89 protein-coding genes, 3 tRNA genes and 1 pseudogene (2 of these 93 running past the window's edge) are annotated in these 115,343 nt (G+C 72.9%); 39 read left to right on the top strand and 54 right to left on the bottom strand.

The window, feature by feature from the left end; translation table 11 throughout:
• Together tenA and J2S46_RS21335 are read right to left on the bottom strand one after the other, a co-directional pair.
• Nucleotides 1-633, bottom strand: partial view of a thiaminase II gene (tenA, locus tag J2S46_RS21340; RefSeq protein WP_191288462.1) — the 5' portion only. The gene continues 54 nt to the left of window position 1, outside the view; only the first 633 of its 687 coding nucleotides appear in the window; the start codon lies at nt 631-633; the stop codon falls past the left edge of the window.
• Nucleotides 634-819: 186 nt separating this feature from the next.
• Entirely contained in the window at nt 820-1,137 is a 318-nt protein-coding gene (locus tag J2S46_RS21335) for a cupin domain-containing protein (protein WP_073929256.1), read from the bottom strand.
• 447 nt (nt 1,138-1,584) lie between these two features.
• Here J2S46_RS21335 and J2S46_RS21330 point away from each other — a divergent pair, with 447 nt between their 5' ends.
• Together J2S46_RS21330 and J2S46_RS21325 are read left to right on the top strand one after the other, a co-directional pair.
• Nucleotides 1,585-1,962, top strand: coding sequence for a phage holin family protein (locus J2S46_RS21330; RefSeq protein WP_191288463.1), 378 nt, complete (start codon nt 1,585-1,587; stop codon nt 1,960-1,962).
• A 457-nt stretch (nt 1,963-2,419) separates the two neighbouring features.
• Nucleotides 2,420-5,500 carry a S53 family peptidase gene (locus J2S46_RS21325; RefSeq protein ID WP_229912198.1) on the top strand — a complete coding sequence of 1,027 codons (3,081 nt, stop codon included), beginning with the start codon at nt 2,420-2,422 and terminating at the stop codon, nt 5,498-5,500.
• A 165-nt stretch (nt 5,501-5,665) separates the two neighbouring features.
• On the opposite strand, the gene J2S46_RS21320 is transcribed toward J2S46_RS21325, so the two are convergent.
• Nucleotides 5,666-6,091, bottom strand: a complete 426-nt coding sequence (locus J2S46_RS21320) for an SsgA family sporulation/cell division regulator (RefSeq protein ID WP_190211495.1) — start codon at nt 6,089-6,091, stop codon at nt 5,666-5,668.
• 315 nt (nt 6,092-6,406) lie between these two features.
• Nucleotides 6,407-7,231, bottom strand: a complete 825-nt coding sequence (locus tag J2S46_RS21315) for an IclR family transcriptional regulator (RefSeq protein WP_191288465.1) — start codon at nt 7,229-7,231, stop codon at nt 6,407-6,409.
• 330 nt (nt 7,232-7,561) lie between these two features.
• On the opposite strand from J2S46_RS21315, the gene J2S46_RS21310 reads away from it, so the two are divergent.
• Nucleotides 7,562-8,113, top strand: coding sequence for an NUDIX domain-containing protein (locus tag J2S46_RS21310; protein WP_191288466.1), 552 nt, complete (start codon nt 7,562-7,564; stop codon nt 8,111-8,113).
• A gap of 162 nt (nt 8,114-8,275) precedes the next feature.
• On the opposite strand, the gene J2S46_RS21305 is transcribed toward J2S46_RS21310, so the two are convergent.
• The 4 genes from J2S46_RS21305 to pdhA form a co-directional block, all read right to left on the bottom strand.
• Nucleotides 8,276-9,745, bottom strand: coding sequence for a globin domain-containing protein (locus J2S46_RS21305; RefSeq protein ID WP_191288467.1), 1,470 nt, complete (start codon nt 9,743-9,745; stop codon nt 8,276-8,278).
• Nucleotides 9,746-10,256: 511 nt separating this feature from the next.
• Nucleotides 10,257-11,582: a dihydrolipoamide acetyltransferase family protein gene (locus J2S46_RS21300; protein ID WP_191288691.1), complete on the bottom strand. Its 1,326-nt coding sequence runs from the start codon at nt 11,580-11,582 to the stop codon at nt 10,257-10,259.
• Complete coding sequence (locus J2S46_RS21295; protein ID WP_307350811.1) at nt 11,582-12,583, bottom strand: alpha-ketoacid dehydrogenase subunit beta; 1,002 nt, start codon at nt 12,581-12,583, stop codon at nt 11,582-11,584. Before J2S46_RS21295 ends, J2S46_RS21300 begins: the two co-directional genes overlap by 1 nt.
• Nucleotides 12,583-13,734 (bottom strand): pyruvate dehydrogenase (acetyl-transferring) E1 component subunit alpha, encoded by a 1,152-nt coding sequence (gene pdhA, locus J2S46_RS21290; protein ID WP_191288469.1) that lies wholly within the window; start codon nt 13,732-13,734, stop codon nt 12,583-12,585. Before pdhA ends, J2S46_RS21295 begins: the two co-directional genes overlap by 1 nt.
• 228 nt (nt 13,735-13,962) lie before the next feature.
• Here pdhA and J2S46_RS21285 point away from each other — a divergent pair, with 228 nt between their 5' ends.
• Nucleotides 13,963-14,430: an Lrp/AsnC family transcriptional regulator gene (locus J2S46_RS21285; RefSeq protein WP_229912200.1), complete on the top strand. Its 468-nt coding sequence runs from the start codon at nt 13,963-13,965 to the stop codon at nt 14,428-14,430.
• Between the two features lie 118 nt (nt 14,431-14,548).
• Here J2S46_RS21285 and J2S46_RS21280 read toward each other — a convergent pair whose 3' ends face one another.
• The gene (locus tag J2S46_RS21280) at nt 14,549-15,133 is read right to left on the bottom strand and encodes a TetR/AcrR family transcriptional regulator (RefSeq protein ID WP_191288471.1); all 585 of its coding nucleotides are present in this window, start codon (nt 15,131-15,133) and stop codon (nt 14,549-14,551) included.
• A 32-nt stretch (nt 15,134-15,165) separates the two neighbouring features.
• Complete coding sequence (locus tag J2S46_RS21275) at nt 15,166-16,236, bottom strand: glycosyltransferase family 2 protein (protein ID WP_191288472.1); 1,071 nt, start codon at nt 16,234-16,236, stop codon at nt 15,166-15,168.
• 327 nt (nt 16,237-16,563) lie between these two features.
• Between J2S46_RS21275 and J2S46_RS21270 the strand changes: the two genes are divergently transcribed.
• From J2S46_RS21270 to paaN, 3 genes are all read left to right on the top strand, one after another.
• Nucleotides 16,564-16,941, top strand: a complete 378-nt coding sequence (locus J2S46_RS21270) for a GtrA family protein (protein ID WP_229912202.1) — start codon at nt 16,564-16,566, stop codon at nt 16,939-16,941.
• A gap of 76 nt (nt 16,942-17,017) precedes the next feature.
• Nucleotides 17,018-18,283 carry a putative hexosyltransferase gene (locus J2S46_RS21265; protein ID WP_191288474.1) on the top strand — a complete coding sequence of 422 codons (1,266 nt, stop codon included), beginning with the start codon at nt 17,018-17,020 and terminating at the stop codon, nt 18,281-18,283.
• 237 nt (nt 18,284-18,520) lie between these two features.
• A complete protein-coding gene (gene paaN / locus J2S46_RS21260) occupies nt 18,521-20,221 on the top strand; it encodes a phenylacetic acid degradation protein PaaN (protein ID WP_191288475.1) in 1,701 nt (566 codons plus the stop codon).
• Between the two features lie 20 nt (nt 20,222-20,241).
• Here paaN and J2S46_RS21255 read toward each other — a convergent pair whose 3' ends face one another.
• A complete protein-coding gene (locus J2S46_RS21255) occupies nt 20,242-21,510 on the bottom strand; it encodes a bifunctional glycosyltransferase family 2/GtrA family protein (RefSeq protein ID WP_191288476.1) in 1,269 nt (422 codons plus the stop codon).
• A gap of 101 nt (nt 21,511-21,611) precedes the next feature.
• Between J2S46_RS21255 and J2S46_RS21250 the strand changes: the two genes are divergently transcribed.
• The 4 genes from J2S46_RS21250 (at nt 21,612) to J2S46_RS21235 (ending at nt 29,176) form a co-directional block, all read left to right on the top strand.
• Nucleotides 21,612-23,123: an FAD-dependent monooxygenase gene (locus J2S46_RS21250; protein ID WP_191288477.1), complete on the top strand. Its 1,512-nt coding sequence runs from the start codon at nt 21,612-21,614 to the stop codon at nt 23,121-23,123.
• 448 nt (nt 23,124-23,571) lie between these two features.
• Nucleotides 23,572-25,992 (top strand): protease pro-enzyme activation domain-containing protein, encoded by a 2,421-nt coding sequence (locus J2S46_RS21245; protein WP_268255674.1) that lies wholly within the window; start codon nt 23,572-23,574, stop codon nt 25,990-25,992.
• A gap of 281 nt (nt 25,993-26,273) precedes the next feature.
• Nucleotides 26,274-27,392 (top strand): hypothetical protein, encoded by a 1,119-nt coding sequence (locus J2S46_RS21240; protein ID WP_191288478.1) that lies wholly within the window; start codon nt 26,274-26,276, stop codon nt 27,390-27,392.
• Nucleotides 27,393-27,778: 386 nt separating this feature from the next.
• On the top strand, nt 27,779-29,176 hold the full coding sequence (locus J2S46_RS21235; RefSeq protein WP_191288479.1) for a peptidoglycan-binding protein: 1,398 nt from the start codon (nt 27,779-27,781) through the stop codon (nt 29,174-29,176).
• Between the two features lie 39 nt (nt 29,177-29,215).
• Here the strand turns inward: J2S46_RS21235 and J2S46_RS21230 are convergent, their stop codons facing one another.
• The 5 genes from J2S46_RS21230 to J2S46_RS21210 all read right to left on the bottom strand — a co-directional run bounded on the left by J2S46_RS21230 (nt 29,216) and on the right by J2S46_RS21210 (nt 35,816).
• A complete protein-coding gene (locus tag J2S46_RS21230) occupies nt 29,216-29,983 on the bottom strand; it encodes a TrmH family RNA methyltransferase (protein ID WP_191288480.1) in 768 nt (255 codons plus the stop codon).
• Nucleotides 29,984-30,044: 61 nt separating this feature from the next.
• The gene (locus J2S46_RS21225) at nt 30,045-32,198 is read right to left on the bottom strand and encodes an FUSC family protein (RefSeq protein ID WP_191288481.1); all 2,154 of its coding nucleotides are present in this window, start codon (nt 32,196-32,198) and stop codon (nt 30,045-30,047) included.
• 67 nt (nt 32,199-32,265) lie between these two features.
• The gene (locus tag J2S46_RS21220; protein WP_191288482.1) at nt 32,266-33,702 is read right to left on the bottom strand and encodes an HTTM domain-containing protein; all 1,437 of its coding nucleotides are present in this window, start codon (nt 33,700-33,702) and stop codon (nt 32,266-32,268) included.
• A complete protein-coding gene (locus J2S46_RS21215) occupies nt 33,699-34,409 on the bottom strand; it encodes a DUF5819 family protein (RefSeq protein ID WP_191288483.1) in 711 nt (236 codons plus the stop codon). The genes J2S46_RS21220 and J2S46_RS21215 overlap by 4 nt, the downstream gene beginning before the upstream one ends.
• Nucleotides 34,410-34,649: 240 nt before the next feature.
• On the bottom strand, nt 34,650-35,816 hold the full coding sequence (locus tag J2S46_RS21210; protein WP_191288484.1) for a rhodanese-like domain-containing protein: 1,167 nt from the start codon (nt 35,814-35,816) through the stop codon (nt 34,650-34,652).
• A 275-nt stretch (nt 35,817-36,091) separates the two neighbouring features.
• Here J2S46_RS21210 and J2S46_RS21205 point away from each other — a divergent pair, with 275 nt between their 5' ends.
• A complete protein-coding gene (locus J2S46_RS21205; protein ID WP_191288485.1) occupies nt 36,092-38,944 on the top strand; it encodes a SpoIIE family protein phosphatase in 2,853 nt (950 codons plus the stop codon).
• Between the two features lie 48 nt (nt 38,945-38,992).
• Here the strand turns inward: J2S46_RS21205 and J2S46_RS21200 are convergent, their stop codons facing one another.
• The gene (locus J2S46_RS21200; protein WP_229912203.1) at nt 38,993-39,673 is read right to left on the bottom strand and encodes a hypothetical protein; all 681 of its coding nucleotides are present in this window, start codon (nt 39,671-39,673) and stop codon (nt 38,993-38,995) included.
• A gap of 289 nt (nt 39,674-39,962) precedes the next feature.
• The gene (locus J2S46_RS21195; protein WP_503129176.1) at nt 39,963-41,801 is read right to left on the bottom strand and encodes a phosphatidylglycerol lysyltransferase domain-containing protein; all 1,839 of its coding nucleotides are present in this window, start codon (nt 41,799-41,801) and stop codon (nt 39,963-39,965) included.
• A 297-nt stretch (nt 41,802-42,098) separates the two neighbouring features.
• Here J2S46_RS21195 and J2S46_RS21190 point away from each other — a divergent pair, with 297 nt between their 5' ends.
• Nucleotides 42,099-42,770, top strand: coding sequence for a response regulator (locus J2S46_RS21190; protein ID WP_191288487.1), 672 nt, complete (start codon nt 42,099-42,101; stop codon nt 42,768-42,770).
• Complete coding sequence (locus tag J2S46_RS21185) at nt 42,767-43,912, top strand: sensor histidine kinase (RefSeq protein ID WP_191288488.1); 1,146 nt, start codon at nt 42,767-42,769, stop codon at nt 43,910-43,912. Before J2S46_RS21190 ends, J2S46_RS21185 begins: the two co-directional genes overlap by 4 nt.
• 90 nt (nt 43,913-44,002) lie before the next feature.
• Here the strand turns inward: J2S46_RS21185 and J2S46_RS21180 are convergent.
• Nucleotides 44,003-44,086, bottom strand: a tRNA-Leu gene (locus J2S46_RS21180).
• Nucleotides 44,087-44,585: 499 nt separating this feature from the next.
• Between J2S46_RS21180 and J2S46_RS21175 the strand changes: the two genes are divergently transcribed.
• The 6 genes from J2S46_RS21175 (at nt 44,586) to pknB (ending at nt 53,413) form a co-directional block, all read left to right on the top strand.
• Nucleotides 44,586-45,476 carry an FHA domain-containing protein gene (locus J2S46_RS21175; protein ID WP_191288489.1) on the top strand — a complete coding sequence of 297 codons (891 nt, stop codon included), beginning with the start codon at nt 44,586-44,588 and terminating at the stop codon, nt 45,474-45,476.
• A 13-nt stretch (nt 45,477-45,489) separates the two neighbouring features.
• Complete coding sequence (locus J2S46_RS21170; RefSeq protein WP_073929233.1) at nt 45,490-46,035, top strand: FHA domain-containing protein FhaB/FipA; 546 nt, start codon at nt 45,490-45,492, stop codon at nt 46,033-46,035.
• Between the two features lie 293 nt (nt 46,036-46,328).
• Nucleotides 46,329-47,912, top strand: a complete 1,584-nt coding sequence (locus J2S46_RS21165) for a PP2C family protein-serine/threonine phosphatase (RefSeq protein WP_191288490.1) — start codon at nt 46,329-46,331, stop codon at nt 47,910-47,912.
• 238 nt (nt 47,913-48,150) lie between these two features.
• A complete protein-coding gene (locus tag J2S46_RS21160) occupies nt 48,151-49,515 on the top strand; it encodes an FtsW/RodA/SpoVE family cell cycle protein (RefSeq protein ID WP_191288693.1) in 1,365 nt (454 codons plus the stop codon).
• A gap of 77 nt (nt 49,516-49,592) precedes the next feature.
• The gene (locus J2S46_RS21155; protein ID WP_191288491.1) at nt 49,593-51,050 is read left to right on the top strand and encodes a peptidoglycan D,D-transpeptidase FtsI family protein; all 1,458 of its coding nucleotides are present in this window, start codon (nt 49,593-49,595) and stop codon (nt 51,048-51,050) included.
• A 260-nt stretch (nt 51,051-51,310) separates the two neighbouring features.
• Nucleotides 51,311-53,413 carry a Stk1 family PASTA domain-containing Ser/Thr kinase gene (gene pknB, locus J2S46_RS21150; RefSeq protein WP_191288492.1) on the top strand — a complete coding sequence of 701 codons (2,103 nt, stop codon included), beginning with the start codon at nt 51,311-51,313 and terminating at the stop codon, nt 53,411-53,413.
• A 467-nt stretch (nt 53,414-53,880) separates the two neighbouring features.
• Here pknB and J2S46_RS21145 read toward each other — a convergent pair whose 3' ends face one another.
• The 5 genes from J2S46_RS21145 to J2S46_RS21125 form a co-directional block, all read right to left on the bottom strand.
• On the bottom strand, nt 53,881-54,654 hold the full coding sequence (locus J2S46_RS21145; RefSeq protein ID WP_370882322.1) for a class E sortase: 774 nt from the start codon (nt 54,652-54,654) through the stop codon (nt 53,881-53,883).
• Nucleotides 54,655-54,726: 72 nt separating this feature from the next.
• Nucleotides 54,727-55,767, bottom strand: coding sequence for a class E sortase (locus tag J2S46_RS21140; RefSeq protein ID WP_229912204.1), 1,041 nt, complete (start codon nt 55,765-55,767; stop codon nt 54,727-54,729).
• 13 nt (nt 55,768-55,780) lie between these two features.
• Nucleotides 55,781-56,443 (bottom strand): aminodeoxychorismate/anthranilate synthase component II, encoded by a 663-nt coding sequence (locus tag J2S46_RS21135; RefSeq protein WP_073929227.1) that lies wholly within the window; start codon nt 56,441-56,443, stop codon nt 55,781-55,783.
• A 57-nt stretch (nt 56,444-56,500) separates the two neighbouring features.
• On the bottom strand, nt 56,501-56,677 hold the full coding sequence (locus J2S46_RS21130) for a hypothetical protein (protein ID WP_191288493.1): 177 nt from the start codon (nt 56,675-56,677) through the stop codon (nt 56,501-56,503).
• Between the two features lie 104 nt (nt 56,678-56,781).
• Entirely contained in the window at nt 56,782-57,540 is a 759-nt protein-coding gene (locus tag J2S46_RS21125; protein WP_370882216.1) for a DUF881 domain-containing protein, read from the bottom strand.
• Nucleotides 57,541-57,752: 212 nt separating this feature from the next.
• On the opposite strand from J2S46_RS21125, the gene crgA reads away from it, so the two are divergent.
• Nucleotides 57,753-58,007: a cell division protein CrgA gene (gene crgA, locus J2S46_RS21120; RefSeq protein WP_073929226.1), complete on the top strand. Its 255-nt coding sequence runs from the start codon at nt 57,753-57,755 to the stop codon at nt 58,005-58,007.
• A gap of 571 nt (nt 58,008-58,578) precedes the next feature.
• On the opposite strand, the gene J2S46_RS21115 is transcribed toward crgA, so the two are convergent.
• Nucleotides 58,579-59,568 carry a rhomboid family intramembrane serine protease gene (locus J2S46_RS21115; protein WP_191288494.1) on the bottom strand — a complete coding sequence of 330 codons (990 nt, stop codon included), beginning with the start codon at nt 59,566-59,568 and terminating at the stop codon, nt 58,579-58,581.
• 81 nt (nt 59,569-59,649) lie between these two features.
• Entirely contained in the window at nt 59,650-60,174 is a 525-nt protein-coding gene (locus J2S46_RS21110; protein ID WP_191288495.1) for a peptidylprolyl isomerase, read from the bottom strand.
• Nucleotides 60,175-60,512: 338 nt separating this feature from the next.
• Here J2S46_RS21110 and J2S46_RS21105 point away from each other — a divergent pair, with 338 nt between their 5' ends.
• Entirely contained in the window at nt 60,513-61,451 is a 939-nt protein-coding gene (locus tag J2S46_RS21105; RefSeq protein ID WP_191288496.1) for a DUF5324 family protein, read from the top strand.
• A gap of 90 nt (nt 61,452-61,541) precedes the next feature.
• Here J2S46_RS21105 and J2S46_RS21100 read toward each other — a convergent pair.
• From J2S46_RS21100 to dnaA, 13 genes are all read right to left on the bottom strand, one after another.
• A tRNA-Ala gene (locus J2S46_RS21100) sits at nt 61,542-61,614 on the bottom strand.
• A gap of 163 nt (nt 61,615-61,777) precedes the next feature.
• A complete protein-coding gene (locus J2S46_RS21095; protein WP_211785814.1) occupies nt 61,778-61,909 on the bottom strand; it encodes a DLW-39 family protein in 132 nt (43 codons plus the stop codon).
• 430 nt (nt 61,910-62,339) lie between these two features.
• Nucleotides 62,340-62,636: a DUF6191 domain-containing protein gene (locus J2S46_RS21090; RefSeq protein ID WP_191288696.1), complete on the bottom strand. Its 297-nt coding sequence runs from the start codon at nt 62,634-62,636 to the stop codon at nt 62,340-62,342.
• A 465-nt stretch (nt 62,637-63,101) separates the two neighbouring features.
• Nucleotides 63,102-63,175 (bottom strand) — tRNA-Ile (locus J2S46_RS21085).
• Between the two features lie 16 nt (nt 63,176-63,191).
• On the bottom strand, nt 63,192-64,595 hold the full coding sequence (locus J2S46_RS21080; RefSeq protein WP_191288497.1) for an SAM-dependent methyltransferase: 1,404 nt from the start codon (nt 64,593-64,595) through the stop codon (nt 63,192-63,194).
• A 263-nt stretch (nt 64,596-64,858) separates the two neighbouring features.
• Entirely contained in the window at nt 64,859-65,557 is a 699-nt protein-coding gene (locus J2S46_RS21075; RefSeq protein ID WP_229912205.1) for a DUF3566 domain-containing protein, read from the bottom strand.
• Between the two features lie 214 nt (nt 65,558-65,771).
• Entirely contained in the window at nt 65,772-68,381 is a 2,610-nt protein-coding gene (gene gyrA, locus J2S46_RS21070) for a DNA gyrase subunit A (RefSeq protein WP_370882215.1), read from the bottom strand.
• A gap of 56 nt (nt 68,382-68,437) precedes the next feature.
• A complete protein-coding gene (gene gyrB, locus J2S46_RS21065) occupies nt 68,438-70,462 on the bottom strand; it encodes a DNA topoisomerase (ATP-hydrolyzing) subunit B (protein WP_191288498.1) in 2,025 nt (674 codons plus the stop codon).
• A 268-nt stretch (nt 70,463-70,730) separates the two neighbouring features.
• Nucleotides 70,731-71,261, bottom strand: a complete 531-nt coding sequence (locus tag J2S46_RS21060; protein WP_191288699.1) for a DciA family protein — start codon at nt 71,259-71,261, stop codon at nt 70,731-70,733.
• Nucleotides 71,262-71,382: 121 nt separating this feature from the next.
• Nucleotides 71,383-72,516 carry a DNA replication/repair protein RecF gene (recF, locus tag J2S46_RS21055; protein WP_191288499.1) on the bottom strand — a complete coding sequence of 378 codons (1,134 nt, stop codon included), beginning with the start codon at nt 72,514-72,516 and terminating at the stop codon, nt 71,383-71,385.
• A 108-nt stretch (nt 72,517-72,624) separates the two neighbouring features.
• Nucleotides 72,625-73,500, bottom strand: a complete 876-nt coding sequence (gnd, locus tag J2S46_RS21050) for a phosphogluconate dehydrogenase (NAD(+)-dependent, decarboxylating) (RefSeq protein WP_191288500.1) — start codon at nt 73,498-73,500, stop codon at nt 72,625-72,627.
• Between the two features lie 214 nt (nt 73,501-73,714).
• Nucleotides 73,715-74,845, bottom strand: a complete 1,131-nt coding sequence (dnaN, locus tag J2S46_RS21045; protein ID WP_073929216.1) for a DNA polymerase III subunit beta — start codon at nt 74,843-74,845, stop codon at nt 73,715-73,717.
• Between the two features lie 1,095 nt (nt 74,846-75,940).
• Nucleotides 75,941-77,932: a chromosomal replication initiator protein DnaA gene (gene dnaA / locus J2S46_RS21040; protein WP_191288501.1), complete on the bottom strand. Its 1,992-nt coding sequence runs from the start codon at nt 77,930-77,932 to the stop codon at nt 75,941-75,943.
• Nucleotides 77,933-78,367: 435 nt separating this feature from the next.
• On the opposite strand from dnaA, the gene rpmH reads away from it, so the two are divergent.
• The 9 genes from rpmH to J2S46_RS20995 all read left to right on the top strand — a co-directional run bounded on the left by rpmH (nt 78,368) and on the right by J2S46_RS20995 (nt 85,379).
• Nucleotides 78,368-78,505, top strand: a complete 138-nt coding sequence (rpmH, locus tag J2S46_RS21035; RefSeq protein WP_035799375.1) for a 50S ribosomal protein L34 — start codon at nt 78,368-78,370, stop codon at nt 78,503-78,505.
• An 18-nt stretch (nt 78,506-78,523) separates the two neighbouring features.
• Entirely contained in the window at nt 78,524-78,952 is a 429-nt protein-coding gene (gene rnpA, locus J2S46_RS21030) for a ribonuclease P protein component (RefSeq protein ID WP_073929214.1), read from the top strand.
• Nucleotides 78,949-79,317 carry a membrane protein insertion efficiency factor YidD gene (yidD, locus tag J2S46_RS21025; protein ID WP_191288502.1) on the top strand — a complete coding sequence of 123 codons (369 nt, stop codon included), beginning with the start codon at nt 78,949-78,951 and terminating at the stop codon, nt 79,315-79,317. The genes rnpA and yidD overlap by 4 nt, the downstream gene beginning before the upstream one ends.
• A gap of 36 nt (nt 79,318-79,353) precedes the next feature.
• On the top strand, nt 79,354-80,496 hold the full coding sequence (gene yidC / locus J2S46_RS21020; RefSeq protein ID WP_229912288.1) for a membrane protein insertase YidC: 1,143 nt from the start codon (nt 79,354-79,356) through the stop codon (nt 80,494-80,496).
• A gap of 67 nt (nt 80,497-80,563) precedes the next feature.
• Nucleotides 80,564-81,097 carry a Jag family protein gene (locus tag J2S46_RS21015; protein ID WP_073929211.1) on the top strand — a complete coding sequence of 178 codons (534 nt, stop codon included), beginning with the start codon at nt 80,564-80,566 and terminating at the stop codon, nt 81,095-81,097.
• A gap of 162 nt (nt 81,098-81,259) precedes the next feature.
• A complete protein-coding gene (gene rsmG / locus J2S46_RS21010) occupies nt 81,260-82,051 on the top strand; it encodes a 16S rRNA (guanine(527)-N(7))-methyltransferase RsmG (RefSeq protein WP_191288504.1) in 792 nt (263 codons plus the stop codon).
• Nucleotides 82,052-82,512: 461 nt separating this feature from the next.
• Nucleotides 82,513-83,481, top strand: a complete 969-nt coding sequence (locus J2S46_RS21005) for a ParA family protein (protein WP_191288505.1) — start codon at nt 82,513-82,515, stop codon at nt 83,479-83,481.
• Entirely contained in the window at nt 83,478-84,617 is a 1,140-nt protein-coding gene (locus J2S46_RS21000) for a ParB/RepB/Spo0J family partition protein (RefSeq protein ID WP_191288506.1), read from the top strand. The genes J2S46_RS21005 and J2S46_RS21000 overlap by 4 nt, the downstream gene beginning before the upstream one ends.
• 144 nt (nt 84,618-84,761) lie before the next feature.
• The gene (locus J2S46_RS20995; protein ID WP_073929207.1) at nt 84,762-85,379 is read left to right on the top strand and encodes a GNAT family N-acetyltransferase; all 618 of its coding nucleotides are present in this window, start codon (nt 84,762-84,764) and stop codon (nt 85,377-85,379) included.
• A 77-nt stretch (nt 85,380-85,456) separates the two neighbouring features.
• Here the strand turns inward: J2S46_RS20995 and trxA are convergent, their stop codons facing one another.
• From trxA to J2S46_RS20960, 7 genes are all read right to left on the bottom strand, one after another.
• The gene (trxA, locus tag J2S46_RS20990; RefSeq protein WP_073929206.1) at nt 85,457-85,783 is read right to left on the bottom strand and encodes a thioredoxin; all 327 of its coding nucleotides are present in this window, start codon (nt 85,781-85,783) and stop codon (nt 85,457-85,459) included.
• 219 nt (nt 85,784-86,002) lie between these two features.
• Nucleotides 86,003-86,968 carry a thioredoxin-disulfide reductase gene (gene trxB / locus J2S46_RS20985; protein ID WP_191288507.1) on the bottom strand — a complete coding sequence of 322 codons (966 nt, stop codon included), beginning with the start codon at nt 86,966-86,968 and terminating at the stop codon, nt 86,003-86,005.
• Nucleotides 86,969-87,284: 316 nt separating this feature from the next.
• A complete protein-coding gene (locus J2S46_RS20980) occupies nt 87,285-88,292 on the bottom strand; it encodes an RsmA family anti-sigma factor (RefSeq protein ID WP_191288508.1) in 1,008 nt (335 codons plus the stop codon).
• Complete coding sequence (gene sigM / locus J2S46_RS20975; protein ID WP_191288509.1) at nt 88,289-89,068, bottom strand: RNA polymerase sigma factor SigM; 780 nt, start codon at nt 89,066-89,068, stop codon at nt 88,289-88,291. Before sigM ends, J2S46_RS20980 begins: the two co-directional genes overlap by 4 nt.
• A gap of 150 nt (nt 89,069-89,218) precedes the next feature.
• Entirely contained in the window at nt 89,219-91,324 is a 2,106-nt protein-coding gene (locus tag J2S46_RS20970) for a protein kinase family protein (RefSeq protein ID WP_191288510.1), read from the bottom strand.
• Between the two features lie 284 nt (nt 91,325-91,608).
• A complete protein-coding gene (gene murJ / locus J2S46_RS20965; RefSeq protein WP_229912208.1) occupies nt 91,609-94,242 on the bottom strand; it encodes a murein biosynthesis integral membrane protein MurJ in 2,634 nt (877 codons plus the stop codon).
• A 47-nt stretch (nt 94,243-94,289) separates the two neighbouring features.
• A complete protein-coding gene (locus J2S46_RS20960; RefSeq protein WP_191288511.1) occupies nt 94,290-96,749 on the bottom strand; it encodes a DUF6049 family protein in 2,460 nt (819 codons plus the stop codon).
• A gap of 333 nt (nt 96,750-97,082) precedes the next feature.
• Here J2S46_RS20960 and J2S46_RS20955 point away from each other — a divergent pair, with 333 nt between their 5' ends.
• Entirely contained in the window at nt 97,083-98,504 is a 1,422-nt protein-coding gene (locus J2S46_RS20955) for a CCA tRNA nucleotidyltransferase (RefSeq protein ID WP_191288701.1), read from the top strand.
• A gap of 172 nt (nt 98,505-98,676) precedes the next feature.
• Here J2S46_RS20955 and J2S46_RS20950 read toward each other — a convergent pair whose 3' ends face one another.
• The 4 genes from J2S46_RS20950 to J2S46_RS20935 form a co-directional block, all read right to left on the bottom strand.
• Nucleotides 98,677-99,663 carry an LppU/SCO3897 family protein gene (locus tag J2S46_RS20950; RefSeq protein ID WP_073929200.1) on the bottom strand — a complete coding sequence of 329 codons (987 nt, stop codon included), beginning with the start codon at nt 99,661-99,663 and terminating at the stop codon, nt 98,677-98,679.
• Nucleotides 99,664-99,760: 97 nt separating this feature from the next.
• The gene (locus J2S46_RS20945) at nt 99,761-101,098 is read right to left on the bottom strand and encodes an MFS transporter (RefSeq protein ID WP_229912209.1); all 1,338 of its coding nucleotides are present in this window, start codon (nt 101,096-101,098) and stop codon (nt 99,761-99,763) included.
• Nucleotides 101,099-101,604: 506 nt separating this feature from the next.
• A complete protein-coding gene (locus J2S46_RS20940; RefSeq protein WP_073929199.1) occupies nt 101,605-102,687 on the bottom strand; it encodes an inositol-3-phosphate synthase in 1,083 nt (360 codons plus the stop codon).
• 137 nt (nt 102,688-102,824) lie between these two features.
• A complete protein-coding gene (locus J2S46_RS20935) occupies nt 102,825-103,517 on the bottom strand; it encodes a PadR family transcriptional regulator (RefSeq protein ID WP_073929198.1) in 693 nt (230 codons plus the stop codon).
• A 331-nt stretch (nt 103,518-103,848) separates the two neighbouring features.
• Here J2S46_RS20935 and J2S46_RS20930 point away from each other — a divergent pair, with 331 nt between their 5' ends.
• On the top strand, nt 103,849-106,479 hold the full coding sequence (locus tag J2S46_RS20930) for a transglycosylase domain-containing protein (RefSeq protein WP_191288512.1): 2,631 nt from the start codon (nt 103,849-103,851) through the stop codon (nt 106,477-106,479).
• 161 nt (nt 106,480-106,640) lie between these two features.
• Nucleotides 106,641-108,311, top strand: a pseudogene (locus J2S46_RS20925) (glycosyltransferase family 87 protein).
• Nucleotides 108,312-108,398: 87 nt separating this feature from the next.
• Here J2S46_RS20925 and J2S46_RS20920 read toward each other — a convergent pair.
• From J2S46_RS20920 to J2S46_RS20910, 3 genes are all read right to left on the bottom strand, one after another.
• On the bottom strand, nt 108,399-109,433 hold the full coding sequence (locus J2S46_RS20920; protein WP_191288514.1) for an alanine racemase: 1,035 nt from the start codon (nt 109,431-109,433) through the stop codon (nt 108,399-108,401).
• A gap of 56 nt (nt 109,434-109,489) precedes the next feature.
• Nucleotides 109,490-110,608, bottom strand: coding sequence for a lipid II:glycine glycyltransferase FemX (locus J2S46_RS20915; RefSeq protein WP_191288515.1), 1,119 nt, complete (start codon nt 110,606-110,608; stop codon nt 109,490-109,492).
• Nucleotides 110,609-110,800: 192 nt separating this feature from the next.
• Complete coding sequence (locus J2S46_RS20910) at nt 110,801-111,097, bottom strand: hypothetical protein (protein ID WP_191288516.1); 297 nt, start codon at nt 111,095-111,097, stop codon at nt 110,801-110,803.
• 312 nt (nt 111,098-111,409) lie between these two features.
• On the opposite strand from J2S46_RS20910, the gene rpsF reads away from it, so the two are divergent.
• From rpsF to rplI, 4 genes are all read left to right on the top strand, one after another.
• On the top strand, nt 111,410-111,700 hold the full coding sequence (rpsF, locus tag J2S46_RS20905) for a 30S ribosomal protein S6 (RefSeq protein WP_073929193.1): 291 nt from the start codon (nt 111,410-111,412) through the stop codon (nt 111,698-111,700).
• Between the two features lie 105 nt (nt 111,701-111,805).
• Nucleotides 111,806-112,417 carry a single-stranded DNA-binding protein gene (locus tag J2S46_RS20900; RefSeq protein ID WP_191288517.1) on the top strand — a complete coding sequence of 204 codons (612 nt, stop codon included), beginning with the start codon at nt 111,806-111,808 and terminating at the stop codon, nt 112,415-112,417.
• Between the two features lie 77 nt (nt 112,418-112,494).
• The gene (gene rpsR / locus J2S46_RS20895) at nt 112,495-112,731 is read left to right on the top strand and encodes a 30S ribosomal protein S18 (RefSeq protein ID WP_030304537.1); all 237 of its coding nucleotides are present in this window, start codon (nt 112,495-112,497) and stop codon (nt 112,729-112,731) included.
• A 17-nt stretch (nt 112,732-112,748) separates the two neighbouring features.
• Entirely contained in the window at nt 112,749-113,195 is a 447-nt protein-coding gene (rplI, locus tag J2S46_RS20890; protein WP_073929191.1) for a 50S ribosomal protein L9, read from the top strand.
• Between the two features lie 107 nt (nt 113,196-113,302).
• Here the strand turns inward: rplI and J2S46_RS20885 are convergent, their stop codons facing one another.
• Nucleotides 113,303-114,643 (bottom strand): MATE family efflux transporter, encoded by a 1,341-nt coding sequence (locus tag J2S46_RS20885; RefSeq protein WP_191288518.1) that lies wholly within the window; start codon nt 114,641-114,643, stop codon nt 113,303-113,305.
• A gap of 566 nt (nt 114,644-115,209) precedes the next feature.
• Between J2S46_RS20885 and dnaB the strand changes: the two genes are divergently transcribed.
• Nucleotides 115,210-115,343, top strand: partial view of a replicative DNA helicase gene (gene dnaB / locus J2S46_RS20880; protein ID WP_191288703.1) — the beginning only. The gene runs 1,360 nt beyond the window's last position; only the first 134 of its 1,494 coding nucleotides appear in the window; the start codon lies at nt 115,210-115,212; the stop codon falls past the right edge of the window.

Here is a 115,343-nt window from a genome sequence, read left to right as displayed (position 1 = left end):
GCGCGAGGTGGTGGTGAAGTGCTCCACCACCCGCCGCCGTTCGGCCGGGGAGACCTCCTCGCCGAGCCGGTCGGTGAGCGCCAGCACCCGGCGGACCACCGACTGGAAGGCCTCGTCGCCGTAGGTGGCGATCCACCTGGCGTACAGCGGGTCCGGCGAGGACTTGGCGAGCAGTTCCCGGCCGACCCGGGCGTAGATCCAGTAGCAGGGCAGCACCGCCGCCACCGCCTCGGCGAACGAGCCGCCGTAGACGGTCGCCAGCAGGTAGCTGGTGTAGGCCCGGGTGGTCGGCAGCACGGGCTCGGCGGCGGCCTGCTCGGCACTGTCGCCGAAGGCGTCCATGAACTCGGCGTGCATGCCCTGCTCCGCGGCGAGCGCGCCCACCGCGTCGTCGGCGAACGCCCGGACGTCCGCCTCGTCGGGCGCCTTGGCGGCGCAGACGGCCAGGGCCCGGGCGTAGTCGCGCAGGTAGTGCGAGTCCTGGACGACGAAGTGCCGGAAGGCGGCCCGCGGCAGGGTCCCGTCGGTCAGGCCGCCGAGGAACGGATGGTCGAGGATCTTCGCGTAGACCGGCTCGATCGACGCCCACAGCTCGTCGGTCAGGCTGCGCGGCTCGGTGCGGCTCGGGGTCATGGTGCTGCTCCCTCCCTGTCCCGGACGGGGCGCTCCCCTGTCACGGCCAGGTTCTGGCGGTCGACGCGGCCGCCGGCACCCGGCATCACCTGCCGTACGTGCCGGCCGGCGTCCTCTCAGCCCGCTGCCACGGGCTCCCGCGGTGATCACGGACTGGTCGGGGCCGACCCTACCCGCCGGGCCCGCTCAGTCCTCCGGCGGGGAGAACACCACCAGCACCCGCAGTTCCTCGGTGATGTGGTGGAAGCGGTGCGGCACCCCCGCCGGCACGTAGGCCACGGTGCCCCGGCCGACGGTGGTGGTCTCGTCCCCCACGGTCAGTTCGGCCCGGCCGCTGACCACCTGGTAGATCTCGTCCTGGGCGTGTGCGGTCTGCGGGTCGGTGTCGCCGGGGGAGAGGGCGTAGAGGCCGGCCGACATGTGGCGCTCCTTCAGGAAGCGCAGGTACGCGCCCTCGTTCGCGGCACGCTCCGCGTCGAGCTGGTCGAGCCGGAACACCTTCATGCCGGGACCGTGCCGGAGCCGGCGGCCCGAACCGCGCCGGCGGACGCGCCGGACGCGACCGGGAGGGGGACGAGGGCCGGGCGGGCAGCACCGGTCGGGTCGGGAATCATGGGGCGAGCTCCTTCCGAGCCTCGCGGGACAGTGCCAGGGACGCGGCCGTGGACGGCGGCTGCGGCTGCGGCTGCGGCTGCGGCTGCGGCTGCGGCTGCGGCTGCGGCCGATCGTACCTCTCCGCCCCTGGCCGGCCCGGCCGGCACGGGAGTTGTCCGCAGGCGCCACGGGTCCGGCCGTCCCGCTCCGGCGTCCCGGACAAGCCCGCTGCTCAGGCGGCTCCGAGGGGTCGGGGCGGCCCCGAAAAGTGAGGGCCTCCGGGCCTAGGTTCACGGCCCCCGGGTCGGGCATCGTATGTACCAACCTCCGGCCACCAGATGGGATACGTGTTCAACCGTGAAATCTTTCGCCATCAAGACACTCATCAACGCGGCGGCGATCTGGGTCGCCGCCTGGATCGTCACGGGCATCACCCTGTCGGGACAGGACACCTGGGGGCAGCAGACGCTCACCGTGATCGCGGTGGCGCTGATCTTCGGCGTGGTGAACTGGCTGATCAAGCCGGTGGTGAAGCTGTTCTCGCTGCCGCTGTTCGTGCTGACGCTGGGCCTGATCACCTTCGTGATCAACGCCCTGATGCTGTGGCTGACCTCGTGGGCCTCGGACAAGCTCGACCTGGACTTCCACGTCGACGGCTTCTGGGCCGCCCTGTTCGGCGCGCTGATCATCAGCCTGGTCTCCTGGGGCCTCAGCCTGGCCCTCGACAAGGACTGACCGCGGCCGGCCGTCCCGGTCCCTCCCCCGCACCCGTCCCAGCGCCCGCCCGGCTCCCCGAGCGGGCGCCGGCATGTGCGCGCGGGCGTGTGGACGGCAGAGCGGGCGCAGGAGCGCGGGTCCGAGCGGGTGCGCGCGGGTGCGCGCGCGGGCTCGGGCGTGGACCTGGGGCGCCGTGGCGGGGCGAGGCACGGTGAACAGGGCCCGACGGGTCGACGGCCCGGTCCTGATTGTCGTACCGCGACTGATATAACGACCCTCGGTGATCCCACCGTCGGGGGTCGGGGGAGTCGAGGGGGCTTCAGGCCGTTCCACGGGCACGGCCTTCCACAGCATGTCCGCCTCGGGCCGGATCCGCCGCCGCCCGACGGCGCGACCTGCCCGGCCGACCGCTCCGGGGTCACCACAGAGGCTGCGTCCGCAGCACCTCGCTCCCGTACGTACCAGGAGATTGTGGATGGCCAATCCCACGGATCCGCCGAGCGGATTCCGAATAGCCGGGCCGGCCACGGCCCGGGCCCGGCGCATGTCGTCACGACGCCTGCTCACCGGCTCCGCGGCCACCGCGCTGGTGGCCGCACTGCTCGTCCCGGGCACGGCGTTCGCCGACAGCCCGTCACCGGCGCCGCAGCGGGTCGGCACCGCGCCCACCGCGCCGGCCGGCGCCGTCGCGGCCACCGCCCCGGCCGCCGACACGGTGCTCCACCTCGGCGTCACCCTGTCGCCCCGCGACCCGCAGGCCCTGACGAGCTTCCTCACCGCGCTCTCCACGCCGGGTTCGGCGCAGTACCACCAGTACTTGAGGACCGGTGAGTTCGGTCAGCGCTTCGGCGCCGACCGGGCGACCCTGCAGAGCGCGGCCGAGGCCCTCGCCGATCTCGGCCTGCACCCCGGCACGGTCGGCGCGGACGGCCTCACCCTCCCGGTCACCGCGACGGTGGCGGAGGCCGAGAAGGCCTTCGGCACCGACATCGCCGGTTACCGGCTGGCCGACGGCCGGACCGCCTACGCCAACACCAGGGCGCCGGAGCTGCCGGGCAGCATCGCCGCTTCGGTGGCCGGCGTGGTCGGCCTGAACACCCTGGCCACGGCCCGCAGCAACCACACGCTGCCGGACGGGGCGGCCGCCGCACCCCAGGCCGCGCCCAAGGCCGCCGCCGGCGACGGCGCCGGCGTCGCGCCGCACGCCACCGGTACGCCCCCGCAGCTCTGCCAGTGGGTCCAGGACTGGCAGAAGCAGAGCTACGGCCGCGAGGACTACCGGGACTACTACAGCAGCAACGCGCTGGCCTCCGTCTACAGCATGCCGGCCACCGCCGGCGGTGCGGGCAGCACCGTGGCGCTGTTCGAGCTGGAGGACTACTCCGACGCCGCCGTCGCCGCCTACCAGCAGTGCTACGGCACCAGCACCTCGGTCTCCCGGGTCAGGATCGACGGCGGACCGACGCACGCCCCGGACCTCAGCAACTACGGCATCGAGTCGGCACTCGACATCGAGACCGTCCTCGGCCTGGTCCCGAACGCGAACATCCTGGTCTACCAGGGCCCGGACGCGCAGTTCGCCACCAGGACGAACGTCCTGGACGTCTACCGGGCGATGGTCAACGACAACCGCGCCCAGGTGCTGTCCACCAGCTGGGGCGTCTGCGAGGCGGACGCCGACCCGGCGATGCTGGCCAGCGAGAACCTGATCTTCCAGCAGGCGGCGGCGCAGGGCCAGACCGTGGTGGCCGCCTCCGGCGACAGCGGGTCCGCCGGCTGCTTCCGGGACGGCGGGGCCCCCGACAACCGGATCAGCACCGACGACCCGGCGAGCCAGCCGTACGTCACCGGCGTCGGCGGCACCTCGATGACCGGGCACGCCGGGGACCTGGTCCAGTCGGCGTGGAACCGCGGCGGAGCCACCGGCGGCGGGGTGTCCCGCAGCTGGGCCCTCGACGCGGCCACCGGGTTCCAGGCCGGCAGCACCGGCCCGGGCTACAGCGGCGCACCCTGCACCGCGCCGGCCGGCCAGGCCTGCCGGCAGGTCCCGGACGTCGCCGCGCTGGCGGACGGCTCCAACGGCTACCTGATCGCGGTCGGCGTGGACGCCCAGGGCCAGCAGTACTGGGGCCGGATCGCCGGTACCAGCGGCGCGGCTCCGGTCTGGGCCGCCGTCGCGGCCTCCGCCAACGCCTCCGCGCTCTGCGCGGCCGGCGGACCGCTGGGCTTCCTCAACCCCGCGCTCTACCGCGCCAAGGGCAGCTCGGGCCTCCTCGACGTCACCACGGGCAACAACGCCTACACCCCGTCGGGCTACGCCGGGTCCCTCTACCAGGCGGCGGCCGGCTACGACCTGGCCACCGGCCTCGGTGCCCCGAACGCGAGCGCCCTCACCAGCACCCTGTGCGCCGCCCTCCCGGAGAGCCCGGCCGGCACGTTCAAGGCCGTCGCACCGACCCGGCTGCTGGACAGCCGGGACACCGGCGGACAGACCGCGGGCAGCGCCGTCGGCGCCTACCAGACGCTGTCGCTGAAGATCGCCGGCCGGGCCGGCGTCCCCACCCAGGGCCTGACCGGCGTGGTGCTCAACGTGACCGTCACCCAGCCGCGGGCGGACGGCCACCTGACCGTCTACCCGTCGGACAAGGCACTGCCGGGAACCTCCAACATCAACTGGGTGAAGGGGACGACCATCCCCAACCTGGTCACCGTGCCGGTCGGCGCCGACGGCACCGTCAAGCTCTACAACGGCAGCTGGGACGCCGCCCACCTGATCGCCGACGTGTTCGGGTACTACACGACGGCGTCGGACGGCTCGACCTTCACGGCCTCGGGCCCGACCCGGATCCTGGACACCCGGGACGCGGCCGGCCAGACCGGTGGCCGCCCCGCGGACCCGTACCAGGCGATCGGGCTGGCCGTCGCCGGCCGGGCCGGCCTGCCCGCCTCGGGCGTCACCGCTGTCGTGCTCAACGTGACCGTGACCGACACCCGCTCGGACGGCCACCTGACCGCCTACCCCTCGGGCGGCGCCGCCGCGACGTCCAACCTCAACTGGGCCGGCGGGCAGACCATCGCCAACCAGGTGATCGTCCCGGTCGGGGCGGACGGCAAGGTCGTCCTGCTGAACGACACCTGGACGAGCACGCACGTGATCGCCGACGTGTTCGGCTACTTCACCGCCGACACAGGCGGCGCCAAGTTCCACACCACGGTGCCGCACCGGCTGATGGACACCCGCACGGGCATCGGGACCTCCCCCGAGCCGCTCAGCGACCACGTGATCCGCTACCTGTCCCTGGACTGGAACGGGCCGCTGACCCGGGCCAGGGCCGTGGTGCTCAACGTGACGGTGACCGAGCCGCTCAGCGACGGGCACCTGGACATCTACCCGCTCAACGGGACCAACACGGCCTCGGCGCTGAACTGGAGCAAGGGCCAGACCATCGCCAACCACGTGACGGTCACGGTGGGCACGTCCGGCACGATCAGCATCGTCAACGGGGGCTGGTCGACCGCCCACGTCATCGTCGACGTGCTCGGCTACTACGGCTGAGCCGCGGTGGCGGCCGTGCCGCCACCGGCCGACCGGGAGCCGGCCGGCACACGGAGGGGCCCTGCACCGCGGGGCCCCTCCGTCCTCGTCCGTCCGGGCGCGGACACCCCGCGCCACCCGCGCCGGGTGCCCGCGCCCTCCTCGCGGAGGGCCCCACCGGCCCGGTCAGCCCGCGTTCTCGCACCCCTTGAGGATGTCGGCGAGCTCGGCCTCCAGCTCGCCGCCGGTCAGCTCCTCGCCCATCGGCACCAGCCGGTCGGCGCGGGTCAGGAAGGCGATCAGGGGCGGCGCCGAGGCTCTTAGCAAGGCGTCGCCCTCGGGGGAGTGCAGGACGATGCAGACGTCGGAGAGCTCCTCCCCGCCGACCGGGTGGATGTGCACGTCACCCTCGCCCGTCGGGCGGCTGATCCCGTCGAGCAGCAGCTCCCGGGCGAACACCCAGGTGACCGGTGCGTCGCCGGGCAGGTGGAAGGTGAAGCGGACCGCGTAGGGGTCGCTGGGGTCGTATTCGAGATCGACCACGATGCGGAAGGAGAGCTCGTTCGAGACCACGAGGTTCATGACCACGTGGCCCTGGACTGTGCTGTGCATGCGCCAGTACCTCTCGTTCTGCCCGGCCGTGCGTGCTGATCGGTCCACCGATGGCCGGACACTGCAGTTCGCTGTGTAGGAACGGTGCCCCGGGTGGGCGCTCCACCCGCCGGTGAGGCGGGATTTCCCCGAGCCCGGGAGCTGGAGGCGGGAGTGCGGCTCGCGACTGTGAAAAGTCCTGCCAATTCTGTACTTTCGCCCCGATTCCCCGTTCAAACCTCATCCTCCACGTTTGGGGAGGTAGTGGACAAGGTGTGCTTTTTCAAATGGTGAACGAGGTGGACGCCGTGCCGGCGCCTTCGCGGCGCGGTGCCGTCAGAGGACGAACGAGGGGGACATCGCACCGACCTTGACCCGGAGCTGCTCGGCCGCGGCCGCCAGCCGGTCCGCCTGCTCCAGCGGGAGCGACAGCGCCATGGTGGCCACCAGCGAGCCGACCGTGATCGGCACCGCGGCGCACACCGTACCGAGCGCGTACTGCTGCCGCTCGACCACCGGAACGGTGGGCGTGATGGCGCCGAGCACCCGCAGGACGGCGGCCTCCCGGGCCGGGGTCGACGGGGTGAGCCCGACCGGCGGGTGGCGCGCGAGGTGGTCCCGCCGGGCCTCCTCGGGAAGCTGGCCGAGCAGGCACTGCCCGATCGCGTGCGCGTGCGCGGTGGCCCGGAGGTCGGCCCAGACCTCCACGGCCGGCTGGTTCGGACCGGACGCCACGTCCACCACTTGAACCTCCCCCTCCTCGTAGACCGCGAGATAAACCGCCGCCCCCAGTTCGTCCCGGAGCCGCTCCATCCGGGTCCGCAGCTCGGTGCGGCCGGCCTGGCGGCCGTCGGCGCGGCTGATGCCCTCCACCGAGTCGCCGTAGAAGAACCTGCCGTCGGCCCGGCGCAGGTAGCCCTCGTGGGTCAGGGTGCGGAGCAGGTGGTAGGTGGTGCCCAGCGGGAGACCGGCGGCGCGCGCGAGCTGCTTGGCCGTGGCGCCCTGGAGGAAGCCCCCGACCGCCTCCAGCAGGCGCAGCGCCCGCTGGACGGAGGCGATCAGGGTGGGCTGGCGGTCCTTCTTCCCCGCCGGCCGGGTCGTGGACGCCCGGGCCGGCCGTCCCCTCCGGACGGTGTTCGACGTCTCCGCGATCCGATCCATGACCACACCAAGCCCCCAGCCCCAGTCAGTGCACAGGAGGGCAAACGGAGGGGATTGCTCCGATTTGCCCAGCGGTCGCTCATTGCAGCACAGGGCGGGTCGCGTCGCAATCACAGTCGTACGTATCACCCGCGAATGACCTTCGATTCCAAGGCATGAGTCGCTCCCTGTCGATGACTGGCGAAAGCTGGGGGCGATCGGCCCTTGGCATTCAAGATCGATTGGCCCTGCTCCCCCGCGGCCCGAACGGACGCACCCGGGCATGGCCGCGTTTGGCCGCACCGCACCTGCGGCAGACTCCCGCACAACGCTCCAGCCCTGGAGGTGGCCATGGCCAACCCGCCGCGTCCCGTCGTCAAGCGCACCGCGCGGGCGATCCTGCTGGAACTCGACCCCGACGACGCGCACGGCCAGGCCTCCATCGTGCTGATCAAGCGCACCCGGCCCGGCAGCCACCCGTACTGGATCACCCCCGGCGGCGGCGTGGAGCCCGAGGACCGCACGGTCGTCGAGGCGCTCCACCGCGAGGTGGACGAGGAACTCGGCGGCAAGGTCGTGGACGTGGTCCCGGTCTTCGTCGACACCATCAGCCACCCCCACCCGCACACCCCCGGCGGGAGCACCCCCGCCGACGCCGCCGCCCTCGCCCACCCGCACGGCGTCAAGGTGCAGCACTTCTTCGTCTGCCGGCTGGCGGCCATGGACCCGTCCCGCCGGCACGGCCCCGAGGTGGACGAGCCGCAGGGGGAGTACGAGATCGTCCGGCTGCCGTTCACCCGCGAGGGCGTCACCTCGGTCAACGTGGTCCCCCCGAGCCTGCGCGCCTTCCTCGCCGCCAACATCGAGGGCGTCCGCGCGATGCTCGCGCCCGACCTCGGCTGAGCCGCCGGCACCCGGGGCCCACCGCCCGGGAAGGCCCCCGGAAAGGCGTCCGGGAAGGCAGCCACCGGGCCGGTCGGGCCCGCAGCGCCGCCGGCCCGGGCGCCCGGGCCGGCGCGGAGCCGTGGACACGGGGGCGGGCAACCGCACGGGCCGGGCACCGGTCTACGCCGCCGCCAGGTCCCCGACCAGGTCGTGCCGGATCCGCCCCGGCGCCACCCCGGCCCGCAGCAGCACCCCGACCGAGCGGCGCACCATCGCCGGCGGGCCGCTGAGGTACGCCTCCCGGCCGGACCACGGACCGAACCGGGCCACCACCTCCGGCAGCTCGCCCGTGAGGGGGGCGTCCGGCCCCGCCATGCCGCCGGGTCCCGACAGGACCGGCCGCACCGACAGCCACGGGTGCCGCCCGGCCAGCCTGCGCAGCGGCTCCAGCCCGTACAGCTCGGCGTCCCGGCGGGCACCGTAGAACACCTCGACCGCGCGGCCGGCCGCGCCGTGCTCGGCGATCTCCTCCACCAGCGCGCAGACCGGGGCGATCCCCGTCCCGCCGCCCAGACAGAGCAGGTCGCTGCCGGACGAGTGGTCCAGCACCATCGAGCCGGCCGGCGGCCCGAGCCGGAGCACGTCCCCCGGCGCCGCCCGGCGCACCAGCGCGTTGCTGACCCAGCCCGCCTGCACCGCCTTGACGTGGAAGGTCAGCAGGCCGTCCGGCCGGGGCGCCGTGGCGAACGAGAAGTGCCGCCAGACCCGCGGCCACCAAGGGGTCTCCAGCGTGGTGTACTGCCCCGCCCGGTACGGATAGGCCTGATCGGGCCGGACGGTGATCACCGCGATGTCGCGGGTGGCCTGCTGGTGCGAGACCACCTCGGCCTGCCACCAGGCCGGGGAGGTCCGGGCGGCGCCCTCGGCCGCGTCGATCATGATGCCGGAGATCAGCCGGTAGGCCCGGCGCCAGGCCAGCTCGGTGTCGGCGTCCCAGCGGCTGCCGGCGAACCGGGCCAGCGCCGCCAGCAGGCACTCGCCCACCGGGCCGTAGTGGCCGCTCAGCGTGCCGTACTTGCGGTGCCCCCGGCCCAGGCCGGTCAGGTACTCGGTGAGGCCGGCCGGGTCGTCGGCGCTGCGGGCGGCCTGCAGCAGGGCACGGAACAGGCGGTCGCGCTGGACGTCCATGGCGGCCGGGAAGAGCGCCCGGACCTCGGGATGGTGCAGGAAGATCAGCGCGTAGAAGTGTGCGGTGGCCCGGTCCGCGACCGGCTCGACCACGGCCAGGGTGTCCCGGATCAGCCCGATGTCCCGGGCGGTCGGCGGCAGTTCGTCGGGCCCGGCCGCGGGCGGGCCCGCGCTGCCGCCCGCCGCGCCGCCCACTGCTCCTGCCGCCGCGCCCGCCCCCGGGACGGCCTCCACCCGGTGCTCCGGGACGGGGATCGGGCCGGCAGCCCGGTCGGGGGCGGGATCGTCGAGGGTGCGGACCGCCCAGGCCCGGCTCCAGTTGTCGCCCGGGCCGGCCCAGTTGAGGCCGGGTGCGGCGGCGAGCCGCGGTGCGAGGGCCAGGCCGGCCCCGGCCGGGGGCGTACTCGGGGCCGGGGGGAGCGCGTGGGGCGCCCCGGGGATCGAGGGCGGCACGGACGGCATCGCCGGGATCGGAGGCGCCGGCAGCCGTCCGGGGGCGGGCGCCGCCTCCGGGTCCGGGACCGACGCACCCGGGACGGGCGGATCCGGGACCGACGCACCGGGGGCCGACGCACCCGGGACGGACGGCTCGCCCGGGCCGGCGCCGGGGCTCCTCTCGGCGCCCTGGTCGGCACCCGGTTCGGCCCCGCTCCGCGGCACCGGCGGCAGTCCCGGCACGGCCGATGCCGTGGCCGATCCGTGCCCGGCCCGGACCAGGAGCGCTCTGGGTTTCTTCACAGCAACTTGACGAGTACTCAAGAGAATCGTTTCGCCTCCGGCCGACCCTGCAACCACCCGGCTTGTCCCTGCTGAAGCCTTCGGTAGCGTGGCACGCCCGCACAGCTCATCCGACAAATCACGCGAAGCCCGGACACACGGCCCGTCCGCGCGCTACGCTCCCCCGACCTATGACCGTCGCCCTGGGTACCGGATCCGGTACCCAGGGCGACGACAGTTCCAGGCCTGGCCGCTCTCAGAGCTGGCGCATCACCATGCCCGGCTGCTCCACGCAGTCCGCGACGAAGCGCAGGAACCCGCCGGCCGTACCACCGTCGCAGACCCGGTGGTCGAAGGTGAAGGACAGCTGGGTCACCTGCCGGACCGCCAACTCCCCCTGGTGCACCCAGGGCTTGGCGACGATCCGGCCGACCCCGAGCATGGCCGCCTCGGGGTGGTTGATCAGAGGGGTCGATCCGTCCACACCGAACACACCGTAGTTGTTGAGCGTGAACGTCCCGCCGGTGAGCTCGGCCGGGGTGAGCGAGCCGGCTCGCGCCGAATCCGTCAACCTGGCCAGTTCGGCACCGAGTTGGACGGTGTTCAGCAGATGCGCGTCGCGCACCACCGGGACCACCAGTCCGCGTTCGCTCTGCGCCGCGAACCCCAGGTGCACGACAGAGTGCCGCCGCAGGGCCACCGGGGTGCCGGAGGCGTCGCACTCCACGCTCGCGTTCAGCTCCGGGAACCGGGCCAGCGCGGCCGTGGAGATCCGGGCGAGCAGGGCCAGCAGACCGATTCTCGGCCCGCTCCCGCCGTTCAACTGCTCGCGCAAAGCCAGGAGTTCGGTGGCGTCGGCATCCACCCAGCAGGTCGCGGCCGGGATCTCCCGGTGGCTGAGGGTCAGCTTCTCGGCGATCGTCCGGCGCAGACCGCGCAGCGGGACGGCGCCCTCGGCGGTGGCCGCCGCGGGCCGCGGAGCGCCGTTCGCCGGGGCCGCGGCCGCGGCGGCCACCGCCCGGTCCACGTCCGCGCGCAGGATCAGCCCGTCGGGACCGCTGCCGGTCAGTGCGGCCAGGTCGATACCGTGCTCCCGGGCGCTGCGGCGGACCAGCGGCGAGATCACCGCGACCACCGCCGGAGCCACCGGCCGCGCCGGCGCCGGAGCGGGCGGAGCGGTCACGGCCGTGACGGCGGCGGCGCGGCCGACGGGTCCGCCCGGGCGGACCCGGCCGCGCCGGGCCCCCTTGCCGCCCTCCGAGGTGCCGTAGCCCACCAGCACGTTGCCCGACCCGCCGGACGGTGCGTCGAGATCCGAACCGGCCGGGTCGCCGGACGGGGACACCGCGACCGTCACCAGTGCCGCGCCGACCGGCACCTCCTCCCCCGGCTCGCCGAACCGGGCGGTGACCACCCCGCCGTACGGGCAGGGCACCTCGACCACGGCCTTCGCCGTCTCCACCTCGACCACCGGCTGGTCGACCGCGATCACCTCGCCGACCTCGACCATCCAGCGGACCACCTCCGCCCCGGTGAGCCCCTCACCGAGGTCGGGCAGCGTGAACTCGCGTACGACGGGCATCATCCTCGGTCCTCCCACTGGAGCCGGGCGACCGCGTCCAGGATCCGGTCCACCCCGGGGAGGTGGTGGTGCTCCAGCATCGGCGGCGGGTACGGGATGTCGAAGCCGGTCACCCGCAGGACGGGGGCGGCCAGGTGGTGGAAGCACCGCTCGGTGACCCGGGCGGCGATCTCCGCGCCCGTCCCGCCGAAGCCGCTGGCCTCGTGCACGACGACCGCCCGGCCGAGCGAGCGCACCACCTGGCAGACCGTCTCGTCGTCGAAGGGCACCAGGGTGCGCAGGTCGAGCACCGCGAGGTCCCAGCCCTCGGCCTTCGCCGCCTCGGCCGCCTCCAGGCAGACCGGCAGCGAGGGCCCGTAGGTGATCAGGACGGCGGAGCTGCCGGTCCGCCGCAGCACGGCCCGGCCGATCGGCTCGACCGGGGCGGCCGGGTCCAGGCCGTCCTTGCCCCAGTAGAGGCGCTTGGGCTCCAGGAAGACCACCGGGTCGTCCGAGGCGATCGAGGCCCGCAGCAGGCCGTAGGCGTCGCCGACGGTGGCGGGCGTGACCACGTGCAGACCGGGGGTCTGGGCGTAGTACGCCTCGGAGGAGTCGCTGTGGTGCTCGACCCCGCCGATGCCGCCGCCGTACGGGATCCGGATGGTGATCGGCAGCGGCAGCTTGCCCGCCGTGCGGTTGCGCATCTTCGCGACGTGCGAGACGAGCTGTTCCATCGCCGGGTACGCGAACGCGTCGAACTGCATCTCGACCACCGGGCGCAGCCCGTACATGGCCATGCCGATCGCGGTGCCGAGGATGCCGGCCTCCGCGAGCGGGGTGTCCAGGCAGCGGTCCCGGCCGAACTCCGCGGTCAGCCCGTCGGTGATCCGGAAGACGCCGCCGAGCGCGCCGACGTCCTCGCCGAGCACGTGGACGCTCCGGTCCTCGCGCATGGCGTCGCGCAGCGCCGCGTTGAGCGCCTGCGCCATGGTGCTGGTCCGCACCGGTGTTGCTGTGCTCATCAGTGCTGCACCTCGGCCTCGGCGGCCAGCTCGGCGGCGAGTTCGGCGGCCAGCTGGGCCGCCTGCTCCCGCAGTTGCGGGGTGGGCTCGGCGTAGACGTGGGCGAACAGCGACATCGGGTCCAGCTCGGCGTCGCTGTGGAACTCCGCGCGCATCCGGGCGGCCAGCGCCTCGGCCTCCTCGGACGCCTGCCGCACGAGCAGGTCGTCCAGCAGCCCGGCCTCGCGCAGGTGGCGCTCCATCAGCAGGACGGGGTCGTGCTCGCGCCAGGCGGCGACCTCCTCGTCCTCGCGGTAGCGGGTGGCGTCGTCCGCGTTGGTGTGCGCCTCCAGCCGGTAGGTGAGCGCCTCGACCAGGGTCGGACCCCCGCCGGAGCGGGCCCGCTCGACGGCCTCGCCGAGCACCGCGTGCACCGCCGGCGCGTCGTTGCCGTCCACCAGCCGGCCCGGCATGCCGTAGCCGACGGCCTTGTGGGCCAGGCTGGGCGCGGCGGACTGCTGGGTGAGCGGCACCGAGATCGCGTACCCGTTGTTCTGCACCAGGAAGACCACCGGGGCCTGCAGCACCGCGGCGAAGTTCAGCGCCTCGTGGAAGTCCCCCTCGCTGGTGCCGCCGTCGCCGAGCATCGCCAGCGCCACGACCGGCTCGGCGCTCAGCCGGGCGGCGTGCGCCAGGCCCACCGCGTGCGGGGCCTGGGTGGCCAGCGGCGTGCAGAGCGGCGCGGTGCGGGTCGCCCGCGGGTCGTAGCCGGTGTGCGCGTTGCCGCGCAGCAGGGTGAGCGCCTCCAGCGGGTCCACCCCGCGGGAGACCACGGCCAGGGTGTCGCGGTAGCTCGGGAACAGCCAGTCGCCGGCGCCCAGCACCATCGCCGCCGCGACCTGACAGGCCTCCTGGCCGGTCGAGGCCGGGTAGACGGCCAGCCGGCCCTGCTTGGTGAGCACGGTGGCCTGCTGGTTGTAGCGGCGGCCGACGACCAGCCGGCGGTACAGCTCGCGCAGCAGGGCCGGGTCGTACTTCTCCAGCGCCGGGGTGCCGAGCACCCGTACGGGGGAGGCGTCCGGGAGCAGCGGCGCCGGGTCGGTGCGCGGGGCGGTGGCCCCGGGCCGCCAGCCCGGCACGGACGTGTGGTGTCTGTGATCGAGAACGGTCATCTCGGGCACCTCCAAGGGGTGGGGGAGGGGCTGCGGGGGCAGCGGGGTGGTGCCGTGGTGCAAGGGGCCGCGACCGGGTCGGCGACGGATTCCTCCCTACCGATTGTTCGGTTGTCTGTTCATTCTGACCACAGCTGCGCCAAGGTGGTGGACAATCGGCCGCGACAGCGGTCTGCTGGAAGCAGCACGTCCATATCCGAGGGGTGGGGGGCCATGTCCGCTGAACAGATGTCCAGAGCGAAGGAGCCGGTCACCCCGTTGGACCGGGTCGACAGGTCCATCCTGCGCCTGCTCCAGCAGGACGGCCGGGCCTCGATACGCTCGGTGGCCGAACGCGTGCACGTCTCCCGGGCGAACGCCTACGCGCGGATCTCCCGGATGATGGACGACGGCGTGATCCGGGGCTTCACCGCCCGGGTCGACCACGAGCGGGCCGGCCAGGGCGCCTCCGCCTACCTCACCCTGAAGATCGTCCAGAACTCCTGGCGGGCGGTCCGCGAACAGCTCCTGGAACTGCCCGGGGTGGCGCACATCGCGCTGGTCGGCGGCGAGTTCGACGTGCTGCTGCTGGTGCACACCGCCGACAACCGGGCCCTGCGGGAGCTGGTGCTGGGCCGCATCCAGTCGATCCCCCAGGTGCTGGCCACCCAGACCCTGATCGTCTTCGAGGAGACCGACCAGGTACCCCCCGACTGAGCCCCCGGCCCGCAGCGGGCGGAAGGACCACCCGACGTACGGAGCGGCCCTCACACCGGGCGTCGACCTGCGGGAGGGTACGGCCGCGAGCGGGCCGCAGGGTCGCGCCGAGCCTCGATCAAACGGCCCGCAGGCCGTCGAAGGCCAGGCGGACGACCGTGTCGGCGACGCCGTCGGCGGTCCGGATGCCCGGTCGGTACCACTCGACGATCGAGTTGATCATGCCGAAGAGGAGCCGGGTGGCCAGGCGCGGGTCGACGTCCGAGCGCAGTGCGCCGTCGGCGACGGCGGCCCGGACGAGTTCGGCGACCCGGTGGTCGAACTCGCGGCGGCGCTCCAGCGCCCACTGCTCGGTCGCGGTGTTGCCGCGCACCCGCAGCAGCAGGGTGACGTACGGGAGCTCGGCGAGCAGGACCTCGGTGGTGCGACGCACGACGTGCTCCAGCCGGTGCACGGCCGGGCCCTCGGTGGCGGCCGGTTCGCCGAGGATGCCGAAGAGGCCGTCCAGGGCCCGCCCGACGGCGAGCCGGAGCAGCTCCTCCTTGCCCCGCACGTGGTGGTAGATGGAGGACTTGGAGATCCCGGCGGCGCGGGAGAGGTCCTCCATCGAGGTGCCGTCGTAGCCCCGCTCGTTGAACACGTCGACGGTCACCGCGAGCAGCGACTCCACGGTGTAGGCGGTGCGGGTGGTGTGATCGGCCATCCTCCGAGTATCCCCGGCGGCCGGACGAAGGATCAGGCCGGGGGCAGTTGACCGGCCTCGGGCCGGCCGGAGGGCACCAGCGGCTCGGCGGCGGCGGAAGCGGCGGAAGCGGCGGGGGTGGCGGGGGTGGCGGCGGCCGGGGCGGCGGCTTCGGCGGGACGGCCGCTGTCGCTGGCGATGAAGTAGGTCGGCCGCTGCTGCACGGCGGTGTAGATCCGTCCGACGTACTCGCCGAGCAGGCCGAAGCAGATCAGCTGGACCCCGCCGAGGAAGAGCATCGCGGTGAACAGCGACGTCCAGCCGGGCACGGTGTTGCCGAGCGCGTAGGCCGTCAGGGTGAAGACCAGCATGGCCAGACAGGTGAAGAAGCTGACGACGCCCAGCCAGGTGGCGAGCCGCAGCGGGGCGGCCGAGAAGCTGGTGATGCTGGTGATGGCGAGGCCGACCATCTTGCGCAGCGGGTACTTGGTCTCGCCGGCGGCGCGCTCGTCACGCTGGTAGGTGACCTGCCCGCTGGGGAAGCCCAGCCAGGGCACCAGCAGCCGGTAGACCTGCTGCTGGTCCGGCAGGGTCTTGAGGGCGTCCACGGCCTCGCGGCTGAGCAGCCGGAAGTCCCCGGCCTGCGAGGGGACGTTCTTGCCGACCAGCCGCCGGATCAGCCAGTAGTAGGCGCCGGCCGTCCGGCGCTTGAAGCCGGTGTCGGTGGAGCGGTCCGAGCGGATCCCGTAGACGATGTCCAGGCGCTGGGCCCTGGCCAGCGCCAGCATCTCGGGGATCTTCTCCGGCGGGTCCTGGAGGTCGGCGTCGATGCTCGCCACGTACGCCCCGCGGGCGCTGTGCAGGCCGGCGGTGAGGGCGGCCTGGTGGCCGGAGTTCCGGCGCAGCGCGACCACCCGCAACTGCGGCCAGCCGGCCCGGAGGTCCTCAAGCCGGGCGGCGGTCTTGTCGGTGCTGCCGTCGTCGACGGCGACCACCTCGTAGCGGACGCCGGTGCCGTCCAGAACGGCACGGAGGCGGTCGACGAGGACCGGCAGGACCTCCTCCTCGTTGTACATGGGGATGACGACGGAGAGCTCGGTGCGGTCGTGGTGCACTGCGGTCATCGGTTGTCCTGGCCCATGGGAGAAGAAGGTGAGCGGCTGGTGTCGCGAACGGGTCAGGGAGTGCCGTCCACGCCCATACCGTAGACTGCGCCGATGCCGAGTGGGAGCTTTGCGGTCCGACAACTGTCGATCGGTACAGACCAATATTCTCCCCGGCCGACCGTAAGGCAGGGTTTTCCGACTCCTCGACCCAGGGTTCCGTGACCGATGCCGTCCGACTCCGATCACGACGACACGCCGCGACCGGCGGTACCGACGCCCGCCGCCGAGCCGGCGGGGGCGGGGCGATCCGGGGCGGGGCGACCGGGGGCCGTCCGCCAGCTGCCCGTGTTCGCCGTCGTCGGCGTGGTCTCCACCGTCGCCTACCTGGGCCTGTACGTCGCCCTCAGCCCGGCCGTAGGCGACCGGACCGCCAACCTGATCGCGCTGCTCGTCACCGCCGTGGCCAACACCGCCGCCAACCGGCGCTTCACCTTCAAGGTGCGCGGGTCGGCCGGGGCGGCCCGGCACCAGGTGCAGGGGCTGGTCGCGTTCGTGGCGGGGCTGGCGCTCAGTGACGGCGCGCTGGAGGTGGTCGCGCGGGTCGCGCCGGACGCCTCCGCCACGGTCAAGGTCGGCGCCCTGATCGCGGCCAACGCGGCGGCCACGCTGCTGCGTTTCGTGCTGCTGCGACTGTGGGTCTTCCGAGAGCCGGCAGACCGGTGAAGCTCCAGGGCCAGGTCTGGACCAATGTCCTAGACTCGGCGCACCATCGACCGCGGCAGGGTGGGATCAGGTCTTGATGAACGCAGAACAGGCAGTGTCCACCGGCGTGCCCGAACAGCGGGACGGCGGCCAGCCGGCGGAGGCCGACGGCCTGCGCGAACGAGCGCGCCGGCTGGCGATCCGCTACGGGCCCGCCGTCTGGTGCTACGCGGTGCTGAAGCTGATCGGCTTCACCGTCTTCATGCGGATGCTCCAGTTCGCCGGGGACTACGCCAAGAAGGACGCGCGCTTCGGCGGCGGCGCCCAGCCCTGGGACGTCCTGGCCTCCTGGGACGGCTGGTGGTACCGGCAGGTCGCCGAGTTCGGCTACCACCCGCAGCTGATCCACGTGCCCGGCGCGGTCGGCGGCTTCACCGTCGAGCAGAACTCCGCCGCCTTCTTCCCGCTCTACCCCGGCCTGATCCGGCTGGTCTCGGAGGGCACCGGCCTCGGCCTGTACGGCGCCGGGATGCTGGTCTCGATCGTCGCCTCGCTGTTCGCCGCGGCCGGCATCTTCGCCGTGGCCGAGCGGCTGGCCGGCGCCCGGGCGGGCGTGATCGCGGCCGGCCTGTGGGCCGTCATCCCCGGCTCCGGCGCCGAGTGGGCGGTCTACTCCGACTCCACCTTCGTCGCGCTCGCCGCCTGGTCCTGCTACCTGGTGATGACCAGGCGCTGGGTGGCGGCCGGCGTGGTCACCCTGGTCGCCGGGCTCAACCGGCCGACCGCGGCGGCCCTGATCGCCGGGGTCGGCATCGCGGCCCTGATCGACCTGTACCGGCGGGAGAGCGGCGTCGTCCGCCCGCTGGTGGCGATGTTCCTGGCGCCGCTGGGCCTGATCGGCTACGTCGGCTGGGTGGGCTGGCGGATGGGTGACTGGGGCGGCTACTTCAAGCTCCAGCGCGAGGCCTGGCTGCACTACTTCGACTACGGCGTGAGCACCTGGAACTCCATGCGCGGGGTGATGCTCGGCCGGTTCGACTACCCGTTCGCGTACCCGATCCCGGACATGCTGGCCGTCCTGATCGTGCTGGCCCTGCCGATCCTGATCGTGCTGATGCTGCGGCTGCGCCCGCCGGTGGTCCTGATCGTCTACACCCTGGTCACGCTGGTGACGGTGCTGGGCAGCGCGCAGATCTTCGGCAACGTGTCGCGCTACCTGCTGCCGGTCTTCCCGCTGTTCGTGCCGCTGGCCATCGCCCTGCGCAAGCTGAGCTGGCCGGTGCTGGCCACCGTGCTCGGCTCCGCGGCGATCGCCTCCGGCTGGTTCGCGGGCTACATCCTCTTCGAGCTCGGCGTCCCGTAACCCGGGCCCGACCACCGCGCACCGCCACGCCCCGGCCGGACACCCGGCCGGGGCGTCGTCGTGCCCGGCGGCCCCGCGGCCGTCGGTGCGGGAGGCGGCCGGTGCGGCCCGCGGCCGGTGCGGGAGGGGGCCCCGGCGGGCCGGTCCGGGGAAAGGGGCCCGCCGAACCCCTTGAGCCGACCGATCGTTCGGTTACTCTGTGACGTGTCCCGTCCGCCTCCTCCGAGGAGCGCACCAATGGCTGCTGCGGTCACCCACCCCCTCGTCGCCGAACTCGTCGAACGTCACCAGGACACCCTGAACCGGGCGCTCACCGCCATCACCGAACGCGACTACTGGTCGCCGTACCCCGAGTTCCCCAAGGCCTACGGCGAGAGCGGCGCCGCGGACGGCAAGGCCGCCTTCGACGCCCTGCTCGGCCGGCCCTTCACCGTCGAGGGTCAGCCCACCAACGGCGACCCGGTCGGCGGCGAGGCCTCCCCGTACGGCATCGAGCTGGGCATCAGTTACCCGCACTCCGCGCCGGACGCGCTGATCGCCGCCCTGCAGGCGGCCCGTCCCGGCTGGGCCGCGGCCGGCCCGGCCGCCCGCGCGGCGCTCTGCCTGGAGATCCTGGCCCGGATCAACGCCCGCTCGCACGAGTTCGCCCAGGTCGTGATGCACACCACCGGCCAGGCCTACGGGATGGCCTTCCAGGCCGGCGGCCCGCACGCCCAGGACCGCGGCCTGGAGGCCGTCGCGTACGCCTACGCCGAGCAGACCAGGCTCCCGCTGCGGGCCGACTGGACCAAGCCGCAGGGCAAGCGCGACCCGCTGCGGATGTCCAAGGAGTTCACCGTCGTACCGCGCGGCATCGCCCTGCTGATCGGCTGCAACACCTTCCCCACCTGGAACGGCTACCCCGGCCTGTTCGCCTCGCTCGCCACCGGCAACCCCGTCCTGGTCAAGCCGCACCCGCGCGCCGTGCTGCCGCTGGCGCTCACCGTGCGGATCGCCCGCGAGGTCCTCGCCGAGGCCGGGTTCGACCCCAACCTGGTCTGCCTGGCCGCCGAGCACGAGGGCGCCGCCCTCGCCAAGGTGCTGGCCGTGCGGCCCGAGGTGAAGCTGATCGACTACACCGGCTCCACCGCCTTCGGCGACTGGCTGGAGGAGAACGCCCGGCAGGCCCAGGTCTACACCGAGAAGGCCGGCGTCAACACGGTGGTGATCGACTCCACCGACGACTACCGGGGCATGCTGGGCAACCTGGCCTTCTCCCTCTCGCTGTACAGCGGCCAGATGTGCACCACCCCGCAGAACCTGCTGATCCCGCGCACCGGCGTCCGCACCGACCAGGGCGACAAGTCCTACGACGAGGTGGTCGCCGACCTGGCGGCAGCCGTGGAGGGCCTGCTCGCGGACGACGCCAAGGCCGCCGCCGTCCTCGGCGCCGTGGTCAATCCCGGGGTGCTCCAGCGCACCGTGCAGGCCGCCGGCGGCGAGTACGGCGAGCTGGCCCTGGCCCCCCGGGTCGTCACCTCCCCCGACTTCCCCGCCGCGACCGTCCGCACCCCCGCGTTGGTCAAGGCGGACGCCGACAAGCCGGACGACCGGGCCGCCTTCCTCACCGAGTGCTTCGGGCCGGTCTCCTTCGCCGTCGCCGTGGAGTCCACCGAGGCCGCCGTCGACCTGCTCCGCCGCACCGTGCGCGAGCAGGGCGCCATGACGGCGGCCGGCTACACCGTCGACCCGGAGGTCGAGGCCGCGCTGGTCGAGGCCGCCCTGGACGCGGGCGTCTCGCTGTCGCTCAACCTCACCGGCGGCGTCTTCGCCAACCAGACCGCCGCCTTCTCCGACCTGCACGGCACCGGCGCCAACCCGGCCGCCAACTCGGCGTACTGCGACGCGGCCTTCGTCAGCAACCGGTTCCGCACCGTCGAGGTCCGCCGCCACGTCTGACCGGGGCGCAGCCCCGCTCCTCAGCCCCGGGCCGCCCGCCCGGGGCTGAAGACCCAGACCCGCAGCAGCACGAACCGCACCAGGGTGGCCAGCGCGTTCGCCGCCACCAGGGCGGCCAGCTCGGCGCCGTGCCGGGCCTGCGGCTGCACCACCCCGAGCAGGGCGATCGCACCGCTGCTCAGGCCCAGCCCGACCAGGAACGCGATCCCGCCCTCGACCTGGTGCTTCAGGGCGTCCCGGCTGCCGGTCACCCCGAAGGTGAAGCGCCGGTTGAGGGCGGTGTTCGCCACCGCCGTCACCGCCAGCGCCAGCGCGTTCGCCACCAGCGCCGGCATCAGCTGACGCATCCCCAGGTACAGCAGTACGTACGCCAGGGTGGAGAGCGTGCCGACCACCGCGAAGCTCGCCAACTGCCAGCCCAGGCCGGGCGCCAGCCGGGCCTGGCGGACCCTCGGCGGCACCGGCAGCCGGGTCGCGCCGGACAGCGAGCGGCGGGCCACCCGGGCCATCCCCTTCAGGTCGTCCAGCACCGTCCGGACGATGTCCACCCGGCTGTCCGGGTCGTCCACCCAGTCCACCGGCACCTCGTGGATCCGCAGGCCCGACCGCTCGGCCAGCAGCAGCAGCTCGGTGTCGAAGAACCAGGCGTTGTCCTCCACCTCGGCCAGCAGCCGCTGCACCACGTCCGTCCTGGCCGCCTTGAAGCCGCACTGCGCGTCCGAGAACTTCGCCGCCATGGTGGCCCGCAGCAGCACGTTGTAGGTGCGCGAGATGAACTCCCGCTTGGGCCCGCGCACCACCGCCGAGCCCCGGTGCAGCCGGCTCCCGATCGCCAGGTCGCTGTGCCCCGACAGCAGCGGCGCGACCAGCGGCAGGAACGCCTCCAGCCCGGTGGACAGGTCGACGTCCATGTACGCCACCACGTCGGCGGCGCTGTCGCCCCAGACCTGCCGCAGCGCCCGGCCCCGGCCCTTCAGATCCAGGTGCACCGCCCTGACCTGCGGAATCTCGGCCGCCAAGGCGCAGGCCACGGCCCAGGTACCGTCGATGCTGGCATTGTCGGCCACCGTGATCCGGTAGTCGTAGGGGAAGGTCTCGTCGAGATAGGCGTGCAGCTTGCGCACGCAGCTCTCCAGCACGTGCTCCTCGTTGTGGACCGGCACGACCACCTCGACCAGCTTGGTCGCGGTCCGCCCCGGCGCGCCGGGGCGGAAGCCGCCGGAGGGGGAGGCGCCGGCGTGCGCGGGGCCGGCGTCACGGTCGGTCTCGGATGTTGCGGGCTGAGTCATGATTCGGAGATTCACAGGCCCCGATGGGGCCGCGATGATGGGAGGCTGAGAGAGCGCTGAGAACTCGCTCCCACCCTCGTCCCACCGCCGGGAGATGACATATGACCGAGAAGCAGCTCAGCTCCGATGTCCTGATCGTCGGAGCCGGACCGACCGGGCTCCTGCTGGCCGGCGATCTGGCCAACGCCGGCGTCCGGGTCACGGTGCTGGAGAAGCGCGGCAGCGAGTCCAACCTCACCAGGGCCTTCACCGTGCACGCCCGGACCCTGGAGCAGCTCGACGCCAGGGGGCTGGCGGACGACCTGATCGCCACCGGCGCCCCGCTCTCCTCGCTGCGCCTGTTCGGACGGCTGCGGATCGAGCTCGGCGCGCTGCCCACCCGTTTCCCGTTCGTCCTGATCACCCCGCAGTCCAACACCGAGCGGCTGCTGCAGGAGCGGGCCCTGAAGGCGGGCGCGACGATCCTGCGCGGCGTCGAGGTGACCGGCCTGCGCCAGGACGCCGAGGGCGTGCGGATCGAGACCGGCGAGGGGGACGCCAGGACGGTCCACCGGGCCCGCTACGCGGTCGGCACCGACGGTGTCCACAGCACCGTCCGCGACCTGCTGGGCATCCCGTTCCCCGGCGAGTCGGTGGTCGACTCCGTGCTGCTGGCCGACGTCCGGCTGGAGCGCACCCCCGAGGACGTCCTGACGGTCGGCGCCAACGAGAACGGCTTCGCCTTCCTCGCGCCCTTCGGGGACGGCTGGTACCGGGTGATCGCCTGGGACCGCGCCCGCCGGCTCCCGGACAGCGCCCCGGTCAACCTGAGCGAGATCGCCGACATCACCCGCCGGGCGCTCGGCGAGGACTACGGCCTGCACGACGCCCGCTGGTCCTCGCGCTTCCACAGCGACGAACGGCAGGCGCCCAACTACCGCTCCGGGCGGGTGTTCCTGGCGGGCGACGCGGCGCACTGCCACTCCCCGGCCGGCGGCCAGGGCATGAACACGGGCCTGCAGGACGCCGCCAACCTCTCCTGGAAGCTCGCCGCCGCCGTCCAGGGCTGGGCCCCCGACGCCCTGCTGGACACCTACCAGACCGAGCGCCACCCGGTCGGCCGGACCGTGCTGCGCACCTCCGGCGCGCTGGTCCGGCTCGCGCTGGCCCGCTCCGGCCCCACCCGGGCCCTGCGCTCCGCGCTGACCTCCTTCGCCGACGGCCTCGGACCGGTCGCCGCCAAGGGCGCCCGCAGCGTCTCCGGCATCGGCATCAAGTACCCGGCCCCGAAGGACTCCCACCCGCTGGCCGGCCGCCGGGTGCCGGACCTGCGGCTGACCGGGCTGTACCCGGCCGAGGGCACGGCGGACGGCCGCACGGGCGGCCCCGGCCGCCTCTACGAGGCCCTGCGGACCGGCCGGTTCGTCCTGATCAGCAACGACGAGCTGTCCGCCGCCGACCCGTGGGCGGACCGGGTGGTCACCGCCGCCCCCGCCGACCCGCACGGCAAGCTCCGCGACACCGTCCTGCTGGTGCGCCCGGACGGCTACGCCGCCTGGGCCGCCGTCGACCCGAGCCGGGGCGAGCTGCGCGCCGCCCTGGCGCACTGGCTGGGCGCTCCCTCGGACGACTGATCCCGCGCGGCGGGCCCGGGGCGGCGGCCCCGGCCCGCCCGCCGGCATGCCCGCGGGGCGCCGGGAAGCACGGGTGCGAACGGCGGTGCGCACTTCCCGATGCGGCGGACCGATTCTCCCGCCGACCCGGCCCCAATTCACGGCACCCGCACCGGGACAGAATGCCAGGAGAAGTCCCGTTCGCTCTGCGCGAATTGGGCCAGACCAATTCCGCTACACCTCACCAACCGCTGTGATCTGCGCAGATGACGCATCGACAGCCATTCACTGTATGGACTGACGCCCATTCTGTTTCTGCCCGGCGCGTCCACACTTGACTGTTCTTTAGTAATGAATTGCTCGGCCATGAGCCAATTCCCGCACGCCCTCTGGGATGTTCTAGCAAGCGTTTTCGAACCCGGAACGCCCAGTCCCTGCCGGCCCCCACAGCCGGCCAGAGGAGGAGCCCGTGCGCCCCCGCCCGCTCGCCCTTGCCGCGGCCCTGACCGTCCTGCCGTTGACCGCGCTGTCGCTGGGAATCACCGCCGCCCAGGCCGCCCCCGCCCCGAACGCCACCGCCTCCCGGGTCGCGCTGCCCGACACCGTCACCCCGGCGGTCGCGCGCTCCGAGAAGAAGGGCGACGTCCCCGCCGCCCAGCAGCTCTCGGTGGCCGTCAGCCTCAAGCTGCGCGACACCGCCGGCCTGGACCGCTTCCTCACCGCGGTCGCCACCCCCGGTTCGCCCGAGTACGGCAAGTACCTGACGCCCGCCCAGTTCACCGCCCGCTACGGCCCGACCCAGGCCGCCGTGGAGCAGGTGAAGGGCTACCTGAAGTCCCAGGGCCTGACCGTCGCGAGCGTCAGCGACAACCGCCAGGTGGTGAACGCCCAGGGCACCGCCGAGCAGATCGCCAAGGCCTTCGGCACCCACGAGAGCGCCTACCTCGACCCGCTGCAGCAGCGGACCTTCTTCGCCAACGACGCCGCCGCCTCGGTGCCGGCCGACCTGGCCGACGTCGTCCAGGGCATATCCGGCCTGAACAACCACACCGTGCGCACCACCCGACTGGCGAAGCCGCAGAACGCCACCGCGGCCGCCGCCCCGAACGCGACCCCGAGCGGCTTCGGGCCCGGCCAGTACGACGGCGCCTACAAGCTGAACTCGATGGGCGCGGACGGCACCGGCACCAAGGTGGCGCTCTGGGAGTTCGACGGCTACAAGTCCGCGAACCTGAAGACCTACGACACCCAGTACGGGCTGACCGGCCCGGCCGTCACCACCGTGTCGGTGGACGGCGCGAACTACGACTCGGCGCCCGGCGACGGCCAGGGCGAGGTCGAGCTGGACAGCGAGATCGTGCGCGGCGTCGCCCCCAAGGCGACCCAGTTGGTCTACGAGGCCCCCAACAGCGACCAGGGCGAGATCGACATGGCCGCCAAGATCGTCTCGGACAACCTGGTCTCGGTCATCTCCATCTCCTGGGGCTCCTGCGAGCCGGACACCACCGCCGCCTCCATGACGGCGGTCGACAACTCCTTCAAGCAGGCCGCCGCCCAGGGCATCTCGATCTTCTCGGCCTCGGGTGACGACGGCTCGCGCGACTGCACCCGCTCCACCAGCGGCTCCTCCGTGAAGGCCGTCGACTTCCCGGCGTCCAGCCCCCACCAGACCGGCGTCGGCGGCACCAACCTCAAGGTCTCCGGCACCAGCTACTCCTCGGAGAGCGCCTGGAGCACCGCCGGCGGCGGCGTCTCCACCGTGTTCGGCAAGCCGTCCTGGCAGACCGGCACCGGCGTCACCGGCACCATGCGCACCGTCCCGGACGTCGCCTCCAACGCCGACCCGGCCAGCGGCTTCGCCATCTACACCACCGGCGGCTGGCAGGTCTACGGCGGCACCAGCGCCGCCGCGCCGCTCTGGTCCGGCTACGCCGCGCTGTTCAACCAGAAGGCCGGGGCGGCCGGCAAGCCGGTGCTCGGCGAGGCCTCCCCCAAGCTGTACACCGTCGCCAACGGCAGCGGCTACGCCGGCGCCTTCCACGACACCGTCACCGGCAAGAACCAGGACTTCTCCACCAAGGCCGGCTACGACCAGGTCACCGGCTGGGGCAGCCCGGTCGCCGACGCGCTGACCACCGCCCTGCTCGGCGGCACGCAGACCGGCAACACCGTGACGGTCACCAACCCGGGCAACCAGAGCACCGCCACCGGCACCGCCGTCAGCCTGCAGCTCAGCGGCTCCGACAGCGCCGGCGGCCAGACCCTGACCTGGAGCGCCTCCGGCCTGCCCACCGGCCTGACCGTCAACGCCGGCACCGGCAGGATCACCGGCACCCCGACCGCGGCCGGCACCTACAACGTCACCGTGACGGCGAAGGACACCACCAACGCCACCGGCACCGCCTCGTTCACCTGGACCGTCGGCGGCACCAGCACCTGCACCCCGGCCCAGCTGCTCGGCAACGCGGGCTTCGAGACCGGCACGGCGGCGCCCTGGACGGCCTCCACCGGCGTGGTCGACAACAGCTCCGGCCAGGCCGCGCACTCCGGCTCCTGGAAGGCCTGGATGGACGGCTACGGCTCGGCGCACACCGACACCGTGTCGCAGACCGTCACCGTCCCGGCCGGCTGCAAGGCGACCTTCTCCTTCTGGGTGCACATCGCCACCTCGGAGACCGGCACCACCGCCTACGACAAGCTGACCGTCCAGGCCGGCTCCACCACCCTGGCCACGTACTCCAACGCCGACGCGGCGACCGGCTACGTGCAGAAGTCCTTCGACCTCTCGGCCTTCGCCGGCCAGAGCGTGACCCTGAAGTTCACCGGCGTCGAGGACTCCTCGCTGCAGACCAGCTTCGTCGTCGACGACGCGGCGGTCACCACCTCCTGAGGTCCCTGACCTCCTGAGATCCACCGGCGCACCGCCGGGGCGGGCCCACCGGCCCGCCCCGGCGGTGCGCCGTGCGGCCGGCCCGCCCGGGCACCGGCCGCCGCGGGGAGGCCCTCCCCGCCATCCGGCGGTCCCCTACCGTGACCACTGTCATACGCGCGGTGGATGACGTACCCTCTCGACCGTGCGTAGGGTTCCCACAGCTCGGTGATACGCGGCTCCCAGCGCATACCGGCAGCGGGCCGGTCCCGCCGAACTCGCTTGGTGGGGAAGGTATCCGGATGGGCTCACAACTCCCACAGAACGCCGCAAGACTCCGCCTGGTCGGACAGCAGGCCGACGGAACGCGGACGGACGGAACACGAGCGGACGGAACCCCGGCCGCCGACACGACGGCCACCGAACTCCCGCCCGCCGGACAGCCGGGCACCGCGGCGGCAGGCGCCGCCGAGCGCCCGGCCGCCGAGGCGCCCGCGGCCGCGCACCCGCAGGTCGCCCGGATCAACCCGGCCGGCAGCTTCGACGAGGCCCTGAACGCCGCCATCGAGGCCAGCGGCCTCAGCCTGGACCGGATCAGGGCTGCCCTCGCCGACCGCGGGGTCCGGGTCAGCGTCACCACCCTCAGCTACTGGCGGCGCGGGCGCAGCCAGCCCGAGCGGGCCGCCTCGCTGCACGCCGTCCACCTGCTGGAGGAGCTGCTCGGGTTCCCGCACGACGGCCTCTCCGCCCTGCTCGGCCCGCCCCGTCCGCGCGGCCGCTGGGCCACCGCCCCGACCACCGGCAGCCTGCGGATCGAGGACGTCTGGCCGGGCCAGCAGCAGATCGCGGACGTCTTCACCGAGCTGGACGCGCCGCCGGTCGGCGAGCTGGAGCGGCTCAGCATCCACGACGCGTACTACGTGGACGCCGAGCACCGCGGCCATCTGCTGCGGATGCGCCAGGTGGTCCGGGCCACGGTGAGCGGGGTGGCCCGCTGCCTGGTGGTGCACAAGGCGGACGAGGGCGCGACCGGCTGCCCCGAGATCACCTCGGTGCGGCACGCCCGGCTGGGCCGGGTCCGCCGCCGCCCGGAGAACGGCCTGGTGGTGGCCGAGCTGATGCTGGACCGCCCGCTGGGCCTGGGGGACAGCACGGTCTTCGAGTACGAGGTGGAGATCCCGTCCGACGGCCCCACCACGGTGTACGGGCGGCGCTTCGCGGTGCCCGTGCGCGAGTACGTGCTCCAGGTGCACTTCGACCCGGCGGCGGTGCCCGCGCACTGCGAGCGCTACGACCGCTCGCCGGGCGAGGAGGTGGACCGGCGGCGCGAACAGCTCTGGATCGGCGCCTCGGCCAGCGCCCATGTGCTGTCGCCGGACCAGCAGCCCGGCGAGGTGGGCATCCGCTGGGAGTGGGAGTGACGTCGCGGCCGGTGCCGACCTGGCGCCGCCGACCCGCCGTCGCCGACCCGCCGTCGGCCGCCGTCATCACCTGACCCGCCGTCGGCCGGGGCCGACCGGCCCCGCCGACCCCTGCGCGCCCATCCCCCCGCAAGGCTGCTTCGCATCCGCAGCATCGGGGGGCGCCGCCCACCGTCCGACGGCCTTTCAGCTCCTCCTGTCCGCACCGGCTCACCCGCGCGGCCCATCCCATCGCGCCGAATACCCGTCCGATTTGGGACGTTGGTCCTGATGACACCGGATCGGCCTGCGAAGGTCTCTCCTGCCATGCCGTCAGCCCCCACGCGGGGGCGCTCCCGGCCGGGGGCGACGGGCCCCGGAACGACGTGCCCTGGAAAGGGGCGGAGATGACCCGACTGCTGGAGTTCGACGAGGTCGAGCCGGACACCGACTGCATATGCCCGGGGTGCAACGCCCGCCGCCGGGCCAGGCTGCACGCCGCGGCCGTCCAGGACGGCGGCCACGCGGCCGCGCACAGCGTCCGCCGCCGGGCCGCCGTCCTGTTCGCGGCCGTCGGCACCGTGCTGGGCGGTGGCGCCGCCGCCACGGCCGCCCCCACCCCGGGCGGCAGCAGCAGCACACCGGCCCCCCGCACCCCGCAGGGCGAGGTCAGCGGCCGGTTCGGCGGGGACCCGGCGGGCGCCACGGCCCGGCTGCAGGCCGTCCAGGGGATCACCCGCGAGCAGATCATCGCCCGCGCACAGGTCTGGGTGGACCAGAAGGTGCCGTACAGCATGAGCTCCAACTGGTCCGACGGGTACCGCCAGGACTGCTCCGGCTACGTCTCGATGGCGTGGGGGCTGGCCGCCAGCGAGACCACCTGGACCCTGCCCGGCCTGGCCGACCGGATCACCAAGGACGAACTCCAGCCGGGCGACGTGCTGATCTTCAACAACCCCTCGAACCCGCAGGCCGGATCGCACGTGACGATCTTCGGCGGGTGGGCCGACGCCGCCCGCACCAGCTACCTCGCGTACGAGCAGACCTCCCCGGCCACCATCCGGCGGACCACCCCGTACGCCTACTGGAGCAACTCCACCGGGTACCTGCCCTACCGCTACAAGGCGCTGTCCCCCGGTGGCACCGACGGCGGCACCGACCCGGACACCGGCACCGGCACCGACCCGGGCACGGGCACCGGCACCGGCACCGGCAGCAGCAGCGACGGCACCGGCCAGAGCACGGCCTTCCCGGGCGCGGACAAGTTCGGCCCGGGCAGGTCCAACGAGTACATCACCCGGCTCGGGCAGATGCTGGTCCAGCGCGGCGGCGGCCGGTTCTACTCCGAGGGCCCCGGCCCCACCTGGGGCGAGGCGGACCGCAAGGCGACCGAGGCGTTCCAGCTGGCCCAGGGCTGGACCGGCGCCGAGGCGGACGGCCTGCCCGGCCGGGACACCTGGGACTTCCTGGTCAACGGCAAGGGCAAGAACATCGGCGGCGGATCGCCCCCGCCGCCGGTCACCCCGCCCACCACCACGCCGCCCACCACCCCGCCGGCGACCGGCGTCCCGGCCTTCCCCGGCGCCGACAAGTTCACGCCGGGGCAGTCCAACGGTTACGTCCAGCAGCTCGGCGAGCAGTTGGTCCGCAAGGGGTTCGGCCGCTACTACAGCCAGGGCCCCGGCCCGCGCTGGAGCGAGAGCGACCGCCTGAACACCCGGGCCTTCCAGCTCTCGCTGGGCTGGAGCGGCGACGAGGCGGACGGCTACCCCGGCCCGGACACCTGGCGCCGGCTGTTCGGCTGACCCACCGTCCGGCGGCCGGCGGGCCGCCGGCCCGGAGGGTCAGGGCCGGCGGCCGGACATCCAGTGGAAGAGCCCCATCGCCACGCTGGTCGCGAGGTTGAAGCTGGACACCCCCGGCTGCATCGGCACCGCGACCAGCCGCGCGGCCCGCCCGCGCAGCTCCTCGGAGACGCCGTGCCGCTCGGTGCCGAAGGCGAGCAGCGCGTCGTCCGGCACGGTCACCGACCTGATGTCGGCGCCCTCCGGGTCCAGGACGTAGAGCGGCCCGGCGGGCAGCTCGGCGAGCGTCAGCCGCTCCACCGCCGTCGCGAAGTGCAGTCCGGCGCTGCCCCGCACGACGTTGGGGTGCCAGGGGTCCAGGTCGCCGGTGGTCACCACGCCGGTGGCGCCGAAGCCGGCCGCCAGCCGGATCACCGCCCCGACGTTGCCCAGGTTGCGCGGGTTCTCCAGCAGCACCACCGGGGCCGGGCGCGGGCTGCGGGACAGCGCCGCCAGGTTGGCCGCCGGGCCGGGCCGGACGGCCAGCGCGACCACACCCGTGGGGTGCGGCTTGGGCGCCAGCGTGCGCAGCGCCGGCTCCGGCAGCTCCACCGCCAGCGCCGACAGGGCCGGTGCCACGTCCGGCGCCAGTTCCTCCGCCAGGCGCAGCAGGGCCGACAGGTCGGCGGTGCACACGTACCGGACGTCGCCGCCGAAGCGCAGCGCGTGCTTCAGCGCGTGGAACCCGTCCAGGACCACCGTCCCGGGGGCGGCGGCGCTCTCCCGCCAGCTCCGTAGCAACCCGGTGACCTCGGCCTCGTCGTTCATGCCCCCACTCTCCCACCCCTCGACCGGCGCCCCGGCGGGCCCCCGCGCCCGCCCGGGCGCCTCAGGCGCCCGCGCGCTCGTGCTCCCGGGGCTGCTGCGCGGCGCCCGGCTGCCCGGCGCCGCGGCGCAGCGCCCGTTCCAGGTCCTTCAGGGCCTGCAGCAGCAGCCGGGTGGCGGACCTGATCACGTCGAGCCGGTCGCTCTCCGGTGCCTGCGAGAGCTCCCGCTCCAGCTTGGCGTGCGCCTCCCGGACCGAGTCGAACTCCACCCGCCGCCCGGTGAGCAGGGCGCCCGCCGCCAGCGCGGTGCCGTACCTGACCTCGTCCGCGAACTCGGGGACGCCGGGCACCGGATCGGCGTCCCGCCCCGGCAGGTGCGCCTCCAGCAGGATGCCCACCCGGCCGAGGTGGCCGACGGCCGCCCGGGCCCGGTCGATCTGCTTGCGCGAGACGTCCGGCAGCCGGGTCTTGTGCCGGACCGGCTCGACGTCCGCCCGCTGCACCGCCTGCATCAGCTCCGAGCGGGCCTCCCGGGAGTCCAGCAGGGCGGAGCGCACCTCACCGGAGCCGTCGGTGGCCGGGTCGCCGTAGACGCGCAGCGCGGCGGCGTTGTAGCGGCCGGCGGCGGCCAGCCACTCGGCGAGCCGCTCGCCGAGCCGGGCCGACTGCCAGGTCGGGAAGAGCGCGTACGCGAGCAGCGCCACACCACCGCCCAGCAGGGTCAGCCCGACCCGCTCGAAGGCCGTGGCCAGCGGGTCCCCCGGCTGGAGGCCGAGCAGGAAGACCACGTACGAGGAGACGCAGGCGGTCATCAGCGCGTACCCCGTGCGCAGCGTCAGGTAGGCGCCGCCGATGCAGAGCACCGCGAAGCCGGCCGAAAGCCACTGCCCCGGGTCCAGCAGTTGGACCACCAGGGTGGAGAAGGCCACGCCGACCACGGTGCCCGCCAGCCGGGCCACCCCCCGGCTGTAGGTCTGCGCGAAGTCCGGCCGCATCACCATGGCGGAGGTCAGCGGGGCCCAGTAGCCGTGGTGGAAGCCGACCGTCCGGGCCAGCAGGTACGAGACGGTGACCACCCCGGAGAGCCGGACGGCGTGCTGGAAGACGGCCGAGTGCGGCTGCAGCTGGCGCCGGACGGTCCGGGCCGCGATCGGCACCATCCGGTGCAGCGGGGGCTTGCGCAGCGTGCTGCCCGGGTCGACCGCCAGCGAGCCGATGCTCTCCTCGTCGCTGCCGTCCAGGATGTCCGCGGCCCGGCGCAGCAGGCCGGCCAGTCGGCGGGTGGCCCGCCGGGCGGCGCCGCGCAGCTGCGGCCCCTGCGCGGGGGTCACCAGGGTGAGCGCGGGGGTCGAGCGCGGCAGCCGGAGCGGATCGCCGGTGCGCACCGCCCGCGCCAGCGCGTCCGTCGCCTCGGCGGCGGCCGCCAGCACCTCGCGGGCCCGGTCGCGCTCGGGCCCCTCGGCCGGGGCGCCGACCTTGGGATCGGCGATGGCGGCCAGGGCCGGACGGATCCGCTCCGCGATGCTGCGCAGCCCGCGCATCTCGGCCGGCCGGCGGCGTTCCTGCCAGGAGGTCAGGGTGGCGGCGTGCCGGGCGGTGATGAAGGGGGCCGGGTCCAGGTGCGCGATCGGGTCGTGGCGCAGCCGGCGGGCGTAGTCGGCGAGTTCGGCGAAGGTGTCGGCGAGCGCCTCGCGCTGGGCGGTCCAGTTGCCGATCGGCCAGACGGTGATCAGCAGGGCCTGGACGGCACCGCCGAGCGCGCAGACCAGGCCGTGCCCGAGCGCGGCGGGCACGCTCACCGGCAGCTGGACGACGACCAGCATCACCGAGACGGTGGTGGCCGCGACCACGCCGGCGGTGGGCCCGATCGCCCACAGCAGCCCGGCGCCGAAGGCCCAGACCGCCAGCAGGACGGGGAAGGCCCCGGGCACGCCGACCGCCAGGTACCCGAGAAAGGTGCTGATGCCCAGGCCGGCCCCGGCCGCGATCGCGATGGTCGGCCGGGGCCGGAAGCTGCGCTGGAAGGTGGCGGTGCCCGCGATGAAGGCGCCCATCGCGGCGGAGGTGGCCAGCCCCGGCCCGCCGATGGCCAGGGTCGGGAAGATCACCAGGGCGACGGCGACGGCTCCGCGCAGCGCGCGTTGGGGGTTGGTGAGGGTCCGGTCCAGGGTCAGCCCGGCCCGCGCCGTGTCACGGAGGGCAGCTAACCAGGACATAACGGACAGCTTAGACGGGTCGACCCAGGGTGGGTGGCCGGAAGGACCGCGCTCCGCGCGACGGCGACTACCGCGGCAAGGTCCGCCCGGCCCGGGAGGCGGCGAGCCGGACCCGCAGGGCGGAGAGCCCGGCCCCGGCCCTGAGCAGCACGCTCGTGGGCAGGAACACCGCGTCCGCCGCGATCATCGCCAGCGAGAAGACCGGCAGCCCGAGCACCACCGCGATCCCCGCGTGCTCGGCCATCATCACGGCCAGCAGCACGTTCTTGACCCGCCGGTCGATCAGCGTGAACGGGAAGGCCACCTGCACGGCCACCGTCCCGTAGGTGATCACGAAGACCGGCAGCAGGGCCGCCCCCAGCAGCCCGGACAGCCACGGCCAGGGCGCGAAGTAGTCCAGGTGCAGCGGGTAGTAGAGGGCCGTCCCGTCCTGCCAGCGCGACCCCTGGACCTTGTACCAGCCGGCCGTCGAGTAGATCAGCACCACCTCGGTGGCGATCACCAGCAGCGCGCAGTTGTGCAGCATGGTGGCCAGCGCGTCCAGCACCGCCCGCGGCTCCCCCGACGGCCACCACCGGTTGACGGCGTACCAGAGGCCGGCGACCGTCCACAGCCCCCAGAGCAGCGGGGCGAAGCCCGGGTACGGCCGGGACGCCGACACCCAGTCCAGCGTCCCGCCGGAGAAACCGCCGAACTGGGCCGCCGTCAGCGCGGCACCGAGCACGGCCCAGAGCGCCACCGCGCCCCGGCTCCGGTCGTCGCCCGCCCGGCGGCGCCGGGCGTCCAGCGACCAGACGGTCGCGCAGCGGGTGAGGACCAGGTAGACCGCCATCACGTGCAGCACGTTGTCGCCGCCGTCGCCGACGAAGACGTTCCGGTTCTGCAGCGACAGCACGCTCACCATGAACAGCACGCCGCTCGCCCTGGTCCGCCAGCCGAGCACCACCAGCGCGGCGGCCAGCACAGCCAGGTGGTAGACCAGCTCGAACCAGAACCGGCCGCCGAACCAGGTCAGCACCGTGAAGGCGCCGTTGTCCGCCAGCAGCTGCCCGGCCAGGTCGAGCGACCAGGGCGAGCGGTCGCCGTACAGCACCCGGCGCTCGGGCCACTCGCGCAGCAGGAAGGCGAGCCAGGCCAGCCCGAAGCCGATCCGCACCACGGCCGCCTGGTACGGGCCGAACACCCGGCCGGTGAACGCGGCGAAGCCCCGGGCGAGGGCCGCCCCCACGGCGGCCACCGGGCCGGGCGCCGGGTCGGCGCGGGCGTCGGGCCGGGGGAGCGGTCCGGGGGCCACGACCGGCCCCGGTACGGCGTCGGGAGTGCCCGGCCCGGCGGCGGGCTGGCGGGGGATCCCGACCAGCAGCGGCTGCTCCGGCGCCTGCTCGGAGCCCGGGCCCGCGCCCCGGACCTGCTGTCGGTACCGGTCCCCGTCCCGGCCGGGCCCGGCGCCGCGTCCGCGCGCGGGCTCCGCCTGCGGCGCCCCGGCCTGGGAGGTCCCGCTCACGCCAGCCCCCGGTAGTCCTCGTCGTTCACCGGCCACCAGGGCAGCTCCCGGGCCGGCGCGGTCACCGGCGGGCTCTCGCCGGCCCAGCCGGGCGGCGCGACCGGCACCCCGGTCACCCGGAACTGGATCTCCAGGATCCGCTCGCCGTCGGCGGTGCGGCCGATCCGCTGCAGCGCGATCCGCTTGAGGTACTGCTCGGCGAGCTTGCCCCGGGGGTTGGTCAGCGTGCCGTCCGGCCCGGCGTGCGAGCCGTCGTAGAAGTCCCAGGCCCGGCGCAGCATGTTCTGGTCGGCGTGGCTGGGCGCCGGGTTGCCCCGGATCGCGGCGATGTCCTGTGCGGTCAGGCCCAGCCAGTCGTGCTCGCGGGTGGCGCCGCCGTCCACGACGGTCCGCACCCGGGCGTCCAGCCGGACGTTCTGCTGCAGCGGGTTCGGCGCGAACAGCTTCCAGTTCTGCTCGAACTCCGGGTAGACGATCGCGTCCACCTGGTGCCGGTACTCCCGGGACAGCGCGTTCGCGGGCGCGACGTGCAGGAAGACGGCGCCCAGGAAGACCCCGGTGGCCCCCAGCAGCAGGGCGCCGGCGAGGCACAGCACCACCAGGGCGGGCGTCGACCGGACCGGGAGGGGGGCAGTGTCCGGCTCCCCGGGCACCGGCCCGGGCCGCTCGCCGGTGTGCCCCGGCCCGTCGGCGATGGTCCGCGCCATGCTCTCCCCGGGTGGTCGCTCGCGCCGCTGCCCGGTCGTGCGCCGGGCGGCGCGCGCCCCAGGGCGGGCCGCCTCCCGGGCCTGGCCGGGGGCACCCCTCGGGCGCGCCCGCCCATCTTGCCCTAAGGCCCCGCGGCGCGGGGAGGGTCCGGCGGAGCCGGTCCGGGCGACGCCGGACCGGCTGCGGAGGACTTCCCGCGAGCGGGCGTCCCGTCGCGGGGCGTCCCGTCGCGGGGCGTCCTAGAGGACGAAGGCCTCGGCGCCGCCGGTGCCGACCATCGGACGGCCGGCACCCTCCCAGGCGAACATCCCGCCGTCCACGTTGACCGCGTCCAGGCCCTGCTGCACCAGGTACTGCACGACCTGCGCGGACCGGCCGCCGACCCGGCACAGCACGTACAGCCTGGCGTCGGGCAGCTCGCCGATCCGGGCGACCACCTCACCGATCGGGATGTGCCGCGCACCGTCCACGTGGCCGGCGTCCCACTCGTCCTGCTCGCGGACGTCGAGCAGGACGGCGTCGGCGGGGACGGCGGCGGCGTCGATGGAGGGGATCTGGGGGAACATCGTCTGGGTCTCCTGGGTCGGGTTCTCGGTGCGGTCGTCCACGGGCTGCCCGGCGGGCGCGGCGAGCAGCCGCTCCAGCTCGGCCTGCTGGGCGGCGGCCTTGGCGAGCAGCTGTTCGGCGAGCTCCTCCAGCAGCCGGTCCGGGTCCTGGGGGGAGAGCGCCAGCAGCTCGCCCATCGCGGTGTTCTCCAGCCGGACCTGCTCGGCGGCCACCTCGGCGATCTTCCCGCCGAGCCACTCCAGCCGCTGCCGCAGCCAGGCCAGCCGGTCGGGGGAGTCGACGGCGGGCGCCGCCTCGGGGTCGGTGGACCACTCCTCGGCGAGCCGGGCCAGCGCCTCGGCGTCGCCGTACGCGTACGCCTCGTTGACCCGGGCGATGAACGCGGAGCGACGGCGCTGCTCGGCCGGGTCGGTGGACAGGTCGGGGTGGGCCCGGCGGGCCAGGTCGCGGTAGATCCGCTGGGCGTCCTTGCCGGGGCGCACCCGGGTCGGCGGCTCCGGCGGGGCGGCGGCCGCCTCCTGCTCCTGGATGTCGGCGAAGAGCGACTCCAGGTCGGGGAGCTCGTCCACCTGCCGGCGGGCGTCGGCGGCCCGGCGGACGTCCTCCGGGTGGCCGGTGCGGGCGGCGACGGCCTCGGCGATCAGCGCGTCCAGCTCGTCCAGCCGCGTGTAGAGCGGGCCGAGCAGCTGGTGGTGGATCAACGCGAAGTTGTCGATCTCGACCCGCAGGGCCTGCACGTCGACGTCCATCGTGAGCCAGGCGAGTTCGGTCGCGGCGACCCGCTCCTCCAGCTCCTGCTGCTCGGGGTCCGACCAGCGGACGGGGCTCTGCGCGGTCACCTTCTCGCCTCTGTCTCGTCTCGGTGCGATCAGCCACAGTACCCCGCCGGACCGGCCTCCCGGCGGGCCGGGAGGGAGCTCGCACCACTCGTTGGATGGACAGGGCGTGCGTGGCGGCGCACTCTGGGTGACACGCAACTGATACTTACGAATCTCACCGTTTCGCTATCAGTCCAGACCCTCTCCGTGCTTCGCTGGAAGCGGCAGAGCACGCCGCCCCCCACACAGAACGGCCACCCTCAGGCGCGGCGGCCAGGCGGGAGCAGACCGAATCCATGGTGGACGAGCCCAACTCCACACCGAGTACGGATGTCGCCCCGGCCGCCCAGGGCGGTGCCGGCGACCGTGACGACCCGCCGTCAGGAGTGGCGGCCCTGCTGCGGCTCGCAGCCGTGCTGGTCGACGAGGACGGCCGGATCGTCCAGTGGAACCGGGGGGCCGAGGAACTCTTCGGGCACCGTGCCGAGGTCGCGCACGGCCGTACCGCCTCCGGGCTGCTGCCCGCCTTCGAGCCGCGCACCGGCCCGCACACCCTGCCCGGCCCGGCCCAGCCGCCCGGCACCGCCTCGCGGCCCGGCACCGTCCGGCAGTCCGCCGGCCGGCGCTGCGACGCCTTCGACACCCTGGACGACCTCACCCAGCTCGACACCCCGTGGTCCGGCCCGATGGCCGTCACCGACCGCGAGGAGCGGCTGCGGGACATCCTCTGGTGGGCGTACCCGCTGATCGAGCCGGCCGGCCGGAGCCTGCTGGCGCTGGCCGTGGACGCCCGCCCGCTGCGCTCGGCCGGTCCGCGGATCGCGCTCGGGGCCAGGCTGCTGCCGTACGCCGCCACCACGACCGCCCAGGGCGGCTTCCACCGGCTCGGCGCCACCTTCGCCCCGCCCGGGCAGGGCTCGGGCGGGGCGTTGGCCTCACTGCTGCCGGCCGGATCGCCGGAGCGGGTCCGGCGACTGCTGGCTCAGCTGGTCCGGGCCGGACTGCCCGCCCTGTGGGTGGACGCGGCCACCACGCTGCCGGTCCTCCCGTACGAGCCGCCCGCCGCCGGCACCGCCCGCGCGGCCGCCGGGCTGGGCCGCCGCTACCCGACCGCGCAGCAGCGCGCCGCCCGGCTCGGGGCCGGCCGGCCGGGCGAGCAGGCCGCGCGTCGCGCCGACGGGAGCGCCGCCGGCATCCCGGGGATCGCCCGCGGCGCCGTGCTCGGCCTGCGGGTGCTGCCGTCCGGCGGCCCCGGTCCGGCCGCTCCCGGCGGGGCGCTGCCCGGCCAGCGCGAGTCGGTCGCCCCCGCCACCGACAGCTCCGCAGGATCCGAAGGAGGAGCCACCATCGAGCAGGCCGCCGTCGAACCCTCCGCGAACGGCCACCGCGACCGTACGACGGACACCGTCACCCCCACCGTGCCGGCCCCGGGCGGGGCCCGGCCCGCCGACCAGCTGGTCCCGATCCTCACCAACGGCCAGGCCGGCGAGCAGCTGGCGCTGCTGGGCGAGGTCGGCGGCAAGGTCGGCACCACCCTCGACCTGCACGCCACCGCGCGCGAGCTGTGCCAGGTGCTCGTCCCCCGGGTGGCCGACTTCGCCTGCGTCGACCTGCTGGACGGGCTGATCTCCGACTCGGAGCTGCCTGCCGCCCGGCCGGACGACGACACCATGCTGCGCCGGGTCGCCCGCACCTTCAACGACGCCGCCGGCCAGTGGGACCACGTCCTGGAGGAGGGCGCGCTGCTCGCGATGCCGCGCAGCACCCCGCCGGGCATGGCGCTCCAGCTCAACCAGCCGGTGCTGGTCCCGGTGATCAGTCCGGACGTCGCGGTGGACTACGCGGCCTCGCTGGGCGGCGCCGGGCTGGCCTCGGTGGTGGCCGGCCGCTCGATGCTGGTGGTGCCGCTGTCCGCCCGCGGCACCGTGCTCGGCATCCTCAAGCTGCTGCGGCTGTCCGACCGAGCGCCCTTCGACGAGGGCGACGCGGCCACCCTGAAGGAGCTGGCCGCCCGGGCCGCGCTGTCGCTCGACAACGCCCGGCTGCACCGCGCCGAGTCCCGGGTCGCCACCACCCTGCAGCGGTCGATGATCCCGACCCGCCCGCCGCGGATCCCCGGGGTCCAGATCGCCCACCGCTACCTGCCCGGCGACCCGCGGGCCGAGGTCGGCGGCGACTGGTTCGACGCGATCCAGCTGCCCGGCAGCCGGGTCGCCCTGGTGGTGGGGGACGTGATGGGCCACGGTCTGCACTCGGCCGCCGCGATGGGCCGGTTCCGGACCGCGATGCAGACCCTGGCCGCGCTGGACCTGCCGCCCGGGCAGCTGCTGCGCCACCTGGACAACCTCGCCCACAAGCTCGGCGACGACCACCTGGCGACCTGCCTGTACGCGGTCTACGACCCGATCAACCGCACCTGCGAGCTGGCCAGCGCCGGTCACGTCCCGCCGGTGCTGGTGCACCCGGACGGCACCGGCGAGCTGCTGGAGATCCCGGCCGGGGCGCCGATCGGGGTCGGCGGGGTGCCGTTCGTCGCCAAGAAGATCGACGTCTCGGACGGCTCGATGCTGGTGCTCTGCACGGACGGCCTGGTGGAGGTCCGCGGCAGTGACATAGGGGCGGGGCTCGCCGCGCTGTGCGGCAACCTGATCGACCCCAAGCAGACCCCCGAGCAGGCCTGCGACGTGGTGCTGGAGCGACTGCACTCGGACGACCGCAAGGACGACGTCGCCCTGCTGGTGGCCCGCTTCGACGGCGTGGCGCCGACCGAGGTGGCCACCTGGGACCTCACGGTGGACACCGCCGAGGTCCGCCGGGCCCGCACGCTGGTCCGCGAGCAGCTCGCCGCCTGGCACCTGGAGGCGCTCTCGGACACCACCGAGCTGCTGGTCAGCGAGCTGGTGACGAACGCCGTCCGGGTGGCCCGGGACCGGGTCCGGCTGCAGCTGATCCGGGTGGACAAGCTGCTGGTGGAGGTCAGCGACGACAACCACAACCTGCCCTCGCTGGAGCCCGCCGAGGCGCTCGGCGAGACCGGCCGGGGGCTGCACCTGGTGACCAAGCTCGCCGAACGCTGGGGCTCGGCCCGCAAGGCCGTCGGCAAGGTGGTCTGGTTCGAGCTGCCGCTGCCCCGCACCGTGCGCGACTGACGTCGGCCGGGCCCGCCCCCTGCGGCGCGGGCCCGCCGGCGGATCCCGTCAGGGGCTGACGGCGCCGGCGGCGCGCCGCCTGGCCTCGCCGGCCCGCCCCGCGGCGGCGATCGCGGTGGCGGCGACCACCCCGGCCAGCACCCGCGGCCAGAAGCCCCCGAAGACCTCGACCGACGCGGCGATCAGCATCGCCGCCATCAGCGCGACCACGTGCTCCAGACCGGCCAGGTTGGGCAGGATCACGGCCTCGCCGATCATCAGCACCAGCACCGTCCCCCCGGTGAACCAGGCCCGGCAGCGGAAGGCGATGCAGAGCGCCAGGCCCACCACGGCGGCCGACGGCCCGGTGTCGCGCACGTGCGCCACCCAGCGCGGGAAGCCCAGCAGGTGGTCCGGCCCGACGGCCACCGCCACCCGGGCGAAGAGCGTCCCGGCGAGGGTGCAGACGTAGGCGATCACCAGGGTCATCCGGCGGCCCAGCACGATCTCGGCCAGCCCGAAGACCAGGAAGACCTGGGCCAGCGCCCCCCAGACCGGCAGGTCCAGCGCCGGAACGTAGAGCGAGAGCGGGGTCCGCAGCAGCGAGACCTCCAGCGGCAGCGAGGCCCGCACCACCCCGATCCCGGTGACGAAGCGCTCGCCGCCGGGCAGGTGCTGGACGACGCTGAACACCATGATCAGGACCGTCGCGGCGGTGGCCAGCGGAACGGCTGCGAACTTCCGCTCCACCAGCCGTTCCCGGACAGCGCCGAACAACGGCCCCCACTCTGCGACAACGGCCCGCCTGGCAAATGCCAGCGGCCCCTTTCGCACGCCCCCCGCGTGGGTCCTCTGATTCACAGCCTTCGCTCCAATTCCGATGCTCCCCGAAACCTCTACCACCACTCAACATTAGAAGGCGGCCAAAGAATCCTCATCGGCAATTCTGTCGATTCCACGTCATCCCAAAGTGGGAGATCGACGACCGAAACACCGTCATTCGGGTGATTCGGCTTCCCTCCGCCCCCCGGCGGAGGGACTACCCCTTCCCAGTCCGTTCCGCCGTAGGCACTCGCGGCCCCACCACAGCGGGACGAGCGTGTCGGCGACGGAACAGAGCGGGCAGGCTCGGTGCGGTGATGAAACCCTCGGCACGCGCGCTCGCGATGCCGATCCGCGGGATCTCACTGCTCTTCTCGAAGAGCAGATAACGCGGCTCCCAGATCGGCCGGTACTTCGCGTTCGCCCGGTAGAGCGATTCGATCTGCCACCAGCGCGAGAAGAACCCCAGCACGGAACGCCACAGCCGCAGCACCGGGCCGGCCCCCAGTTTCGAACCGCGCTCGAAGACCGACCGGAACATCGCGAAGTTCAGCGACACCCGCTCCAGCTGGACCTCCCCGGCCCGCTGGAGGAGTTCGATCACCATGAACTCCATCAGGCCGTTCTCGGTGTCCCGGGCACGGCGCATCAGATCCAGCGAGAGGCCCTTCTCGCCCCAGGGCACGAAGCTCAGCAGGGCCTGCAGCTCGCCCTCGCCGTCGTGGCACTCCAGCATCACACAGCGGCCGTCGTCCGGGTCCCCCAGGCGGCCGAGCGCCATCGAGAAGCCGCGCTCGGTGGCGCCGTCCCGCCACTGGTCCGCCCGCTCGACCAGCTCGGCCATCTCGCACTCCGGCACGTCCTCGTGCCGCCGGATCCGCACCGTGTAGCCGGCCCGCTTGACCCGGTTGTAGGCCTGGCGGACCACCCGCATCGCCCGGCCGTCCAGCGAGAACTCGTCCAGCTCGACGATCGCCTCGTCGCCCAGCTCCAGCGCGTCCAGCCCGTGCCGGGCGTAGATCACCCCGGCCTCCTCGGACGCGCCCATCACGGCCGGCGCCCAGGCGTGCTCGCGCGCCTCGGTCAGCCAGGCGTCGATCGCCCCCGGCCAGGCCTCCGGGTCACCGATCGGGTCGCCCGAGGCCAGCGAGACCCCGCCGACCACCCGGTAGGTCACCGCCGCCTTGCCGCTGGGGGAGAAGACCACGGCCTTGTCGCGGCGCAGCGCGAAGTAGCCCAGCGAGTCCCGCCCGCCCTGCCGGTCCAGCAGGTCCCGCAGCCGCCGCTCGTCCTCCGGGGTGAGCAGCTCCTTGTCCCTGGGGCTGCGGAAGGCCACGTAGATCACCAGCAGGAAGAGCACCGCGCTCATCGTGTTGATGACGGCGTTCACCCAGGTCGGCACGGAGATCACCGAGTCGAGGTGCTGGGACGGCGCGATGGTGACCATCCGGCCGAGCGCGTACCGGTAGAGGTCCCAGAAGTGCGCGCCGGTCAGGGTGTTGTTCAGCCACACCAGCAGGGCGCCCACCCCGGCCCCGGCCAGCAGGCCGGCCACGAAGGTGGCCGCCGCGGTCTTCGGGTTGGAGCTGTCCCCCTTGGAGGTGAACTCCTTGCGCCCGACCAGCAGCGCCACCAGGAACAGCCCGGTCAGCGTGATGGAGAACCAGTTGAAGGGGTGCCGGGCGTAGTCGTAGCCGTCCTCCGGCGGCCACGCCATGAACAGCACGTACACCAGGAAGGTCAGACCGGCGAGCGCGGTGTTGAAGATCCAGGCCGCCCGCTTGCGCCGCCGCATGGCGACCGCCAGGAAGATCGACAGGACCACCGAACCCAGGCCCGCGGTCAGCAGGTAAGGCGTGAAGAACTCGCCCTCGTTGTGGTCCTGCACCTGGTCGCGGAACGGCACCGCGAGCACGGTCACCACGTTGAGCAGGGCCAGCAGCCGCAGGTACCAGACCGTCGCCGCGGCGGCCCTCGGGCGCCAGCGGGACACCGGCCCCGGCCGGTCCCCGGCGGGCGCTGCGGCGGACGGCTCCGGCTTCACAGTGGACGACACAGCTCTATTCCAAACGATCAGGTGACGGGGCGCATCCGCGAAAGCGGGCCGCGGCCGGCGGCACCGACCTGTCCGCGTGGGCCGTCCTCGCCCGACGCGGCCTCGTTCGGCCCGCGCCCGCAGGGGCCGCTCATTCCATGGTTGCTCACCCGACATGAGAATTTCGTGAACCCGGTAGCCGATTCACACCCCCGCCGTTCGGCGGGGGTGACCGCCCCTCAGCCGGTACGCGACGCCCCCGCACGGGCCCTAGGCTCGGAACGCCGCACCAGGACGGCCCGCAACCGAGGAGGGACCATGGCGACGACCCGTGTACTGATCGTGGACGACGAGATCCTGGTCCGCTCCGGGCTCGGACTCATCGTCGGCTCCGCTCCCGACCTGGAGGTGGTCGGCGACTGCTCCGGCGGCCAGGCCGAGGAGGACGTCCGCCGGCTGCGGCCGCACGTGGTGCTGCTCGACATCCGGATGCCCGACCTGGACGGCATCTCGGTGCTGCGCCGGCTGCGGGCCCTGCCGGAGCCGCCGGCCGTGGCGATGCTCACCACCTTCGACACCGACGAGTACATCGGCACCGCGCTGAAGGCCGGCGCCGCCGGGTTCCTGCTCAAGGACACCGCGCCCGAACAGCTGGTGCACGCCGTGCGGGTCCTGGCCGCCGGCGGCAACATCCTCTCCCCCACCGTCACCCGCACGGTGATCGGCGGCTACGTGGACGGCGGCGGGCCGGACGCCGACGCCGCCGCGCTGGCCCGCACCCTCACCGGCCGCGAGCTCGACGTGCTGGCGCTGCTCGGCGAGGGCCTGTCCAACGCGGAGATCGCCGACCGGCTCTTCCTCGGCACCGGCACGGTCAAGGACCACATCAGCGCCATCCTGGGCAAGCTCGGCACCGTCAACCGCGTCCAGGCGGCCGTGGTCGCCCACCGGGCCGGCCTGGTCAAACCGCAGCCCCGCGACCGCGCATGACCGCCGACCGGCACCGCCGGCGGCCCGCCTGGACCGGCTCGCCCTGGGTGGCGCTCCTGCTGCCGGTGCTCTTCTCGCTGGTCGACGCCGCGCTGGTGGCCCGGAACTCCTCCTGGTGGGAGAACGGCCTCTCGGTGCTGGCCGCGGCGGCCCTGCTGCTGCGCCGCCGCTTCCCGGTGCTGGTGCTGCTGCTGACCCTGCCGGGCAGCTTCCTGAACTACATCTGGATCGCGCCGGTCACCGCCGTGTACTCGGTCGCCGCGCACCGCGCCCGGCCCTGGGTGACCACCGTCGCCGCGACCGTCTTCGCCCTGGTCGAGTTCTTCCACTGGCCGCTCTCCGACCACCCGCTGGCCTTCGACCGGGACAACGCCCTGTACGCGATCCAGTGCGTGATGCTGGCCGCCGGCCCGGCCGCGCTCGGCCTGCTCTCCCGGACCAGGCGCGAGCTGGCGACCAAGCTGGACGAACTGACCCGCGGCCAGGAGCGGGAGAGCCGGCTGCTGGCCGAGCGGGTGCTGATCAGCGAGCGCGGCCGGCTGGCCCGGGAGATGCACGACGTGGTCTCGCACCAGGTCAGCCTGATCAGCATCCAGGCCGGCGCGCTGCAGGTCAGCAGCCCCGACCCGGCCGCGGTGGCGACCGCCAGGACGATCCGCGAACTGTCGGTGCGCACCCTGGAGGAGCTGCGCCAGATGGTCGGCGTCCTGCGGGCCTCCGGCGTCCGGGGGGACGTGCCGCTGGCCCCGCAGCCCCGGCTGGCCGACCTGTGCCGGCTGATCCAGGAGAGCGGTCTGCCCGCCGACACCGAGATCAGCACCGGGGAGCTGCCCTGGCCGGAGGCGGTGGAGCGGGCCGCCTACCGCACGGTCCAGGAGGCACTCACCAACATCAGCAAGCACGCGCCGGACTCCGCCGTGGAGGTCAGGGTGCTGGCCCGTGGCGCCCGCCTGCGGGTCGAGGTCCGCAACGGCCCGCCGCCCGTCCCCTCCGGCGGACCCGGCGAGGTCCTCCCCGGCGGCGGCCACGGCCTGGTCGGCCTGCGCGAACGCGCCCAGCTCCTCGGCGGCACGCTGACCGCCCGCCCGACCGCGGACGGCGGCTTCGAAGTCCTCGCCGACCTGCCCGCCGCCCGGGACTGACCGGCCTCCGCCGTGCCCCCCGGCCGCCCCCGGGGCCGGCCGGAGATACAAAAAAGCCCCGCAGATCCGAAGATCTGCGGGGCTTCGCTGTGCGCGAGGGGGGAGTTGAACCCCCACGCCCTTTCGGGCACTGGAACCTGAATCCAGCGCGTCTGCCTATTCCGCCACCCGCGCATGGGTGTTGTCGTAGATGCTATCCGATCCTCCGACCCGCTCCGCACCGTCTCCGGTGTTTCGCTGGCCTTCGGTCCGGCTGCCTTGCGGCCGCCCCTTCCGACATGGAAAACATTAGCACGCCCCTGGGGCTACCTCCGAATCCCTTTCCCCGGACCGTCCGGGCACCACCCGTCGAAGCCCTCCGGACGCCCCTCGCGGTGACCGCGGGGACGGCCGGGCGCATCCGAACGGCTGCCCCGCGAACAGGCGAGCGAGGGGTGAGCGGGCCTTCGGCCGGGTAGCCCTGCCTTGCCGGGCACCGGGGCGAACGACGGCGCGGACACCGGCGCGGGCGCGGTGTGCGCGAGCCCACCCCCGGGTACGACGCGGTCCGGGAACCGTACGGATGGCCCGGGCGTGGATACGATCAGTACGGAAGTACCGCAAGTAGGCGCGACCGGTTCGATGCGACCCGGTCCGCGGACAAGCGACCGAAACCCTTGGAAGGGGGTGCCCCGTGGGAGTCCTGAAGAAGTTCGAACAGCGGCTCGAGGGTCTCGTGAACGGCACCTTCGCCAAGGTGTTCAAGTCCGAGGTCCAGCCCGTGGAGATCGCCGGCGCTCTTCAGCGCGAGTGCGACAACAACGCCACCATCTGGAACCGCGACCGCACCGTCGTACCCAACGATTTCATCGTCGAGCTCAGTCCGCACGACCACGAGCGGCTGAGCCCCTATTCCGGGCAGCTCGGCCAGGAGCTGGCCGGCATGGTCCGCGAGTACGCCGAGGCCCAGCGGTACAGCTTCATGGGCCCGCTCCAGGTCAACCTGGAGAAGGCGGACGACCTGGACACCGGCCTGTACCGGGTCCGCAGCCGCACCCTGGCCGCCGAGGAGCCGCAGCAGCTCCACCAGCAGCCGCCGGCCCCGGGCGGGCAGCCCGGTTACGGCCGCCCGCCGGTGGCGGCCGCCCCCGGCGCACCGTGGCAGCAGCCCGGCGCGGCCCCGTACGGTGCGCCGCAGCCGCCGGCCGCGCCCCCCGCGATGCCCCCGAACCCGCCGGGGCAGCAGCCGGCCCCGGGCGGCAACAACGTGCGCCCGTTCCCCGGCGCGGGCCACGGCGGTACGGCCGTCCGGCGCTGGATCGAGGTCAACGGGTCGCGCCACCAGATCACCGGGAACGCCTGCGTGCTCGGCCGCTCCACCGAGGCGGACGTGCGCATCGACGACCCCGGAGTGTCCCGCAAGCACGCCGAGATCCGCCCGGGCACCCCCTCGATGGTGCTCGACCTCGGGTCGACGAACGGCATCGTGGTGGACGGACAGCACACCCAGCGCGCTACGCTCCGCGACGGCTCACGAATCGTCGTGGGTTCCACCACCATCGTCTACCGACAGGTCGAAGGGTAGAAGCGGGCCACTTATGTCAGAACTGACCCTGACGGTCATGCGGCTGGGCTTCCTCGCCGTGCTGTGGCTGTTCGTCATCGTCGCGGTCCAGGTGATCCGCAGCGACCTGTTCGGCACCAAGATCAACCCGCGCTCCTCCCGGCGGGCAGCCTCCGCGCAGGCCGGCACCGCGCCGCCCGGCCGTCCCGCCCAGGGCCCCGGTCCCGGCCAGGGGCAGGGCCAGGGCCAGCCGGCCGCCCCCGCCCAGCCGTCGCGGCGGCGCGGGGCGCCCACCCAGCTGGTCGTGGTGCAGGGTTCGCTGGCCGGGACGACCGTGGCCCTCCAGGGGCAGACGATCACGCTCGGCCGGGCCCACGACTCGACGATCGTGCTGGACGACGACTACGCGTCCTCCCGGCATGCCAGGATCTACCCGGATCAGACTGGGCAGTGGACGGTCGAGGATCTAGGCTCCACCAACGGCACCTATCTGGACCGGCAGCGCCTCACGACGCCCACCCCGCTCCAGCCCGGCGTGCCGATCCGTATCGGCCGGACCGTCATCGAACTGCGGAAGTAGCAAGCGCATGAGGGACAGAACCCCGTCCATGACCAGCCGGGACGGCAGCGCCAGCGCCGCCGCGGCCGTGCGCGCCGGTTCCCGTGGAATCCGCCGCAGCTCCGACGACGCCCAGAGGGGGACACGGACCGCATGAGCGAGCGCAGCATCGGGGCCCACGCCCGCGGCCCGGCGGCCGGGGGGCACCCCCTGGCCGGTCGGCCGGGGGAGCGGCACCACCGGGCCGACGACCGGTGGGCACCTGTGAGCTCCGCGCCCGGCGTGGACGTGGCCGAGCGAAGCGAGGCAGTGAAATGAGCCTCGTGCTGCGCTTCGCCGCCGGCTCCCACAAGGGACTCATCCGGGAGGGGAACGAGGACTCCGGCTACGCCGGTCCGCGGCTGCTGGCCGTGGCCGACGGCATGGGCGGGGCGGCGGCCGGCGAGGTCGCCTCCTCCGAGGTCCTCGGCTCGATCGTCCGGCTGGACGAGGACGTGCCCGGCGCCGACCTGCTGACCCTGCTCGGCGACGCCGTCCAGGGCGCCAACGACCGCCTGCGCCAGATGGTGGAGGAGGACCCGCAGCTCGAAGGCATGGGCTGCACCCTCACCGCGATGCTCTGGACCGGCCAGCGGATGGGCATGGTGCACGTCGGCGACTCGCGCGCCTACCTGCTGCGCGACGGCTCGCTGACCCAGATCACCCAGGACCACACGTGGGTGCAGCGCCTGGTCGACGAGGGCCGGATCACGCCGGAGGAGGCCGAGACCCACCCGCAGCGCTCGCTGCTGATGCGCGCGCTGGACGGCCGCGGCCAGGTCGAGCCCGACCTGTCGATCCGCGAGGTCCGGGCCGGCGACCGCTACCTGATCTGCTCCGACGGCCTCTCCGGCCCGGTCAGCCACCAGACCCTGGAGGAGACGCTCGGGAGCTTCTACTCCCCCGAGCAGACCGTCCAGGAGCTGATCCAGCTCGCCCTGCGCGGCGGCGGCCCCGACAACATCACCTGCATCGTGGCGGACGTCATCGACGTCGGCGCCACCGACACCCTCAGCGGCCTGCGCGGCGACGTCCCGGTGGTGGTCGGCGCGGTCGCCGAGACCCCGCCGGCCTCGGCCGCCGACCAGACGATCCTGAACACCCCGGCCGGGCGCGCGGCCGGCCTCGGCCGGCCCCCGCAGGGCGCCTTCGGCCCCGCCGAGGGCTACGAGGCCGGCTACGGCGCCGCTCCGGGCGGTTTCGGTCCCGCCGAGGGCTACGAGGGCGGCTACGGCGCGTACGGCGCCGAGCAGCCCGGGTACGCCGACGAGGACGAGGACCTGCCGGTCCGCAAGGGCAAGTGGGCGAAGCGCTCGGTGATCGGCCTGGTGACGCTCGGCCTGCTGGCCGGCGCCGGCTACTTCGGCTGGCGCTGGACGCAGGACCAGTACTACGTCGGCGTGGACGGCGACCACGTCGCGGTCTACCAGGGCATCAACCAGAACCTGGCCGGGCTCAGCCTGTCCTCGGTGCACCAGTCCTTCGGCGACGTCCAGGTGAAGTTCCTGCCGGCGGACCAGCGCACCCACGTCACCAACACGATCGCCGCCGTGAGCCTGGGCGACGCGAACGACAAGGTGAAGCAGCTCCAGGAGCAGGCCACGGTCTGCCGCAAGGTCTCCGAGGGCGCCAGGCCCGCACCGGGCACGTCCGCCGAGCCGCCCGCCGCCGCACCCACGGCCGCCCCGAGCAGCTCGCCGAGCGCCTCGCTGAACCACCCCGCGAGCCCCACCCCGGCGGTGGCCGCGGCCTCGCCCACGGCGACGGCCTCGGCCGCGCCGGCGGTCTCGCCGCAGGGCGAGGTGCCGACCCTGACCGAGGAGGAGCAGAAGAAGGCCGCCTCCTGCCCGACGCCGTGACGGCGGGCAGTCCCGGCCGGCCCGGCCCCGCACCGGCGGCCGGGCCTCGCAGACAGCACCAACCGAGCAGTACCGGCTCCGCCGTACGCGGGCCCGCCAGCCGTCGGGGAGCGGCCACCACGTGAGCACCTATGACCTGAGCAGCGGCCCGAACAGCCAGTCCGGCGACCGTCCGCCGGCCCCCGGGGCACCGGCGGGCGGCGCCGCCCCGAGCGGCGCCCGGCGCCGGCGCGGCAACATCACCATCACCCCGCAGGGCACCCCGAACCGGCGCAACACCGAGCTGGCGCTGCTGGCCTTCGCGGTGCTGCTGCCCGTCCTCGCGTACGCCAACGTGGGCCTGGCGATCGACGGCAGCCTGCCGGCCGGGATGCTCGGCTACGGCCTCGGCATGGGCGCGCTGGCCCTGGTCGCGCACCTGGTGATGCGCCGCTGGGCGCCGTACGCCGACCCGCTGCTGCTGCCGCTGGCCACCCTGCTCAACGGGCTCGGCGTGGTGATGATCTGGCGGCTGGACAAGGCCGGCAAGCTGCTCTACAAGAACTACCCGGCGGCGCCCAACCAGCTGATGTGGTCGGGTCTGGGCATCGCCTTCTTCATCGTGGTGATGGTGTTCCTGAAGGACCACCGGGTCCTTCAGCGCTACACCTACATCTCGATGGCGGTGGCGCTGGTGCTGCTCGCCGCGCCCGCGTTCTTCCCGTCCCGGGAGGCCGACTTCGGCGCCAAGATCTGGATCCACCTCGGCCCGCTGTCCTTCCAGCCAGGCGAGTTCGCCAAGATCATCCTGACCGTGTTCTTCGCCGGCTACCTGATGGTCAAGCGGGACGCGCTGGCACTGGCCAGCCGGCGGTTCATGGGGCTGTACCTGCCGCGCGGCCGGGACCTCGGCCCGATCATCGCGATCTGGCTGGTCAGCCTGCTGATCCTGATCTTCGAGAACGACCTCGGCTCGTCCTTCCTGTTCTTCGGCCTGTTCGTGGTGATGCTGTACGTCGCCACCGAGCGCACCAGCTGGATCGTCTTCGGCCTGCTGATGTCGATCGGCGGCGCGGTGGTGGTGGGCTCCACCGCGAGCCACGTGAAGACCCGGATCGACGCCTGGCTCGACCCGATGGCCGCCTTCGCCCCCGACCACCCGAAGGGCGCCAGCGACCAGATCGGCCAGGCCCTGTTCGCGATGGGGTCCGGCGGGGCCACCGGCTCCGGGCTCGGCCAGGGCCGGTCCTACCTGATCGGCTTCGCCGCGAAGAGCGACTTCATCATCGGCTCCTTCGGCGAGGAGCTCGGTCTGACCGGCCTGATGGCCATCTTCATGGTCTACGCCCTGATCGTGCAGCGCGGCCTGCGGACCGCGATCGCCGCCCGCGACCCGTTCGGCAAGCTGTTCGCCGTGGGGCTGTCCTCGGCGCTCGCCCTGCAGGTCTTCGTGGTGGCCGGCGGCGTCACCGGGCTGATCCCGCTGACCGGTATGACCATGCCGTTCATGGCCCAGGGCGGTTCGTCCGTGGTGGCCAACTGGGCCCTGATCGCCATCCTGCTGAAGATCAGCGACAGTGCCCGCCGTCCCGGGGTGGAACCGGCCCCGGCCAGCGAAACGTGATGACCAGTGCGACTGACTGACCAGCCGGACACCCGGCGACCCGATGCTGCGACCGGTACGAGGAGGGGACCCGTCTCATGAACAAGCCCATTCGCCGGGTCTCGATCTTCTGCCTCGTGCTGATCCTGGCCCTGATGGTGCGCACCAACTGGGTGCAGGGGGTGCAGGCCGACAGCCTCGCCTCCAACACCCACAACGACCGCAACAAGTACGACCGGTACGCCTACCCGCGCGGCAACATCATCGTCGACGGCGAGCGCGTCACCAGCTCCGACTTCGTCGACGGCCTGCGCTACAAGTACAAGCGCTCCTGGGTCAACGGGGCGCTCTACGCCCCCGTCACCGGGTACTCCTCGCAGTCCTTCGGCAGCAGCCAGCTGGAGTCCCTGGAGGACGGCTTCCTGGCCGGCACCGACGACCGGCTGTTCTTCCGCAACACCCTCGACATGCTGACCGGCAAGGAGAAGCAGGGCGGCGACGTGGTCACCACGATCAACGCCAAGGCCCAGAAGGCCGCCTTCGAGGGCCTCGGCAGCAAGAAGGGCGCGGTCGTCGCCCTCGACCCGGCCACCGGCGCGATCCTCGCGCTGGTCTCCACCCCCTCGTACGACCCCGGCACCTTCGCCGGCGGCGGCGACGCGGACGCCAAGGCCTGGACCGACCTCAACGCCGACCCCAACAAGCCGATGCTCAACCGGGCGCTGCGCGAGACCTATCCGCCCGGCTCCACCTTCAAGCTGGTCACCGCGGCGGCGGCGTTCGAGAACAACGTCTTCCAGAACATCGACGACAAGACCGAGACGCCCGACCCGTACATCCTGCCGGGGACCAGCCAGGAGCTGAAGAACGAGAGCGCCAACGAGCCCTGCGAGGGCGCCACGCTCAAGGTCGGCATGGACTACTCCTGCAACACCGTCTACGGCAAGATCGGCGCCGACCTCGGCCGCGACAAGATGCGCGAGCAGGCCGAGAAGTTCGGCTTCAACACCACCGTCGACACCCCGATCCGGGCCGTCCAGAGCTTCTACCCGAAGGGCTCCAGCCCGGACGGCACCGCGCTGGACTCGATCGGCCAGCACGACACCCGGGCCACCCCGCTGCAGATGGCCATGGTCGCCTCCGCGATCGCCAACAACGGTTCGCTGATGCAGCCGTACCTGGTCGCCCAGGAGCGCTCGGCCAACCTGACCACCATCTCCCAGCACAGCGCCAAGCAGTTCGGACAGGCGATCAGCCCGGCCACCGCGCAGAAGCTGCAGGACATGATGGTCAGCGTGGTGCAGAACGGCACCGGCAAGAACGCCCAGATCCCCGGCCTCACGGTCGGCGGCAAGACCGGCACCGCCCAGCACGGCGAGGGCAACACCGGCCTGCCGTTCGCCTGGTTCGTCTCCTACGCCAAGGGCGCCGACAACAAGTCGGTGGCGGTCGCCGTGGTCGTCGAGGACGGTTCCAACAACCGCGACGGGATCAGCGGCGGGCGGCTGGCCGCCCCGATCGCCAAGGCTGTGATGCAGGCCACGCTCGGCAAGTGACCCGACCGGGACCGAGTGCGTGGATTGTCACAATCGGGAGCCCACATCCGGTACCAGTCTGGTATCGGCCTCCGGCCGGCTCCGGTTGTGCCGGGCGGGACCGGTAGCGTATCCGCAAGCAGCGGGTGTGCCCGTTGCCGCCCGCGGGACGCCGCGGGGTCCGTGTCTCAGAACCACCGTGGCCCGGACGGCGTCACTCAGAGCGTGCGGGGACACCTACGTCACATCCTCACCGGCCGGTGAGGGAGAGGGTCGGAACTATGGAAGAGCCTCGTCGCCTAGGCGGCAGGTACGAGCTCGGCGGCGTCCTCGGACGCGGCGGCATGGCCGAGGTGTACCTCGCCCATGACACCAGGCTCGGCCGCTCCGTCGCAGTGAAGACGCTCCGGGCCGACATGGCCCGGGATCCGTCGTTCCAGGCCCGGTTCCGCCGCGAGGCCCAGTCCGCGGCATCGCTCAACCACCCCGCCATCGTCGCCGTGTACGACACCGGCGAGGACTACATCGACAACATCTCCATCCCGTACATCGTGATGGAGTACGTCGAGGGCTCCACCCTGCGCGAACTGCTGCACTCCGGCCGCCGGCTGCTGCCCGAGCGCGCGCTGGAGATGACCATCGGCATCCTGCAGGCCCTGGAGTACTCCCACCGGGCCGGCATCGTGCACCGTGACATCAAGCCCGCCAACGTGATGCTCACCCGGCAGGGCAACGTCAAGGTCATGGACTTCGGCATCGCCCGCGCGATGGGCGACTCGGGCATGACGATGACCCAGACGTCCGCCGTCATCGGCACCGCCCAGTACCTCTCCCCCGAGCAGGCCAAGGGCGAGCAGGTCGACGCGCGCTCCGACATCTACTCCACCGGCTGCCTGCTGTACGAGCTGCTCGCCGTGCGCCCGCCGTTCGTCGGCGACTCGCCCGTCGCGGTGGCCTACCAGCACGTCCGCGAGGAGGCCCAGCCGCCGTCCGTCTACGACCCCGAGCTGCGCCCCGAGATCGACGCGATCGTGCTGAAGGCGCTCACCAAGGACCGCGACTACCGCTACCAGTCGGCCGACGAGATGCGCGACGACATCGAGCGCTTCCTCGACGGCCTGCCGGTGGCGGCGGCCCAGCAGGCCGCGTACGGCATGGGCGCGGCCGGCGGGTACGGCTACGACCAGAACGGCCAGTACGCCCAGCACGACCCGTACGGCCAGACCAACATGCTCCCGCAGCAGCCCGGCGGCGGCCCCACCACGGTGCTGCCCCAGGTCGGCTCCCCGCAGCAGGGCTACGGCCCGCAGGGCGGCTACCAGGACGACGGCGGCTACCAGGGCCAGGGCGGCGGCAACGACGGCTACGACGACGGCTACGGCCGGGCCGCCCGGCGGGGTGAGCAGCCGCCGAAGAAGAGCAACACCTCCTGGATCGTGCTGGCCGTCGCGGCGGTGCTGGTCCTGGTCGGCACCTTCTTCGTCGCGCAGGCGATGTTCGGCGGCGGCAAGAAGGAGGACGCCAAGGTCACCGCGCCGACCCTGGTCGGCAAGAGCCTGGCCGAGGCCAAGACGGCCGCCCAGGCCGTCGGCGGCAAGCTGGTGGTCACCGAGGGCGAGCCGGTGGCCTGCCCCGACACCAAGATCCAGAAGGCCCAGGTCTGCAACCAGGACCCGGTCTCCGGTACCCAGATGGCGGAGACCGGCACCATCACGGTCCGGCTGTCCTCCGGCCCGGCCAAGGCCACCGTGCCGGGCGTGGTCGGCAAGGCCAAGGACGCGGCGACCAAGGCCCTGCAGGACGCCGGCTTCGCCAACGTCACCACCGAGTACAAGAACGACGACTCCGCCCCGCTCGACCAGGTGACCGCCCAGGACCCGCCGGCCAACGGCGCCGCCGACCCGTCGGCGCCGGTCAAGCTGACGATCTCCCAGGGCAAGTCGAAGATCGACGTTCCCAACGTGGTCGGCCAGCCGGTGGCGAGCGCCACCCAGGCCCTCCAGGACGCCGGCTTCCAGGTCGACGCCAGCAAGACCGTCGCGGCCCCGGACCCCAGCAAGAACGGCCTGGTCGCCACGCAGACCCCGCCCGCCAACGGCAAGGCCGCCACCGGGACCAAGATCGTCCTGACGGTCTACAAGACCCCGGACAAGATCCCGGTGCCCGGCGACCTCCAGGGCAAGACGGTCAAGGACGCGATGGCCCAGCTGAAGGCGGCCGGCCTGCAGTGGACCTTCGCCGGCGCGGGCGGTGACAACGACAACATCGTCGTCCGGTACAGCCCGGGCGCCAACGAGCTGGTCGACCCGAACACGCCGATCCAGCTGCAGACGATGCCCGGCCCCAAAGGGAACGACTCCACACCGTCCCCGAACCGGCCGTAGCGGCTGAACCCGTCCCACCCGTGATCACCTGAGCGGCCGCGCCGCTCGCCGCGGGACAGCCGCCCGGAGGGGCCGCCGACGCCATCGGGCGCCGGCGGCCCCTCCGGCGTTCCGGCGCCCGCGGCGGCGCCGGGGCGACCCGGCGGCGGGGGAGTGCGGGGCCGGGGCGGTGCGGGGCCGGGGCAAGTGCGCTGCCGGGAAGTCCGGCGCCGGGGGAGCAGGTACGGGGCAGGACAGGAGCACGGCTGGGGCGGGCGCGGGGGAGCACGGCAGGCGGGACGGCCGCAGGCGGCGCTCTGCGGCCCGGGGACAGCCGACCGGCCGGAAGCCCCGGCCCCGGCCTCCCGGGCCGCGGAACGGCCTCCTGCGGCCCGGCGGTGGACCTCGGCGGCCCTGCTGGGGGGCCACCCGGGCCGACGTGGCGTCAGGGGAGCTCCGGGCACCCTGACCGGGCCGCCGGAGAGGCCCTAGCGCAGCTCGGCCGGCGGCGTGCGCGCCGCGTCCACCGGGTCCACCCGCACCAGGCTGCCCCAGACCGCCATCCGGTAGCGCGAGGTGTAGACCGGCGTACAGGTCGTCAAGGTGATGTAACGCCCGGGGGAGTGATACGAGGACCCCTCGGGCACCGGCGCGACCACACCGGTGTCGTACTTGGACGTCTCCGGCAGGGTGTCGTCCACCCGGTAGACGTACCAGCTGTCCTGAGTCTCCACCACGATCGCGTCGCCCGGCTTCAGTGCGTCCAGGTCGTGGAACTTGGCACCGTGCCCGTCCCGGTGCGCCGCCAGCGCGAAGTTGCCGGTCGGGTCCCAGGGCATCGCCGAGCGGTACGGCGTCTCGTACACCCCCGCCACCCCCTCGGCCAGCGTGTCGGCGTCCGTGCCCATCCGGATCAGCACCTGGTAGCCCGCACCCATCGCCGGCACGTGCAGGAACCCGACGCCGTCCCCCGCCGCGTAGGTGCGGGCCGGCGGCGCGGCGGACGGCGGGGCCGACCAGGCGCTGCGCAGCTTGTCGGAGGCCAGGTCGGCACTCCGGTCCGCCTGCACGTTCGTCCACCACAGGGAGTAGGCCGCGAACAGCGCCAGCAGCAGCCCGAGGGTGATCAGCAGCTCGCCGAACGCCCCGAGCGCCACCAGCGCGGGCCCCCGCCGGGCGGGCCGGCCCGCGGGCGGGGCCACCGGGTCGTCCCCGGTCCCGTCGGCGGTTCCGTCCGCGCGTCCGTCCGCGCGTCCGTCCAAGGGGTCCGTCGACTGCTGGCTCACGCTGATCCGCCTCGCTGTGCTCGGGGCCCGCGGCCGGGCCGCCGCCGGCTACTGACCACCCGTCAGTGCGGCGGGCTTGCCCTCACCGCGCGGCCGCTCCTCGACCATCTTGCCAAAGACGATCAGCCGGTACTTGGAGGTGAACTCCGGTGTGCACGTGGTCAGCGTGATGTACCGGTCGGCCTTGGTGAACCCGGCGCCCTTCGGGACCGGCTGGATCACCCCGATGTTCGACGGCGGCGTCTCCGGGATCCCGCTCGTCACCTCGTACGTGTAGTACGCCGTCGCGGTCTCCACGACGATCTTGTCGCCCTTGGCCAGCTTGTTGATGTACCGGAACGGCTCGCCGTGGGTGTTGCGGTGCGCGGCCAGCGCGAAGTTGCCCGCCTTGTCCGCGGGCATCGCGGTACCGGTGTAGTGGCCCACCAGGCCCTTGTCGAGCACCTGGGCCTTGCCGGTGCCCTCGGCGATCGGCACGCTCAGCCCGAGCTTGGGCAGGTGGATGATCGCGAAGCCCTTGCCGGGCGCGAAGGCCTCCGGCGGCTTGTTCGGGTCCGGTGCCGGAGCCCCGGCACCCGGCTGGGGCGCGGAGTCGAACTGGTGCTCCAGCTGGCTGCGGGCACCGCTCGCCGCGGCGTCCGCCTGCACGTTGGTCCACCACAGCTGGTACGAGACGAACAGCAGCATCACCAGGCCGAGCGTTATGCACAGCTCGCCGATCATCCGGGCCACCACCACGCCCTTCGGCTCCGGGGGCCGCTGCCGGCCCGCCGCCGCCCGCCCGGCCGCCCGGCGCCGCCCGCTGCCGGAACGCACCGCGAGCCGCCCCTGGGCCGCCCGCCGGCGCTCGGCCCGGCCGCCGCCCGGCGCGGGCGCGCCCGCCGTCAGCGCGGCCTCCGGGATCGTCCGCAGTTGGAGGGTCTGGTCCGCCAGCCACGGGTACTCGGGCATCTCCTCGGCCGGGTACGGCTCGTAGACCCCCCAGGCGTCCGGCTCGGCGTCGTCGCGGCCGCCGGCCGCGGGGTAACCGCCGGGGGCGTCGGCGCCGTACGCGCCGGCCCCGGCCTGTGCGCGGCCCTCCGGGCGCACCGCCGTCACGTCCTCAGCCCCGACCGATCACCGGGGCGAGACCGGCCGACCGGCCGACCGCCTCCGGGTCGCCGCACTGCGCCAGCCAGTTGGCGAGCATCCGGTGCCCGCCCTCGGTGAGTACCGACTCCGGATGGAACTGCACGCCCTCCACCGGCAGCTCCCGGTGCCGCAGCCCCATGATCACGCCGCTCTCCGTCCGCGAGGTGACCACCAGCTCGTCCGGCACGGTGGCCGGCTCGACGGCCAGCGAGTGGTAGCGGGTCGCGGTCAGCGGCGAGGGCAAGCCCTCGAAGACCCCGCCGTCCTCGTGCGTGACCAGCGAGGTCTTGCCGTGCAGCAGTTCGGGCGCCCGGCCCACCACCGCGCCGTAGGCCACCGCGATCGACTGCAGGCCCAGGCAGACGCCGAACACCGGCAGCCCGATCCCCGCGCAGTGGTGCACCATCTCGATGCAGACCCCGGCCTCCTCCGGCGCACCGGGCCCGGGCGAGAGCAGCACCCCGTCGAAGCCGTCGGCACCGTCGCGGCGCGCCGCGTGGGCGACCGTCACCTCGTCGTTGCGCACCACCTCGCAGGTGGCGCCCAACTGGTACAGGTACTGGACCAGGTTGAAGACGAAACTGTCGTAGTTGTCCACGACCAGGATGCGGGGCGAGGTCGGCGGGGTGGTCATACGCACGCTACTCCGGTGAGATGCGGGGACTTGTGGGGTGGGAGGACGCGGCACCGGTCAGCCGGCGCCGTTCTCCGGACCGTCCACCGTGACGTCGCCGAAGGGCAGCAGCGGCTCCGCCCACGGGAAGACGTACTGGAACAGGACGTAGACCACCCCCAGGACGAGGAGCAGCGCGAGGACGGCCCGGACCAGGGTGTTCCCCGGCAGATGGCGCCAGATCCAGCCGTACATGGTGCTCCCTCGACGTAAAGGTTGGGCTCAAGACTAGACCGCGCACCGGGCGCCGGCGGTTCCCGTCGCCCGGTCCGGCCCCGGCGCCCACGGCCGGGTGCCGGTCACTGGCCGGCCGCCGAACGCAGGTCCACCGTGCCGGAGTAGCCCGGCACCGACAGGTCCCCGCTCTCCTGCACCTTCCAGCCCAGGCCGTAGGCCTGCACGTACTGGAGGTAGTTGCGGATCGTCGGGTCGGCGTCCACCGCCGACCGCAGGGCCTCGGTCCGCCCGACCGCCCTGATCACGTACGGCGGCGAGTACACCCGGCCCTGCAGCAGCAGGGTGTTGCCCACGCAGCGCACCGCGCTGGTCGAGATCAGCCGCTGGTCCATCACCTGGATGCCCTCGGCCCCACCCCGCCACAGCGCGTTCACCACCGCCTGGATGTCCTGCTGGTGGATCACCAGGTCGTTGACGCCCGGCGCGGGCACCCCGGGGATGCGCGCGGTCGCGTTCGGCGGCGCGTCGTTCAGGGTGACGGTCAGCCCGGGGCCGGCCAGCGGCTCCAGCGCGGAACCCTGCTGCAGCGCCCCCAGCAGTGCGGCGTCCGCCGGGCTGCCCTGCTGCTGGGCGAGCTCCTCGGCCCGCTCCTGCAGATCGGCGAGCTGCGCCTGCGCCTGCTGGTTCTGCGCGCTGCGCTGGCGTATGACGTCGCTCAGCCTCAGCAGTGAATCGTCGGTCCGCAGGTCGGTGCCGCGGGCGGCGTGCGCGCTGACGTAGAACAGCAGCCCGGCCAGTGCGAAGACGGCGCAGGTCAGGGCACGCCCGACAATTCGGGTACCGCCGGCGCGGGTGGGGGCAGGTTCAGGGAGAATCGACAAATTCGGCACCGTACCCTTATCTCCTTCGGACCCGCCGAACCACTACGCTAACGGACGCCGGTGGCATGTGCGGAGCCCCCGGCAGGTATGCCCCCTGACCCGTCCGGAGCATTCCTGCCGTACGGCGCCCCGCACACCCGGTCAGTCCCCGCCGCCGCCCCGCCCCGCTGCACCCTGCGCGGTCTCACAGCGCATCGACAGGAGAGCCCCTCGTGCCGAAGTCTCGACTCCGCAAGAAGTCCGACTACACCCCGCCGCCGTCCACGACGACCGCGGTGAAGCTCAGCTCAGGCCGCAGCTGGGTCGCTCCGCTGATGCTGGCGCTGTTCCTGGTCGGCCTGGTGTGGATCGTCACCTACTACGTGACGAGCGGCAGCTACCCGGTGGAGAGCTGGCGCAACTGGAACATCCTGGTGGGCTTCGGCTTCATCGCGGCGGGCTTCGGCGTCTCCACCCAGTGGAAGTAGGCCGCGCGACCTGAGTCCGGCCGGCCACCAGGCCCCGTGCTCTCCCCCGCTGCGCCACGCCCAGGACCCACCCGGTCACGCACCGCCCCGCCGTGCTCATCGCCGCCCTCGACCGCCCTGTCCCGACGGGCGGCGAGCGGGGCTGCTCCGTGCTGCCCGGGTGCCGTGCGCCGCTGCCGGCCGCCGTCCGCGGGTGCCGTGCCGGCTGCCCCCGGGGCGTCCGGCGGAGGCCGCGTCGCCAGTGGTCCCCGGTCACACCTTCCGCTTATCCACATGGTTATCCACACTGGGGAAAAGTCCCCACACCCTGTGGATAACTTTTCCGGACCACACTGTCCACAGGGCCGGACGGCACCCCGCCGACCCGATGGCGACGCAGCAGGACGCGCGTAGAGCACGGATGTGCAAACCACTGTGCGAAACACTTGTGCACAGCACGGCGCGCGCTGTGGACAACGCCTGACCCTGCCTCAGGAGACCGGAGGCTCCCGGACACCCGCCCGGGAGTCGATCGGACGTCCGGACGGTGCGTCCCGTCCGTCGGTCCCGGGCCCGGCGGGTCAGCCGTTGATCAGCCGTTGAGCAGCGCCGTCTGCAGCACCACGGCGCCCACCACCACGCCCAGCATCAGCACCACTGCCGCCCCTTGGACGAGGTTGCGGCGCTCCCGCGGGGCGTACATCAGCCCGAAGCCCATGGCCGCCCCCGCCAGCAGTCCCCCGACGTGCGCCCGCCAGTCGATCCCGGACACCGAGAACGTGATCACCAGGTTGAACACCAGCAGGGCGATCACCGGCCCGAGCGGCGTCCTGGTCCGCAGGAACAGCACCACGGTCGCCCCGAACAGCCCGAAGATCGCCCCGGACGCCCCGAGCGAGTTCATGTAGTCCCCGGCGATCAGGTACGCGAGCGCGCTCCCGGCCAGCCCCGACACCAGGTAGAGGGCCAGGTAGCGGATCCGCCCGAGCGCCTGCTCCAGCATCGGCCCCATCCACCAGAGCGCCAGCATGTTGGTCGCGATGTGCCAGATCTCGATGTGCAGGAAGGTCGCGGTCAGCAGCCGGTACCACTGGCCCGGCCCCTCCGCGACGCCGTGCGGCCAGCCGTCGTAGCGCGGGCTCACGCTGAGCAGCGAGAGGTCGTTCGCGAGCCAGGGCTTGTAGACGTACGCGGCCAGCAGGAAGACCAGCAGGTTGATCCCGATCAGGATCTTGGTGACCAGCGCTCCGTCCCGGACCGGCTGACCGCCGAAGCGGGTGGTGGCCCGCCGGGCCGTCCGGTCCCCGCCGGAGACGCACTCGGGGCAGTGGAAACCCACGGAGGCGTCGGTCATGCACCGGGGGCAGATCGGCCGCCCGCAGCGGGAGCAGCCGATGCCGGTCTCCCGCTCGGGGTGCCGGTAGCAGCCGGGCAGCGGCGGGTGCGCGGCCCCGGGCGACGCGGAGCCCCCGGCGGGCGGGCCGGGCCGCTCGGCCGGTGGGGGGCCGCCTGCGGGCCGGTCGTCCCGGCCGGCCGGCTGCTGGGGCCGGTCCGCCGGCTTCTGGGGCTCGTCCGGGAGCATCGCGGGATTCCCTTCTCATGGCCGATCCCGGTGACGCCACGCGGGGCACCACCGGGATCGCCAGGCTACTGCGGGTCCGCGTCAGCGGCGGGTGATCTCCACCGACTCGATCACGACATCGTTCACGGGGCGGTCCTGCGCCTTGGTGGGCGTGGCCGAGATCTCCTGGACGACCTTCCGGCTGGCCTCGTCGGCGACCTCGCCGAAGATGGTGTGCTTGCCGGTCAGCCAGGTGGTCGGCGCCACGGTCACGAAGAACTGCGAGCCGTTGGTGGCCGGGCCGGAGTTGGCCATCGCCAGCAGGTAGGGCTTGGTGAAGGCGAGGTCCGGGTGGAACTCGTCGGCGAACCGGTAGCCGGGGCCGCCGGTGCCGAGCCCGAGCGGGTCGCCGCCCTGGATCATGAAGTTGGCGATCACCCGGTGGAAGACCGTGCCGTCGTACAGGCGGTCCTTGGAGGTCACGCCGGTGCGCGGGTGGGTCCACTCGCGGCCGCCCTCGGCCAGCTCCACGAAGTTCGCCACCGTCTTGGGGGCGTGGTTCGGGAAGAGCTTGATCACGATGTCGCCGCGGTTGGTCTTGAGAGTGGCGAACAGTTCCTCGGCCACGGACTGCCTTCCTGTCTACGTCGTTGACACCAGGAATCATCCCACGCGCCGGCCGCGGACCAGGCGTACACCTGTTCTAACGGAGCGCGGTTCCGCCCACCGGGCCACCGCGGCGCGGGCAGGGCGCCCCCCTCGCGAACCCTTTCCGAGCCCTCTGCGAGCCCTTCCGGCCCCGTCGCGTCCCCGCCGGGCTCCCGCCCGGGCCGGCGGCCCACGGCGCGGACCTGCGGCGCCTCGCTTACGGCCCATCCCGGCGTGCCGGTACACAAATCGGGATGCATGATCAGCTATCAGGTGGATAGGTGCATAAGTGGACGCCACCGAGGAGGAGAGATCTCGTGACCCGTTTGGACTCAGCTCGTGAGACGGCCGACAAGACCAAGGAGACCCTCGCGCCCTACGCCGCCACCGCGAAGGACACGGCGCTGCACCTCGCGGGCGAGGCCAAGCAGCGCATGACCCCCGCGCTGGAGGCGATCGGCCCCAAGGTCGGCGAGACGGCCGAACGGGCCTGGAGCGGCGCGACCAACACCGCACGCAGTGCCCGCACCCAGTACGACAAGCACCTCGCGCCCCAGTTCGGCCAGGCCTTCTCGCACCTGCCGCCCGAGGCGCAGCAGAACGCCCTCAAGGCCTTCCACCGGGCCCAGGAAGCCGCCCTGGCGGCCCGGCTGTCGGCGGCGAAGATGGCCGGGCAGACCAAGGCCACCATCGGGCCCAAGGTCGCCCAGGCCGTCGAGGAGGCCCGCAGCACGGTCGTCCCGGTCGCCCAGGAGGCGCAGATCCGCGGCGCCGCGGCCCTCACCGCCCTGCAGGGCCACGTGACCGCCTCCGAGATCAGCGACCTGGCCGCCAAGAACGCCAAGAAGGAGCAGCGCAACGGCTGGGCCACCGGCCTCGCCGTGGCAGGCACCCTCGCGGTCGGCAGCGGCGTCATCGCCTGGCAGTGGTGGCGTCGGCAGAGCAACCCCGAGTGGCTGATCGAGCCGCCGGCCGTCCAGGACTCGCCCAACAGCACCCACGGCGGCGGCAGCGGGCCGACCGGGGCGCACGCCGCCGGCAGCACCAGCAGCTCGGCCGCGGCCGGCGGCACCGCGAACGGCAGCCCCACCGGCGCGTCGGGCTCCCCGGTCAACGGCAGCGGCCCCGCCGATCAGGCCGGGCAGCCGCCCACCGACTCCACCACCCCGAAGCCAGGCCCGACGCCGCCGCCCCCCGGCAAGCCGGGCCCCGGGGACGATCACCCCAAGCCGCACGACCCGCGCAAGCCGCACTGACCGGCCAGCCCGGACAGCCGGCCCGCCCGGGAAAAGCAATCGGCCGCTGACCTGATCACAGGTCAGCGGCCGATCGCGGATCGAACACTGTGGAGCTTAGGAGACTCGAACTCCTGACATCTGCCTTGCAAAGGCAGCGCTCTACCAACTGAGCTAAAGCCCCGGGACGGCGCTGTGCGGACCGTCAGGCACTAGCGTACCGGGTCCTGGCGTGAATCCCACCTGGTATCCCCCGCAGCCGTGCACGGACCCGGTCGGCCCCAGCCCGACGGCTGGGGCCGGCCGGCCCGGGGAGCGCCACGGGCGCTCCCGAAGATCGTCGTGATTCAGCGCGCGCCGGCCGGCACCGGGTCGGTGGCCTCGGTCCACAGATCCTGCTCGGCACGGTCCGCCTGGACCTGACGGTAGACAAAGAAGCCGCCGAGGGCGACCAGGGCGACCAGGAGAAGCTTCTTCACCGCGGGACCTCGTCCTTCTTGCGTTGCGAACTCGGCACCAATGGCTCCGGCCGGAGTGGCCGGACGGCGAGTCCGGGAAATATCGAGCACGAACAGGCAGCCGGAGTGGCAGACCGCCTTGCGGCCGATGATACACACCGGTGTCCCAATCGTGACCAGCCGCCACCGGGCCAACCGGCCGGTCCGGCGGCGGGATTGACGCCGTGCCTCCTGTCGTACGGTCGGCCCGGCGCACCCCGGCGGCCCCGCCGCCGTCCGGCGCGGGGTGACCTGTCCGACCGTCCCTCCGTCGGCCCCGGCCAGGCGCTGTTCAGCACCCCTTCAGAGCCGGTTCAGCGCCGTTTCAGGCTGGGTCCGGCCCGTTCAGGCCGGTTTCGGCGCCTGCCGGTCCTGTCCGGAGGCCGGGCCGGCCGAGGCCGGCGCCCTCCGGTCACGTCTCCCGGGGGACCCGCACGACGGCCCGCCCGCCGGCCAGGTCGACCTTCGTCCGGGGCGGCGCGCCCTCGCCCTCCTCGTCGCGCAGCATCAGGGTGGTCTTCCGCTGCTCCAGCTCGTGCTGCTTGCCCGCCGCGAACTGCGCGTGCAACTGCTCGAAGCCGGTGGCGGAGATCTGGCCCTCCCGGCCGCTGCCGCGCCACGGGATCCACCGCGAGCGCCGCGCGCGCAGCGCGAGCTGGTCGACGAAGGCCAGCAGCACCAGCGCACAGACCAGCCCCGGAATGCTCATCGCCCAGAACAGCGCCACCTCGACCACCTCTCTCCGCCGCTCCGACGTCCACCCCCACCAGTAGACCCGCCGGACCGGGCCGCGTCCAGGGTCACCGGGCCCGGACAGGGCGCGGGATCGGGGCTCGGGCGCCTTGGTGAGGTCAGGAGCAGCGCCGGCCGCGCCCAACCCTCCCGGGGATCGGGAATGCCTGCTCGGCGGGGCCCGGCCCGGCCGCACCCGGCCGGCCGGGTTCCACGAGGCGATGAGTTCCGCACCGGCCGGAAGAAAGCCCGGGACCGGCGGACGAGGGCATTCCCGGGCGGATTCCGGGCCCGGCCCCGGCCCCCGGCGCCGGTGTGACGTCCGCCTCACCGGAATGCCGGCCGGCGGTCCGCGCGGCCCCCGTCACCTCGCCCGCGCCCGACCGGCGGGCGGAAAGACGAAACGCCCCGGATGGAGTTCCATCCGGGGCGTTTCCGCAGGTGGGCCTAACAGGACTTGAACCTGTGGCCTCTTCCTTATCAGGGAAGCGCTCTAACCGTCTGAGCTATAGGCCCTTGCCGCACTGAAAGATTAGCGGACCGACGGCCGATCTCCCAAATCCGTATCCGCGGCACCCCCGGCGCCGCCCGCGGGACCGCCGCCGGCCATGTGCAGCTCAGGGCGCTGCGGGCGGGCCAGCCACTGCTCGCGGGTGGGAGGGAGGCCCGCCGCACCGCTCACGGGGGTGCGGACGGCGAGGACCTGGTTGATCCCGATCCGGTTCTCCTCGAAGGCGAGCGCCGAGGCGGCCATGTACAGCCGCCAGACCCGGGCCCGGCCCCGTCCGACCTGACGGACGGCCTGCCCCCAGTTGGCCTCCAGGTTGGCCACCCACTCCCGCAGGGTCAGCCCGTAGTGCTCGCGCAGCGACTCGACGTCCCGGACCTCGAAGCCGGCCTCCTCCAGCAGGGAGACCGTGGACCCCACCGGGGCAAGCTCCCCGTCGGGGAAGACGTACTTGCGGATGAACGGGCTGAGCTCGTAGTGCTCGCCGGAGGGGAGCGGCCGGCGGGAGATCTGGTGGTTGAGCAGACGCCCGCCGGGGGCCAGCAGCCGGTACAGCACGGAGGCGTACGTCAGGTACTGCACCGAGCCGACGTGCTCGGCCATCCCGACGCTGGAGATCGCGTCGAAGGGGCCGTCCGGGATCTCGCGGTAGTCCTGCAGCCGGACCTCCACCCGGTCGGCGAGCCCGGCCTCCGCGACCCGGCTGCGGGCCAGCGCCACCTGCTCCGCCGAGATCGACACCCCGACCGCCTCCACGCCGTAGTGCGTGGCGGCGTGGATCAGCAGCGACCCCCACCCGCAGCCGACGTCCAGCAGCCGCATCCCCGGACGCAGGCCCAGCTTGCGGCAGATCAGGTCCAGCTTGGCCTCCTGGGCGGCCTCCAGGCTCTTGGCCTCGGGCGTCCAGTACGCGCAGGAGTACACCATCGAGGAGCCCAGCACGAGGCCGTAGAAGTCGTTGCCGACGTCGTAGTGGTGGCTGATCGCCGCGCGGTCCCGGCTGCGGCTGTGCAGCCTGCCCCGAACCGCCCGGGCCTCCTCCGGCGGCGGCGTCGGCTGCAGGCCCACGGCGCCGATCCGCAGGGCGGTCCGCAGCAACTCCCTGCCCTTGGGTCCGAGGGCGTCGCCCACCCCCAGGTTCAGCTGCCGGATCTCGGGGCGCTCGGCGTACTGCGCGACGGCCGACAGCACCTCGTAGAGGTCGGTGTCGGCGGCGATCTCGATGTCACCGGCCACGTAGGCCCGGGCCAGCCCCAGCTCGCCCGGCGACCAGACCAGGCGGCGGACGGCGCGGCGGCTGCGCAGGATCAGGGTGGGCGCGCCGGGCGGGCCGGCGATGCTGCCGTCCCAGGCCTGGATCCGCAGCGGTACCGGGACCCCCAGCACGGCCTCCAGCGACCCGACCATCTGCCTTGCGAGCTCAGCCATTGCGCGCCTCCGTCCAGCCGTACGGCTGCCTTTGTCTGCGACCTGCCTGCGACCTGCGTCCCTCGCGCACCGCGCGTCCCAGCTAAGCCCACAGCGGCTGTCGCGGAACCCGGCGGCACGCCGGGGCCGGACGCCCGTCACCCGAACGCCGGGTGACCGGACGGCCTGCGCCCCCCTGGCCCGGAACCCGCCCGAACGGCAGCGGGCCCCGAAGGCTGCAACAGCCTTCGGGGCCCGCTCATTCCGCCGGAAGTGACTGGGTGTCAGTCCTCTTCCGCGAGGGTCAGCTCGACACCACCGGTGAAGCCGGCGGCGGTGTTGTAGATGAACGCCGACAGGGTGGCCAGCGCGGTCAGCAGCACCACGTCCACCACCGCGATCAGCACGGTGAAGCTCATCACCTTGCCGAAGCCGACGTAGTCCATCAGGTTGAGGCCGCCGGTGGTGTCCGAACCGGTGACGTCCTTGAGGGTCTTGGTCAGCGAGTCGAAGACGCCCAGCGAGTCCAGCGTCATCCACAGCACCGCGGCCGCGACGATCAGGATCACGCCGACCGCGAGCGACAGCAGGAAGCTGACCTTCATGACCGACCACGGGTCGGCCTTGGTCACCCGCAGCCGGGCCTTGCGGGTCCGTCCGGTGCCCGCCGGCGCGGCCGGAGCCGGGCGCCGTGCGGCGCCGCCCGCCGCGGGCGCGGCCGGTCCGGCCGGCCCTCCTGCCGGGGCCCCCGCGTTCACCCGCGTGCCGCGGGCCGGCGTGGGCTGCCCCTTGGCGTACGTGGTCGGCTGCGAGAACCCGTTGCCGCCGCCCGCCGCGGGCGCGGCCGGCGGGGCCGGCGGCGGTGGCGGCGTGCCGTAGCCACCCGCCGCACCCGGCTGACCGCCCGAACCGACCGGGGGCATCAGCGAGGTGGACGCCGCCGGGTGCTCGGCCGGAGTCTGCGGAACACCGCCGTACGGCATGCCGCCCTGTGCTGCGCCCGGACGGCCGCCTGCGGCGCCTCCCGCAGCACCCGTGGCTCCACTCACCCTGGTCCTCCCGCACTCACCGCCAGGCCGGTGATCACCGGCCTGGTTCGTCACTCGTCATCCAGCGCCCGGCGGGATTGCCCGGTACTGGTCGGCCGCCCGTACCCCCGCGCGCCGGGCGCGCGGGGGTACGGGCTCCGTGGCCGGGTCAGGCCTGGGCTTCCTCGCCGCCCGCCGTCTCCGTGCCCTCCGCAAGTTCGGTGGTGTCCGACTCGGCCACGCCGGCCTCGTCCTCCACCGCCTCCTCGTCCTCCGCCTCCGCGTTGCGGGCCATGCCCACCACCGCGTCGCGCTTTCCGAGGTTGATCAGTTGGACGCCCATCGTGTCACGTCCGGTTTCACGTACTCCCGAAACCCTTGTGCGGATTACACCACCCGAGAGGGTGATCGCCATGATTTCGTCCGTCGAGTCGACCACCAGCGCGCCGACCAGCGACCCACGACCCTCGACGATCTTGGCCGCCTTGGTCCCGTAGCCGCCGCGCCCCTGGACACGGTACTCGTCCACGCCGGTCCGCTTGGCATAGCCGCCGTCGGTCGCGGTGAACACGTAGGTGCCCTCCCGGACGACGTTCATCGACAGCAGCTCGTCGTCCTCGCGGAAGGACATGCCCTTGACGCCGGAGGTGGCCCGGCTCATCGGGCGCAGCGCCTCGTCGGTGGCGGTGAACCGGATCGACTGGGCCTTGCGCGACACCAGCAGCAGGTCGTCCTCGGCGGAGACCAGCTCGGCACCGATCAGCTCGTCGTCCCGGCCGCTCTCGTCGGTCCGCAGGTTGATCGCGATCAGACCGCCGGAGCGCGGCGAGTCGTAGTCCTTGAGCGGGGTCTTCTTGACCAGCCCGGCCCGGGTGGCGAGCACCAGGTACGGCTTGTCCTCGTAGGTGCGCACCGCCATCACCTGGGTGATGTGCTCGTCCGGCTGGAAGGCCAGCAGGTTCGCCACGTGCTGCCCGCGGGCGTCGCGGCCGGCGTCCGGCAGCTCGTAGCCCTTGGCGCGGTAGACCCGCCCCTTGTTGGTGAAGAAGAGGATCCAGTTGTGGGTGGTCGTCACGAAGAAGTGGTCGACGAGGTCGTCCTGCTTCAGCTGCGCGCCGCGCACGCCCTTGCCGCCGCGCTTCTGCGAGCGGTAGAGGTCGCTGCGGGTGCGCTTGACGTAGCCGCCACGGGTGATCGTGACGACGATGTCCTCCTCCGCGATCAGGTCCTCGACGGACATGTCGCCGTCGAAGGGGATCAGCGTGGAGCGCCGCTCGTCGCCGTACTTCTCGACGATCGCGGTCAGCTCCTCGGAGATGATCTCGCGCTGGCGGGACGGCGAGGCGAGGATCGCGTTGTACTCGTCGATCTTGCGCTGGAGCTCGTCGTGCTCCTCCATGATCCGGCGGCGCTCCAGGGCGGCCAGCCGTCGCAGCTGCATCTCCAGGATCGCGTTGGCCTGCAGCTCGTCGATCGAGAGCAGCCCCATCAGGCCGGTGCGGGCGGCGTCCGCGCTGTCCGAGGCCCGGATCAGCGCGATGACCTCGTCGATCAGGTCGAGCGCCTTGAGCAGCGCGCGCAGGATGTGCGCCCGCTCCTCGGCCTTGCGCAGCCGGAAGGTGGTGCGCCGGACGATGACCTCGACCTGGTGGGTGACCCAGTGCCGGATGAAGGCGTCGAGCGAGAGCGTGCGCGGCACGCCGTCGACCAGGGCCAGCATGTTGGCGCCGAAGTTGGTCTGCAGGTCGGTGTGCTTGTACAGGTTGTTCAGCACGACCTTGGCGACGGCGTCGCGCTTGAGCACGACCACCAGGCGCTGGCCGGTCCGGGAGGAGGACTCGTCGCGGACGTCGGCGATGCCGGCGACCTTGCCGTCCTTCACCAGGTCGGCGATCTTCAGCGCCAGGTTGTCCGGGTTGACCTGGTACGGCAGCTCGGTGATCACCAGGCACTGGCGGCCCTGGATCTCCTCGACCTCGACCACCGCGCGCATGGTGATCGAGCCGCGGCCGGTGCGGTAGGCGTCCTCGATGCCGCGGCGGCCGACGATCAGGGCGCCGGTCGGGAAGTCCGGGGCCTTGATCCGCTCGATCAGGGCCTCCAGCAGCTCCTCGTTGGAGGCCTCGGGGTGCTCCAGCGCCCAGAGCGCGCCGGAGGCGACCTCGCGGAGGTTGTGCGGCGGGATGTTGGTGGCCATGCCGACCGCGATGCCGGTGGCACCGTTGATCAGCAGGTTGGGGATGCGGGCAGGCAGGACGGTGGGCTCCTGCGAGCGGCCGTCGTAGTTGGCGGCGAAGTCGACGGTCTCCTCGTCGATGTCGCGCATCATCTCCATGGCCAGCGGCATCATCTTGCACTCGGTGTAGCGCATGGCCGCCGCCGGGTCGTTGCCCGGGGAGCCGAAGTTGCCGTTGCCGTCGACCAGCGGCATCCGCAGCGACCACGGCTGCGCGAGGCGCACCACGGTGTCGTAGATCGAGGTGTCGCCGTGCGGGTGGTAGTTGCCCATCACGTCGCCGACGACGCGGGCGCACTTGTAGTAGCCCTTCTCGGGGCGGTACCCGCCGTCGTACATCGCGTACAGGACGCGGCGGTGCACGGGCTTGAGGCCGTCGCGGACCTCGGGCAGCGCACGGCTGACGATCACGCTCATCGCGTAGTCGAGGTAGGACCGCTGCATCTCGGTCTCGAGCTCGATCGGCTCGACCCGGCTCACGAAGGTGTCGGTGGCGGTGGTGCTGTCCGGCTGCTCGCCGTCGGGACGGTTGTCGTCGACCACTGGTGGTCAGTTTCCTTTCACGCGTGACTGGACGGTACTGGCGGGGGCGGGCCCCGTCAGACGTCCAGGAAGCGGACGTCCTTGGCGTTGCGCTGGATGAAGGAGCGGCGGGCCTCGACGTCCTCGCCCATCAGGACGGAGAACAGGTCGTCGGCACGGGCCGCGTCCTCCAGGGTGATCTGCTGGAGCAGGCGGTGCGCCTGGTCCATGGTGGTGATCCGGAGCTCCTCGGCGTTCATCTCGCCGAGACCCTTGAAGCGCTGGATGGCGTCGTCCTTGGGCAGGCGGCGGCCGGCCGCGGTGCCGGCGGCGATCACCGAGTCCTTCTCGCGGTCCGAGTAGACGTAGTCGAAGTCGTCCCGGCCCCACTTGATCTTGTACAGCGGCGGCATCGCCAGGTAGACGTAGCCGGCCTCGACCAGCGGGCGCATGAAGCGGAACAGCAGGGTGAGCAGCAGGGTGCGGATGTGCTGCCCGTCGACGTCGGCGTCCGCCATCAGGACGATCTTGTGATAGCGGAGCTTGGACTCGTCGTAGTCCTCCTGGATGCCGCAGCCGAAGGCCGAGATCAGCGCCTGGACCTCGGTGTTCTGCAGCACCTTGTCGATCCGCGCCTTCTCGACGTTGAGGATCTTGCCGCGGATCGGGAGGATCGCCTGGGTGCGCGGGTCCCGGCCCTGCTTGGCCGAGCCGCCGGCGGAGTCACCCTCGACGATGAAGATCTCGCACTCGGCCGGGTCCTTGGACTGGCAGTCGCTCAGCTTGCCCGGCAGCGAGGCGCTCTCCAGCAGCCCCTTGCGGCGGGTCAGGTCGCGCGCCTTGCGCGCGGCCACGCGCGCGGTGGCGGCCTGGATCGACTTGCGGATGATGTCGCCGGCCTCGACCGGGTGGCGGTCCAGCCAGTCGTTCAGCTGCTCGTGCACCACCTTCTGGACGAAGGTCTTCGCCTCGGTGTTGCCGAGCTTGTCCTTGGTCTGGCCCTCGAACTGCGGCTCGCCGAGCTTGACCGAGATGATCGCGGTCAGGCCCTCGCGGATGTCCTCGCCGGAGAGGTTGTCGTCCTTCTCCCGGAGCAGCTTCTTGTCCCGCGCGTAGCGGTTGACCAGGCCGGTCAGCGCCGCGCGGAAACCCTCCTCGTGGGTGCCGCCGCCGTGGGTGTGGATGGTGTTGGCGAAGCTGTAGACGCCCTCGGTGTACGAGGTGTTCCACTGCATCGCGATCTCCACCGAGATCGACTTGTCCTTGTCCTCCTGCTCGAAGTCGATCACGGAGGGGTGGATCACCTCGCCCTTGCGGGAGTTGAGGTGCGTGACGAAGTCGGCGATGCCGCCGTCGTACTTGTACGTGACCGAGAGCGGCGTGCCGTCCTCGTCCGCGTGCTCCGCGCGCTCGTCCGTCAGCGCGATGGTCAGGCCCTTGTTGAGGAAGGCCATCTCCTGGAAGCGGCGCGACAGCGTCTCGAAGGAGTAGACGGTCGTCTCGAAGATGTCCGGGTCGGCCCAGAAGGTGACGCTGGTGCCGGTCCGGTCGGTGGCCTCGTGCTGGGCCAGCGGGGCGGTCGGGTCGCCGAGCTTGTACTCCTGCGTCCAGCGCGAGCCGTCGGTGTGGATCTCCACCGCGAGCCGGGTGGACAGGGCGTTCACGACCGAGACGCCGACACCGTGCAGGCCGCCGGAGACCGCGTAGCCGCCGCCGCCGAACTTGCCGCCCGCGTGCAGGACCGTCAGCACGACCTCGACGGCCGGCTTCCCCTGGCTCGCGACCATGCCCACCGGGATGCCGCGGCCGTTGTCGACCACGCGCACGGCGCCGTCGGCCAGGATCGTGACGTCGATGGTGTCGGCGTGCCCGGCCAGCGCCTCGTCGACGGAGTTGTCCACGACCTCGTACACCAGGTGGTGCAGGCCGCGCTCGCCCGTGGAGCCGATGTACATGCCGGGGCGCTTGCGGACGGCGTCGAGGCCCTCCAACACCTGGATGGCGTCGGCGTCGTAGGCCTTTCCGGTCGCCGGGTCGATGGGTTCTTGGGTCTGGCTGGGGTTGCCGGAATCGGCCACGAAGCGCCCTCTCTGGCACAGCACGGGCCGCATCCCCTCCCACTGGACGGGAGGGCGTGCGACCACGGCGGTTCGACTCGGTTGCTACAAGCAACAGTGTTTGGCTTTCAGTCTACCGGTACGACTGACAGAGATGGGCGTTTGGCAGCCCCTGAGGGCAGATATGCCGCCCGAAATCCCCTCTGGACATGTCCCGATACTCGCCCCGGGCCCCCAGAGCGCTCAAAAGGGCCGCCAGCGGTTCCGGAGCTTCGCCGTCCGCGGGACCCGCGGACCGGCCGACCGGGGCCCCTCACCCCCAGGTGTCGCCGGGCCCCTTGCTCCCGGGCGCGCGCAGCCGCCCGTAGCCCCTGACCGGCGCCGCCGGGCCCAGGACCTTGATCACCTTCACCGTGCCGTGCCCCAGTTCGTGGTTCAGCCGGGCCACCAACTGGCGTGCCAGCAGTCGGAGCTGGGTCGCCCACGCGGTGGAGTCGCACTGCACCGTCAGGACGGCCGTCGCCTCCTCGAAGTGCTTCGGCTCACAGTGCGCCGAGATGTCCGGCCCGACGATCTGCGGCCAGCGCCCCATCACCCCGCCCACCGCGGCCGGCGCCTCCCAGCCGCGCTCGGTGATCAGCCGGTTCAGCGCCGCCCCCAGCGGCACCGGGTCCCGGCCGTCCGCCCGGGCCCCGCTGCGCAGGCCGTGCCGCTTGGCCTCGCGCTTCTCCCGGACCTGCTCCCCGCGCTGGCGGGCCTGCTCCTTGGCGGCCCGCAGGGCCACCCGCGCCAGGTCCACGCCCGAGGGCTCGGGGGACAGCTGCGCCGGATCACTCACGACGATCTCCTTCCCCAGGCTGTGGACAGGCCGTCCAGCTTACGAGGTACGGGGGACATCCGGGCCATGACGCGGAACACAGGACGGCCGCGGCCCGCGCGGTCGGACGCCCCGTCGGCGGACTCCGTCACGGGTCCAGCCGGAGGACCTCGCCGTCGGCCACCGCGTACCGGGCGCCGGCCAGCGCCTTCGGGACGTCGTCCGCCACCGCCGCCGTCACCAGCACCTGTTCGCCGCCGGCGACCAGCTCCGCCAGCCGGTCCCGGCGCCGGGCGTCCAGCTCCGCGAACACGTCGTCCAGGATCAGTACCGGCTCGCCGCCGTCCGCCCGCAGCAGTTCGTAGGAGGCCAGGCGCAGCGCCAGCGCGTACGACCAGGACTCGCCGTGGCTGGCGTAGCCCTTGGCGGGCAGCGGCCCCAGCCGCAGCACCAGTTCGTCGCGGTGCGGCCCCACCAGGGTCATGCCGCGCTCGATCTCCTGCTTGCGGGCCGCCAGCATCGCCCCCAGCAGCTGCTCCTCGGCCTGCTCGCGGCTGGCCGGCAGCTCGCCCTCGAAGGAGCTCCGGTACTCCAGCACCGTCTCCCCGGCACCGGGGGCCAGCTGTTCGTACGCCTGCCGCACCAGCGGCTGCAGGGCGCTCACCAGTTGCAGCCGGAAGGCCGTCAACTCGGCCCCGGCGCGGGCCAGGTGGCCGTCCCAGATCTCCAGGGTGGAGAGGTCGGCGCCCTTGCCACCGCCGGCCCGGCGGGCCATCGCGGCGGTCTTCAGCAGGGCGTTGCGCTGCTTGAGCACCCGCTCGTAGTCCTGGCGCACGCCGGCCAGCCGGGGGGCGCGGGCGGTGAGCAGCTCGTCCAGGAAGCGCCGCCGCTCGCTCGGGTCGCCCTTGACCAGGGCGAGGTCCTCGGGGGCGAACAGCACGGTGCGCAGCAGGCCGAGCACGTCGCGCGGGCGGACGTTGTCCGAGCGGTTGATCCGGGCCCGGTTGGCCTTGCCCGGGGTGATCTCCAGTTCGACCAGGGTGCTCCGGGCACCGGCGGTGATCGAGGTGCGGACCACGGCCCGCTCGGCGCCGAGCCGGATCAGCGGGGCGTCGGTGGCCACCCGGTGGCTGCCCAGGGTGGCGACGTAGCCGATGGCCTCCACCAGGTTGGTCTTGCCCTGGCCGTTGGGCCCCACGAACGCCGTCACGCCCGGGTCGAGGGGAACCTCGGCGCGGGCGTAGGAGCGGAAGTCGGCGAGCGACAGGTGCGCTACGTGCATGGCTGTGGACTGCGCTCGCCTTCTGGTCCTGCTGGGGAACTGCTGGCTGACGGAATGCACCGGCGGACGGACCGCGCGACCTCGGCCGCGCGGTCCACAGCCTGTGGACTACTTGTTCTCGACCGCGTGGCCGCCGAACTGGTTGCGCAGCGCGGCGATCATCTTCATCTGCGGGGAGTCGTCCTGCCGGGAGGCGAAGCGGGCGAACAGCGAGGCGGTGATGGCGGGCAGCGGCACCGCGTGGTCGATGGCGGCCTCGACCGTCCAGCGGCCCTCGCCGGAGTCGGCGGCCCAGCCCTTGAGCTTCGCCAGGTGCTCGTCGTCGTCCAGCGCGCGGACGGCCAGGTCGAGCAGCCAGGAGCGGATGACCGTGCCCTCCTGCCAGCTGCGGAAGACCTCGCGCACGTCGGTGACCTCGGGGGCGGCCTCCAGCAGCTCCCAGCCCTCGGCGAAGGCCTGCATCATGGCGTACTCGATGCCGTTGTGGACCATCTTGGCGAAGTGGCCGGCGCCGACCGCGCCCGCGTGCACCGCGCCGAACTCGCCCTCGGGCTTGAGCGCGTCGAAGATCGGCTGGGCCTTGGCCACGTGCTCGGCGTCGCCGCCGTACATCAGGGCGTAGCCGTTCTCCAGGCCCCAGACACCACCGGAGACGCCGCAGTCGACGAAGCCGATGCCCTTGGCGGCCAGCGACTCGGCGTGCTTGATGTCGTCCGTCCAGCGGGAGTTGCCGCCGTCGACGACCACGTCACCGGGAGAGAGCAGTTCGGCGAGCTCGTCGACGGTCGCCTGGGTGGCGGCGCCAGCCGGGACCATCACCCACACCACGCGGGGGCCCTGGAGCTTGTTGACGAGCTCCTGCAGGCTGTCGACGTCGGAGACGTCGGGGTTGCGGTCGTAGCCGATGACGGTGTGGCCGGCGCGGCGGATCCGCTCGCGCATGTTGCCGCCCATCTTGCCGAGACCGATGAGGCCGAGCTCCATGACCAAGTCCTTACCTGTGGTGACGTGCATGACGGCGGCGCCGTTGCCGCACTGCCTGAGCCTACGCCGGGGAGGCGCGCGCCCACGGTCGGCGAACCGCCGACACAACGGGTGCGGCCTCCGCCGGTCGTCCTGACCGGCGGAGGCCGTCCACAGGTTGTGCACAGCCTGTGGGTACAGCTGAGGGTGTCACCCGGCCGCGGCCGGTGCCGGGTCAGCCGGAGAGGCGGACCGGCATGATCAGGTACTGGTAGGCCTCGTCCGCCTCGGCGTCCACCGCGGGCTTGCCGCTCAGCAGCGCCGGCTTGGTCGAGGTGGTGAAGCTCAGCTGGGCGTACGCGGAGTCGATGGCCTTCAGGCCCTCCTCCAGGTAGCCGGGGTTGAAGGCGATCGAGATGTCGTCGCCTTCGAGGTCGGCGTCGATCCGCTCGGTGGCCTGGGCGTCGTCGCCGGAGCCGGCCTCCAGCGTCAGCACTCCCTGCTCGAAGTTGAGCCGCACCGGGGTGTTGCGCTCCGCGACCAGCGAGACGCGCTTGAGCGCCTCCAGGAAGGGCTGGGTCTGGATCGCCGCGACCGCGTTGAACTCGGTCGGGAAGAGGCTGCGGAACTTCGGGAACTCACCCTCCAGCAGGCGCGTGGTCGTCCGGCGGCCGGCGCCCTCGAAGCCGATCAGGCCCTCGCCCGCGCCGCCCGAGGCCAGCGCGATCGAGACGGTGTCGCCGCTGCCCAGGGACTTGGCGATGTCCTGCAGGGTCTTGGCCGGCACCAGGGCCACGGCGGAGATGTCGGCCTGCTCGGGCTTCCACATCAGCTCGCGGACCGCGAAGCGGTAGCGGTCGGTGGCGGCCAGGGTGATCCGGTCGCCCTCGATCTCGACCCGCACACCGGTGAGCACCGGCAGGGTGTCGTCCCGGCCGGCCGCGACCGCGGCCTGGCTGACCGCCGAGGCGAACACGTCGCCCGGGACGGTGCCGGTGGCGGTGGGCATCTGCGGCAGCGCCGGGTACTCGTCCACCGGCAGCGTCGGCAGGGTGAACCGCGAGCTGCCGCAGACCACGCTGACCCGCTGGCCGTCGGTGGAGATCTCCACAGGCCTGTTGGGAAGGTTGCGCGAGATGTCGTTCAGCAGCCGGCCGGAGACCAGCACGGTGCCGGCCTCCTCCACGTCCGCTTCGAGCTCGACCCGGGCCGAGACCTCGTAGTCGAACCCGGACAGCGCCAGGCTGCCCTCCTGCGCCGTCAGCAGCAGGCCGGCCAGCACCGGCACCGGCGGCCGCGCCGGGAGGCTGCGAGCAGCCCAGGCCACCGCCTCCGCGAGGACGTCACGCTCCACCCGGAACTTCACCGGTAACCGCCTCCTGGATCGAGCTCTCGCTCGCACGTCTCTGGTTCGTCTTGATCGTCTGCTGGCACCTGCCCGCCGAGCTCTGCCGCTCCGCATCCGGTTGCCGAAGGACAGTCTGACGTACTCCACCGACAGACGGGGCAGACGGGCGGAAGCAACCCGAACAGATGTCGGGCGACGGTTGTCCACAGATTTCGGCCCACCCACTGTTAACCGAGTTCCAGGGGTCTATAGGTGTAGTGGTAGTAGTAGGGCCTGTGGATACCGTGGATAACCCTGTTTTCGCAGGTCAGACCCGGTTTTTTGTCCACAGAGCCTGTGGACGCCACCGGTGGATAACCAGGGCCCGCTGTGGACGGCGGAGCGTTACCCACAGGGCACTCTGCGTATCCACAGGTTATCCCCAGGCCTGTCCCCAGATCATGCACCGGTTATCCACGGGCCCCGGTCAACATCACGTGACGCCTTTCACACCGGGGCATGAACGGCCGGGCAATGTTGTCGAACTGTGGACGCCGCTGTGGAGAACCTGGGGATAACCGGCCGCCGCCTGGGGACAAGCGGTGGACAACCCGGACGGCCTACTGACGGCCTGCCAGATGTCCACAGGCTGTGGATAACTGTTGTGCACAAGTCCACAGGCACCTGACCTGCGCTGAAGAGCGTAGCGGCGTAGCCCCTGTGGAGGAATTCTGGATAACTTCCGGCTCCCCAGGCTGTGGACGGGGAAAAGTCACCCGCTCCTGTGGACAACGGCCCTCGGGACCCGGTCCGTTCGAATACCTGGTCAGATGTTCGGCGGCGCGGCCCGCCTGGCGATCCGTCCGTCGCGGGCATCCTGCCCCGGAATTCCGCGCCGTACACACCCGGGGTCCGGTAATCCGATCGCGGGGTCTTCCGTGCCGCCGCACCGGCGGGCGGCCCCGGTGGCGTCCCGCCGGCGGCGGCTCCGGGGCGGGCGCGGGCCGGCGGCGGGCTCCCGCCCCTTGCGTACCTCCCTGCGGCCCGCTCCCGCGGCCCGTCCCCGGACACGCCGAAGGGGCGCCGGTAGCCTGCCCCGACACCCCTGTGGATGCCTCGACCGCCCTGCCGCGGTCAGCTCTTGATGCGGTTGGTCAGCTCGGTGACCTGGTTGTAGATGGAGCGCCGCTCGGCCATCAGCGAGCGGATCTTGCGGTCCGCGTGCATCACGGTGGTGTGGTCGCGACCGCCGAACTGCGCGCCGATCTTCGGCAGCGATAGGTCGGTCAGCTCGCGACAGAGGTACATCGCGATCTGACGGGCCGTCACCAGCACCCGGCTGCGCGAGGATCCGCAGAGGTCGTCGACGCCCAGGCCGAAGTACGCGGCGGTCTGCTGCATGATGACCTGCGCGGTGATCTCCGGGCCGGCGTCCTCGTCGCCGCCGGGGATCAGGTCCTTGAGGACGATGCCCGCCAACTCCAGGTCCACCGGAGCCCGGTTGAGGTTGGCGAACGCGGTGACCCGGATCAGCGCGCCCTCCAACTCCCGGATGTTGCGGGTGATCCGGGACGCGATGAACTCCAGCACGTCGGCGGGGGCGTTCAGTTGCTCCTGGATCGCCTTCTTGCGCAGGATCGCGATCCTGGTCTCCAGCTCCGGCGGGGTGACGTCGGTGATCAGTCCCCACTCGAAGCGGTTGCGGAGCCGGTCCTCCAGCGTGATCAGCTGCTTGGGCGGCCGGTCGGAGGAGAGCACGATCTGCTTGTTGGCGTTGTGCAGGGTGTTGAAGGTGTGGAAGAACTCCTCCTGCGTGGACTCCTTGCTCGCCAGGAACTGCACGTCGTCGACCAGCAGGATGTCCATGTCCCGGTAGCGCTTGCGGAACGCGTCCGCCTTGCCGTCCCGGATCGAGTTGATGAACTCGTTGGTGAACTCCTCGGAGCTCACGTACCGCACCCGGGTCCCCGGGAAGAGGCTGCGCGAGTAGTGCCCGATGGCGTGCAGCAGGTGGGTCTTGCCGAGCCCGGACTCCCCGTAGATGAACAGCGGGTTGTACGCCTTGGCGGGCGCCTCGGCCACCGCCACCGCGGCGGCGTGCGCGAAGCGGTTGCTGGCGCCGATGACGAAGGTGTCGAAGAGGTACTTGGGGTTCAGCCGGGCGGCCGGCTCGTCCTTGCGGGAGCCGCCGGCCGGCGGGGCGCCGGGCGGCGCGGGCACACCCGGGCTGGGGCTGCGGTCCGGCAGGCCGGGGCGGGTCGAGCGCTCCGGCGGCTCCGTCTGCGGTCGGACGGCCGGCACCGAGCGCGGCCGGGGGTCGGCGGGCAGCGAGCCGTCGCCGGAGGCGTCCTGCGCGGGCCGGCCGACGGGACGGCGTCCGCCCGGACGGGCGTCGCCGGGCGCCGGGCCGTACGCGCCGCCGAAGAGGTCGCCCTGCCCGCCGGCCGGCGGGCCCTGGTGCTCCGGCTGCTCGCGGTAGCTCTGCCGCGGCGGCTGCTCCTGGTCCTGGTAGCCGCCCTGCTGCTCCCAGGCCGGGGCCTGGCTCTCGGCCGGCGGCCAGGACTGCGGGGCGCCGCCGTACGGCGCGGGCCGCTGCTCGTAGCCGGCGGTGTCGTACCGGCCTCGCTCGTAGCCCTGGTCGTAGGAGCGGTCGTAGGGGCGCCCGTACTCCTCGCCGGCCGGCGGGTAGGCCTCGGGCCGGGGGGAGCGGTAGTCCGGCTCCTCGCGGTACGGCGGCCGGGCGGGCTGGTCCGGCTGGCCCGACCACTCGGCCGGGCGGCCGCCCTGGCCCTCCTCGGGGCCCTGTCGCGGCTGCGGTTCGGCGGGTGCCTGCGGGGCCGGGGCGGCCGCCGGGGGGACGGCGTTGGCGTCCACCATCACGGCGATCCGGACCGGGCGGCCGAACTCACGGCTCAGCGCGTCGCTCAGCTGCGGCAGCAGCCGGCCCTCCAGCACCTGCTTGGCGAACTCGTTCGGCGCCGCCAGCAGCGCGGTGTCGTGCATCATCCACATCGGCTGGGTCCGGCGCACCCACTGCTTGTCCTTGTCACCGACATCCGGGTCGTTGACCAGCCGCTCGACGACCCTCGCCCAGACCGGGACGAGATCGCTGTTGACTTCAGCCACTGGTGCACGCTTTCTCGGTTCCCCGCGGCTCCAGCAGGGGTTGATGGATCTAGAGACTGTGGATCGGAGAAGGATCGAAGAACAAACCAGACAAGTCCTGCAACGGTAGTCAGCGGGCAGAGCTGATTCAAGTCGTTGTCCACAGGCTGTGGGCGACGGGGGCCCTTGGCCCGCGGGCGTGTCATCACCCGGTTTGACCCTCGGACCCGCGTCCGCGTACCGTAACCAGGTCGAGTTGTCGATGGCCGCTGCCGCATGTCCGCGGGTCCACCCGCTTCACATAAGGCGCGCAGCACGGGCGCCGTGGATTGTCCAGAACCCCAGCAGACCTGGGAGGACGGGCCGGATTTCCTATTCCAAGGGGAGATCACGCGGACGCACGGTGACGGCCAAGCGACCCCCCGTCATCCTACGATTCACCTCAGGAGCCCCCGAGTGAGCAAGCGCACCTTCCAGCCGAACAACCGTCGTCGCGCGAAGACCCACGGCTTCCGGCTGCGTATGCGTACGCGCGCCGGCCGCGCCATCCTGGCGACCCGCCGCGCCAAGGGCCGTACCAACATCTCCGCCTGATCCGCGCCAGAGTCTGTTGTGCTGCCCTCCGAGAACCGGCTGCGGCGGCGCCAGGACTTCGCGACCGCGGTGAAACGCGGTCGACGGGCCGGCCGGCCCCTTCTGGTCGTCCATCTCAGCAGAGACGGTGACCCCGGGGGGCAGGCCGACCGGACCAGCGACTTCCGCCCGCACGTCGCCGAGGGGACTCCTTCGGCGCGTGCGGGTTTCGTCGTGAGCAAGGCCGTGGGTTCCGCGGTCGTGCGCAACCTGGTGAAGCGTCGCCTGCGTCACCTGGTCCGTGATCGTCTGTCCAGGCTGCCCGCCGGTAGCCTGATAGTGGTGCGCGCGCTGCCCCCGGCGGGGTCCGCCTCGTACCACGATCTCGAGCACGACCTGGACGCGGCCCTGAAGCGGCTGCTCCGGGCGGAGCCGACCGCCACCGTGCCGACGGGAGCAGGGCGATGAAGTACCTGCTGATGGGTCTGATCCGGGTCTACCAGTGGACCATCAGCCCGCTGCTCGGTCCGGTCTGCCGCTACTACCCGTCGTGCTCCCACTACGGCTACGAGGCCGTGCGGGTGCACGGAGCGATCAAGGGCGGCGGTCTGACCGTCTGGCGAATCCTGCGCTGCAACCCGTGGACACTCGGTGGGGTGGACCACGTGCCGGCACGCAAGCACCCGGTGTGGCACCGCCGGCTGCGTGACCTGTTGACCTCCCGTGGCAGGGCCGACACCGGACCACCGGTGACCGCGCCCTCCGCCGGTCCGGAGCCCGAGGGCCCGGCGACCATCGGCCCGGTGGCCGATCCCAATGTCCAAGGAGCCTGACCGGTGACCTTCTCCTTCCTCAATCCGCTGTACACCATGGTGTCCTGGATCATCGTCCAGTTCCATTCGTTGTACAGCCACGTCTTCGACCCGGACGGCGGCTGGGCCTGGGGCCTGGCCATCGCCTCGATGGTGATCGTCATCCGGATCTGCCTGATCCCGCTCTTCGTGAAGCAGATCAAGGCGACCCGGGCCATGCAGGCGATCCAGCCGAAGATGAAGGCCATCCAGGAGCGCTACAAGAACGACAAGCAGCGCCAGTCCGAAGAGATGATGAAGCTGTACAAGGAGGCGGGCACCAACCCGTTCTCCAGCTGCCTTCCCATCCTCGTGCAGGCGCCGTTCTTCACCGCCCTCTACGGCGTGCTGGCCTCCGTCGCGAAGAACAAGCCGATCGGCGTCATCGACGGCGCCCTGCTGGTCAGCGCCGGCAAGGCGCACATCTTCGGTGCCCCGCTCTCCGCGACCTTCCTGAGCAGCAACGAGGTCAGCGTCAAGATCGTCACCGCCGTGATGATCATCCTGATGTCGGCGTCGCAGTTCATCACCCAGCGCCAGCTGATGACCAAGAACATGGACCTCACGGTCAAGACGCCGTTCATGCAGCAGCAGAAGATGCTGATGTACGTCTTCCCGATCATGTTCGCCGTGATGGGCATCAACTTCCCCGTCGGTGTCCTCGTCTACTGGCTGACCACCAACGTGTGGTCGATGGGCCAGCAGCTGATCGTCATCCGCAACAACCCGACGCCGGGCAGCCAGGCCTGGGACGAGCGCCAGGCACGGCTGAAGAAGGCCGGCCGGATCAACCCGGACGGCACCGTCATCAAGGGCAAGCTCTTCGGCCTGATCCCCCCCACCGGCACCAAGCAGGCGTCCGCCGCCGCGGTGGTCGAGGAGTCGGTGCAGGTGCGTCGGCAGCAGCCGCGCAAGCTGACCAAGGCCCAGCGCCAGCACGGCGCCGCGCAGCCGGTCGCGCTGACCAAGGACGACCAGCCGCAGGAGACCGCGCCGGAGGACGCCGTGCCCGCCGAGACCGGGACGGCCGTCAAGACGCCGGCCAAGCAGGCCGCCGCCAAGCAGGTCGTCGGCAAGCAGGCCGGTGCCAAGCCGGGCACCCGCCAGCAGCCGAAGCGCGGCGGACAGCAGGGTGGTCAGCGGCCGAGGAAGAAGTCCTGACCGGACCTCCGCCCGATCTTCGTTCCCGGCCCGCCAACCCGGGCCCCACTTCCGAAGGAGTCCATCAGTGACGGAAGGCACCACCACCTCCGCTGTCGAAGCCGAGGCCGAGGGCAGCGCCGACGACAGCCTCATCGCGCGCCTGGAGCAGGAGGGCGAGATCGCGGCCGACTACCTGGAGGGTCTGCTCGACATCGCCGACCTCGACGGTGACATCGACATGGACGTCGAGGGCGACCGCGCCCTGGTCTCCATCGTCGGTGAGGGCAACGACCGTGCGCTGCAGCGCCTGGTCGGCCAGGACGGCGAGGTGCTGGAGGCGCTGCAGGAGCTGACCCGGTTGGCCGTCCACCGGGAGACCGGCGAGCGCAGCCGCCTCATGCTGGACATCGCCGGTTTCCGGGCCCGCAAGCGGTCCGAGCTGGCGACGCTGGGCGCGCAGGCGGCCGAGCAGGTCAAGAGCACGGGCGAGCAGGTCAAGCTGCGGCCGATGACGCCGTTCGAGCGCAAGGTCGTGCACGACGCCGTCGCCGCCGCCGGGCTCCGCAGTGAGTCCGAGGGCGAGGAGCCGCAGCGTTTCGTGGTCGTGCTGCCGGGCTGAAGCCGGTGACATCGCGGCCGTGGCCACGATGAGTGTCGACCCCGTCCGCCGCGTGCGGGCGGGGTCGTCGTCCCTTTGCGGAGCGCACCGTTTGGCGGGAGATGTTTCACGTGAAACGGTGCTGGAGTGCGGTCGGTGGTTTCGGTGAGCGGAGAGGCTGAGATGGACACGGAGAGTGGGGCTCCCGGCGGCGAGGCGGCCGCCGAGAGCGTGGAGGGCCCGGGCGAGGCTCCGGCCGCGGCACGGGCGATCTTCGGGGACCGGTTCGAGTCCGCGGTCCGCTACACCGAGCTGCTGGCCACGGCCGGCGTCCAGCGCGGCCTGATCGGCCCGCGCGAGGTGCCGAGGCTCTGGGACCGCCACGTGCTGAACTGCGCCGTCCTGGCCGAGCTGCTGCCCACCGGGTCCTCGCTCTGCGACGTCGGCTCCGGCGCCGGACTGCCCGGCATCCCGGTCGCGCTGGCCCGCCCGGACGTCTCGGTCACCCTGCTGGAGCCGTTGCTGCGCCGGACCACCTTCCTGGAGGAGGTGGTCCGCGAGCTGGGGCTGGAGAACGTCACCGTGCTGCGCGGCCGCGCGGAGGAGATGATCGGCAAGATCGCGGTCGACGTTGTCACCGCCCGGGCGGTGGCGCCGCTGGACCGGCTGGCCGGCTGGGGCATGCCGCTGTTGCGTCCGCACGGGCAGATGCTCGCCCTCAAGGGCGACACCGCCGAGCAGGAGCTGACCGAGAACCGGGCCGGGCTGGCGAAGCTCGGGGCCGTCGAGTCCTCGGTGATCTCGGTGGGCGAGGGCACCCTGGAGACCTCGACCCGGGTGATCCAGGTCAAGGCGGGGGAGAGCCCCGGCGGGGTCAAGGCCGCCACCCGGCGGGCCAAGGCGGCCCGGGCCGGGCGGGCCGCGACCGGCAAGACCACGGAGCGCGGCCGTGGTGCGGGGCGCCGGCGGCGCTGACCGGCCGCAGGGCGTCGCGCGGGCGCCGGTGCGGATGAATCGCCGAACGGGCGGGTGGTCCTCGGACCGCCCGCCCGTTCTGTTGTCCGGGGCGCTGTTGTCCGGGGGCGGCGACGACGGCGACAGTGACGGCGTCGGCCGTCCGGTGCCGGGTCCGGTGCCGGGTCCGGTGCCGTGGTGGGTGCCCGGGTGGGTGCCGAGGTCCGCGCGAGGGCGTCCGGGAGTCCCGCCGGGCACGGGATCGTCCGGGCCGGCCCCGGGTGACGGGCGGGTGGCCATCAGGGTGACACCGCCGTACCGGAGTGTCGCAGCGTCAGATTTCCGACATAGCGGGCATGGTGTTTCACGTGAAACGTCGCTCCCTGCTCTCCGGTAGTTTCGACCTGCGGCTTCGCCGTGGGCTTGGTCGCACCTGGACGGCGACTGTTGCCGCTCCGGTTTCACGTGAAACACTGACCCCCATGCAGGACTCCGAGACCATCGACCAGATCGATGACACGCCCATCGCACGTGCCGCCCAGGCCGCGGTGCAGGCCATCGGGCGGGCCGGCGAGGGCCTCCCCCGGCCGGCCGTCACCCGGGTGATCGTGGTGGCCAACCAGAAGGGCGGGGTGGGGAAGACCACCACCACCGTCAACCTGGCGGCCTCGCTCGCCATGCACGGCCTGCGGGTCCTCGTGGTGGACCTCGACCCGCAGGGCAACGCCTCCACGGCGCTCGGGATCGACCACCACGCCGAGGTGCCGTCGATCTACGACGTCCTGGTCGAGGGCAAGCCCCTCGCCGACGTGGTCCAGCCGGTGGTCGACGTGGAGGGGCTGTTCTGCGTCCCCGCGACCATCGACCTGGCCGGCGCCGAGATCGAGCTGGTCTCGCTGGTGGCCCGCGAAGGCAGGCTGCAACGCGCCATCGCCGCGTACGAGCAGCCGCTCGACTACATCCTGATCGACTGCCCGCCCTCGCTCGGCCTGCTCACGGTCAACGCGCTGGTGGCCGGGCAGGAGGTGCTGATCCCGATCCAGTGCGAGTACTACGCCCTGGAGGGCCTCGGCCAGCTGCTGCGCAACGTCGAGCTGGTGCGGGCCCACCTCAACCCCGCGCTGCACGTCTCCACCATCCTCCTCACCATGTACGACGCCCGGACGAGGCTCGCGGCCCAGGTGGCGGAGGAGGTGCGGACGCACTTCCAGCAGGAGGTGCTGCAGACCGCCATCCCCCGCTCGGTCCGCGTCTCGGAGGCGCCGAGCTACGGGCAGACGGTGCTCACGTACGATCCGGGTTCCACCGGTGCGCTGTCGTACCTGGAGGCCGCTCGCGAGCTGGCGCTCCGGGGCGTGGCCACCGGAACCGGCACGGTGGGGCAGCAGCGTGGCGCGGCCCAGGCCGCCCACCAGATGGTTCAGCACAGCACGACGGAGGACAATCGGTGAGTGTTCGCAGGGGCTTGGGACGAGGGATCGGGGCACTGATCCCGGCCACGACGCCGGTGGCGGCCGGCGCGGTGGCATCGCCCCGTACGGCGGAGCCCGTGCCGGGGGAGGCGCTCGCCGAGAGCGCGCCGGCGCGGGCGGCGGCGCCGCTGCTGCCGACCGGTCGGGGCACGGTGGCGGCCAGGGCCGCCGCGGAGAGTGCCCGTGACTCGCGGTCCGAGCTGTCCGAGCAGCCTGGGCAGCCGGCCGTCGCGGCCGCCGAGGAGGCCGCGACGACGCAGCTGGCCCCGGTGGACGGGGCCCGGTTCGCCGAGCTGCCGCTGGACTCGATCACGCCCAACCCCCGTCAGCCCCGCGAGGTCTTCGACGAGGACAAGCTGGCCGAGCTGGTCGCCTCCATCAAGGAGGTGGGCCTGCTGCAGCCGGTCGTGGTGCGCCAGGTCGGCGAGGAGCGCTACGAGCTGATCATGGGCGAGCGGCGCTGGCGGGCCTCCCGGGAGGCCGGTCTGGAGCAGATCCCCGCGATCGTCCGGGCCACCGAGGACGACAAGCTTCTGCTGGAAGGGCTCCTGGAGAACCTCCACCGGGCCGAGCTGAACCCGCTGGAGGAGGGCGCCGCCTACGACCAGCTGCTGCGCGACTTCTCCTGCACCCACGACGAGCTGGCCGACCGGATCGGCCGCTCCCGCTCGCACGTCTCCAACACGCTGCGCCTGCTCAACCTCTCCCCCGCCGTGCAGCGCCGGGTCGCCGCCGGTGTGCTGACCGCGGGCCACGCCCGGGCGCTGCTGAGCGTCACCGACGGCGAACAGCAGGACGCGCTGGCGAAGCGCATCGTCGCGGAGGGCCTCTCGGTGCGGACCACCGAGGAGATCGCCAAGCTGATGGCGAGCGAGGACAAGCCGCAGCGGGCCAACGGCCCGAAGGCGGGCAAGCTGCTCTCGCCGGCCTTCAACGACCTGGCGGGCCGGCTCTCGGACCGCTTCGAGACCCGGGTCAAGGTCGAGGTCTCGCAGCGCGGCGGCAAGCTCGGCAAGGGCAAGGTCGTGCTGGAGTTCGCCTCGGTGGACGACCTCAACCGCATCCTGGACAGCCTGGCGCCCGGGGAGGACGGGCTGCGGCTGTCGCAGAGCTGAACGGCGAGCTGAACCGACGGGTGCATGCTTCACAGGGAACCGCGGCCACCGAACCGCGTTTCACGTGAAACATGCACCCATCGGCGTGTGGAGCGCGAGCTCCTAGGGGGGAATGCTCGAAGTGAGGACGAGGAGGTGCGGGGCATGGGACGCAGGATCGCCCCGCTGACGTTGGACAACCTCGGCGATCTGCCGAACACCTGCCGCTCCTGCGTGTTCTGGGAGCTGGACCCGGTCACCGCCAGGGAGGCGGTGGAGGCCGGGAAGCCCGAGCTGGAGAAGGAGGGGTGGATCTCCGCCGTCCTGCTGGAGTGGGGCTCCTGCGGCCGGATCGTGTACGTGGACGACGACCCGGCCGGGTTCGTGACCTACGCCCCGCCGGCCTACGTCCCTCGTTCACTGGCCTTCCCGACCAGTCCGGTCTCGCCCGACGCGGTGCTGCTGATGGTCAGCCGGGTGCTGCCGGGCTACCAGCGGCAGGGGCTGGGCCGGGTGCTGGTCCAGACCGTGGTCAAGGACCTGATGGGGCGCGGGGTCCGGGCGATCGAGGCCTTCGGGGCACTCGGTCCGGAGCGGCCGAGCTGTGTCCTGCCGGCGGAGCACCTGCTCGCGGTCGGCTTCAAGACCGTCCGGCCGCACCGCCGGTACCCGAGGCTCCGGCTGGAGGCGCGGACGGCGCTGTCCTGGAAGGGCGACATGGAGGTGGCGCTGGAGCGGCTGCTGGGCGGGGCGCGCAAGGAGCCGGCTCTCCGGCCGTTCTGAGCGGGGCAGCGCCGGAATCGGCTGAGGCGGGACTCCCCCCGGGGGGAGTCCCGCCTCAGCCGATGCACCGGGTGAACCTAGATGAACTCGGCCAGCTCGCGGAGCAGGGCGGCCTTCGGGCGGGCACCGGTGATGGACTTCACCGGCTGGCCGTCCTTGTAGACGATCATCGTCGGGATCGAGATGACGTTGTAGGCCGCGGCCGTCTGCTGGTTCGCGTCGACGTCGAGCTTCGCGATGGTCAGCTTGTCGCCGTGCTCGCCCGCGATCTCTTCCAGGATCGGGGCGATCTGACGGCACGGGCCGCACCAGGTGGCCCAGAAATCGACCAGGACGGGCTTGTCGCTCTTGAGGACGTCGGCCTCGAAGGACGCGTCGGTCACGATGTTGGTGGCGCCGGCCACGGTAGCTCCTAAGGGTCACGGACGAGTGTTGCCGCCAGGACAACAACGGCGGGGGCCGTTATGTTTCTGTCCCGGCGAGGGAGGTGGGTGGGGCCGGCCCCGAGGAGACGGGCCGCTCGCGCGGCCCGCCGCCCACGGACCCGCTCCGTGCGTACGTGTTTCACGTGAAACGGAGCGGCCCGCGTGCGAGCTCCACCCGGTGGATCGGTCGGGCGAGGGTCAGGCCGCGACGGTGGCGGCCTGGGCCTCCAGGTCGGCCAGCGAGGCGAGGTAGCGCTCGGCGTCCAGGGCCGCGGCGCAGCCGGTGCCGGCGGCGGTGATCGCCTGGCGGTAGGTGTGGTCGACGACGTCGCCGGCGCCGAAGACACCGGGGATGTTCGTCCGGGTGGAGGGGGCCTCGACCTTGAGGTAGCCCTCGGCGTCCAGGTCCAGCTGGCCGGTGAAGAGCTCGGTGCGCGGGTCGTGGCCGATCGCGATGAACAGGCCCGTGACGGCCAGCTCGCGCTGCTCGCCGGTGGTGGTGTCGCGCAGGGTGACACCGGTCAGCTTCGGGTCTCCGTGGATCGCCTCGACGGCGCTGTCCCAGGCAAAGCTGATCTTGGGGTCGGCGAAGGCCCGCTCCTGCATCGCCTTGGAGGCGCGCAGGCTGTCGCGACGGTGGACCACGGTGACGCTGCGGGCGAAGCGCGAGAGGAAGGTCGCCTCCTCCAGCGCGGTGTCGCCGCCGCCGACCACGGCGATGTCCTGGTCGCGGAAGAAGAACCCGTCACAGGTGGCGCACCAGGAGACCCCGCGGCCGGAGAGCGCGTCCTCGCGGGGGAGGCCGAGCTTGCGGTGCTGGGAGCCGGTGGTGACGATCACGGCGCGGGCGCGGTGGACGTTGCCCTCGGAGTCGGTGACGGTCTTGACGTCGCCGGTGAGGTCGACCGAGACGATGTCGTCGGGGACGAGCTCGGCGCCGAAGCGCTCGGCCTGCGCCCGCATGTTGTCCATCAGCTCGGGGCCCATGATGCCGTCCCGGTAACCGGGGAAGTTCTCCACCTCGGTGGTGTTCATCAGGGCGCCACCGGCGGTGACGGCGCCTTCGAAGACCAGCGGCTTGAGCGAGGCTCGGGCGGTGTACAGCGCGGAGGTGTACCCGGCCGGGCCGGAACCGATGATGATCACATTACGGACGTCGCTCACTGCATCTCCTGGTTCGCATCGCGACCCGCGCTTGTGCGGGGAGGGCGGTCCTGCTCCGCCGCCCGGGACAACGATTGACCAGTCTCCCGCATTCCCGGCCGAATCCGTACCAGGTGACCGCACTGTGGGCCCCGGGAGGGGCGCCAGGGGCCTGGGGGGGCGGTTCGGGTGCCGGGACCCGGGGCCCGCCCGGCGCCGGGTCGGACGGCCTGTGCGGCGGCTCCGGCGGCGGCCGGGTCGAAGGGTCGTTGGTGGGTCGGTGGGCCGGCCTGTCCCGGGGCCGGTCGACGGCCCGGTGCGCCGGTCGGTGGGCCGGTCAGTGCGCCGGGACGCTCCGGTGCAGCAGGACCGTCGCGGGGGCGGTTCCGCAGTCGCTCGCGACCAGGTAGACGTCGAGCTGGTCCGGGTGGCCCGGCTCCGCGTACACCAGGACGTCCACGGGGACGCCCTCGAAGGTGCCCCGTTCGGTGGCGAGCAGCGAGCCGTTGCCGGGGGGCGCGCAGGGCGGCGCGGTGCGGGTGCTGAGGTCGGTGCCGTCGGAGGGCCGGACCGCCGGTCCGGCCGCGCGGACCAGCTGCCTGGCCTGCGCGGCCAGGGTCTCCTCGCGGTAGACGGGCGCCCCGCCCTTGATCGCCGGCTGTTCCTGCGGGGCCTCGCCGCCGGGTCGTTGCCCGCCGAGGGAGGGGGTGCCGAGGGACGGGACGTCGAAGGAGGGGGCGGGGACCGAGGGGGCGGAGGCGGCGGCCGCTCCGGCCGCGGTGTCGGCGGCCTGGTCCGGCGCCGGGGTCCGCAGCAGGAGGGCCCCGAGGGTGACGGCGGCCAGTGCGAAGGCGGTGCCCAGCAGGACGCGCCGCCGGGACCGCCGCCGGGACCGTCCGGGACCGGCCGGCGGGGCGGTGGGCACGGGGCGGGGTTCCTGCCGCGAGCGCGCGGGTGCGTGAGCGGGCGCGGGGCGCCCGGGGGGAGCCGTCGCGGGCGTGGGTGCGGGTTCGGTGGCGGAGCCGGCCGGCCTGCCGGCTTCCGCCGCGCGGTCCGTTCGGTCCCTCTGGTCCCTCCGGTCCGTCCGGTCCGCCTCCGCGGCCAGTGCGGCGTCGATCCGGCGGGCGACGTCCGCCGGCATCGGCTGGGTCTCCACCGTGCCCAGCAGCTCGCTCACCCCGGCCAGTGCGTCCAGGGTCTCGCGGCACTCCGGGCAGTCGTCGAGGTGCGCCCGGAGGGACTCGGCGGTGTCCGGGTCCTCGATCAGCTCCTCGGCGAGGTCGGCGAGCTCGTCGATCGAAGGGTGCGGTCCGGCCGGATGCGGGGAAGAAGTGGGGTGCGTCATCGCGCGGTCGCATCTCCTTCCAGGATCGGATCGCTGCCGGTGCTCGTCCCTGTGACGGTCCGGGGGCCGGTCGGGTTCCCGTCGGGCGCCGATCCGGGCGCTGTTTCACGTGAAACAGCGCCGCCGGGTGAAACGGCGCCGCGCGTCGCCGGGCCCGGCGCGGACGGGTCCGGGCCGGAGCCGCTGCCGCTGTCGGAGCCGCCGGCGGGGTTCTCGCGCAGATGACGGACCAGCGGGAGAAGCCGGGCGCGGCCGCGGGCGCAGCGGCTCTTGACGGTGCCGACGGGGACCCCGAGCACCTCGGCGGCCTCGGCGACCGGGTAGCCCTGCATGTCCACCAGGACCAGGGCGGCCCGCTGCTCGGCGGGCAGGGCGTCGAGCGCGGCCGTCACCTCGCGCCGGACCTCGGCCCGGACGACCGGGTGATCGGCCGCCTCGGAGCTGCCGACCAGGGTGTCCAGGCGCTGCGGGTCGTCGTCCAGCGGGCCGGTGCGCCTGGTGGCGGTCCGCCGGGCCCGGTCGAGGCAGGCGTTGACGACGATCCGGTGCAGCCAGGTGGTGACGGCGGAGCGTCCTTGGAAGGTGTGGGCGGAGCGGAAGGCCGACACCAACGCGTCCTGGACGGCGTCGGCGGCCTCCTCACGGTCGCCGAGGGTGCGCAGCGCGACGGCCCAGAGCCGGTCGCGGTGGCGCCGCACCAGCAGGCCGAAGGCGTCCGGGTCGCCGGCGACGTGCCGGCTCAGCAGTTCGGCGTCGCTGTCCTCGGCGTCCGCCATCCGCACCCCTTCCACCCTCGTCGTCCTGCCTGTCGTCGCCGGCGGCCCGCGCCGGCCGGTCACGCGCGGGGCCCTCCGGGACCCGGGCCCGCACCCACCGGGCCGGGCCGCCGCGCCAGGGGCGCGAGCGGTGCCCGGCGGTGCCCGGTGTCAGCCGGTGACCTTGATCTCGGACACCTGGCCGTGCCAGACGCCCCCATCCTTGGGGAGGTCGGTCATCCAGATCAAGAGGTAGCGGGTGGTCACCGGGGCCTCGGGCCGGAGGTCGGCCTGGGCGCCGGTGCTCTGGGCGACGACGCGGTAGTCGCCGGGCTTGCCGGGGGCGGTCGCGGACTGGGTGGTCGGGACGCGGAGCTCGACCCGGGTGCTGCCGACGAACTGGACGTTGACCGATCCGACCTGCTGGGGCGAGCCGAGGTCCACCAGGAGCCCGGTGCCCTCCTTGATCATCTGCAGCGGGTTCCGGTAGTCGAGCGTGGTCCAGGTCGTGTCGGGGTTGCCGTCGTGGGTGAGCGGCAGCCGCGGCACGCTCTCGGGGGAGTCGCCCAGCGGGTTGAAGGACTTCACGTCCGCGATCGTGACCGGGGTGCCGGCGGGGGCGGTGTTCACCGGGGCGCCGATCTGCGGGTGCGCGGCGTCCGTCAGGGTGACCGTCGGCCCGGCGGTGTCGGTGGTGTGGTTGCTGCCGCGCAGCTGGCCGACCAGCTGCCAGGAGGAGAAGCCGACGGCGGCCAGCGCGACCGTCCAGGCGGTCGCCTTGAGGACCCGGCGCAGCCGGCGGCGGCGCGGCCGGGTCGGGTACGGCAGCGGGCCGTGGAAGGCCGGGCCGACGGGGGTGGGTGCGGTGACGGGCGCCGGCGCGGGCGGGGTGCGCCGGGGCGGGGTGAAGGCGGGCAGCTCGGGCTCGGGCTGGCGGATGCGGGGCATCAGCGCGATGGCCTTCGCCAGCTCCTCCGGCGTGGTGATCGGGGCGCCGTGGTGCGGCGGCGGGTCGCAGAGGACGCGGGCGGCGAGCTCCGAGAGGCCCTTGTGGACGCCGGCCCGTACCTGGCTGGGGGGCACCTGGCCGAGGCCCTTGGGCAGGCCCTGGAGGTCGTAGCGGTCCTCGGGGAACGGCCAGCGGTGGGTCAGCGCCGCGTACAGCAGGACGCCGATGGCACGGGTGTCCGTGAGCTCGGCGTCGGCGCTGTCGTCGGCGGGCAGGCCGCGCAGGGCCGCGTCCACCGCGATGCCGTTGATCCGGTACTGGCCGCCCTCGGTGCGCAGCACGCAGCGCGGGGTGAGCCGCAGGTGCGCCTGGCCGCGGCGGTGGGCGGTGGCGATGGCGTCGGTGACCTGGCGGACCATCTGGTACGCGTCGTAGGGCTCCATCGGGCCGGTGGTGAGGAGCTTGGCGAGGTCGGAGGCGTCAGGGAGCCACTCCCGGACGACGTAGACCAGCTCGCCCTCCTGGACGGCGTCCAGGACCTGGACGAAGCGGGGGTCGCCGAGCAGGGCGGCGGACTTCGCCGCGGCGAGCACGGCGCGGGAGCGCTGGTGCCCGGCGGCCATCAGGTGGACGCCGACCGCGCGGCGCAGCTTCTCGTCGACGGCGCGCCAGCTGCTGAAGGTGCCGGACTGGGAGATGCACTCCTCCAGCCGGTAGCGGCCGCCGATGACGTCGCCGCTGTGCCGCAGGGGGGCGGGCAGGGTGAGCGGGAGGGCGCCCGTCCCGCCGGTGTCGCCGGCGGTCGCGGCGGCCCTCGGGGCGGCCTTGGCGGGCGTCTGCGCACCGGGGCGGGCGGCGGCCCCGGGGAGGGGCTGCGCGGCCCCGCCGGGGGCGGTCTGCGGCTTCGCCCCGGTGGCCTCGACGGCCTTGCCGTCGGTCTTGGTGCCGGTGCTGGCCTTGGCCTGGGCCTTCGCCGCTTCGCCGGCCTTCGCCGGTGACCCGGCCTTGGCGGCCGGCCTGGCTCCGGCCGCTGCAGCTGCCTCCGCCTTGGCCTTGGCCTTGGCCTCAGCCTCGGCCCGCGCCGCTGCCGCCGCGTCGGCCTTGGCCTTCGCCGCGGCGGCCAGGGCCGCGCCGGCGGCCAGTTCGACGGCGATCTCGTCTGCCGACAGCGGGGCGGTGGTCTCGGAGACCTCCTCCGCGTCCTGCGGGCCGGCCGGGTCGTCGCCCGCGAGGTCGTCGATCGCCATGGCCAGCGCAGCCTCGTCCGCCGCCTCGTCAGCCTCCGGCGTGTCGACGACCGCCTTGGTGCCATCAGCCACCGTGGTCATGCCTCCCCTTGTGTCGCCCCGGTCGTGTCGCCCCGGACCCGAGAAAGTCGCTGGATCGCCTCGGCGCGGGGGCCGGGGCGGTCCAGGTCAATTGTGCCCACTGTTCTCCCCCGGGTACGACCGCTGAGACGGGCAAGCGGTTGCGTGCGGTGGAGAGATCTGGTGCAGATCGGCCGCTGGGCCGGGTCCGGCGCTCCCGGGCTCTCACCCGATCGCCGAATCCGGCCCAGCGGCCGCCACCCGTGGGTGGCGGAGGTTCTCCCGTCCGCACGGTTGACGTGCGGTCAGCGGCCCAGGCGGCCGCGGACCATCCCGAGCATCGAGTTGAGCTCTTCGATCTTGAGCCGCTTGGCGATCACCGCGAAGACCGCCAGCTGCAGCGCGCCGGCGACCAGGACGGTCAGTACGCTGCCCAGCCAGCCGCCGACCAGCGAGCCGATCAGCAGGCTGACGCCGACACCGACCGCGGCGGCCGGCACGCAGGCGGCGGCGAGCCGGCTGTAGGTGCGGCCGATCCGCTTGGTGTCCAGGCCGCCGATCTTCCGCTTGAGCTTCGGGATCGCCACCGCGACGCCGACCGCGTACGCGGCCCCGTAGCCGAAGGCCATCCCGGTCACCACCCACTGCGCGGGCAGCACCAGGTAGCAGAGGACCGAGAAGCCGGCCTGGCAGCCCGCCACCCAGACGGTGTTGGAGAACGGGGTGCGGGTGTCCTCGTAGGCGTAGAAGCCGCGCAGCATGACGTACTGCATCGAGTACGGGATCAGGCCGAGGGCGAACGCCGAGAGCATCAGGCCGATGTTGGTGGCGCTCTCCAGGGCCTGCGGCTGGCCGCCCACGGCGTAGATCGAGCGGGCGATGGCCGGGCCGAGGGAGAGGAAGAGGAAGGCCCCGGGGATGATCGCCACGGCGGTGGTGCGCAGGCCGTAGGAGATGTCGTCCCGGACGGTGCCGGCGTCCTCGTCGGCGGCCGCGCGGGAGAGCCGCGGCAGCACGGCGCTCATGATCGAGACCGCGATCACCGCGTGCGGCAGCTGCCAGATCAGCAGGGCGTTGGAGAACGCCGACAGGCCGGCGCCGTTGTCGCCGGCGTCGATGCCGGCCGCGACGGCGATCTGGGTGATCACCAGGTAGCCGGCCTGGTTGGCCAGGACGAAGAAGAACGTCCACTTGGCGAGCCGGGCGGCCTTGCCCAGGCCGTGGCCGCGCCAGTCGAAGCGCGGCCGGTAGCTGAAGCCGGCGGCCCGCAGGTAGGGGATCATCGCCAGCGCCTGGACGGCCAGGCCGATCAGGGTGCCCAGGCCGAGCAGCCGCACGCCCTCGGGGGAGATGGTGGCCGGGTTGACCTCGGTGGAGCTGAACCCGCCGTAGACCCAGATGTACGCGCCGAAGGTGAAGATCACCACGATGTTGTTGAGGACCGGGGTCCACATCATCGCGCCGAAGCGGCCGCGGGCGTTCAGGATCTGCCCCATCACCACATGGATGCCCATGAAGAAGATGGTGGGGAGGCAGTAGCGCGCCAGCGCCACCGTGGTGTCTGCGCTGGCCTGGTCGGTGGTGAGCGCGTGCGCGATCAGCTGGACCAGCACCGGGGCGCCGATCACGGCCAGGAAGGAGACCCCGGCCAGGCCGATGATCACCAGCGTCAGCAGCCGGTTGGCGTAGGCGGCGCCGCCGTCCTCGTCGTGCTTCATGCTGCGGACCAGCTGCGGCACGAAGACGGCGTTCAGCGCGCCGCCGCCGATCAGGATGTAGAGCAGGGTCGGCAGGGTGTTGGCGGCGTTGTACGAGTCGCCCATCCGGACGGCGCCGATCGCGGCGACGATCACCATCGTGCGGACGAACCCGGTGCCCCGGGAGACCAGGGTGCCGGCGGCCATGATCGCGCTGGAGTTCAGCAGGCCGGCGACCTTGCCTCCGCCGCCGCCCTTCGCGGGCCGGGACGCCTCCTGGCGCTCCTCCGCGATCTCCTCGGCGACCTCGTCGAGCGGCTCCACGGCGGGCGGCAGCTGGACCGCCGCCACCTGCATGGTGGCCTCCTGCTCGGAGAGCGGCGGGTCGAACTCGATCGGCGGGACGAACTGGCCGCCCTGGCCGTGGCCCGGGTGGTGCTCGTGGCCGGGCTGCGGGCCCTGGCCCTGCGGCGGACCGGCGGCGAAGGGCGGCGCCGGGTGGCCCTGGCCGGCGGCCGGACCGCCGGGGGCCGGCATCGGCTGGGCGCCGGGCCGGTAGGGGCTGTACGGCCCGGGCTGCTGGAACGGCTGCTGACCCGGCTGCGGAGCGGGCTGCTGGGCCGGCCGCTGGTCGGGGTACGGGGTCGCCTGCGGGCCGGGCTGCGGGCCGGGCTGCTGGGTGGGCTGCTGGGTGGGGCCGCCGAACAGCGCGTCCACGCCGACGTACTCGGTGGTCTCGGAGTTCCACGGCGACTCCGCCCGGGCCGGCTCCTGCCACTGCGGCTGTCCCCACCGGGCGCCGGGGCCGGAGCCGGGCGCGGGGGCGCCGGGGTCCGCGGGAGCGGCGTTCGGGGGGGCTGCGTTCGGGGTGACGGGGGCCTGGGCCGCCGGGCGCTGCGGCGCGGGGTTCGCCGCAGGCTCCTCCCAGGCGGGCCTGGCCGGGGTGTCCCAGCCGGGCTGCACCGGCGGGACGGGCGGTGCCATCGCCGGCGGCACGGGCGTCGGGTAGCCGCCGGCCTGCGGCGGGAGCTGCGGCGGCACGTCGTAGGCCGGCGGTGCGCCGCCCTCCCGTCCGGCCTGGACGCCGTACGGGTCCTGCTCGGACGCGTACCCGTCGTAGCCCTCCGCCGCGTAGGGGTCCTGTGCGTAGGTGTCGGCCACGTACCAGTCGCCGCCCGGCGTCCCGGCCGGTTGTTGTCCACCGGCCTGGCTCTGTGCTCGCTCCTCGCGGGGCCCGCTCATGCCACCTCTTCGCTGTTCGGGGGAGGGCGCCCTGGGGTCGGGCGGTATCAAGGACCAACCTTCTCATCACCGGTGGCCCGATCCCGGCCATCTGCGGTGGTGCCGCGCAGTGTCTGCACGGCGTCCCGGTCGTCGTCCGGGCCCTCGTCGTCGTCCTCGGGGGCTGCCCGCGGACCCTCGGCGCGGTCCGGGACGCCACCGTCCGCGGCCTCGTCCAGGGGCCGGTCGGCGTCCCCGTCCGGGTCCGGGCCCTGCTTCTTGCGCTGGCGGTAGATCCGCAGCGCGGCGAGCAGGATCAGCAGCAGTCCGGCGCCGATCACGTAGAGCACGCCGTCGGTCACCGAGGTCACCATGACGTTGAAGGTGACCGGATCGCCGTAGCGCTGCGGGTCCGGGCCGGTGGTCCACAGCTGGGCGGTCATGGTGGCCTGCCCGTTGTTGTGCGCCTCGGCGGGGAACTGCATGGTGACGCTGCGGGAGGCGCCCAGCACGATGTCGGCCGGGTCGCCGACCTTGAGCCGGTTGGGCTGGCTGGAGGTCAGCACCAGTTTGAGGTTGGTGACCGACTGGGTGAGGTCGTTGCGGACGCTGACCTGCAGGACACCGGTGTCGCCGGCGAAGGTGATGACGCCCTTCTTGGGCACCCGCACCGCCTGGGACAGCTCGGCCAGGTAGTCCCGCACGCCGTCGCGGTAGGTGTCGCCGGCCGGGCCCTGGGTGCGCCACTCGGTGGACACCGAGCGGACCATGGCGGCGCTGAACGGCCCGCGCACCCGCTGCGGGAGGGTGAGGATGCGCATCAGCAGGTCGAGCTTGCTCTGGATGGCCATGGTCTCGGTGAGGGCCTTGGCCGACAGCTCGGAGGCGCGCGCCTCACCCGGGTAGTCGGTCGCCGGGGGCACCGCGCCGTTCGCCCGGGGGTCGGCGGCGGCCTGGGCGACGGCGTCCAGCGTCACCGGGGTGGTCCACTGGCCGGCGTTGGCGCTCTGCAGGGCGCTCGCGAGGGTCTTGGCGGTGTTCACGGTGAGCCCGCGCGGGGGCATCACCAGCAGGCCGCGCTGGTTGTGCGGCTCCTGCCGGGTGATCACGAAGGTCTCCGCCAGGAAGCGCTGGACGGCCTCGCTCTGCGCCTGCGGGGTGTTCAGGTCGTTCTGGAACAGGCCCGAGACGGTGTTGTCCGCGACCACGCCGGTCTGGCCGTTGCCGAGCGGGCGGACCGCGCCGGGGGTGTACTTCAGCGAGTCCGCCTCGGGCAGGCTCGCCCCGTTGACCAGCAGCAGGTTGTCCCCGCCGCGCTGCGCGGTGGCGGCGATCTGCTGGTCCAGGTAGCCCTGGTACGGCCAGGCGACGTCGCCCCGGACGTCCACCGAGAGCCGGCCCTCCGCCGTCACCTGCCCGGCCGTGCCGGCCTTGAGCAGGGCGGTGTCGATGCCGCTGAGGTCGGCGCCGTTGTGCGCGATGGAGGCGATGTCCGGATCGGCGTAGGGCAGCGAGACGACCTCGCTGCCCTTCTTGGCGACGGCCGCCCGCAGCTTGTCCAGCCAGGCGGCGGCGGCCGCCGTGCCGGTGCCCTGGGTGGTGTTCTCGTCCTTGGCGGACTGGCCGGCGGTGTTGGGCTTCTGCACCCGGTACGGCTTGGTCATCGCGTACGCGGTGTCCAGCAGGTCCGGGTCGACCACCCAGGTGGGCGCGTTCAGGCCGGCGCCGATGTCGACCAGCTCGTAGAGCCGCCCGCCGGGGGCGAACTCGGCGGCCAGGCTGTCGTCCCGCAGCACGGCGACGCTCTGGTCGTTGTCCGAGAGGGTCTGGGCGACCAGCTCCGGGGTGTGGGTGATCGGCCAGAGCGTGGCGACCTGGGTGGGCTGGGCGTCGGTCGGGTTCGGGTTGTAGGGGAGGAAGGTGCGGGCGATGCCCAGCGGGCGCTCGCGCTGGTTGTCGCCGGTCGAGCCGCGGACGTCGACCGCGAGCTCGTAGGCGCCCTCCCGGTCCAGTTCGAGGTCGGCCACCGCCACCTGCAGGGTGAACGGCTGGCTCTGGCCGGGGCCGAGTTCGTTCAGCGCTGCCTGCGGGCTGGGCAGGTCGACGCCGTCCACGCCCGCCGGGTCGTTGCGGGTGGCGACCGAGGCGAGGTCGCTGCGGGTGTTCAGCGGCTTGTGGTTGAACGGGGCGCGGACCGCGGCGTGCGGGGACTTCAGCGGCGCTCGGCCGCCGTTGGTCACCTGGCCGGTGATGGTCACGGTGCCGTTGGGGGTGGCCACGGCCGGGGAGACGCCGTCGATCGTCACGACCACCGGGTACTCGCCGGACACCTCGGTCATCAGACCCGGCCGGGACGCGGCGCCCGGGGCGCCGAGCGCGCCGGCCTGCGGGGCGGCGCCGAGCAGTATCGCGCAGCCCGCCGCGAGGGCCCCGAGCCGGCGGGCCGCCCGCGCGGTGCGGCCTCCACGACCGGCCCGTCCGCGGTGTCCGTACGTCTCCAGGCCCGAGTGCCGTGCCGGCTCGCTCACGCGCTTCGCCCTCGCCGTTCTCGATCGCTGATCGTCGGATGACCAGATGAATGGCCGTACTGTCCGGTAGTCCGCCGTCCGCACAGCCGTGATGGCACCGCGGCGCGGCCGTCGCGCTGACGCGGCCGAGACTCGCTCCCACCGGCATGGTAACGACGATCCCCGGCCCCCAGTGTTGGGGGTCGCCGGGTGAGCACCCCCGGACCCGGGTACCGGCCGCCCGCAAACCCGCGGGCGGCGGGGCTGTCCGGACCCGTACCCTTGTGAGCCGTGTCCACTGCCAATGACCCCAGCGCCCATTCTTCCAGCACCGCCACCGCCGCCGTCCCCGGTCTGAGCGAGGCGCAGACCCTGGGACTCCAGGAACTGCTGAGGGTCTCCCCAGTCGCCGACGAGGTCGCCGGGCGCTTCCAGGCCGCCGGCCACCGGCTCGCCCTGGTCGGCGGCTCGGTGCGGGACGCGCTGCTCGGACGGCTCGGCAACGACCTGGACTTCACCACCGACGCCCGCCCGCAGCAGGTGCTCAAGCTCGTCAAGGGCTGGGCGGACGCCGTCTGGGACGTCGGCATCGCCTTCGGCACCGTCGGCGCGCGCAAGGACACGCCCGAGGGCTCCTTCCTGATCGAGATCACCACCTACCGCTCCGAGGCCTACGACCGCACCTCGCGCAAGCCCGAGGTGACCTACGGCGCCAGCATCGAGGAGGACCTGGTCCGCCGGGACTTCACGGTCAACGCGATGGCCGTCGACCTGCCAGGCCGCGGCTTCGTCGACCCGCACCACGGCCTGGACGACCTGGAGCGGCGGGTGCTGCGCACCCCCGCCACGCCGGAGGAGTCCTTCTCCGACGACCCGCTGCGGATGATGCGGGCCGCCCGCTTCGCCGCCCAGCTGGACTTCACGCCCGCCCCCGAGGTGGTCGCGGCGATGACCGCGATGGCCGAGCGGATCACCATCGTCTCCGCCGAGCGGGTGCAGGCCGAGCTGAACAAGCTGCTGCTCTCCGACCACCCGGTCAAGGGCCTGCGGCTGCTGGTCGACACCGGCCTCGCCGACCACGTGCTCCCCGAGCTCCCGGCCCTGCGCCTGGAGAGCGACGAGCACCACCGGCACAAGGACGTCTACGAGCACTCGCTCACCGTGCTGGAGCAGGCCGTCGCGCTGGAGCAGGAGGGCCCCGACCTGGTGCTGCGGCTCGCCGCGCTGCTGCACGACATCGGCAAGCCCCGCACCCGGCGCTTCGAGCCGGACGGCCGGGTCTCCTTCCACCATCACGAGATGGTGGGCGCCAAGATGACCCGCAAGCGGATGCGCGACCTCAAGTACTCCAAGGACCTGATCGAGGACGTCTCGCGCCTGGTCGAGCTGCACCTGCGCTTCCACGGCTACGGCGGCGGCGAGTGGACCGACTCCGCGGTGCGCCGGTACGTCAACGACGCGGGGCCGCTGCTGGAGCGCCTGCACAAGCTGACCCGCTCGGACTGCACCACCCGCAACCGGAAGAAGGCCGCCGCGCTGTCGCGCACCTACGACGGCCTGGAGGACCGGATCGCCGAGCTCAAGGAGCGCGAGGAGCTGGACGCCGTCCGCCCGGCGCTCGACGGCAACCAGATCATGGAGTTGCTCGGGCTGAAGCCGGGCCCGCAGGTCGGCAAGGCGTACAAGCACATGCTGGAGCTCCGGCTGGAGCACGGCCCGATGGAGCACGAGGAAGCCGTCGCGGCGCTGCGCGCCTGGTGGGCCGCCCAGGGCTGACCCCGGCGCACCGCTCGGCCGGCCGGCGTCGGTCGGGCGGAGAGCGGAAACGGCGCGGAGCGGAAACGGCGCGGAGCGGAAACGGCGCGGAGCGGAAACGGCGCGGAGCGGAAACGGCGGAGGGGAGCCCGGTGGCCGGGCTCCCCTCCGCCGTGTCACGGGACGGGCGGCGTCAGTTGACGTCCGCCAGGCAGAGGACGAACTTGGTGATGCCGTTGTCCTGGTAGTACGAGCTGTTCGCGTCCGGGTACTTGGCGCAGGCCGTGTCCCCGTCCGTGGTGCCGAGCACCTTGGCGATCACCTTGTACTTCGCCCGGGAGTCGCTGCACGGCAGCATGGTGATGTCCGGGTTCGAGTCGTGGGTCGAGTTGGCGCTGGTCTCGTGGTCGTTGCGCAGGCAGTCGCCGGCCTTCGCGCGGTCCACGTCGCTGGGCACCGGGTTGCCGGCGGAGGCGGACGACGCCGGGACCGACGGCTTGGACGACGGCTTGGCGCTGGCGCTCGGCGCGGCCGAGGAACTGGCCTTCGGGGAGGCCCCGGGAGCGGCGCCGTTCAGCGGGCCGAGGCACAGGACGTAGGTCTTGCGGCTGCTGCGCCGGCCGCTCTTGCCCCAGACCGAGGCGGTGGAGTCCGGGTTCGCCTCGCACTTGGAGGTGTCGGTGGTGCCGGTGTACTTGGCGATGACCTTGTACTGAGCCTTGGCGTCGGTGCACTTGACGATGTCGACGTCGGAGACGCCGCTGGTCTTCACGCAGTCGCCGACGGCGGCGCTGCTGACGCTCGGGCCCACCACGAAGTAGCCGATGACCAGCACGATCACACCGACGACCGCGCCGAGGACCTTCAGGACGACCTTGTTGTTCTTCCGGGGCGGCTGGGGAGCCACCTGGCCCCACCCGGGCTGGCCGCCGGGGGGCATGCCGCCGCCACCGGGCGGGGGGAAGCCGGGCTGGCCGTACGGCGGGGCCGGCGGACCGGGCTGCGGCGGCACCGGGCCACCGGGGTAGCCGTAGCCGGGCGCGGGCGGCTGCGGGGGGCCGAACCCGGGGGCGGCGGGCGGCGGACCGAACCCGGGGGCCGGCGGCTGGCCGTACGGCGGCTGGGCGGGCGGCGGGTAGCCGTACTGGGGCTGACCGTACGGATTGGGCGGTGTGCTCATATGAGTCCCCCGTGACAGAGTGCTGCCGGCGCGGCAATTTCTGACGTACCTTAGCGAGTTGCCGTCACGTCAGTGACGCCGAGGGCCTACCGGGGAGTCAGCCGGACCGGACCGGGCCCGCGTCGGGCGGCGAGCGTCGGGCGGCCCGGGCGTAGAGCAGGGCGGCCGCGGCGTACACCAGGGCGACGCCCACCAGCACCGTTGCCGAGCGGCCCGACAGCGGCAGGACCAGAGCGGTCACCGCCGCCGCCGCGACGAAGGCGGCGTTGAACAGCACGTCGTAGATGGCGAACACCCGGCCGCGGAACTCGTCCTCGACCGACTCCTGCACCACGGTGTCCGCACAGATCTTGGTGCCCTGGGTGACCACGCCGAGCAGCAGCGCCGCGGCCAGGCCGGGAATCAGCGAGAAGGCCAGCCCGAGGGCCGGCACGAAGACGACCGGGGCCGCCAGGCAGACCGTCATCCACCCCGCGAGCCCGAGCCGCCGGGTGCACCACGGGCTGATCAGGGCGGCCAGGAAGAACCCGAGGGCCGAGAGCCCCACCGCCTGCCCGAGGGTCGCCAGCCCGGCCGCACTGTCCGCCGGGTCGTTGAAGGTGTAGCGGGCCAGCATCACCACCACCACGATCAGCACGCCGTAGCAGAACCGGGCCGCGGTGACGGCGGCCATCGCGTGGACGGCCGGCCGGCAGTCGCGGACCAGGTGCCGTACCCCGGCCCCGAGGTCCCGCGCGGCCTGGCCGAGGGCCTGCCGCAGGGCGGGCCGGCCGGGGTGGCGGTCCGGGCCCAGCAGGTCCGGCGCCATCCGCCGGGCGGCCAGCGCGGCGGACAGGTAGAGGAGCGCCGCCAGGGTGACCAGTGCGGCGTCCGCCCGCGCACCCGGCGGCATCAGCTGGTGCAGCCCGAAGCCCAGGCCGCCGCCGATCGCCGCGGCGACCGTACCGAGGGTGGGCGAGAGGGCGTTGGCGGTGACCAGCTGCTTCGAGTCGACCACCCGGGGCAGCGCCGCCGACAGGCCGGCCAGGATGAACCGGTTGAGCGCGGTGACCAGCAGCGCGGCGGCGAAGAAGAGCCAGTCCGGCGCGCGGGCCAGCAGCAGGCCGCCGGTGACCAGCCCCAGCCCGAACCGGGCCAGGTTCCCGAGGTAGAGCACCTGCCGGCGCCGCCAGCGGTCCAGCAGCACTCCCGCGAAGGGCCCGACCACCGAGAAGGGCAGCAGCGTCACCGCGAGCACCGAGGCGATGTCGGCCGGCGAGGACTGCTTCTCCGGCGAGAACACCACGTAGGCGGCCAGCGAGACCTGGAAGACGCCGTCGGAGAGCTGCGACAGCACCCGGGCGGTCAGCAGCCGACGGAAGTCCCGTTGCCGCAGCAGCCCGGTGAGGGTGGCACGGTTGGGAGCTCTGGTGCTGCCGTTCGCTGTGATGGCCACCCGCCAAGAGTGCCACGCCCCCGGGCGTTGTTTCACGTGAAACAACGCCCGGAAACGGACGGTGGGGGCCCCGGCGATGCCGGGACCCCCACCGGAGCCCTACGAGTCGTCAGTTCGACCCGGCAGGTTCACCACGCGGACACGACCGGAGCCGCATCCCGCGATCGGCGCCCTGCCGGGACAATCGCGAACCGAGCTACGCTCAGCGCCCTGCCGGGACAATCGCGAACCGAGCTACGCTCAGCGCCCTGCCGGGACAATCGCGAACCGAGCTACGCTCAGCGCCCTGCCGGGACAATCGCGAACCGAGCTACGCTCAGCGCCCTGCCGGGACAATCGCGAACCGAGCTACGCTCAGCGCCCTGCCGGGACAATCGCGAACCGAGCTACGCTCAGCGCCCTGCCGGGACAATCGCGAACCGAGCTACGCTCAGCGCCCTGCCGGGACAATCGCGAACCGAGCTACGCTCAGCGCCCTGCCGGGACAATCGCGAACCGAGCTACGCTCAGCGCTCGACCTCACCGCGGATGAACTTCTCCACGTTGTCGCGAGCCTCGTCGTCGAAGTACTGGACCGGCGGGGACTTCATGAAGTACGAGGACGCCGACAGGATGGGGCCGCCGATGCCGCGGTCCTTGGCGATCTTCGCGGCGCGGACGGCGTCGATGATGACACCGGCCGAGTTCGGGGAGTCCCAGACCTCGAGCTTGTACTCGAGGTTCAGCGGGACGTCGCCGAAGGCGCGACCCTCAAGGCGGACGTAGGCCCACTTGCGGTCGTCGAGCCACGCGACGTAGTCGGACGGGCCGATGTGGACGTTCTTGGCGCCCAGCTCACGGTCACGGACCTGCGAGGTGACGGCCTGCGTCTTGGAGATCTTCTTGGACTCCAGGCGCTCACGCTCGAGCATGTTCTTGAAGTCCATGTTGCCGCCGACGTTCAGCTGCATGGTGCGCTCCAGCAGGACACCGCGGTCCTCGAAGAGCTTCGCCATCACGCGGTGCGTGATGGTGGCGCCGACCTGCGACTTGATGTCGTCGCCGACGATCGGCACGCCGGCCTCGGTGAACTTGTCCGCCCACTCCTTGGTGCCCGCGATGAACACGGGGAGGGCGTTGACGAAGCCGACCTTGGCGTCGATGGCGCACTGGGCGTAGAACTTGGCGGCCTTCTCCGAGCCCACCGGCAGGTAGCAGACCAGGACGTCGACCTGGCGGTCCTTGAGGACCTGGACGACGTCGACCGGCTCCTCGTCGGACTGCTCGATGGTCTCCAGGTAGTACTTGCCCAGGCCGTCGAGGGTGTGACCACGCTGCACGGTGACGCCGGTCGGCGGCACGTCGCAGATCTTGATGGTGTTGTTCTCGCTGGCGCCGATGGCGTCGGCCAGGTCGAAGCCGACCTTCTTGGCGTCGACGTCGAACGCGGCGACGAACTCGACGTCACGGACGTGGTAGTCGCCGAACTGCACGTGCATCAGCCCGGGGACCTTGCCGGCCGGGTCGGCGTCCTTGTAGTACTCGACACCCTGCACCAGCGACGCGGCGCAGTTGCCGACGCCCACGATGGCTACGCGAACCGAACCCATTCCGGTTGCTCCCTCTGATCTCATGAGGTCCGCCGGACCCGGCGGCTCTCGTCCTGCTGCTTCTGCAATGACTGAATGACTGTCTGACGGGCGCACGAGGCGCCCACTCCTACCGCGCTGCGCGGGGCAGCGTGGTGTCAGCGCTCCTGAGCGGAGCGCCCCGGGCGGTCGTACGGTGGCTCGGGCGGGTCCGAGGACCCGATCTCCTGGCCACGGCCGTCCGAAGTCTTGTCGGTACCCGACGAGGCGGGTGAGGGCCCGCCCCGTCCTGTCCGGTTGGCCCGCTCGGTCTCGATCAGCTCGTTGAGCCAGCGGACCTCGCGTTCGACCGACTCCAACCCGTGCCGCTGCAGTTCGAGCGTGTAGTCGTCGAACCGCTCGCGGGTGCGGGCGATGGAGCTGCGCATGCGTTCCAGCCGCTCCTCCAGCCGGCTGCGGCGCCCTTCCAGGACGCGCATCCGCACGGCCCGGTCGGTCTGGCCGAAGAACGCGAAGTGGACGCCGAAGTGCTCGTCCTCCCAGGCGTCCGGACCGGAGTCGGCGAGCAGCTCCTCGAAGCGCTCCTTGCCCTCGGGGGAGAGCCGGTAGACGATCTTCGATCGCTTGCCGTTGAGCGCGGTGGCCGGGACGTACTCGACGTCCGGGTTGTCCTCGACGAGGAAGCCCTGGGCCACCAGGCTCTTCAGGCAGGGGTAGAGCGTGCCGTAGGAGAAGGCGCGGAACGAGCCGAGCAGGACGTTGAGCCGCTTGCGCAGCTCGTACCCGTGCATCGGGGCGTCGTGGAGCAGGCCGAGGACGGCGAACTCCAGCACTCCCGACCGCCTGCTCATGCCGGCCTCCTCCTCCCCGCTGGTGGGTTGTATGTCGCTCCGATGTATCGGCTCGATATATCGAGAACAGTAAACCTGGGTCCCCGAACGGGCAAGGGGGGCGCGCGTGGTTGTGATCACAGGATGGTGGTCAAGGGCCGCAAGGCAACGGGCCTGTAATGATCTGTCGTCGTTATGTTCCTATTCGGGCCTGATGCCCGAATAGCAAGGATTCGTAGGTGCGTACGCTGTCGCGTGTGCACGAGGACCACCTCCGGGGTTAGGGCGGTTACGGGCATCGGACGTGAACCCTGCCTTCAGGCTCGACGGCCTGACGAGGAGTTGCTGGAAGATGAGCGAACGACGGCGACGGTCGGACCAGCCGGGCGGCGGTGACCAGCGCCCCGGCGGCGGCCGCCCCTACGCCCATGGCAACCCGCCCGAGGGAGTCCCCTCGTACGAGGGGCCGACCGGCGGTGACGAACTGCGTTCGGACGGCATCGGCCGCCGGCGCCCCGGGGGAGGCAGGGACACCGCCCAGCAGCCTCGGATGACCCGCGCCGAGATGCGCAAGGCCGCCCAGAAGGGCGGCAAGCGCGGTGCAGGCGAGGCACCCGCCGGCCACGGCGGCAAGCAGGGGCCCCCTGGCAAGCCCGGCAAGAAGCGGTTCATCGACTACCCGCGCTTCGGCAAGACCGGCGTGCGCCGCTGGCTGCCGTCCTGGCGGCTCTGGCTGTCCGGCTTCCTGTTGTTCTTCGGCACGGGGGTGGCCGCGGTCGGCATCGCGTACGCGAACACGACCATCCCGGACATCCACGACCTGGTCAAAGAGCAGAACAACATCTACTACTGGGCCGACGGCACGGAGATGACCCGCAAGGGCGAGACCAACCGGCAGATCGTCGACCTGAACGACATCAGCCCGAGCGCCCAGGACGCGGTCATCGCGGCCGAGAACGAGACGTTCAGGACCGACTCGGGCATCGACCCCAAGGGCATAGTCCGCGCGCTCTACAACATGGCCAAGGGCGGCGAGACGCAGGGTGCCTCGACGATCACCCAGCAGTACGTCAAGAACGCCTACCTGACCCAGGAGCAGACGCTCGACCGCAAGGTGAAGGAGTTCTTCATCACGCTGAAGATCAATCAGAAGATGAAGAAGCCCGAGATCCTGAAGGGCTATCTGAACACCAGCTGGTTCGGCCGGGGTTCGATCGGCATCCAGGCCGCCTCGCAGTCCTACTACGGCGTCAACGCCAAGGACCTCGACGTCTGCCAGAGCGCCATGCTGGCCAACCTGCTCAAGGGCGCGGCCGTCCAGGACCCCTCGCTCAGCGCCGCCAACCACGTCCGCGCCGAGCAGCGCTGGAAGTGGATCCTCGACCGGATGGTGATCACCAAGGCGATCACGGCCGAGGAGCGCGCCAAGTGCTCGGTGTTCCCGGAGCCGATCCCGCGCAAGCCTTCCGCCAGCATGAACGGTGAGATCAGCTACCTGGTCGACACCGCGAACAAGTTCGTGATGGCCAAGGACAAGTCGGTCGACCAGCAGAAGCTCGACCTCGGCGGTTTCAAGATCTACACCACCTTCGAGAAGGACAAGGTCGACGCCCTGAAGAAGGCCGTCGACGACGTCCAGGCCGAGACCCTGAACCCGACCAAGCGCCCCGAGCTGGACAAGTTCGTCCAGGTCGGCGCGGCCTCGGTGCGGCCCGGCGACGGCGCCATCGTGGCGATCTACGGCGGCCCCGGCGTGGAGAACAACCACTACGACAACAACGCCGACGCCAAGGGCATCCCGGTCGGCTCGACCTTCAAGCCCTTCGTGCTGGCCACCGCCATGCAGACCGGCGTGCTCACCCAGACGGACAAGCAGGGCAAGCCCGCGCGGATCAACGCCGACAGCCGCTACCTCTCCGACGACATGTCGGAGATCCGCAAGCCGGACGGCTCGCTGGTGATCGGCGACGACGGCAAGCCGTACCGGCAGAAGAACGAGGACACCGGCAAGCGCGGCTACGTCTCGCTGCGCCAGGCCATGCAGTGGTCGTACAACGTCCCGTTCGTCCAGCTCAACCAGGACGTCGGTGGCCAGAACGTGGCCGACATGGCCGAGAAGCTGGGGCTGAAGAAGGAGACCTTCACCGACCCGAAGACCCCCACCTTCGCCCTCGGCACCTCCACCCCCAGCTCGATCCGGATGGCCTCGGCCTACGCGACCTTCGCCGCCAGCGGCAAGGAGGCGGACCCGTACTCGGTGACCAAGGTCGAGTACAACGGCCGGGAGAAGGCGGGCTTCGCCAAGCCGGAGCTGAAGCAGGTGCTGGACGCCGCCGTGGCGGACAACATCACCGACGTGCTGGTCAACGTGGCCAAGAACGGTACGGGCAGCAAGAGCAACGCGCTGGGCCGCCCGGTGGCCGGCAAGACCGGTACCACCGACCAGAACAAGTCGGCCTGGTGGGTCGGCTACACGCCGCAGCTCTCCACCGCCGTCTCGATGTGGCGCGAGGACCCGAGCAACCCGGGGCTGAAGACCCTCAACGGCACCGGTGGCAAGGACTCCAACCACGGTGGTGACACCCCGACCGACATCTTCACCCGGTACATGAAGGCCGCCCTGGCCAACGAGAAGAAGGTCAACTTCCCGACCCCCGAGCCGGTCGGCAGCCAGATCGACTCCTCCGGGGCCCCCAGCACGGCCTCCCCCACGGCCTCGCCGACGGCCACCGAGTCGGCGACCGTGGCGCCCGAGCAGCCCACCGCTCCGGCCCCGCAGCAGCCGACCGCGCCGATGCCGAGCTGCCTGCCCGGGGTGGACTGCGCCGGTACTTCGCCCAGTCCCAGCCCGACCAAGACCCGCCCGACCCAGCAGCCGACCTGTCTGCCGCTGCTGACCTGCACCTCACCGAGTCCCAGCGCCTCCACGGCCGATCCGACCAAGAGCGGGAAGCCGACCAGCAGCGGCGCGCCCGTGCCGTAACCGGCGGTGCCGGACAACGGCGGAAGCAGACGGCGGCGGCCCTCCTCGGAGGGCCGCCGCCGTCGTTCCCGGCCGGTGGCACGGGCCGATCCACCGCTCGCCGGGCGCCGTCGGCGGGGGCATCCTCGTCCACCCGCCCGCGGTGCGGCAGGATGTCCGGCATGACGTCGAGCGCGCGTGACGAATCCACCGGGCCGGACCGGCCCGAAGAGGCCGCCGGGGCGGGATTCCACGCCCCCGTCGCGGTGGCGACCGGCCCCGCCGACCGGCCCGGCCCGCAGCCGGACACGGTCGTCGTGCCGGCCGACGAGGACCCGGTCGCCGCGGCCGGCAGCGAGGTCTTCGGCGGCCCGCCCGGCCGGCGCGCCCTGCTGGGCGTCTCCTGGTGGATCCCGGCCCGCTTCCTGGCGCTCGCCGTGATCCTGACCTCGGTGCTCGGCATGATGCAGAAGCTGCCCTGCTACGACGGCGGCTGGTTCCAGGCCGGCTCGCCGCAGTACGTCCACGCCTGCTACAGCGACATCCCGCACCTGTTCACCGGCCGGGGCTTCGCGGACGGGCTGCACCCGTACGTCGACAGGATCCCGCAGGGATCGCCGGACATGCAGTACCTCGAATACCCCGTGCTGACCGGGCTGTTCATGCAGGTCGCGGCCTGGCTCACGCCCGGCGGCGGTACCGGCCAGCAGCAGGAGCAGTGGTTCTGGGTGATCAACGCGGGCCTGCTGATGGCCTGCGCCGTGGTCGCCGTGGTGGCGATCTCCCGCACCCACCGCCGCCGCCCCTGGGACGCGCTGCTGTTCGCCCTCGCGCCCTGCCTGGCCCTCAACTCCACGATCAACTGGGACCTCCTGGCCGTCGCGCTGGGGCGCTGGCCTGCTGGTCCAACTCGAAGGCCGTCCTGGCCGGTGTCTTCATCGGTCTGGCCACGGCCGCCAAGCTCTACCCGGTGCTGCTGCTCGGCCCGTTGCTGGTGCTCTGCTGGCGGGCCGGCCGGTGGCGGGAGTTCGGGCAGGCGCTGGGCGGCGCGGTGGCGGCCTGGCTGCTGGTGAACGTCCCGATCATGCTGGCCAATTTCGACGGCTGGGCGACCTTCTACACCTTCAGCAAGCACCGCAAGGAGGACTTCGGGTCCTTCTGGGTGATCCTGATGCAGAACCGCGGCGTCGGGCTGGAGAACCTCGACACCTACATCGCCCTGCTGCTCGTGCTCTGCGCGCTGGCGATCGGCTGGCTGGCGCTGTCGGCCCCGCGCCGGCCGCGGCTCGCGCAGCTGGGGTTCCTGATCGTGGCCGCGTTCGTCCTGACCAACAAGGTGTACTCGCCGCAGTACGTGCTCTGGCTGATCCCGCTCGCGGTGCTGGCCCGGCCGCGCGGCCGCGCGGGACTTCCTGGTCTGGCAGGCCTGCGAGGTGCTCTACACCCTGGGCATCTGGTCCCACCTGGGCTTCGTGACCGGCGGCAAGCAGCACGGCATCGGCGACTCCTGGTACCACTTCGCGGTGGCGCTGCACCTGCTCGGCACGCTCTACCTGTGCGCCGTGATCGTCCGCGACATCCTGCTGCCGGACCGCGACCCGGTCCGCTGGGACGGCAGCGACGACCCGTCCGGCGGGGTGCTCGACGGTGCCCCGGACGTCTTCGTGCTCGGCTCGGCCCGGCGGCTCAAGGAGGAGGCGACCTACGCCGCCTACGCGCCGGCCGGCGCCGAGGGCTGGCTGAACGTCCCCGAGGCGGTCGAGCCGACGGCCGTCGAGCCGGGCGCGGAGCCGGGCGTGGGCGGGGCCGGGGCGGACCTGCCGGGCCTCCCCCGGCCGGCGGCCGGGCACTGACGGCGCCTCACCGCGGGGAAGCGAACGGGCCGGCGGCCGCACTCCGGGTGCGGCCGCCGGCCCGTTCGCGTGGTCCGGTCCGCCGGCTCAGCGGTCGACCACCCGGTCGAAGTGCGTGGTGGTGTGCCGGACCTGCAGCCCGAGCTCGTCGCCGATGGCCGGCGGCCGGATCTCGGCGGACAGGAACAGCAGCGAGACCTGCATGTGCGGCGGCTCGGCGAACCACAGCTGCTTGCCGTCCCAGTTGTACGGCGAACGGGTCTTGTTGACGGTCGCCAGGCCGGCCCGGGCGATGCCCTTGGCGCGCGAGGACACGCCCTGGACGTACTTGGGCGCCTCCAGCCCGATGCCGTGCGCGGTGCCGCCGGTGACCACCACCAGGTGCCCGTCGGACGGCGCCGGGTGCTGGCGGTAGCCGTAGCGGTCGCCCTTGACCACCGGGGTCACGTCGAGGACCGTGCCGCGGACCTCCAGCGCGCCGCCGTCGCCCAGCCACAGCCGGGTGCCGATCCGGGCCCGGAACACCGTGGCGGGGTAGCGCTCGGCGAGCCGGGCCATGCCGGCCGCGCCGAGGTGGCTGACGAACACGGTGCGGATCGGCAGGCCGGCGGCCGAGGCGGCGTCCACCCAGTGGGCGACCTCGTCCACCGGGTCGGAGCCGTCCGGCCGGTCCATCGGCAGGTGCAGGGCCAGGCCCTCGAAGGAGACGCTGTCCACCATCTCGGCCACCGCCGCCAGGTCGCCGGCGGCGATGCCGTGCCGCCGCATGCTGGTCATGCACTCCACGACCACCCGCGCGCCCGGCACCGCCCGCAGCGCGTCGGTGCTCGCCACCGTGCGGATCACCCGCGCGTGCGGCAGCGGCAGCACCTCCTCGCCGATCCGGTACGGAGTCAGGACCAGCAGCTCGCCGCCGTACCAGGTGGCCGCGTCGGCCGCCTCGTAGGCGGTGCCGACGGCCAGGATGCCGGTGCCCAGCCGGGTCGCCTCCTCGGCGAGCCGCTGGTTGCCCAGGCCGTAGCCGTTGCCCTTGGCCACGGGCACCAGACCGGGGAACTCGGCCAGCACGGACTGCTGGTGAGCGCGCCAGCGGTCGGTGTCGAGGTAGAGCGACAGCGTCATCGGGTCATCTCCCGGAGGGAATGGGGACGAGGAAGGGGGACAGCGGGCCGGGCGGGTCAGCGCCGCGACATGTAGATGTCGAGGGCCTTGTGCAGCAGCTTGTTGAGCGGGAAGTCCCACTCGCCGAGGTACTCGGCGGCCTGGCCGCCGGTGCCGACCTTGAACTGGATCAGGCCGAACAGGTGGTCGTTCTCGTCCAGGGTGTCACTGATGCCCCGCAGGTCGTACACCCCGCCGCCGAGCGCGTACGAGTCGCGCATCATCCGCCACTGGATGGCGTTGGACGGCTTGACCTCGCGCTTGTGGTTGGCCGAGGCGCCGTAGGAGTACCAGATGTGCTCGCCCACCACGAGCATGGTGGTCGCCGCCAGCGGCTCGCCCTCGTGGTACGCGATGTACAGGCGCATCCGGTTCGGGTCCTCGGCCGTCAGCGCGTTCCACATCCGCTGGAAGTAGGCGAGCGGGCGCGGGGTGAAGCGGTCGCGCTCGGCGGTCACCAGGTAGAGCTGGTGGAAGACCGCCAGGTCCTCGTAGCCGCCCTGGACGACCTCGACGCCGCTCTTCTCGGCCTTCTTGATGTTGCGCCGCCAGAGCTGGTTGAAGCCCTTCTGGATGTCGTCCAGCGAGCGGTTGGCCAGCGGCACCTGGAACACGTAGCGCGGCTGCACGTCGCCGAAGCCGGCGCCGCCGTCCTCGCCCTGCAGCCAGCCGGACTTCCGCAGCCGGTCGGCCACCTCGAAGGCCCGGGCCTCGTACCAGTCGGCCTCGACGTCGCGCAGCCGCTTGGCCTGCTTGGCGGCGATCGCCTCCTTGATGGTCGGCGCGTCCCAGCGCCGGATCACCACCGGCGGGCCCATCTTCACGGAGAAGGCGCCCTGCGACTTGAGGTGCGCCAGCATCGGCTCCAGCCAGCGGTCCAGGTCGCGGTCGAACCAGTCGATCACCGGGCCCTCGGGCAGGTACGCCAGGTAGCGCTTGATCTTCGGGAGCTGGCGGTAGAGCACCAGGCCGGCCCCGACGATCTCGCCCGACTCGTCGATCCAGCCGATCGACTCGGAGCGCCACTCCGCCTTGACGTCGCCCCAGGACGGCACCTGCATGTGGCTGGCCGAGGCGCGGGTCCGGATGAAGGCGAGGTGCTCCTCGCGGGTGATCGTCCTCAGGCGCAGACTCATGCTCGGTGCTCCTTGTTGGTCGGGCTGTGCTGCCCAGGGTCTGGCAGTGACCCTATCGTCCGGATCCCGGACCGCTTCGGGCGCGGGCAGTGCGACGCCCCCGTCCGGTCACCTGTCCTCCGATAGGTACGAGACGGGGGCGCCTGGGGTTCCGCCGGCGGCGGATCTCGTGGGCGCGTCAGCGCGCGGGGCTCACCAGAATCCGCCGTGGGCGATGCCCAGGTAGAAGCCCCACGCGGACATGCCGGTCGCGACGACCAGCACGAACCGTTCGGCGGTGGTGACGGAGATGAACTGCCCGTACATGCCGGTGACGACGCCGATGATCCCGGTCCAGGAACTCAGCATGTGCAGGCCGTGGAAGAACGAGGTCGTGAAGGCCAGGACCCCGAGGAGGGCGGTGATGCCCACCAGGGTGTTCTCGCGTGGATGCCGGTGGCCGTCGGTGTTGAGGGTGAGCGCGGGGAACCGGTGCATGGTCTGTGCCATGAGTCCCACCTCCTGAGGAGGAGACGAACGAGCAGGCGGTCGCAGCCGTCGCGGCCTTCCGTCCAGATTGCGGTGGTTGGGGCATGGATCACAACCCCTATGCATTTTGTTCGCCCGACCGGGTGCGGGTAGGCTGTGCGGTCTGCACTGGTGTAGTTGTGCCCCCTCGTGCCCTCTTGCGGGAACGGCGGGTCGCATTGTCGGACCCGGCCGCTACGGTGGCCGTGTCGTCACTGCTCCGGTGCCGACGCTGCACAACCCTCCTGCCACGGAGAGACCGTGGCCGTTGAGTCCAAAGGAGGTGGGTTACCCATGCGTCACTACGAGCTGATGGTCATCCTCGACCCGTCGGTCGAGGAGCGCGCTGTCTCCCCCCTGATCGAGAACTTCCTCAACGTCGTCCGCACCGGTGGCGGCAACGTCGAGAAGATCGACACCTGGGGCCGTCGCCGTCTGGCCTACGAGATCAACAAGCAGTCCGAGGGCATCTACTCGGTCATCGACCTCAAGGCCACGCCTGAGGTCGTCAAGGAGCTCGACCGCCAGCTCAGCCTGAGCGAGTCGGTTCTCCGGACCAAGGTCCTGCGCCCGGACACCCACTGAGCCACCTCTGACGCCTCCGGGCGTCGGGTGACTCGCGTCGCCTGTTTCACGTGAAACAGCGCGGCGAGCATTGAACGCGGACTCCACCGAGAGGTCACCACCACCATGGCAGGCGAGACCGTCATCACCCTCGTCGGCAATCTCGTCGACGATCCCGAGCTGCGCTTCACCCCGTCGGGTGCGGCGGTCGCGAAGTTCCGCATCGCGTCCACCCCCCGCACCTTCGACCGCCAGACGAACGAGTGGAAGGACGGCGAGAGCCTCTTCCTCACGTGCAACGTCTGGCGGCAGCCGGCGGAGAACGTGGCCGAGTCGCTGCAGCGCGGCATGCGCGTCATCGTGCAGGGCCGACTGCGCCAGCGGTCTTACGAGACCAAGGAAGGCGAGAAGCGGACGGTCTTCGAGGTCGAGGTCGACGAGGTCGGCCCCAGCCTGCGCTCGGCGACCGCCAAGGTCACCCGGGCCAACCGGTCCGGCGGGCCGGGCGGTTCCGGCGCTCCCGGTGGTGGCAGCGGCTTCGGCGGCGGCCAGCAGGGCGGCGGCGGGTACGGCGGCGGGCAGCAGGGCGGCGGTGGCTGGGGTGGGAACTCCGGCGGCGGCCAGTCCGGCCCGTCCGACGACCCGTGGGCGTCCAGCGCCCCCTCTGGTGGGAACCAGGGCGGCGGCGGCTGGGGTGCCCCGGCCGGTGGCGGCTTCTCGGAAGAGCCCCCGTTCTAAAGCTGACAGATTTCGTGCGGACCGGGCACCCGCGTTGATCCGCGGGCCCGGACCGTGAAACCCAAATGGAGCACACGATGGCGAAGCCGCCTGCTCGCAAGCCTAAGAAGAAGGTTTGCGTCTTCTGCAAGGACAAGGTCAACTACGTTGACTACAAGGACACGAACTTGCTCCGCAAGTTCATCTCCGACCGCGGGAAGATCCGCGCCCGCCGGGTCACCGGCAACTGCACCCAGCACCAGCGCGACGTCGCCACGGCCGTGAAGAACAGCCGTGAGATGGCGCTGCTGCCCTACACCAGCACCGCGCGCTAAGAGAGGGTGACCGAATAATGAAGATCATCCTCACTCACGAGGTGCCGGGTCTCGGCGGCGCCGGCGAGGTCGTCGAGGTCAAGGACGGCTACGCCCGCAACTACCTGGTCCCGCGTGGCTACGCCATCCGCTGGACCAAGGGCGGCCAGAAGGACGTCGACGCCATCCGTCGCGCCCGCAAGGTGCACGCCATCCAGACGCTCGAGGCCGCCAACGAGGTCAAGGGCAAGCTGGAGGGCCTCCAGGTCAAGCTGGCCGTTCGCTCCGGCGACGCCGGCCGCCTGTTCGGCTCGGTGACCCAGGCCGACGTCGTGGAGGCCGTCAAGGCCGCCGGCGGCCCGGTCGTGGACAAGCGCGCCGTCGCGATCGCCTCGCCGATCAAGACCGTGGGCACCCACAAGGTCTCGGTCAAGCTGCACGCCGACGTCCAGGCCAACCTCGACGTCGCCGTCGTGTCCGCCTGAATCCCGTAGCAGTGGCCTGAGGGCCGGGCTCCGTCATGGAGCCCGGCCCTCGGTCGTTCCCGGACGGCGGGTCGCCCGCGGCGCCGCTGCGATCCGGGCGGTTCGGCTCAGGCCCGGACCGCGCCGGTGACCAGCCACTTGCCGCTCCGCGCCCGGCCGCACAGGAAGGCGCCGCGGACCAGCATGAACAGGTTCATCGCCCACCACAGGCCGGTCAGGCCGAGACCCAGCGCCGGCACCGCCAGGGCCGCCGGGACGAAGGCCACCAGGGTGCCGAGCATCGCCCAGGCGAGGTAGGTGCCGTCGCCCGCGCCCATCAGGACCCCGTCCAGGACGAAGACCACCCCTGCGGCCGGCTGGCTCAGCGCCACCAGCAGCAGCACGTCGTCGAGCTGGGCCTGGACGGCCGGGTCCGGGGTGAAGAGTGGGACGTAGAGCGGTCGGGCGACCACCAGCAGCAGTCCGAGCAGGACGCCGCAGCCCACGCCCCACTCGACCATCCGCCGGGTCGCCGCCCGGGTCCCGGGGACGTCCCCGGCGCCCAGGTAGCGCCCGACGATCGCCTGACCGGCGATCGCGATGGCGTCCAGGGCGAAGGCCATGAAGATCCAGAGGGTCATCGCGATCTGGTGTCCGGCGATCTGGTCGTCGCCCAGCCGGGCCGCCACGGCGGTGGCGATCATCAGGACGGCCCGCAGGCTGAGGGTGCGGACCATCAGCGGGCCGCCGGCCTTCGCGCAGGCGCGGATGCCGGCCGGGTCCGGCCGCAGGCCGGCGCCCTCCCGGCGGGCCCCGCGGACCACCACGACCAGGTAGACGGCGGCCATCCCGGTCTGGGCCAGCACGGTGCCCCAGGCCGAGCCGGCCACCCCGAGCCCGGCACCGTACACCAGGACGACGTTCAGGCCCAGGTTCGCGGCGAACCCGCCGACGGCCACCACCAGCGGGGTCCGGGTGTCCTGCAGACCGCGCAGCACCCCGGTGGCGGCCATCACCATGAGCATCGCGGGCAGGCCGAGCGAGCTGATCCGCAGGTACGTCACGGCGAACGGCGCGGCGGTGGGGGAGGCGCCCAGCAGGGACACCGCCCACGGGGCGAGCAGGAGGGCCAGCGCCACCACGCCCAGCGAGAGCAGCAGGGCGAGCCAGATGCCGTCCAGGCCCTGCTGGACGGCGGCCCGGCGGTCCCCGGCGCCGATCCGGCGGGCGACCGCGGCGGTCGTCGCGTAGGCGAGGAAGACGAACACCCCGGCGACGGTGGTGAGGGCGGCGGAGGCGACGCCCACGCCGGCCAGCTGCGGGGTGCCCAGGTGGCCGACGATCGCGGAGTCGGCCATCAGGAAGAGCGGCTCGGCGACCAGCGCGCCGAAGGCCGGCACCGCGAGGGCGAGGATCTCGCGGTCGTGCCGGCGCCGGTCGCGGCTGCGGAGGTCTGCGGGGAGCGTCATGACGGCCAGCCTACTCATCCACAGGTAAGTGTCACAAGGTGATGTCAGTCATTACGGGACAACCGGGCCGAGGGTATCCACAGGCCTGGGGGCCGGCTGGGTCCACCGGCGTGTGAACTATTTCTCATGCACAGCCGGTGGAAGGAGTAATCGCAGGTCAACAGGTTGACGGTAGGGCGATGGTGTGGTTATCCACAGTGCTGTCCACAGGGGTGTCCACAGGTTTGGCGCAGTTCTCCACAGGGACGGGCCCGTCATCCACACGGCCTGTGGATAACCATCTTGGCTGAAGGGCACCCGGCCCCTTAGCGTGGGTCGCTCGCCCGACACTCCAACCGCTGCCCGCCGTCCGATTTGTCGGCACGGTGGCGTAGAAAGAGGAGCGCACCACCGCTCCACCGAGTCACCGGCAAGGCCTGCTCCAACTCGCACCAATCGCTGATCGGGGAACACGCGTGACCGGCCCCCAGTACGACGACCACGATGCCCCGCCGCCGGAGGACGACTGGCAGCCGTCCGACGACGCCTTCCCGGCCGGCCCCTTCGCCGACGCCCCGTTCCCGGACGTGCCGGGCGACCGGCTGCCGGTCTCGCGCGGCCGTGCGGGTGGCGGTGGCGGCGGCGGTGGACAGGGCGGTGGCGGTGGCGGCGGCAAGGGACGCGACGGCGGCTTCCAGCGGGGCGGCGGCAAGCAGCGGCG

It is taken from the genome of Kitasatospora herbaricolor (genome assembly GCF_030813695.1).
GTDB lineage: Bacteria > Actinomycetota > Actinomycetes > Streptomycetales > Streptomycetaceae > Kitasatospora > Kitasatospora herbaricolor.
The sequence above is the reverse complement of the archived record's forward strand: the minus strand, read 5'-3'. Positions and strand labels throughout refer to the sequence as shown.

Excerpts from the sequence above, each read along its gene's own strand:
- J2S46_RS21335 (WP_073929256.1), bottom strand. The coding sequence starts at position 1,137 with ATGAAGGTGTTCCGGCTCGACCAGCTCGACGCGGAGCGTGCCGCGAAC.
- J2S46_RS21325 (WP_229912198.1), top strand. The coding sequence starts at position 2,420 with ATGGCCAATCCCACGGATCCGCCGAGCGGATTCCGAATAGCCGGGCCG.
- J2S46_RS21320 (WP_190211495.1), bottom strand. The coding sequence starts at position 6,091 with ATGCACAGCACAGTCCAGGGCCACGTGGTCATGAACCTCGTGGTCTCG.
- J2S46_RS21315 (WP_191288465.1), bottom strand. The coding sequence starts at position 7,231 with ATGGATCGGATCGCGGAGACGTCGAACACCGTCCGGAGGGGACGGCCG.
- J2S46_RS21310 (WP_191288466.1), top strand. The coding sequence starts at position 7,562 with ATGGCCAACCCGCCGCGTCCCGTCGTCAAGCGCACCGCGCGGGCGATC.
- J2S46_RS21305 (WP_191288467.1), bottom strand. The coding sequence starts at position 9,745 with ATGCCGTCCGTGCCGCCCTCGATCCCCGGGGCGCCCCACGCGCTCCCC.
- J2S46_RS21300 (WP_191288691.1), bottom strand. The coding sequence starts at position 11,582 with ATGCCCGTCGTACGCGAGTTCACGCTGCCCGACCTCGGTGAGGGGCTC.
- J2S46_RS21295 (WP_307350811.1), bottom strand. The coding sequence starts at position 12,583 with ATGAGCACAGCAACACCGGTGCGGACCAGCACCATGGCGCAGGCGCTC.
- pdhA (WP_191288469.1), bottom strand. The coding sequence starts at position 13,734 with ATGACCGTTCTCGATCACAGACACCACACGTCCGTGCCGGGCTGGCGG.
- J2S46_RS21285 (WP_229912200.1), top strand. The coding sequence starts at position 13,963 with ATGTCCAGAGCGAAGGAGCCGGTCACCCCGTTGGACCGGGTCGACAGG.
- J2S46_RS21280 (WP_191288471.1), bottom strand. The coding sequence starts at position 15,133 with ATGGCCGATCACACCACCCGCACCGCCTACACCGTGGAGTCGCTGCTC.
- J2S46_RS21275 (WP_191288472.1), bottom strand. The coding sequence starts at position 16,236 with ATGACCGCAGTGCACCACGACCGCACCGAGCTCTCCGTCGTCATCCCC.
- J2S46_RS21265 (WP_191288474.1), top strand. The coding sequence starts at position 17,018 with ATGAACGCAGAACAGGCAGTGTCCACCGGCGTGCCCGAACAGCGGGAC.
- paaN (WP_191288475.1), top strand. The coding sequence starts at position 18,521 with ATGGCTGCTGCGGTCACCCACCCCCTCGTCGCCGAACTCGTCGAACGT.
- J2S46_RS21255 (WP_191288476.1), bottom strand. The coding sequence starts at position 21,510 with ATGACTCAGCCCGCAACATCCGAGACCGACCGTGACGCCGGCCCCGCG.
- J2S46_RS21250 (WP_191288477.1), top strand. The coding sequence starts at position 21,612 with ATGACCGAGAAGCAGCTCAGCTCCGATGTCCTGATCGTCGGAGCCGGA.
- J2S46_RS21240 (WP_191288478.1), top strand. The coding sequence starts at position 26,274 with ATGGGCTCACAACTCCCACAGAACGCCGCAAGACTCCGCCTGGTCGGA.
- J2S46_RS21235 (WP_191288479.1), top strand. The coding sequence starts at position 27,779 with ATGACCCGACTGCTGGAGTTCGACGAGGTCGAGCCGGACACCGACTGC.
- J2S46_RS21230 (WP_191288480.1), bottom strand. The coding sequence starts at position 29,983 with ATGAACGACGAGGCCGAGGTCACCGGGTTGCTACGGAGCTGGCGGGAG.
- J2S46_RS21225 (WP_191288481.1), bottom strand. The coding sequence starts at position 32,198 with ATGTCCTGGTTAGCTGCCCTCCGTGACACGGCGCGGGCCGGGCTGACC.
- J2S46_RS21215 (WP_191288483.1), bottom strand. The coding sequence starts at position 34,409 with ATGGCGCGGACCATCGCCGACGGGCCGGGGCACACCGGCGAGCGGCCC.
- J2S46_RS21205 (WP_191288485.1), top strand. The coding sequence starts at position 36,092 with ATGGTGGACGAGCCCAACTCCACACCGAGTACGGATGTCGCCCCGGCC.
- J2S46_RS21190 (WP_191288487.1), top strand. The coding sequence starts at position 42,099 with ATGGCGACGACCCGTGTACTGATCGTGGACGACGAGATCCTGGTCCGC.
- J2S46_RS21185 (WP_191288488.1), top strand. The coding sequence starts at position 42,767 with ATGACCGCCGACCGGCACCGCCGGCGGCCCGCCTGGACCGGCTCGCCC.
- J2S46_RS21170 (WP_073929233.1), top strand. The coding sequence starts at position 45,490 with ATGTCAGAACTGACCCTGACGGTCATGCGGCTGGGCTTCCTCGCCGTG.
- J2S46_RS21165 (WP_191288490.1), top strand. The coding sequence starts at position 46,329 with ATGAGCCTCGTGCTGCGCTTCGCCGCCGGCTCCCACAAGGGACTCATC.
- J2S46_RS21155 (WP_191288491.1), top strand. The coding sequence starts at position 49,593 with ATGAACAAGCCCATTCGCCGGGTCTCGATCTTCTGCCTCGTGCTGATC.
- pknB (WP_191288492.1), top strand. The coding sequence starts at position 51,311 with ATGGAAGAGCCTCGTCGCCTAGGCGGCAGGTACGAGCTCGGCGGCGTC.
- J2S46_RS21135 (WP_073929227.1), bottom strand. The coding sequence starts at position 56,443 with ATGACCACCCCGCCGACCTCGCCCCGCATCCTGGTCGTGGACAACTAC.
- J2S46_RS21130 (WP_191288493.1), bottom strand. The coding sequence starts at position 56,677 with ATGTACGGCTGGATCTGGCGCCATCTGCCGGGGAACACCCTGGTCCGG.
- J2S46_RS21115 (WP_191288494.1), bottom strand. The coding sequence starts at position 59,568 with ATGCTCCCGGACGAGCCCCAGAAGCCGGCGGACCGGCCCCAGCAGCCG.
- J2S46_RS21090 (WP_191288696.1), bottom strand. The coding sequence starts at position 62,636 with ATGAGCATTCCGGGGCTGGTCTGTGCGCTGGTGCTGCTGGCCTTCGTC.
- J2S46_RS21080 (WP_191288497.1), bottom strand. The coding sequence starts at position 64,595 with ATGGCTGAGCTCGCAAGGCAGATGGTCGGGTCGCTGGAGGCCGTGCTG.
- J2S46_RS21075 (WP_229912205.1), bottom strand. The coding sequence starts at position 65,557 with ATGCCGTACGGCGGTGTTCCGCAGACTCCGGCCGAGCACCCGGCGGCG.
- recF (WP_191288499.1), bottom strand. The coding sequence starts at position 72,516 with ATGCACGTAGCGCACCTGTCGCTCGCCGACTTCCGCTCCTACGCCCGC.
- gnd (WP_191288500.1), bottom strand. The coding sequence starts at position 73,500 with ATGGAGCTCGGCCTCATCGGTCTCGGCAAGATGGGCGGCAACATGCGC.
- yidD (WP_191288502.1), top strand. The coding sequence starts at position 78,949 with ATGAAGTACCTGCTGATGGGTCTGATCCGGGTCTACCAGTGGACCATC.
- yidC (WP_229912288.1), top strand. The coding sequence starts at position 79,354 with ATGGTGTCCTGGATCATCGTCCAGTTCCATTCGTTGTACAGCCACGTC.
- rsmG (WP_191288504.1), top strand. The coding sequence starts at position 81,260 with ATGGACACGGAGAGTGGGGCTCCCGGCGGCGAGGCGGCCGCCGAGAGC.
- J2S46_RS21005 (WP_191288505.1), top strand. The coding sequence starts at position 82,513 with ATGCAGGACTCCGAGACCATCGACCAGATCGATGACACGCCCATCGCA.
- J2S46_RS20995 (WP_073929207.1), top strand. The coding sequence starts at position 84,762 with ATGGGACGCAGGATCGCCCCGCTGACGTTGGACAACCTCGGCGATCTG.
- J2S46_RS20980 (WP_191288508.1), bottom strand. The coding sequence starts at position 88,292 with ATGACGCACCCCACTTCTTCCCCGCATCCGGCCGGACCGCACCCTTCG.
- sigM (WP_191288509.1), bottom strand. The coding sequence starts at position 89,068 with ATGGCGGACGCCGAGGACAGCGACGCCGAACTGCTGAGCCGGCACGTC.
- J2S46_RS20970 (WP_191288510.1), bottom strand. The coding sequence starts at position 91,324 with ATGACCACGGTGGCTGATGGCACCAAGGCGGTCGTCGACACGCCGGAG.
- murJ (WP_229912208.1), bottom strand. The coding sequence starts at position 94,242 with ATGAGCGGGCCCCGCGAGGAGCGAGCACAGAGCCAGGCCGGTGGACAA.
- J2S46_RS20950 (WP_073929200.1), bottom strand. The coding sequence starts at position 99,663 with ATGAGCACACCGCCCAATCCGTACGGTCAGCCCCAGTACGGCTACCCG.
- J2S46_RS20940 (WP_073929199.1), bottom strand. The coding sequence starts at position 102,687 with ATGGGTTCGGTTCGCGTAGCCATCGTGGGCGTCGGCAACTGCGCCGCG.
- J2S46_RS20935 (WP_073929198.1), bottom strand. The coding sequence starts at position 103,517 with ATGAGCAGGCGGTCGGGAGTGCTGGAGTTCGCCGTCCTCGGCCTGCTC.
- J2S46_RS20930 (WP_191288512.1), top strand. The coding sequence starts at position 103,849 with ATGAGCGAACGACGGCGACGGTCGGACCAGCCGGGCGGCGGTGACCAG.
- J2S46_RS20920 (WP_191288514.1), bottom strand. The coding sequence starts at position 109,433 with ATGACGCTGTCGCTCTACCTCGACACCGACCGCTGGCGCGCTCACCAG.
- J2S46_RS20915 (WP_191288515.1), bottom strand. The coding sequence starts at position 110,608 with ATGAGTCTGCGCCTGAGGACGATCACCCGCGAGGAGCACCTCGCCTTC.
- J2S46_RS20910 (WP_191288516.1), bottom strand. The coding sequence starts at position 111,097 with ATGGCACAGACCATGCACCGGTTCCCCGCGCTCACCCTCAACACCGAC.
- rpsF (WP_073929193.1), top strand. The coding sequence starts at position 111,410 with ATGCGTCACTACGAGCTGATGGTCATCCTCGACCCGTCGGTCGAGGAG.
- J2S46_RS20900 (WP_191288517.1), top strand. The coding sequence starts at position 111,806 with ATGGCAGGCGAGACCGTCATCACCCTCGTCGGCAATCTCGTCGACGAT.
- rpsR (WP_030304537.1), top strand. The coding sequence starts at position 112,495 with ATGGCGAAGCCGCCTGCTCGCAAGCCTAAGAAGAAGGTTTGCGTCTTC.
- rplI (WP_073929191.1), top strand. The coding sequence starts at position 112,749 with ATGAAGATCATCCTCACTCACGAGGTGCCGGGTCTCGGCGGCGCCGGC.
- J2S46_RS20885 (WP_191288518.1), bottom strand. The coding sequence starts at position 114,643 with ATGACGCTCCCCGCAGACCTCCGCAGCCGCGACCGGCGCCGGCACGAC.